The sequence below is a fragment of the Plesiocystis pacifica SIR-1 genome (genome assembly GCF_000170895.1).
In the GTDB taxonomy this organism is placed as follows: Bacteria; Myxococcota_A; Polyangia; order Nannocystales; family Nannocystaceae; genus Plesiocystis; species Plesiocystis pacifica.
In genome coordinates this window covers 1-88,661 of sequence record NZ_ABCS01000032.1, presented here as the reverse complement: position 1 = coordinate 88,661, position 88,661 = coordinate 1, and the positions used below count along the sequence as shown (strand labels likewise).

The 88,661-nt window shown below is 71.4% G+C and carries 79 protein-coding genes and 1 pseudogene; 27 read left to right on the top strand and 53 right to left on the bottom strand.

Going from position 1 to position 88,661, the window contains the following annotated elements:
* Positions 1–1,294 (top strand): annotated as a pseudogene (locus PPSIR1_RS18160) (hypothetical protein); the annotation flags it as partial.
* Between the two features lie 2 nt (positions 1,295–1,296).
* Here the strand turns inward: PPSIR1_RS18160 and PPSIR1_RS18155 are convergent.
* The 5 genes from PPSIR1_RS18155 to PPSIR1_RS18135 all read right to left on the bottom strand — a co-directional run bounded on the left by PPSIR1_RS18155 (position 1,297) and on the right by PPSIR1_RS18135 (position 4,886).
* Complete coding sequence (locus PPSIR1_RS18155) at positions 1,297–2,238, bottom strand: hypothetical protein (protein WP_006972572.1); 942 nt, start codon at positions 2,236–2,238, stop codon at positions 1,297–1,299.
* A complete protein-coding gene (locus tag PPSIR1_RS18150; RefSeq protein ID WP_006972571.1) occupies positions 2,235–2,564 on the bottom strand; it encodes a hypothetical protein in 330 nt (109 codons plus the stop codon). Before PPSIR1_RS18150 ends, PPSIR1_RS18155 begins: the two co-directional genes overlap by 4 nt.
* Positions 2,565–2,610: 46 nt before the next feature.
* The gene (locus PPSIR1_RS18145; RefSeq protein ID WP_006972570.1) at positions 2,611–3,156 is read right to left on the bottom strand and encodes a hypothetical protein; all 546 of its coding nucleotides are present in this window, start codon (positions 3,154–3,156) and stop codon (positions 2,611–2,613) included.
* Between the two features lie 144 nt (positions 3,157–3,300).
* Positions 3,301–4,167: an aminotransferase class IV gene (locus PPSIR1_RS18140; RefSeq protein ID WP_006972569.1), complete on the bottom strand. Its 867-nt coding sequence runs from the start codon at positions 4,165–4,167 to the stop codon at positions 3,301–3,303.
* Positions 4,168–4,175: 8 nt separating this feature from the next.
* Positions 4,176–4,886 (bottom strand): polyprenol monophosphomannose synthase, encoded by a 711-nt coding sequence (locus tag PPSIR1_RS18135; protein WP_045116264.1) that lies wholly within the window; start codon positions 4,884–4,886, stop codon positions 4,176–4,178.
* Positions 4,887–5,240: 354 nt separating this feature from the next.
* On the opposite strand from PPSIR1_RS18135, the gene PPSIR1_RS18130 reads away from it, so the two are divergent.
* Both PPSIR1_RS18130 and PPSIR1_RS18125 read left to right on the top strand, forming a co-directional pair.
* Positions 5,241–5,855, top strand: coding sequence for a PilZ domain-containing protein (locus tag PPSIR1_RS18130; protein ID WP_157595681.1), 615 nt, complete (start codon positions 5,241–5,243; stop codon positions 5,853–5,855).
* Positions 5,852–7,468 carry a hypothetical protein gene (locus PPSIR1_RS18125; RefSeq protein WP_006972566.1) on the top strand — a complete coding sequence of 539 codons (1,617 nt, stop codon included), beginning with the start codon at positions 5,852–5,854 and terminating at the stop codon, positions 7,466–7,468. Before PPSIR1_RS18130 ends, PPSIR1_RS18125 begins: the two co-directional genes overlap by 4 nt.
* 86 nt (positions 7,469–7,554) lie before the next feature.
* Here the strand turns inward: PPSIR1_RS18125 and PPSIR1_RS18120 are convergent, their stop codons facing one another.
* Positions 7,555–7,953, bottom strand: coding sequence for a hypothetical protein (locus PPSIR1_RS18120; protein WP_006972565.1), 399 nt, complete (start codon positions 7,951–7,953; stop codon positions 7,555–7,557).
* 9 nt (positions 7,954–7,962) lie between these two features.
* Between PPSIR1_RS18120 and PPSIR1_RS18115 the strand changes: the two genes are divergently transcribed.
* The 4 genes from PPSIR1_RS18115 to PPSIR1_RS18100 all read left to right on the top strand — a co-directional run bounded on the left by PPSIR1_RS18115 (position 7,963) and on the right by PPSIR1_RS18100 (position 11,510).
* Positions 7,963–8,520, top strand: a complete 558-nt coding sequence (locus tag PPSIR1_RS18115) for a DciA family protein (protein WP_006972564.1) — start codon at positions 7,963–7,965, stop codon at positions 8,518–8,520.
* Positions 8,521–8,696: 176 nt separating this feature from the next.
* Entirely contained in the window at positions 8,697–9,509 is an 813-nt protein-coding gene (locus PPSIR1_RS43080) for a CDP-alcohol phosphatidyltransferase family protein (RefSeq protein ID WP_006972563.1), read from the top strand.
* A 39-nt stretch (positions 9,510–9,548) separates the two neighbouring features.
* Positions 9,549–10,553, top strand: coding sequence for a hypothetical protein (locus PPSIR1_RS18105; RefSeq protein WP_006972562.1), 1,005 nt, complete (start codon positions 9,549–9,551; stop codon positions 10,551–10,553).
* 81 nt (positions 10,554–10,634) lie between these two features.
* A complete protein-coding gene (locus PPSIR1_RS18100) occupies positions 10,635–11,510 on the top strand; it encodes an SH3 domain-containing protein (protein WP_006972561.1) in 876 nt (291 codons plus the stop codon).
* Between the two features lie 7 nt (positions 11,511–11,517).
* Here PPSIR1_RS18100 and PPSIR1_RS18095 read toward each other — a convergent pair whose 3' ends face one another.
* Positions 11,518–12,684: an NAD-dependent epimerase/dehydratase family protein gene (locus PPSIR1_RS18095; protein ID WP_232296505.1), complete on the bottom strand. Its 1,167-nt coding sequence runs from the start codon at positions 12,682–12,684 to the stop codon at positions 11,518–11,520.
* 143 nt (positions 12,685–12,827) lie between these two features.
* Between PPSIR1_RS18095 and PPSIR1_RS18090 the strand changes: the two genes are divergently transcribed.
* Positions 12,828–14,195 carry an NTP/NDP exchange transporter gene (locus PPSIR1_RS18090; protein WP_006972559.1) on the top strand — a complete coding sequence of 456 codons (1,368 nt, stop codon included), beginning with the start codon at positions 12,828–12,830 and terminating at the stop codon, positions 14,193–14,195.
* A 278-nt stretch (positions 14,196–14,473) separates the two neighbouring features.
* The gene (locus tag PPSIR1_RS18085) at positions 14,474–15,817 is read left to right on the top strand and encodes an NAD(P)/FAD-dependent oxidoreductase (protein ID WP_157595679.1); all 1,344 of its coding nucleotides are present in this window, start codon (positions 14,474–14,476) and stop codon (positions 15,815–15,817) included.
* A 168-nt stretch (positions 15,818–15,985) separates the two neighbouring features.
* On the opposite strand, the gene PPSIR1_RS18080 is transcribed toward PPSIR1_RS18085, so the two are convergent.
* From PPSIR1_RS18080 to trpD, 8 genes are all read right to left on the bottom strand, one after another.
* Positions 15,986–16,669, bottom strand: coding sequence for a methyltransferase domain-containing protein (locus PPSIR1_RS18080; protein WP_006972557.1), 684 nt, complete (start codon positions 16,667–16,669; stop codon positions 15,986–15,988).
* A gap of 100 nt (positions 16,670–16,769) precedes the next feature.
* Positions 16,770–19,316, bottom strand: coding sequence for a carboxypeptidase-like regulatory domain-containing protein (locus PPSIR1_RS18075; RefSeq protein WP_006972556.1), 2,547 nt, complete (start codon positions 19,314–19,316; stop codon positions 16,770–16,772).
* A gap of 47 nt (positions 19,317–19,363) precedes the next feature.
* Complete coding sequence (locus PPSIR1_RS49395; RefSeq protein WP_198154538.1) at positions 19,364–20,515, bottom strand: hypothetical protein; 1,152 nt, start codon at positions 20,513–20,515, stop codon at positions 19,364–19,366.
* A gap of 106 nt (positions 20,516–20,621) precedes the next feature.
* Entirely contained in the window at positions 20,622–21,485 is an 864-nt protein-coding gene (gene trpA / locus PPSIR1_RS18065) for a tryptophan synthase subunit alpha (RefSeq protein WP_006972553.1), read from the bottom strand.
* The gene (gene trpB, locus PPSIR1_RS18060; protein WP_006972552.1) at positions 21,478–22,764 is read right to left on the bottom strand and encodes a tryptophan synthase subunit beta; all 1,287 of its coding nucleotides are present in this window, start codon (positions 22,762–22,764) and stop codon (positions 21,478–21,480) included. Before trpB ends, trpA begins: the two co-directional genes overlap by 8 nt.
* Positions 22,765–22,820: 56 nt before the next feature.
* Positions 22,821–23,534: a phosphoribosylanthranilate isomerase gene (locus PPSIR1_RS18055; protein ID WP_006972551.1), complete on the bottom strand. Its 714-nt coding sequence runs from the start codon at positions 23,532–23,534 to the stop codon at positions 22,821–22,823.
* 10 nt (positions 23,535–23,544) lie between these two features.
* Positions 23,545–24,339 carry an indole-3-glycerol phosphate synthase TrpC gene (trpC, locus tag PPSIR1_RS18050; protein WP_006972550.1) on the bottom strand — a complete coding sequence of 265 codons (795 nt, stop codon included), beginning with the start codon at positions 24,337–24,339 and terminating at the stop codon, positions 23,545–23,547.
* Between the two features lie 81 nt (positions 24,340–24,420).
* Positions 24,421–25,494 (bottom strand): anthranilate phosphoribosyltransferase, encoded by a 1,074-nt coding sequence (trpD, locus tag PPSIR1_RS18045; protein ID WP_006972549.1) that lies wholly within the window; start codon positions 25,492–25,494, stop codon positions 24,421–24,423.
* Positions 25,495–25,566: 72 nt separating this feature from the next.
* Here trpD and PPSIR1_RS18040 point away from each other — a divergent pair, with 72 nt between their 5' ends.
* Positions 25,567–26,214: a hypothetical protein gene (locus PPSIR1_RS18040; protein ID WP_006972548.1), complete on the top strand. Its 648-nt coding sequence runs from the start codon at positions 25,567–25,569 to the stop codon at positions 26,212–26,214.
* 17 nt (positions 26,215–26,231) lie between these two features.
* On the opposite strand, the gene PPSIR1_RS18035 is transcribed toward PPSIR1_RS18040, so the two are convergent.
* From PPSIR1_RS18035 to PPSIR1_RS18010, 6 genes are all read right to left on the bottom strand, one after another.
* On the bottom strand, positions 26,232–26,915 hold the full coding sequence (locus PPSIR1_RS18035; RefSeq protein WP_006972547.1) for an anthranilate synthase component II: 684 nt from the start codon (positions 26,913–26,915) through the stop codon (positions 26,232–26,234).
* A 25-nt stretch (positions 26,916–26,940) separates the two neighbouring features.
* Entirely contained in the window at positions 26,941–28,527 is a 1,587-nt protein-coding gene (locus tag PPSIR1_RS18030; protein WP_006972546.1) for an anthranilate synthase component I family protein, read from the bottom strand.
* A gap of 32 nt (positions 28,528–28,559) precedes the next feature.
* Entirely contained in the window at positions 28,560–29,162 is a 603-nt protein-coding gene (locus PPSIR1_RS18025; RefSeq protein ID WP_006972545.1) for an SRPBCC family protein, read from the bottom strand.
* The gene (locus tag PPSIR1_RS43075; RefSeq protein ID WP_006972544.1) at positions 29,159–31,522 is read right to left on the bottom strand and encodes a PKD domain-containing protein; all 2,364 of its coding nucleotides are present in this window, start codon (positions 31,520–31,522) and stop codon (positions 29,159–29,161) included. Before PPSIR1_RS43075 ends, PPSIR1_RS18025 begins: the two co-directional genes overlap by 4 nt.
* A gap of 19 nt (positions 31,523–31,541) precedes the next feature.
* A complete protein-coding gene (locus tag PPSIR1_RS18015; protein WP_006972543.1) occupies positions 31,542–33,230 on the bottom strand; it encodes an Ig-like domain-containing protein in 1,689 nt (562 codons plus the stop codon).
* A gap of 70 nt (positions 33,231–33,300) precedes the next feature.
* Positions 33,301–34,134 (bottom strand): GGDEF domain-containing protein, encoded by an 834-nt coding sequence (locus PPSIR1_RS18010; protein ID WP_086001447.1) that lies wholly within the window; start codon positions 34,132–34,134, stop codon positions 33,301–33,303.
* Positions 34,135–34,460: 326 nt separating this feature from the next.
* Between PPSIR1_RS18010 and PPSIR1_RS18005 the strand changes: the two genes are divergently transcribed.
* Genes PPSIR1_RS18005 through PPSIR1_RS17995 form a run of 3 tightly spaced genes read left to right on the top strand, consistent with a single transcriptional unit; the run spans position 34,461 to position 39,683 of the window.
* Positions 34,461–35,741 carry a serine hydroxymethyltransferase gene (locus PPSIR1_RS18005; RefSeq protein WP_006972541.1) on the top strand — a complete coding sequence of 427 codons (1,281 nt, stop codon included), beginning with the start codon at positions 34,461–34,463 and terminating at the stop codon, positions 35,739–35,741.
* Between the two features lie 17 nt (positions 35,742–35,758).
* Entirely contained in the window at positions 35,759–37,708 is a 1,950-nt protein-coding gene (locus PPSIR1_RS18000; RefSeq protein WP_006972540.1) for a hypothetical protein, read from the top strand.
* Positions 37,686–39,683 carry a protein kinase family protein gene (locus PPSIR1_RS17995; protein WP_006972539.1) on the top strand — a complete coding sequence of 666 codons (1,998 nt, stop codon included), beginning with the start codon at positions 37,686–37,688 and terminating at the stop codon, positions 39,681–39,683. Before PPSIR1_RS18000 ends, PPSIR1_RS17995 begins: the two co-directional genes overlap by 23 nt.
* 11 nt (positions 39,684–39,694) lie before the next feature.
* On the opposite strand, the gene PPSIR1_RS17990 is transcribed toward PPSIR1_RS17995, so the two are convergent.
* A complete protein-coding gene (locus PPSIR1_RS17990) occupies positions 39,695–40,303 on the bottom strand; it encodes a TetR/AcrR family transcriptional regulator (protein WP_086001446.1) in 609 nt (202 codons plus the stop codon).
* A gap of 27 nt (positions 40,304–40,330) precedes the next feature.
* On the opposite strand from PPSIR1_RS17990, the gene PPSIR1_RS17985 reads away from it, so the two are divergent.
* Complete coding sequence (locus PPSIR1_RS17985; RefSeq protein WP_086001445.1) at positions 40,331–42,382, top strand: protein O-mannosyl-transferase family; 2,052 nt, start codon at positions 40,331–40,333, stop codon at positions 42,380–42,382.
* A gap of 224 nt (positions 42,383–42,606) precedes the next feature.
* Here PPSIR1_RS17985 and PPSIR1_RS17980 read toward each other — a convergent pair whose 3' ends face one another.
* The gene (locus PPSIR1_RS17980; protein ID WP_006972536.1) at positions 42,607–43,254 is read right to left on the bottom strand and encodes a hypothetical protein; all 648 of its coding nucleotides are present in this window, start codon (positions 43,252–43,254) and stop codon (positions 42,607–42,609) included.
* 82 nt (positions 43,255–43,336) lie between these two features.
* Between PPSIR1_RS17980 and PPSIR1_RS17975 the strand changes: the two genes are divergently transcribed.
* Positions 43,337–44,212, top strand: coding sequence for a 3'(2'),5'-bisphosphate nucleotidase CysQ family protein (locus PPSIR1_RS17975; protein WP_006972535.1), 876 nt, complete (start codon positions 43,337–43,339; stop codon positions 44,210–44,212).
* A gap of 1 nt (position 44,213) precedes the next feature.
* Here PPSIR1_RS17975 and PPSIR1_RS17970 read toward each other — a convergent pair whose 3' ends face one another.
* The 24 genes from PPSIR1_RS17970 to cmk form a co-directional block, all read right to left on the bottom strand.
* Complete coding sequence (locus PPSIR1_RS17970) at positions 44,214–46,064, bottom strand: TldD/PmbA family protein (protein ID WP_157595678.1); 1,851 nt, start codon at positions 46,062–46,064, stop codon at positions 44,214–44,216.
* A 13-nt stretch (positions 46,065–46,077) separates the two neighbouring features.
* Positions 46,078–47,490, bottom strand: coding sequence for a TldD/PmbA family protein (locus PPSIR1_RS17965; protein ID WP_006972533.1), 1,413 nt, complete (start codon positions 47,488–47,490; stop codon positions 46,078–46,080).
* 209 nt (positions 47,491–47,699) lie between these two features.
* Positions 47,700–47,954 carry a type B 50S ribosomal protein L31 gene (locus PPSIR1_RS17960; protein WP_006972532.1) on the bottom strand — a complete coding sequence of 85 codons (255 nt, stop codon included), beginning with the start codon at positions 47,952–47,954 and terminating at the stop codon, positions 47,700–47,702.
* Positions 47,955–47,967: 13 nt separating this feature from the next.
* Entirely contained in the window at positions 47,968–48,273 is a 306-nt protein-coding gene (gene rpsN, locus PPSIR1_RS17955) for a 30S ribosomal protein S14 (RefSeq protein WP_045116256.1), read from the bottom strand.
* 150 nt (positions 48,274–48,423) lie between these two features.
* Complete coding sequence (locus tag PPSIR1_RS17950; RefSeq protein ID WP_006972530.1) at positions 48,424–49,326, bottom strand: pseudouridine synthase; 903 nt, start codon at positions 49,324–49,326, stop codon at positions 48,424–48,426.
* A 255-nt stretch (positions 49,327–49,581) separates the two neighbouring features.
* A complete protein-coding gene (gene scpB / locus PPSIR1_RS46240) occupies positions 49,582–51,135 on the bottom strand; it encodes an SMC-Scp complex subunit ScpB (RefSeq protein WP_006972529.1) in 1,554 nt (517 codons plus the stop codon).
* A gap of 4 nt (positions 51,136–51,139) precedes the next feature.
* Positions 51,140–52,627, bottom strand: coding sequence for a segregation and condensation protein A (locus tag PPSIR1_RS43065; RefSeq protein ID WP_006972528.1), 1,488 nt, complete (start codon positions 52,625–52,627; stop codon positions 51,140–51,142).
* Positions 52,624–53,307: a site-2 protease family protein gene (locus tag PPSIR1_RS17935; RefSeq protein ID WP_006972527.1), complete on the bottom strand. Its 684-nt coding sequence runs from the start codon at positions 53,305–53,307 to the stop codon at positions 52,624–52,626. Before PPSIR1_RS17935 ends, PPSIR1_RS43065 begins: the two co-directional genes overlap by 4 nt.
* 130 nt (positions 53,308–53,437) lie before the next feature.
* Complete coding sequence (xerD, locus tag PPSIR1_RS17930; protein ID WP_006972526.1) at positions 53,438–54,346, bottom strand: site-specific tyrosine recombinase XerD; 909 nt, start codon at positions 54,344–54,346, stop codon at positions 53,438–53,440.
* A gap of 271 nt (positions 54,347–54,617) precedes the next feature.
* The gene (locus PPSIR1_RS17925; RefSeq protein WP_045116241.1) at positions 54,618–55,010 is read right to left on the bottom strand and encodes a response regulator; all 393 of its coding nucleotides are present in this window, start codon (positions 55,008–55,010) and stop codon (positions 54,618–54,620) included.
* Entirely contained in the window at positions 55,007–55,861 is an 855-nt protein-coding gene (locus tag PPSIR1_RS17920) for a GAF domain-containing protein (RefSeq protein WP_157595677.1), read from the bottom strand. The genes PPSIR1_RS17925 and PPSIR1_RS17920 overlap by 4 nt, the downstream gene beginning before the upstream one ends.
* Positions 55,862–56,106: 245 nt before the next feature.
* Positions 56,107–57,225 carry a chemotaxis-specific protein-glutamate methyltransferase CheB gene (gene cheB / locus PPSIR1_RS17915; protein ID WP_045116240.1) on the bottom strand — a complete coding sequence of 373 codons (1,119 nt, stop codon included), beginning with the start codon at positions 57,223–57,225 and terminating at the stop codon, positions 56,107–56,109.
* A 21-nt stretch (positions 57,226–57,246) separates the two neighbouring features.
* Positions 57,247–58,089 carry a CheR family methyltransferase gene (locus tag PPSIR1_RS17910; RefSeq protein WP_006972522.1) on the bottom strand — a complete coding sequence of 281 codons (843 nt, stop codon included), beginning with the start codon at positions 58,087–58,089 and terminating at the stop codon, positions 57,247–57,249.
* Between the two features lie 59 nt (positions 58,090–58,148).
* Positions 58,149–60,284 (bottom strand): HEAT repeat domain-containing protein, encoded by a 2,136-nt coding sequence (locus PPSIR1_RS17905; protein ID WP_232296504.1) that lies wholly within the window; start codon positions 60,282–60,284, stop codon positions 58,149–58,151.
* The gene (locus tag PPSIR1_RS17900) at positions 60,281–61,054 is read right to left on the bottom strand and encodes a response regulator transcription factor (RefSeq protein ID WP_006972520.1); all 774 of its coding nucleotides are present in this window, start codon (positions 61,052–61,054) and stop codon (positions 60,281–60,283) included. The genes PPSIR1_RS17905 and PPSIR1_RS17900 overlap by 4 nt, the downstream gene beginning before the upstream one ends.
* On the bottom strand, positions 61,051–61,581 hold the full coding sequence (locus PPSIR1_RS17895) for a chemotaxis protein CheW (RefSeq protein WP_006972519.1): 531 nt from the start codon (positions 61,579–61,581) through the stop codon (positions 61,051–61,053). The genes PPSIR1_RS17900 and PPSIR1_RS17895 overlap by 4 nt, the downstream gene beginning before the upstream one ends.
* Positions 61,578–62,153: a chemotaxis protein CheW gene (locus tag PPSIR1_RS17890; RefSeq protein WP_006972518.1), complete on the bottom strand. Its 576-nt coding sequence runs from the start codon at positions 62,151–62,153 to the stop codon at positions 61,578–61,580. The genes PPSIR1_RS17895 and PPSIR1_RS17890 overlap by 4 nt, the downstream gene beginning before the upstream one ends.
* Complete coding sequence (locus PPSIR1_RS17885; protein ID WP_006972517.1) at positions 62,143–64,530, bottom strand: chemotaxis protein CheA; 2,388 nt, start codon at positions 64,528–64,530, stop codon at positions 62,143–62,145. Before PPSIR1_RS17885 ends, PPSIR1_RS17890 begins: the two co-directional genes overlap by 11 nt.
* Entirely contained in the window at positions 64,527–64,964 is a 438-nt protein-coding gene (locus PPSIR1_RS17880) for a response regulator (protein WP_045116239.1), read from the bottom strand. The genes PPSIR1_RS17885 and PPSIR1_RS17880 overlap by 4 nt, the downstream gene beginning before the upstream one ends.
* Before the next feature lie 156 nt (positions 64,965–65,120).
* Positions 65,121–66,077 (bottom strand): M17 family peptidase N-terminal domain-containing protein, encoded by a 957-nt coding sequence (locus PPSIR1_RS49390; RefSeq protein WP_006972515.1) that lies wholly within the window; start codon positions 66,075–66,077, stop codon positions 65,121–65,123.
* A 24-nt stretch (positions 66,078–66,101) separates the two neighbouring features.
* A complete protein-coding gene (nusB, locus tag PPSIR1_RS43055) occupies positions 66,102–66,611 on the bottom strand; it encodes a transcription antitermination factor NusB (protein WP_006972514.1) in 510 nt (169 codons plus the stop codon).
* Positions 66,608–67,111, bottom strand: coding sequence for a 6,7-dimethyl-8-ribityllumazine synthase (ribH, locus tag PPSIR1_RS17865; protein WP_006972513.1), 504 nt, complete (start codon positions 67,109–67,111; stop codon positions 66,608–66,610). Before ribH ends, nusB begins: the two co-directional genes overlap by 4 nt.
* A 148-nt stretch (positions 67,112–67,259) precedes the next feature.
* Complete coding sequence (locus PPSIR1_RS17860; RefSeq protein WP_006972512.1) at positions 67,260–68,963, bottom strand: 30S ribosomal protein S1; 1,704 nt, start codon at positions 68,961–68,963, stop codon at positions 67,260–67,262.
* Positions 68,964–69,147: 184 nt separating this feature from the next.
* Entirely contained in the window at positions 69,148–69,858 is a 711-nt protein-coding gene (gene cmk, locus PPSIR1_RS17855) for a (d)CMP kinase (RefSeq protein WP_006972511.1), read from the bottom strand.
* Between the two features lie 296 nt (positions 69,859–70,154).
* On the opposite strand from cmk, the gene PPSIR1_RS17850 reads away from it, so the two are divergent.
* From PPSIR1_RS17850 to PPSIR1_RS17805, 10 genes are all read left to right on the top strand, one after another.
* A complete protein-coding gene (locus tag PPSIR1_RS17850; RefSeq protein ID WP_006972510.1) occupies positions 70,155–70,388 on the top strand; it encodes a DUF4266 domain-containing protein in 234 nt (77 codons plus the stop codon).
* 7 nt (positions 70,389–70,395) lie between these two features.
* Complete coding sequence (locus tag PPSIR1_RS17845) at positions 70,396–71,586, top strand: DUF3570 domain-containing protein (protein ID WP_006972509.1); 1,191 nt, start codon at positions 70,396–70,398, stop codon at positions 71,584–71,586.
* Positions 71,540–72,673, top strand: coding sequence for a hypothetical protein (locus tag PPSIR1_RS17840; RefSeq protein ID WP_006972508.1), 1,134 nt, complete (start codon positions 71,540–71,542; stop codon positions 72,671–72,673). Before PPSIR1_RS17845 ends, PPSIR1_RS17840 begins: the two co-directional genes overlap by 47 nt.
* The gene (locus tag PPSIR1_RS17835; RefSeq protein WP_006972507.1) at positions 72,670–73,083 is read left to right on the top strand and encodes a hypothetical protein; all 414 of its coding nucleotides are present in this window, start codon (positions 72,670–72,672) and stop codon (positions 73,081–73,083) included. Before PPSIR1_RS17840 ends, PPSIR1_RS17835 begins: the two co-directional genes overlap by 4 nt.
* A gap of 191 nt (positions 73,084–73,274) precedes the next feature.
* Entirely contained in the window at positions 73,275–73,565 is a 291-nt protein-coding gene (locus tag PPSIR1_RS17830) for a YfhL family 4Fe-4S dicluster ferredoxin (protein ID WP_006972506.1), read from the top strand.
* 97 nt (positions 73,566–73,662) lie between these two features.
* Positions 73,663–74,697, top strand: coding sequence for a lysylphosphatidylglycerol synthase transmembrane domain-containing protein (locus PPSIR1_RS17825; protein WP_006972505.1), 1,035 nt, complete (start codon positions 73,663–73,665; stop codon positions 74,695–74,697).
* The gene (locus tag PPSIR1_RS17820) at positions 74,690–75,721 is read left to right on the top strand and encodes a lysylphosphatidylglycerol synthase transmembrane domain-containing protein (RefSeq protein WP_006972504.1); all 1,032 of its coding nucleotides are present in this window, start codon (positions 74,690–74,692) and stop codon (positions 75,719–75,721) included. Before PPSIR1_RS17825 ends, PPSIR1_RS17820 begins: the two co-directional genes overlap by 8 nt.
* Positions 75,718–76,452, top strand: a complete 735-nt coding sequence (locus PPSIR1_RS17815; protein ID WP_006972503.1) for a queuosine precursor transporter — start codon at positions 75,718–75,720, stop codon at positions 76,450–76,452. The genes PPSIR1_RS17820 and PPSIR1_RS17815 overlap by 4 nt, the downstream gene beginning before the upstream one ends.
* Positions 76,449–77,777: a hypothetical protein gene (locus tag PPSIR1_RS17810; RefSeq protein ID WP_006972502.1), complete on the top strand. Its 1,329-nt coding sequence runs from the start codon at positions 76,449–76,451 to the stop codon at positions 77,775–77,777. The genes PPSIR1_RS17815 and PPSIR1_RS17810 overlap by 4 nt, the downstream gene beginning before the upstream one ends.
* 42 nt (positions 77,778–77,819) lie before the next feature.
* Positions 77,820–79,481: an FG-GAP repeat domain-containing protein gene (locus PPSIR1_RS17805; RefSeq protein WP_157595674.1), complete on the top strand. Its 1,662-nt coding sequence runs from the start codon at positions 77,820–77,822 to the stop codon at positions 79,479–79,481.
* 8 nt (positions 79,482–79,489) lie between these two features.
* On the opposite strand, the gene PPSIR1_RS17800 is transcribed toward PPSIR1_RS17805, so the two are convergent.
* Positions 79,490–80,344: a class II glutamine amidotransferase gene (locus PPSIR1_RS17800; RefSeq protein WP_006972500.1), complete on the bottom strand. Its 855-nt coding sequence runs from the start codon at positions 80,342–80,344 to the stop codon at positions 79,490–79,492.
* A gap of 22 nt (positions 80,345–80,366) precedes the next feature.
* Positions 80,367–81,122 carry a TVP38/TMEM64 family protein gene (locus PPSIR1_RS17795; RefSeq protein WP_157595673.1) on the bottom strand — a complete coding sequence of 252 codons (756 nt, stop codon included), beginning with the start codon at positions 81,120–81,122 and terminating at the stop codon, positions 80,367–80,369.
* A gap of 74 nt (positions 81,123–81,196) precedes the next feature.
* On the opposite strand from PPSIR1_RS17795, the gene PPSIR1_RS48000 reads away from it, so the two are divergent.
* A complete protein-coding gene (locus PPSIR1_RS48000; RefSeq protein ID WP_157595672.1) occupies positions 81,197–81,904 on the top strand; it encodes a hypothetical protein in 708 nt (235 codons plus the stop codon).
* On the top strand, positions 81,837–83,060 hold the full coding sequence (locus PPSIR1_RS17790) for a WD40 repeat domain-containing protein (RefSeq protein ID WP_157595671.1): 1,224 nt from the start codon (positions 81,837–81,839) through the stop codon (positions 83,058–83,060). Before PPSIR1_RS48000 ends, PPSIR1_RS17790 begins: the two co-directional genes overlap by 68 nt.
* A gap of 12 nt (positions 83,061–83,072) precedes the next feature.
* Here the strand turns inward: PPSIR1_RS17790 and PPSIR1_RS17785 are convergent, their stop codons facing one another.
* The 4 genes from PPSIR1_RS17785 to PPSIR1_RS17770 form a co-directional block, all read right to left on the bottom strand.
* Entirely contained in the window at positions 83,073–84,371 is a 1,299-nt protein-coding gene (locus PPSIR1_RS17785; RefSeq protein ID WP_006972497.1) for a hypothetical protein, read from the bottom strand.
* 275 nt (positions 84,372–84,646) lie between these two features.
* Positions 84,647–86,029: an alpha/beta hydrolase gene (locus tag PPSIR1_RS43050; protein WP_157595670.1), complete on the bottom strand. Its 1,383-nt coding sequence runs from the start codon at positions 86,027–86,029 to the stop codon at positions 84,647–84,649.
* Positions 86,026–86,427, bottom strand: a complete 402-nt coding sequence (locus PPSIR1_RS17775) for a hypothetical protein (RefSeq protein ID WP_006972495.1) — start codon at positions 86,425–86,427, stop codon at positions 86,026–86,028. The genes PPSIR1_RS43050 and PPSIR1_RS17775 overlap by 4 nt, the downstream gene beginning before the upstream one ends.
* A 176-nt stretch (positions 86,428–86,603) precedes the next feature.
* Positions 86,604–88,661, bottom strand: a 2,058-nt coding sequence (locus tag PPSIR1_RS17770) for a coiled-coil domain-containing protein (protein WP_006972494.1), incomplete at its 5' end; no start/stop codon positions are given.

Sequence of the window (88,661 nt, the reverse complement as noted above, 5' to 3'; positions counted from 1 at the left end):
GGAGTCCGACGCCCTCGCGGCCCTGCTCGAGACCCACCCCGACCTCGCCGAGCACCCCGCCGTGCAGGTCGCCGAGCTCCGGGCCCTCGACAAACCCGAGCGCGCCCTCGCCAAGCTCGCCGCGCTGCGCCAGCAAAGCGCCGGCGAGGGCGAGCTGCCCTGGCGCCTCGAGCTGGCCGAGGCCGAGCAGCTCATCGCCCGAGCTTCCGAGGGCGACGCGCGCGACCCCGAAGCGGCCGCCAAGGACCGGGCCCAGGCCCGCGCCCGGCTCGAGCGCGTGCGCCAGGGTCCCCTGCCCGCCCGCGCCCACGAGCTCCTCGCCCTGCTCGCGGTCCACGACGAAGACCTCGCCAGCGCCCACGGCCACCTCGACGCCGCGCGCCGGTCCATCGCCGTCGACCTCGACCCGCGCTACGCCAGGCTGCACGCCGACTTCCTCGTCGAGCACGGCTGCCGCGCCCGGGCGACCGAGGCCCTGCTCGAGCTGGCCAAGTCCGACGCCGCCCGCCTGCCTGCGGATCCGAGCACGCAAGGCGGGCGGGTCTCGCCGCCGCTGCTCGACACCGACGACTACCGCCGCCTCGTCGAGCTCGAGCTGCTCCGCCTCGAGGACGCCCGCTTTTGGGGCCTGCCCCCCGAGCCCGACCCGGCCTGGCCGCAGTGGCTCGAGCGCGCGGCCATCGAGGACGAGCAGGTCCGCGACAGCCTCGAGCTGCGCCGCTTCATCGCCGAGGGGGGCGCCCGCGCCAACGCGGACGCGACCGCTGGCGACTCCCCGGAAGAAAAGCCGCTCCCGGAGGCCATCGCGGCCATCGTCACCCGGCTGTCGAGCGCCCCCAACCCGCTGTCCGTCAGCGCCGAGAACCTCGCCCTGCTCGCCCGCCTCGACCACGACGCCGGCCGCCGCGAACGCGCCGCGATCCGCATCGACGAGGCCAAGCGCCGGGGCAAGGGCCCCCGCGAGCGCGCCCGGGTGCTCAGCGTGCTCGGGCGCATGCAGGCCACCGACGGCGAGGTCGAGGCCGCGGCCGAGAGCTTCCTCGAGGCCTGGCGCCTGGCCCGGATGTCCAAGCGCCCCGACCTGGGCTGGCTCATCGATCTCGGCGAGCTGACCGTCCGCTACCTCCGCAGCCAGGACAAGGAGGGCGAGGCCCAGCAGATCGCCAAGACCCTGACCCGGCTGATCCCCGACCACGCGACGACCTGGACGCTCTACGCCGACGGCCTGCGCGAGGATCCGGCCAAAGCCAAGCGCGCCCAGACCCGGGCCGACGCGGCCAGCTGGTGCGAGTAGCGCTACTCGCTCGGCTCGACCGACTCGGAGGCCGAGCTCGAGCGCGCGTCGAGGGCCGCGCGGATCTTGGCCAGCGAGTCGTCGAGGCGCTTGCGCGGGACGTTGACCCGCGTCGGCATGCCGCCGCCCAGATCGAGCAGGTCGACGAAGTTGAGCCCCGAGTCGAAGGGCGCCGCGATGCTGACGTTGCCCCCGTCGACGACCACCGCGACCGTGGCGAGCTTTTGCCCGAGCAAGAGCAGCTCGGTCTTGTCGAAGTCGCCGGCGCCTCCGGGCACGGACACCACGGCCAGCTCGCCCTCGACGGCGTAGCTGTCGGCGATGGCCACGGAGCGCGCCGCCATCCGGTCGTAGTCCGCGGCCGCCTTGGCGATGGCCTCGCGCTCGGGGCCGGGCTTTAGGCCCTCGACGAGGTAGCGGATGATCCGCTGCTTGAGCACCTCGTCGCGGTAGTGGGCGCGCAGGGCCTTGTCGATGGCCGTGGCCTCCGGGCCCACGGGGCCGATGCGCGTGTCCACGGCCCGGGCGTCGTCGTCGGCCCCCGGGTAGGGCTCGCGCCCGCCGAGGATCCACTTGACCGCCGCGTAGAGCCCGTCGAGGTCGAAGTGCGCGACGACGGTGTCGACGGGGCCGGTGTCGCGGACCAGCTCCTCGTCGATCATCTCCGGGCACGCGCCGTGCTCGGCCTTGGTCGCCAGCACGAAGCGCGGGTCGTCGGCGAACTCCGGGTGCGCGGGGTGATCGTGGTGGTCGACCCAGCGCGCGAGGCGGTCGCCCAGCTGGGTGATGAACTTGCCGGTGGTCTTGCGAAAGCCCTTGCCCAGGCCCTCGGACGCGAACGCGATGTCCAGCACGACCACGCGGCCGTCGAGCTCCCGGGCCTTGGGCAGGCGCCGGGGGCTAGCGAACACGACCCGCAGGCGGCTGAGGTCGGCGGCGCTCACCCGAGCGCGTCCCGGGCCGCGCGGAGCTCGGACACGGCGTGCTCGTCCATCGCCGCCGAGGCGACCTCGATGCCGCGCTCGTACATGCTGGCCGCCTCGGCCTTCGCGCCCTCGTCCTCCCCCGCTGCGGCGACCGCCTCGAGCAGGTTCCCGTACATCAGGTAGGCCGGGATGTAGCTCGCGTGGCGCTCGACCAGGGCGGCGAAGGCCTGCCGCGCCTCGGCCAGGCGACCCAGCTTCTTGTACTCCATGGCCAGGCCGTACTGCGGGAAGGGATCGTCGAGCTTGGTCTTGGCGATCTGCTCGAGCATGGCGAGTCGGTCCATGGCGGGTCCTTCCTGGGGGCCGGAGCGCGAGGGCGGCGGGGATGGGTCAGGAGGCCGGGCGCTCGGCCCAGCGCTTCTTGAAGGTCTCGACGTAGCCGTCGATCTCGCCCTTGGGCATGCCCAGGGCCTCGAGGATCTCGGGGGTCTCGTCGTAGATGTTGGTCTCCTGCAGGTGCCCGACGAGCAGCAGGTAGGTCGCGACCTCGTGGTGCGGGTGGCGCTCCATCAGGCCCTTGGCGGCCTCGCGCAGCTCCTCCGGGGTCTTGGTCTCGCAGAAGTCCTCGTCGGTCTCGCCCTGGGTGTGGCGGACCTCCAGGGAGTCCAGGTACTCGATGAGCATGTCCCGGTGGTGGCGCATGAGCCACTCGATCAGGAAGGCCAGGGCCAGCTGCTCGTTTTGCTTGGTGAACTCGTTGTCGAAGCGCTTGCGCCAGACCTTGCGGCGCGCCGCCTGACTGAACGCGGTCTTGGGCGTGTTCGAGTGCGAGCCGCCCGCCTTGAGCACGGCGCGGAGCTCCTTGCCAGAGAGCAGCGAGTAGTAGGCGTCGACCTTCTCCTGGCCGAGGTGCTTGCAAATCTCGAGGGGCTTCATCGGGGGCGGTACCGTAGACGCACGCGGCCACCCGCGCAAGCGCTGCCGGAACGCTGCCGCGCGCCCCATGTTGCATCGCTCACGCCTGGATGCTCTGCGCTCGTCGTGGACGACGCCACGCCCTCCCTGCCCCACGCCCACGACTCAGGCCCGGGACTGCCCGTCGAGGTAGCGGTCGTAGGCTGCGGCCAGCTTCACCGTCAGCGGGCCCGCCTCGCCGGCACCGACGCGCGCGCCGTCGAGGGTGGTCACCGGCATCACGCCGCGCACCGAGGAGGTCATGAACACCTCCGCGGCGCCGCGCAGCTGGTCCGGCCAGATCGTGCCCTCGTGGACCTCGACCCCGAGCTCGCCGCGGAGCAGCTCGAGGACCACGCCGCGGGTGATGCCCGCGAGCAAGCCCGTGGCCAGCGAGGGCGTCGACACCCCGCCGCGTGCGTCGACCATGAACACGTTGGAGGTCGCGCCCTCGGCCACGGCCCCCTCGGCGTTGCACATGATCGCGTCGTCGGCCCCGTCCTCGTGAGCCTTGCGCAGGGCGAGGATGTTGCCGAGGTAGCTGCCGGTCTTGAGCCCCGCGATCGCGCCCTCGCCCGAGACGATCACCGCCGAGATGCCGCGGGTCCGGGCGGCCTCGTCGGGCACGCTCAGGGGCGTGACCATGACGACCGCCACGGGCGACTCGGCCATGCGCGTATCGAGGGCGATGGGCCCGGTGCCGCGGGTGACCACCAGGCGGATGCGGCTGTCGGGGTTGCCCGCCGCGGCGAGGGTCTCGTCGATGGCCGCGCGCAGCTGCTCCCGGCCAAAGGGCAGCTCGAAGGCGATGCCGGCCGCGCTCCGCCACAGACGATCGAGGTGCGGCTCGAGCTCGACCACGCGCCCGCCGGCGGTGCGCATGGTCTCGTAGACGCTGTCGCCGTACAAAAAGCCCCGGTCGAACACGCTGATGGTCGCGTGCTCGGGGTCCACGGCCCGGCCCAGGCTCGACATCCAGATCTTGGTGCCCATGGCTCAGCTCAGCCGCGCGCGCGCAGCTCGATCACCTTCCACAGCGCCTCGACGGCGATCTTGGTGTTCATCTTGGACTGCCCGCGCTCGCGCTCGACGAACACGATGGGGACCTCGAGCACGCGGTAGCCGGCCTGGACCACGCGGTACTTGAGCTCGATCTGAAAGCCGTAGCCCCGGGTCGCGAGGGCGCGGAGGTCGAGGCGCTCGAGCACGGCGCGGGTGAAGCACAAAAAGCCCGCGGTCGGATCCTGGATCGTCAGGCCGAGGATGCTGCGGGCGTAGAGGCCCCCGCCCCGGGACAGGAACTGGCGGTGCCACGGCCAGCCCTGGGTCCCGCCGCCCGGCACGTAGCGGCTGCCGATCGCCAAGTCCGCCCGGCCCTCGGTGCACGCGCGCAGCAGACCTTCGAGGTAACGCGGATCGTGCGAGAAGTCCGCGTCCATCTCGAACAGGTGGGTGTAGCCCGCCGGCTGGGCCAGGCCCCACTCGAAGCCGGCGACGTAGGCCTTGCCCAGGCCCTCCTTACCCTGGCGGTGGAGCACGTGGACGCGCGGATCCGCAGCTGCGCGCTCGTCGGCGAGGGCCCCCGTGCCGTCGGGGCTGGCGTCGTCGATGACCAGAACATGGAAGTCTGGCTGCGCCGCCAAGATCGCGTCCAAGATCGCGCCTAGGTTTTCTCGCTCGTCATATGTGGGCAGACACACCAGCGGGCGCACATCGGCGCTCGAGGCGGCGTTGTCTGCGGAGGCGTCCGGGGTCGAGCCGGGGGGCGACGTCACCGGCGCAACATAGCCCTTTTGAGACGGCGAGGTACCCCCAGACACGCGCCAGGGTGGCTTCAGGCCGCAGGATCCGCACTCCAACCGCGCGGCCGGCGTGTTTGACGATGCGCACTCGCGCCGGGGAGGAGCCATGCGAGGGGGCGCTTCATTCACCATGATCCCCAGGTGTCACCAGCCTTACGATCAGTTGTATGGGAGCCTAGAGCCATCCTCCCGAAGCTCGAACGAAGCCACCCACACGGAGAGAAGTGTGGTAGAGTGCGCACACTTCTAGGGACGTACGATTCCTTGCGGAAAATACGCTCGCACTACGGAACTGCTGAGGACTTTGTCGCCGCGATCCGCGAAGACAACGCCCTCGAAGTGTTCACCACGGACAGCTACGAGCCAGGAGAAGAGATCCTGCTCGAGCTCTCCTTTACTGGATTGCCCGGCAAAATGATGGTCCGGGCGATCGGGCAGGAGTGGCACGCCGCTCGGCCCCGGTTGCGCGTGCGCGCAGGCGGGACCGTGATGTGCGCCGGCACCGAGGCCCGAAAAGTCCAGTTCCTGAAGAAGGTTGCGACGGGCGAGGTCCGCCTCACCGCGCGCCGTCGCCATGTGCGCCTGCCCGTGCTCGTCGAGATTCGCTGGCGCCGGCGGGGTGAGCGCGACTTCAAGATGGCGGCGCTGTCCGAGATCTCCGAAGGTGGCGCCCTGCTCCTGACCCAGGACGAGCGCCCCGACGTTGGTGACGAGGTCATCATCGAGATCACGCCACCGGGGAGCGCCCGACCCCTCGAGATCCTCGCGGTGGTCCGCAACAAGAACAACGAGGACGGCGTCGGCCTCGAGTTCATGGCCCGCGACATGGGCGGCGTGCATCGCCTGCGCGAAGTCATCCGTCGCCTCGTCGAGCAGTGAGCCGCGAGCGCGGCCCTTCGACCCGCGCGCTGCTCCTCGCCCTCGTGCCCATCTTTGGTTGGGGCGCGGGCGCGGGCGCAGGCTGTGGCGACGACGCGAGCGCCGAGTCGACGGCGTCCGCCCCAACCGGAGCTGGGGACGGCGCGGTCGAGGCGAAGGCAAAAGACCCTGGCGAAGACCCCGACCACATCGAGGCGGTCGGCGATTGCGAGCAGCTCGCCGCCCGGGCGCGTCGTTCCGAAACGGACCGCTCCCTGGTCCCGCTGCTGTGCCCTGGCCTGCCCCTCGATCGCGCGACGATCAAGGCGGCGCTGCTCGCCGAGCCCCACCCTGGCGGCGCGGCCCGGTGGATCGCGCGCCTCGACGACCACCCCGAGCTCCAGGGCCTCGCGCGCCTGGCCGCCCTCGATCGCTCGAGCCAGGCCCTGCCCGAGGAGCTCCCCGACGCGGCCACGGCCCTGCTGACGCCCGTCGACGATCGAGTCCTCGCCGCGGTCGAGCTGGCCTACGCCCGCCTCGCCGCGCCCCTGCCGGAGCCCGACGCCGATCCCGACTCCGGCTCGGCGGACCCGCCCAGCCCGGCGAGCATCGAGAACCAGCGGACCCGCGCCCACGCGCTGCTCGCCGTCGCCCACCTCCAGGCCCTCCAGTCCCTGGGCCTGTCGCCGGGTCGTCCCCTCCCCCCGCTCGCCCGCCTGCTCGCCGCCCGGGTGCTGTTTCACGGCCGGAGCTTCTGCCGCTTTTACTGGCAGCGGCGCGTCGCCGGGCTCGAGCGCACCTTCGCCGAGATGGAGCGGACCCTGCTCGAGCTGTCGATCGACCTCGACAACACCGAGCACATCGGCGACTCGGGCCTGCTCGCCGTCGAGCGCGAGCGGACCCGCATCTACCTCCAGCGCAAGGGGCCCAAGGCCCGCATCGCGTCCATGGCTCGGCGCGCGCCCCAGGGCGACGCGCGGGCCCTCGGCAGCCGCCTGCTGCTCCCGCTCAGCCACGAGCTCGAGCGCCTCCTCGATCACCAGCTCTCGGCGTGGGCCTTCGATCGCGCCGTCGCCAAGGGCGGCGCGCCCGGGGGCCCGGGCATCGACGCCGTGCTCGCGGCGCTGACCGAGGCCCTGCGCGAGCGAGACCTCCGCGAGCTCGAGCGGCGCATGAACCGGCGCATGGATCGAGCCCGCGCCGGCTTGCCCGCGTCGCGGGAGCGGGGCACGGGCGCGCTCGAGCCCGAGCTGCCCGTGGAGTGGCTCGACGCCCCGACCCTGGCCGAGGACGCGCGCGCGTGGCTAGCCATCGCCGACGAGGCCGAGCGCCGCGAAGGGCCGCCGAGCTTCGCCCGCCGCCACGCCCTCGCCCGGGCCATCGTGGCCCTGCGCAGCCGCCCGGACGCCATCCGCGAGCTCCTCGCCCGGGGCAGCCACGAGGCCGAAGCCGATCCGCTGGTGCTCCGCTACCGCGCTGTGCTCAACGAATTGCTCGTCGCCATCGACGGCGAGAGCCTGGCGAGCTTGCGGGCCATCGAAGGCGCCGCGCGGCCCGGCGATCGAGACGCCCAGACCGAGGTCCGGCGACGCTACGCCCTCGCTACCCGGGACGCACTCTTGCACCCCCGCTGAGTCGTGGACGTGGGGCAGGGAGGGCGTGGCGTCGTCCACGACGGCAAAAATAGACAGGGACTGTGAAAACTTCACAGTCCCTGAGTTCAGGGCGTGTCCAGAGAGACAGGGCGCTGGTCGCAGCGGACGCGCTCGACCGCGACGCGGCCGTCTTCCTCGACGCGCACGAGCACTTGCTTGCCCTTGGGCGCGGACACCCAGCGGCCTCGCTCCTCGCCCGCGCCGTCCCGGGCGCGCACGCGCAGCAACCCGCCGCGGCCGTCCTCGCCCGCGACCGCGCACTCGCCCGGGAGCAGCTCGACGTCGCCGACGGCGAGCACGTGGCCGTAGTCCGGCGAGCGCATCACACAAGCCCGCGGGGCCGGCCGGGGCCGGGGCGCGCAGGTCCGCTCGGCGCTCACGGACCAGCCCTCGGTGCTCGCGCAGCCCGCCGCGCCGACCAGGCCGACCAGGGCCGCGGCCAGGACCGCGGGGCTGTGGCACACTCGCCGAGCATGGCCAAGCAAGGCAAGGAGTGGCGCGACGACGGGCGCCCGCGACGACGCTGGCGCGGCCGCGACGTCCACAAGCGCCGGGGGCGAGTACCCGTCGAGGAGGTCCTCGACGAGCTCCTCCAACGCCACATCCCCGGAGAGCTCCGCCGCCTGACTCGGATCCGCGAGCTGTGGCCGACGATCCTGCCCGCCAGCTTCGCCGACTACGTGTGGCCCACGCTCGTCCAGGGCCCTCGCTTGTTGGTGCACGTGCACGATAGCCAGTGGCTACACGAGATGACCTACTGGCGCCAGGAAGTGCTCGACCGCCTCGAGCAGGCCTGGCCCGAGGCCGAGATCACCACCGTGGAGGCCTTCGTCGGGCCCCTGCCCCCGCTGTCCGAGCGCCGCCCCGAGCCCGAGCCCCTCCCCGAGCCCGAGATCCGCGAGCCGGTCCTCGACCCCGAGGTCCCCGACGAGACCATGGACGCGCTCAAGCAGGTCGAGGACGCCTCCCTGCGCGACGTCCTCGCCCGCGCCCGCATGTTGCTGGGCCGCCCTGCCGGCCCAGGCCAGTAGCCAGGTCCTCGGCGGGAGTCACGCCGGAAGCCACGCCAAGGACCCGACGTCTACCCACACGTGCACGCGACCTGACATCTCCAGTTCGTCATTTCTGCGTCGAAGCTGGGCCTAAACAGCGTCTCCTGCCCGCTCGTACCCTTGCCAGCGACCCCCAAAGCGGTCTTAATGGCGAGATGTCCAGCGCGCACACGGACGCCAGCGAGCCAACCGAGGACGACGCCCCCACCCCGGCGTGGCGCTACGTCATCCCCAACGCGGTGACCTGCGCGAGCCTGGTCCTGGGGCTCGCGGCGATGATCGCCGCCGTCGACGGCCGCTTCGAGGCCGCCGGCTGGTTCATCGTGTGGTGCGTGCTCTTCGACAAGCTCGACGGCACCTTCGCGCGCCTGCTCAACGCGTCGAGCAAGTTCGGCGTGCAGCTCGACAGCCTCGCCGACCTCGTGGTCTTTGGCGTATCCCCCGCGGCGGTGCTCATGCTCCTGAGCCGCAGCGAGCCCGAGATCTTCGGCGCCTGGGGCCCCTTCGCCTGGGTGATGCGCGCGTGCCTGGCCCTGTTCGTGGTTTGCGCGGCGCTGCGCCTGGCCAAGTTCAACGTCATGTCCGAGGGCGGGCCCAAGGTCTTCTTTGGCATGCCCACGACCCTCGCGGGCGGCCTGCTCGGGCTGCTCTTGCTCGTCGGCCTCGAGTACGACCTGACCCGACTGCTCGCCGCCCTGCCCCTGCTGGCCCTCGTGTTCGGCCTGATGATGGTCTCGAACCTGCCCCTGCCCAAGGTGACCAAGCGCGACACCGCGGTCGGCAACTACTTCCAGATCTTCAACCTCGTGGCCTGCTACGCCTGCGGCTTCGCCCGGGTGCTGCCCGAGTACCTGCTGCTGGTGACCATCGGCTACGCGGGCGTGGGCTTCGTGTGGGGCGCGCTGCACCGCCGCGAGCTCCTCGAAGGCGGCGAGGGTGAAGACGGCCTCGAGCTCCAGCCGAGCTGAGCTCGATCTCGGCGAGCCGCGCTGGTAGCTTGCGCGGCGATGAGCGCTGACGAGACCACGCAGCCCGGACCCGCGGACCTTCACGGGCGCATCCTCGAGCGCCTGCGCGGCGAGCCGGAGGCCCTCGAGCAGCTCGTCGGCCTCGGCCTCGAGCACGTCCTCGACCGGCCCCTCGAGCAGCTCGTCGACGCCGAGTGGTTGGCCCGCGCGCTGACCGAAGGCGTGCGCAACTCGGCCCGCTCCAACGAGTTCGAGCGCTGGGTCGCCGAGCGCGTCGAGGAGGCCCTGACCCGCGCCGATCGCCTCGAGGGCGCGCTCGGCGAGCGGGTCCCGGTGACCTTGCTCGGCCCGGTCGAGAAGGCCCTCGGCCGCCCCTACCAGCCCGACCGCGAGCTCGTCCGCTCGCTCCTCGACCACCCCTCGACGCGCACCATCCTCCGCGAGCTGCTCGAGGCCAACATCCTCGAGTTCGGCAAGCGCATGCGCTCGATGGTCCCCGACGCGGCGACCAAGGTCCCCAAGCTCTCCGGCGGCGGCTTCGCCTCGCGCCTGGCCGGGGTCGCCAAGGGCGTCGCCACGGCCGTCGGCAGCGAGCTCGAAAAGCAGCTCGAGCCCCGGGTCAACGCCTTCGTCGACGACATCCTCGGCGTCGCCGTGGACCAGATGGTCGACCGCGTCGCGTCGCCCGAGTTCGCCGAGGACTTCGCCACCTGGCGCGTGGACGTGCTCCGCTCGCTCCTCGGTCAGCCCGTCGATCGCCTGGTCGCCGAGCGCCACAAGTACCCGCCCGGGGACTTCGCCGCCGACGTGGCCGCGATCTTGCGGGCCCTGGCCGCGTGGCGTGGGCTCGGGGAGCAGGTCGAGGCCTCGCTCACCGAGCTCATCCGCGAGTATGGCTCGACCTCCGCCCGGGACTTCCTGGCGGGCTCGGGCCTCGAGGAGGCCTGGCGCCCGGCGCTGCAAGAGGCCCTCGTCGACGGCGCTCGGGACTTCGTGGAGACCCCGGCCTTCGAGGCCTGGCTGGGCGTTCTGCTCGAGGAGTAGAGCCCCGAAACAAGTCCGGCGCCAGCTGGGTCGCGCCGCGTCGAGGCCTCGCGGGGCTCCCCCCTGGGCTACCATCGACCCATGGACTGGACGATGGGCAAGCTGTTCTCAGCGCCGTGTTTGGTGGCGTCGCTCCTGGCCGTCGCGGCCCTCGGCTGCGGCGATGATGCGGTCACGCCCGTTCCCAAGGACGATGACGTCGGCGAGGACGAGTCGGACTCGAGCGGGGAGACGGACACCACCGAGTCCGACTCGACGGGCACCGAGTCCGAGACCGACACCTCCGAGTCCGACTCGACGGAGTCGGAGTCCACCGAATCCGAAACCGACACGACCGAGCCCGAGACCGACACCTCCGAGTCCGAGACGGGCTCCGAGACCGGCTCCGAGCCCGAGAGCTGCGCCCTGCCCGTCGTCGACATCGCCTTCTCCCTCGTCGGCGCGGCGTCCCCGGTCGACAGCTGCGAGGACTACAGCTTCGCCGGTCAACACTTCGGCGGGAACCTCGGCGGGACCTACAACCTCGACGGCTGCCCGTGCGGGGCGAGCTGCGTCCTGCCCGATCCCTACACGCTGACCCTCGACCTGCCCGACCCGGCCATGCTGCCCGTGCTCGACGCGTGCCCGACGGTCCACCTGCGCCGCGACCCCGACAGCTGCGAGCCGACCTCCGTGACCGTCGAGACCCAGCAGGGCGAGGTCCTCTTCGTCGCCTCGCGCGAGCCCTTCGCGGCCGTCGACTTCCCCGCGCTCGCGGTCACCCCGGTCAACGCCACGGACTGCGAGGGCTTCACCCAGCACGCCCTCGAGGTGATGCACGGCGACGCGATCGAGCTCGTGTCTCAGGGCGAGGAGGCGACCCTGCCCAGCGAGAACGGGCAGTGGGTGGTCCAAAACTACGCCGCCCAAGACAGCGCCGGTGAGGGCAACTACGACTGGGCCGCGCTGCTCGACTGAGGGGACGCTAGGCGGCCGCGTCCGCCGACGCGTCCTTGCCCGCGAGCAAGGCCAGCAGCTCCGTCTCGCGCGCCGCGGCCAGGCCCGCGCGTGGTTCGGCCCGGCGCGCCTCGGGCAGCTCGTTCCAGTAGGCCAGCGTATCGACGAAGGTCTCGCCGAGGGGGCGAAAGCGGAGCCCGTCGGCCTTGGCCCCCGACGCGTCGACCTGGCCCAGGCCCCCGACCTCCGGGTCCGAGGGCGGCACCCACACGGTCATCTCCATCCACGGCTGGACCTCGTGCTCGGCCAGGAACTCGGCGCTGGCGAAGCGCAGGCTCGCGTCGACGCCCAGGGCCGCGACGCCGGCCTCGAGCATGGCGCCCACGCCCAGGCGCTCGGCCGGCCCGACGGCGTTGTACGTCCGGGTCTGGCCGCGCTCGAGGCACAGCAGCATGAACGCCGCGAGGTCGCGGGCGTCGATGAGCTGCACGGGGTCCTCGGGCTGGCCGGGCGCCAGGACCTCGCCGCCCCGAGCCAGGCGCACGGGCCAGTAGGTGAAGCGGTCGGTCGGGTCGCCGGGGCCGACGATGAGCCCCGGGCGGATCACCGTGGTCTTGCCCGGCATCGCGGCCTCGGCCGCCTGCTCGCACAGGGCCTTGAGCGGGCCGTAGAACTGGCGCACGTCGTCGTTGCCCGGCTCGGGGTGCTCGGCCAGGGGGGCGTCGGCCGTCAGCCCGGCCTGGCCCTGGTTGGCGTAGGCCGAGACGCTCGACACGAACAAGTACTGGCGCGCGCTCGACAGCAAGCTCGCCGTCGCGCTCACGTGCTCCGGGACGTAGCCCGAGGTGTCGACGACCACGTCGAAGTGCTTGCCCTCGAGGGCGGCGAGATCCCCCTCGCGACGATCGCCGCGGAGCTTGGGCAGCTCGGGGAACAGGTGCGGGTTGGTCTTGCCGCGGTTGAAGAGCGTGACCTCGTGACCGGCCGCGACCGCGGCGCGGACGAAGTGCGGACCCAAAAAACCCGTCCCGCCGAGGATCAACACGCGCATCGGCTCCCCAGGCGGACGCGCCCGCGGCCCGTCGCCCGCCCCGGCTCCGGATCCCGCAGCGGTGCTGCCCGCCGTCGCTCCCCCGGACGCGCACCCGAGCGCGCCCGACAGGCCCGAGATCCCCAACAGGCTCGCGCCCAGCATCAGCATTCGTCGTGAAGTCGCCACGCCCCTGCGACCCTGCCAGCGCGGGGGGGTGTTTCACGTCGAGCGGGACTGCGCGCCCCCGCGACTCACGCACGCGAGGGAGCCAAACCCTCCGAGCGCGGCGGGGGTCACAAGCGCCAGTGTCCACGCTCCGGCCCCAGCCCGCGCCCCCACCCGAGCCTGCGCGGGGGGGTGAGCGTGGCTTCGCGCGAGCGCTGCTGCGCACCGCCGAGCTCGATCCTGGCGACGGCCGGCGCGTGCTCCTGGCCGCGCTGTGGTCGTGCTGCCTGCTGACGACCAACTACACCCTCCGTCCGCTGCGCGACGCGATGGCGGTGAGCGGCGGCGTCGATCAGCTGCACTGGATGTTCACCGCGACCTTCGTCGCCGTGCTCGTGGCCGTGCCCGTCTACGGCCTGGCCGTCGCGCGCCTCGATCGCGCGCGCCTCGGGGCCCTGGTCCACCGCTCCTTCGCCTTGAACCTGATCGTGTTCTTCGCGCTCATGCGCGGCTGGCTCGGCGACACCCCGGCCCTGGAGTTGTGGACCGCGCGGGTCTTCTTCGTGTGGACCTCGGTGTTCAACCTCCTCGTCATCTCGCTGTTCTGGTCCGTGATGAGCGATCTCTTCTCGGGCGGAGAGGCGAGGCGCACTTTTGGCGTCATCGCCCTCGGGGGGAGCGTTGGCGCCCTGCTCGGTCCTGCGCTGGGTGGCAGCCTCGCCCTGTCCGTGGGCCCCGCGTGGTTGACCCTGGTCGGCGCGGCTTTGCTCGAGATCGGCCGCTGGTCCATGGCCAAGCTCGCTGCCGAGCCGCGCCCCGACTCCCCCGAGGCTCGCGGCACCGAGGGCAAGGTCGAGTCCCCGCCCGCCGACGACGGACCCATCGGCGGCAGCCCCCTCGCAGGCCTCGCGGAGGTTTTGCGCTCACCGCGGCTCATGGCGCTGTGCGCCTACGTCTTGCTCATGACCGCCGCGTCGACGGTGCTCTACTGTGTCCAAGCTCGCCTCGTCGTGCTCAACTTCACCGATGAGGCCACGCGCACGGCTGCCTTTGCGGCCGTCGACCTCGCGACCAACGCGCTGACGGTCACCGCCCAGGGCCTGCTCACGGGCCGCTTGATCCGTCGCCTCGGCCTGCGCTGGACCCTCGCCGTGCTCCCCCTCGCGTGCCTCGCGGGCTTCGTCGCCCTCGCCCTCGGCCCCACCCTGACCGTCGCGTTCACGGTCCAAGCCGGCCGCCGCTGCCTCAACTATGCCTTCGCTCGGCCCGGCCGCGAGGTCCTGTACACGAGCGTCGAGCGCTCCCCTCGCTACAAGGCCAAGAGCTTCATCGACACCGTGGTCTATCGGGGCGGCGACGCGCTCTCGGGCTGGGCCTTTGCGGGCCTCGAAGGGGCGGGACTCCAACTCGCCACAGTCGCTGCAATCACAGCCCCGGTGTGTGGAATTTGGGCACTGATCGCGTGGCGCTTGGGCGCTGCGGTGGACGAATCCGCCACGCGCGGGTGATCGGCTTCGATTCGCCACACTCCCTGGCGTACTCCATCGAGCGCTTTCGCACTCTCTGCCCTCGGCCCCGCGCGCATGTTCAATCGCAGCACCGCGCGAGCGACGGCAACGTGACGACATTCATTGGTGTCTCCGATCACCCCGCACGGCGCGCATGGCCAAGGCATTCACACCACGCGCGAAGCCGCGGGCAATCGGAGCGTGGGTTCTCGCCGCGTGGGCAAACAGCGCTCACGAGAACTCCAGACACCCTGCCTCCCAGCCGATATACTCGCGGAATGAGGCGAGCCGTCGTGGTCGGAGCGAGCGCAGCAGGGCTGCTCGCTGCGCGCATCGTCTCCGACGTCGCCGACGAGGTCGTGATGATCGACCGCGACGTCCCGCCCGAGACTCCCGGGCTGCGCCGCGGCGTTCCCCAGGGTTTCCACGCCCACAACATCCTCGCGGGGGGCTACGACTCCATCGAGACCCTGCTGCCCGGGATCTGGGACGCCATCGCCAAAGACGGCGGCGCCAACGTCGACATCGGCGAGGGCCTGGTGATCTATTGGGCCGGGAACCGCTTCCCCCACTCCAAGCCCGCCGGGATGCGCCACGCCGTCCAGTCCCGCGTGCTGCTCGAGCACCACATCCGCAAGCGGGTCGAGGCCCTGCCCAAGGTCCGCACGCGCTACGGCACCTACGCCCGCGGCCTCGACATTGCCGACGGCCGCGTTCGGGGCGTCCGCCTCGGTCGCGAAGGTGAAGCGATCGAGCAGATTCCGGCGGACATCGTCATCCTCGCCACTGGCCGCAGTGGACGCGTGCTCAAGTGGTTCCACGAGCACGGATATCCCTCCCCTCCGATTCACTCGATCCCCGTACGCCTCGGCTACGCTTCGCGACTCTATCGGGGGACCCCTTCGGTCAACGCGAACACCCCCATCCTCGCCTGCTACGGCACGCGCGAGCGGACCACCCGCCACGGCGTGGCCCTGCGCATCGAGACGGGCGAGACCCTGTTCACGATCATGGGCTACGACAGGGACTTCCCGCCGACGGAGCCCGAGGCCTTCGAGGCCTGGACCGAGACCCTCGAGACCCGCGACATCGCCATGAACATCCGGGCCGCCGAGCCGACCTCGAAAGTCCACGGCTTTCGGGTCCACGACCAGTACCGTCGGGACTGGCACAAGATCAGCCTGCCCGAGGGCGTCGCCGTCGTCGGTGACGCCGTGTGCGGCCTCGACCCCGTGTTCGGCCAGGGCATCAGCGCCCACGCCACCCAGGCGATGGCCGTCTACGAGACCGTCCAGCGCCGCGGCTTCCAGAGCCAGGCTGTCCAGCGCGCGGCGAACCGGGCCATCTTGACGCCCTGGTTGATCAACTCCCTCGAGATCGCCCGCTACCCGACCATCGCCCCCCACGTCCCCCTGCCGCCCATGGTCCTGAAGATGGCCCGGCCGCTGCTCGATCGCATCTACAGCGCGTGCCCGAACAGCACCGAGGTCTATCACGAGTTCCTGAAGATCATGACCATGAAGCAGGGGCCCTACCTGAGCCCGGCGAACTTCCTCCGGGTGCTCCGCAACGCGGCCTCGGGCCGGGTCTCGGCCAAGGGCGCGCCGGGCGAGGCCGGCTAGTACCGCGTGTCTGAAGTTCGTGCCGGGTTTGGGGCATCGCTGGGACCCGAGGGCAAGGAGCCGCGACGACGCTGTGGTGAACCCCACCGCTAGGAGCGGCGACACAGCCATTCGGGTTCCAGTGCCGGTCCAAACCCGACACGGACTCCGGACACGCGGTACTGGGGCCTACGGCTTCGGCTGGCGAGCGCTGAACAGCGCGACGGTGCCGACGACCTCGATGTCGACGATCTCGAAGCTGCGCTCGAGGGCCGCGCGCAGGCCCTCGAGGCCGTCGCTGGCGTTCCCGAAGATGCCCTTGTCGTTGTAGACGGACACGAGCTTGCGGCCGAACAGGTTATGGTCGACGCCCACGTTGAGGATGGTCGATCCAAACAGCACGCCCGCGGGCGCGAGCGCGGGGGCGAGGTGGGCGAAGGCGGCGCCCTTGGACTCGAAGCCCCCGGGCAGGCAGTGCATCAGGTAGTTCAGGGCGATGGACTCGAAGTGCCCCGCGGGCAGGTCCACGGGCGCGAGCACGTCGGCGCGCACGGACTTGGGCTGGTAGCGGGCGACTCGCTCGGCGGTGAAGCGCAGGCTGTTGGCGTTGAGATCGAGGAGCCACAGCTCCGGCGACGCGGGGAAGCGCGCGCGGTCGAGGAACCACCCGCTGCCCACGCCCACGTCGAGGTGGCGGGCGCCCACGTGGGCGTCGTAGTGGGCGAGGATGCGGGGGCTGGAGCAGCGCCACGCCAGGCGGTTCGACAGCGCCAGGACCCAAAAGTCGTAGACCCGCAGGACCCACGGGGAGTAGACCGCCTGCCCGGCCTCGGTGTCCGCCTCGGTGTTCGGGTGCTGCGCCGCGGAGCTCATCGGGCGCACCATAGAACCTCTGCGCCCCCGCGGCAGCTCCCGCTCCCACCATGGCGCCGGGGCCCAGCTCACGCCGAGCTCACCATGGCGAACGCGCCGCTCAGAACTCCACGGACACGCCGAGGCTCGGGTAGATCGGCAGGCCGAAGCTGCCCGTGCGCACGCTGAAGTCGGCGCTGTAGATCCACGCCTCGGGGTAGAGGTTGTTGTAGACGTTCTGGACGTCGAGGTAGACCCCGACGACGGTGTTTCGCTTGGTCCAGCGCTTGTCGAGGCGCAGGTCGAGCTGGTGAAAGAGCGGCCGGTAGGTCGTCCCGCGCACGGACTGGAGCGGGACGTTGGTCCAGGCCAGGCCAACGTCGAAGTTGTCCGTGCCCAGGTAGACGCGGTCAGGGTTGCCCGAGACCACGCGAAAGCGGGCGCCCAGGCGAAAGCCCCGCGGCAGGGCGGCGCTGACCAGGGCGACGAAGTTGTGGCGCTGGTCGAAGACCGCCGGGACCCACGACACCCCCTCGCTGGCGCCGACGCCCGTCCGGGTGTCCTCGATGCGCGACCAGCTGAGGGTGTAGCCCAGCCAGCCGTCCAGGCGCGGGCCGAGGGGGCGCCCGAGGTAGAGCTCCGCCCCCATGCCGCGCTGGCGCGGGACGGGGAAGGCGTTGCCCGAGTCCGCGGACACCAGGGTCTCGGCCAGGCCCTCGCGCCAATAGAGCGTCCCCCTGGCGTCGAGCTCCCAGGGCAGCCGGAGCTCGACCCCGGCGGAGGCCTGGATGACCCGGGTCAGGCCCAGGGTGCCCTCGACCAGGTCGCCCTCGACGCCCGGGTCGAAGTAGCGCGTGAGGTAGTTGGGCAGGTCCACGTAGCCGCCCTGGTAGGGGAAGACCGAGGGCAAGGCGTTGAGCTGGTTGGTGCTCGAGCGGAGCACCACGGGGACCCCGAACATGCCCGCGCTCCCGATCACGGCGACGCGGCGGTGGACCTGCCCGCGCACGTGCAGGCGCGGCTCGACGTTGACCTGCTGGCGCCGGGCGAACTCGAACAAGTTCGCGCGCAGCCCCGGGACCAGCTCCCACTCGCCCAGCTGAACGCGCGCCGTCAGCCACATCCCCGCGCGCAGCTTCTCCCCCGCGAAGTCGTCGCGCATCCCGAACATGTCGAGGTCTGGGGGGTTGAGGGGATCGAGCACCGGGACGTCGGGGTCGAGGCTCAGCTGGCTGCGCCGCCAGCTCTCGTAGACCACGTCCACGCCGGCCTCGAGCTCGACCGCCTCGTGGACCTGGGCCGCGTAGAGCATGCGCCACGAGCCCACCCAGGCCGTGCGATCGGAGGCCTGGTACTGGCGCAGAGAATTGCTGTCGAGGCGCAGCGAGGGGCTGATCAGCGCCCGCCAGTCCCTGCCCTCGGCGCGGTACTCGAGGTCGAAGCGGTGGAAGCTGGCCCAAAAGTCGAGGTCGTCCTCGTCGTCCTCCGCGCTCAGGCCCTCGCCCACCAGGTTGTCCCCGGCCCCGAGGGCGCGCAGGCTCAGCAGCTGGCGCGGGGCCGCGTAGGGCCCTCGCCCGGTCCCGCGGCCCAGGGGGATGTCGAAGCGCGCGTGGTAGTCCCAGTACGCGGGGATGAGCAGGCTGCCGAGGATGGCCCCGGACTCCTGGCCCACGGCCCGCGAGGCGATGCGATCGGCCAGGCCCGCGACGGCGTCGACGTGGCTGCGGCGCACGGCCAGGGACACCGCCCCGCGGCCCACGGGCGCCTCGACGTGCGCGCCGACGTCGAACAGGTCGATGTGCGCCTCCCCGTGGGCCCCGCGGCAGGCCGGCTCGTCCTCGAGACCTCGCTCGGTCCAGGCGTCGCAGCCCGGGGCCGTGTCCATGACCACCAGGCCCCCGCCGAAGCCGCCGAAGGCCGCCGGGTAGCTCCCCGGGTGGAGCGCGACCCGGTCGACGGCCGCGGGGTAGACGACGCTGGCGACGGGGACGATGTGGAAGCCCCGGGGCACGGGGTGGCCGTCGACGTAGTAGCCCGTCCACGTCGGCGTGGCCCCGCGCAGGGCGAGCAGGCCCAGGCCGCCGGGGCTGCGCGCGACCCCGGGCAGGTTCATGGCCGCGACCAGGGGCTCGCCCCCGCTGCCGGCGTAGTGCCGCGCCTGATCGCCGTCGAGGACGTACTCGGGGGCCTCGGCCTCTTCCGGCACCAGCGAGCGGACCTCCGTGCGGTACTCGCTGGCCGCGTCGGGGCGCAGGCGCAGCACCAGCGCCTCCCCTGCCCCTTCTTTTTCGGGGACCGTGACCGCCTCGAACACCTCGTAGCGCGCATAGCCGCCAGCCACGACGATGACCCGAACCGTCCCCGCGGGCACCTCGTCGAGGACGAAGCGGCCCTCGTCGTCGCTCTCGGCCCGGCGCATCCAGGTCACCGCCTCGGGGTCCAGGGGCTCGCGGGCGGCCTTGCCAACCCGGGCCTCGGGCGGCGCCGCGACGACCATGATGACCGCGGCGGCGACCGGCCGGCGCGAGGACCCAGCCTCGATCACCCGCCCGCGCACCTCGACCTCCGGGGGCGGATCGGGCTCGTCTTCGACCGCGGGCTCGGGCTCGCTCGGCGGTGGCGGCGACGCGGCCTCGGCCGCGCCCGAGCCCAGCCCCGCGAGGGCCACCGCCGCGACCCCCAGCGCCCGAGCCCAGCGCGGCGGTCTACGCCCCCTCACTCCACGACCTCGAAGGCCAGCCAGCGCACCACGTCCCCGCCGCGGGCGTCGGAGACCACCAGCACCACCCGGAGGACCTCCCCCACCTCGGCCGACTGTTCGACGACCAGCTCCGCTCGTTCCAGGCTCAGCAGGGCAGGCTGCACCTCGAGGCTGTCCGAGGCCGCCGCCGGGGTCCGCAGCCCTGCGGTGGTGTAGTGTCGAAAATTGACGGCCTCGGGCCAGGGCACGAACACCAAGCCGTCGGGGTCCGTGGTGTTGATGATGGTCTGGAGCAGCTGCGCGTCCTCGTCGAGCACGGGGACGATGTCGAGGGTCTGGCCGCGGCGCACGGGAATCGGGAAGGCGAGCTCCGGTGCCTCGGCCCCAGCCACGAGGCTGTTCAGTGAACCATCGACGCCAAGGCTGATGCCCGCGAGGAAGGGCGGGTGGTTGGCCGCCTGCAGGAAGGCCGCGAAGGGCACGTGCTCGAGGGGCACGACGGTCTCCAAGCCCTCGGCGTCGGCGTGGACCTGGAGCAGCCACCTGGGCCCGAGCTCGACGGTGTGGTTGACGAAGGCGCAGCCGTCCAGGCTGCCGTCCAGGGCCTTGCGCGCCTCCCAGCAGTCCTCGGCCCGGCGCCCGCCCCAGGCGAACACCGCGAACAGATACATGTTCTCCGTGTTCGCGGCCCGCTGGGTCAGGGGCGGCAGATCAAACTCGAAGCCGAGGTCGCCCGTGCCCAGGACGCAGCGCGAGTCGAGGTCGTAGTCCTCGACCGCGTCGCAGTCCACGTCGCCCAGGCTGCGGTCGAGGCGGGAGCCCATGAGGTAGCAGTTGCTGCCGCACTGAAACCACAGGCTCTCGACCTCGCTCGCCGCCAGGGGCTCGGCCGAGGTGTCGACGATGACCCCCTCGACGCGCACCCGATCGCCGGGCATGAGCTCGGTGATCGGGCTCTCGGGCAGGACCACCGGGGAGTCGAGGCGCTCGGGGAACAGCGGCCCCGCGACCAGGATCTCGGACTGGAGGGCGATGGCTCGGGTGCTCGTCAGGACCCGCGCGTCCGGGATGGGCATGGTGCACGCCGACGACGCGAGCAGCCCCAGCGCCGCCGCGCCCAGCACCCCAAGCGCCGCCCCGAAGCGGCTGGTCGTCGCGGACCTCACCGCCTGACCATAGCTCGGCGCCTCCACGGACACACCCCGGGATTCGCCCCGCGGCACCGTGGGTCGGTCGAGTGGACCACCCCCCTCCGAGCTCGGCCAGCGACGGTCAGGAGCGCGAGCAGGCGCCGCGCAGCGCCTGGACCTTGGCCGCCAGGGCCTCGCTGCCGGTCTTGGCCGCGCGCACGAGGGCGCTGCCGACCACGACCCCGTCCGCGAGCTGGGCGAGGACCGCGACCTGCTCCGGCTCGCGCACGCCAAAGCCCACGGCGACGGGCAGCTCGCTGCGGCCGCGCAGATCCTCGATCTGCGCGCGCACCCCTTCGCTGCTGGCGTCGAGGGCCGCGCCGGTGACCCCCGTGAGGCTGACGGCGTAGATGAAGCCGCTGGCCCCAGCAACCAGGCGGTCGCGCCGGGCCGGAGGGCTCGTGGGCGCCGACAGGGCGATCCAGTCGAGGCCTGCCGCCCGCGCCGGCTCGCGCAGGATCGCGGCCTCTTCCGGGGGCAGGTCGACCACGAGCAGGCCGTCGACGACCTCGGCGAGGGCCCGACACAGCTGCGCCTCGCCGCCGCCTGCCCCGTCCTCCGCCAGCCGCCCCGCCGCGCGCAGCAGCGGGTTCGCGTAGCCAAAGAGCACGATCGGCAGGTCCGGGAAGCGCTCGCGGACGGCCCGGGCCAGGTCGAGGGCGCCGTCAAAGGTGGCACCGGCCGCGAGCGCGCGGACCATCGCCGCTTGGATCTCCGCACCGTCCGCGGTCGGGTCCGAAAACGGCACGCCGAGCTCGAGCACGTCGAGGCCGGCCTCGCAGGCGGCGAGGATGTGGGCCAAGCTCGCGTCGCGGTCCGGGTCGTAGGCGGTCAGGTAGCCGACCAGGGCCGCCCTGCCCTGCGCGCGGCAGGCAGCGAAGCGCGCCGCGATCCGGCTGGTCTGTGCCTGTGCCTGTGCCTGTGTCTGCGTCTGCGTCTCAGTCATCGTGGCCTCCCTTCCCGGCCGGCTTTTGCGAGCGCGCCCGGGCCTCCTCGACCTCCGCGACGCTGTCCGCGTCGAGGCGGCCCATGACGGTGTGCATGTCCTTGTCGCCGCGCCCGGACAGGTTGAGCAGGATGGTCGCCTCGGGCCCGAGCTCGCGCACGAGCTGGGGCAGGGCCGCGATGGCGTGGGCGGTCTCGAGGGCGGGGATGATGCCCTCGGTGCGCGAGAGCAGCGAGAGGCCGTCGAGGGCCTGGGCGTCGTCGATGGCGACGTAGCGCGCCCGCCCGGTCTCGCGCAGGTGGGCGTGCTCGGGGCCGATGCCCGGGTAGTCGAGGCCCGCGGAGATCGAGTGGGCCTCCTGGAGCTGACCGTCGTCGTCCTGGAGCACGAGGCTGCGCATGCCGTGGTAGACGCCCTCGGCCCCGCGGCTCATGGTCGCGGCGTGCAGGCCGTCGAGGCCCTCGCCCGCCGCCTCGACGCCGATCAGCTGGACCCCGGGGTCGCCGAGGAAGCCGGCGAAGATGCCCATGGCGTTGCTGCCTCCGCCGACGCAGGCGACCACGGCGTCGGGCAGCTTGCCCGTCCGCTCGAGCATCTGGGCCCGCGCCTCGTCGCCGATGACCCGCTGGAGCTCGCGGACCATCATCGGATAGGGATCGGGGCCCATGACCGAGCCGATGACGTAGTGGGTGTCCTCGACGTGGGCGACCCAATCGCGCAGGGCCTCGTTGATGGCGTCCTTGAGCGTGGCCGAGCCCGCGGTCACGCTCTTGACCTCGGCGCCGAGCAGGCGCATGCGGAACACGTTGAGGGCCTGGCGGGCGACGTCCTCGGCGCCCATATAGACCACGCAGGGCATGCCGAAGTAGGCGCAGACCGTGGCCGTGGCGACGCCGTGCTGGCCCGCCCCGGTCTCGGCGATGATCCGCTGCTTGCCCAGGCGCCGGGCGAGCAGCACCTGCCCGACGCAGTTGTTGATCTTGTGCGCGCCGGTGTGGTTGAGGTCCTCGCGCTTGAGCCAGATGTCGCCGCCGCCGACGGCCTTGGCCAGGCGCGGCGCGGGCGTCAGGGCCGAGGGCCGGCCGACGTACTCGGACAGGATGCGCTCGTAGTCCCCGCGGAAGCTCGGGTCGGCCCACGCGACGGGCCACTCGCGGGCGAGCTCCTCGACCGCGGGCATGAGGGTCTCGGCCACGAAGCGGCCGCCGAAGCGACCGAAGTCCCCGGCCGAGGGGGCGACGCCTTCGGGCGAAGGCGGAGAGGTGGAGGCGCTGGCCATGCCGGAGCTTCCCGCCGGGGGCCGCGAAGCGCAAGCGCCCCGGCGCGCCCCTTCCTTCAGTCGGCGGGCTTGCCCCGCAGCGAGGCGCGTGCGTGGTCCCGGGCGCGGACCAACGCCGCGATCGCGGCCCGATCCTTCTCACCCTGGCGCGCCCCAGAGAGCTCGGCCCCGCTGGCCAGGTCGACACCCGCGGGACGAACCTGGCCGAGGACCTCGGTGACGTTGCCCGGGTGAATCCCCCCGGCGATCCACACCGGCGTGGGTGAGAGGGCGATCACGGCCTGCGCGGCCCAGTCCCAGTCGGTCCGGTGCCCGGCCCCGCCGTAGCCCGGGACCGCGGCGTCGAGCAGCACGAGCTGCGGCGCCGGCTCGGGCAGGCGCAGCCGCTCCAGCGCCGGGGTCCCGCGGATCACCCACACCCACGCGACGCCGAGGCGCTGGGCCAACGCGGCGTAGGGCTCGACGGGGGCGTCGCCGTGGGGCTGGATCGCCGCGAGCGACCAGGCCTCGACGTGGGCCGCGACGGCGTCGAGCGGCGCGTCCACGAACACGCCCACGCGCGCGGGCTCGAAGCGGGCCGCTGGGTGCTCGCCCCGCGCTTGCTCGAGCACCCGCCGGCCCGCGTCGAGCTCGAGGAAGCGCTTGGAGCCGGGCCAGAAATTGAGGCCGACCATGTCGACGCCGAGCTCGGCGCAGGCGCGCAGGTCCTCGGCCCGGGTCAGCCCGCAGACCTTGAGGCCGGGCGCGGCGACGGCCAAGGAAGCGGCCATGGGCCTCACATCAGGGCGCGATCAGCTCGGCGAGCTTGGCCCCGGGATCTTCGGAGCGCATCAGCACCGAGCCGACCAGGATCGCGTCGACCCCCGCCGCGCGCAGACGCCGGACGTCCTTGCGATCTTGGATGCCGCTCTCGCCGACGTAGAGGAAGCCCTCCCGGGGGACGTCCGGGCGGTAGCGGATGATGTTGTCGAGGTCGACCTCGAAGGTCTGGAGGTTGCGCGAGTTGAGCCCGACGATCTTCGCGCCGGCCGCCATGGCCCGCTCGACCTCGTGGTCGTCGTGGGCCTCGACCAGGCACTGCAGCCCCAGGTCGGTGGCGAAGTTGTGCAGGTCGCGGAGCATCGGCGGCTCGAGGGCCGCGACGATCAGCAAGATGGCGTCGGCGCCCTCTTGGCGCGCGCGAATGATCTGGCTGCGGCTGATGATGAAGTCCTTGCACAGCACCGGCACGGACACCGCGGCCCGGACCGTGCGCAGGTCCTCGAAGCTGCCGTCGAAGTGGCGGTCGGTGAGCACGCTGATGGCGGCCGCGCCGGCGGCGACGTAGAGCGAGGCGATGTGCTTGGGGTCGGCGCTCTCGCGCAGCGGGCCCTCGCTGGGCGAGCGGCGCTTGAACTCGGCGATGGCCCGCGGCTTGTGCCCGCCCGCCAGCGCGCCCCACAGGTCCCGACACGGCGGGAGCTCGGCGAGCAGGGCGTCGAGCTGCTGCCAGCTGGTGTTGCCTGGTCGCACCGTCTCGAGTTCGGCCCGCTTGGCCGCGAGGATGTCGTCGAGGTAGGTGGCTTCGCTGCTCATCGCGCTTCGCCAGAGCGTAGCCGATATGCCCGGGGGGGAGCCAGCCCTCCGGCCGTGGTCCAGCCGAGGGCCAACCGAGGGCTAACGATTCGAGACTGCGACCAGCTGCTCCAGGACGCCGCGCACGGCCCCGGACGCCAGGGCCTCCCCGACCCGGGCCGCGGCCGCGCTCAGGGTCTCGGCACAGGCCGGCTCGTCCCCGGCGACGACCAGGCCCAGGGCCGCCGCCTGCATCACGGCCTCGCGGTAGGCCGGCTCCCCGCCCCCGACCAGGCCGCGCAGGGCCGCCGCGTTGTCCCCCGGATCCCCGCCCGCGATCTCGGCGAGGGGGCGATCGTCGAGGCCAAAGTCGGCCCGCCGGAGCACGTGCTCGACGAGCTCGCCCCCCCGCCACTCGACCACCAGGGACTCCCCCTCGGGGCTGAGATCGTCGACGCCGGCGGGCGCGTCGGGGGCCGCGCGCACCCCCGCGCGAAAGCCGTGGACGACGAACACCCGCTCGCTCCCGAGGCTGCCGAGGGCCCGGGCCAGGTCGTGGCAGCGGCGCGGATCGAACACGCCCAGGACCTGCCGCCGGACCCGGGCCGGGTTGGTGAGCGGGCCCAAGAGGTTGAACACGGTGCGCACGCCCAGGGCCCGGCGCACCGGCGCGGCGTGGCCCATGGCCGGGTGCAGGGTGCGGGCGAACAAAAAGCCCACGCCGACCTCGTCGATGCACCGGCCGACGACCTCGGGGGAGGCCTGGACGTTGACCCCGAGGGCCTCGAGCACGTCGGCGCTGCCGCTGCGCGAGGACGCGGCCCGGTTGCCGTGCTTGGCGACCGCGACCCCGCAGGCCGCCACGGCCAGGGACGCCGCCGTCGACACGTTGCGCCGGGGGACGCCGCTGCCCCCGGTTCCGCACAGATCGATGACCCGCTCGCGCGCGGTCGGGACGAGGGTCGAGGCCTCGCGCATGGCCTCCGCCGCCCCGCTGATCTCGCCCATGGTCTCGCCCTTGATGGCCAGACCCATGAGCAGGGCGCCGATCTGCGCGGGGTCGCACGCGCCGGCCATGATCTCGCGGAAGATCGCGGCGCTGCTCGAGGTGCTGAGGTGATGGCCGGAGGCGAGGGTGCGCAGTCCTGCGCGCATGGCTGGGGCCGCTTCGCTCATGGCGCAACCCTAACAGTCCGCCAAAGTCAGGCGGTGGGAATCGATTGTTGACGAGCCAGTTGGCCCGACGCGATGCCCTGGACGCCCCCCGCCGTGGACCTGCGCCATCATCGAGCCCCCGCGTTCGAGTCCCCCCTCTCCCAGCGGGGGCTCCCGCTCCAAGCTGCCTACGCCTGCGCCCGCTGTGGCACGGCGAGCCCCGGGAGCGAGCGCCCCTGCCTGCGCTGCGCGGGCGTGACCTGGATCGCCCTGCGGCCCCGCCTGGAGCGAGCGCGACCCACCGCAAACGCCGACGCCGACGCGAGCGCGAGCTTCGTCCCCCACCCCACCTTGCCGCGGCTGCGCGACGCCCCCCTGCGCGCGCCCGTGTCTGGCCTCCCCTGCCTGGCCTGGCGCCTGCGCGCGAGCTCCTTCGCCCGCGGCGGCTGCCAGCTGATCATCGACACCTGCCACAGCGCCGCCCTCGAGCTCGGCGACGAGCGCTGGCCGCCCAACACCCTCGTCGCCCAGGCGCCCCCCGAGCGAGGCGGCGCGCGCCTGGCCAGCGGCCTCGACCCCGCCGCCCACCTCCGAGTCCGCCGCTTCCTCCACGCCCACGGCTGCGGCTTCGAGGACGGGCGGTGGGTGCTCGAGGAGCAGCTCGTGCCCCTCGGCGTGCGCGTCCACGTGCACGCCGTGGTTGCGAGCCGGGACCCTCGACCGCGGCTCATCGGCCACTGACTACGCGCGCAATCTGACTACGCGCGCAAGAAGTTGAGCAGCAAGCGGTGCCCCCACTCGGTCAGGATCGACTCCGGGTGGTACTGCACCCCGAACACCGGGCGGCTCTCGTGGCGCACGGCCATCAGCTCGCCCTCGGGGGTCCGGGCCACGGCCACGAGCGACGCCGGCAAGGTCGCCTCGTCGACGATCAGGCTGTGGTAGCGCGTGGCCTCGTGGGGGCTGGGCAGGCCGGCGTAGAGGCCCGAGCCGTCGTGGACGATCGGTGAGCGCTTGCCGTGCATGATCCGACCGGCGCGCTCGACCGTCGCGCCGTGGACCTCGCACAGGGTCTGGTGACCCAGGCACACGCCCAAGGTCGGCAGCGGCTCGAGGCAGCGCTGGGCGTCGACGACCAGGCGGCACAGGTCCTGGCACACGCCGCTGTCCTCGGGGCGGCCGGGGCCCGGCGAGAGCAGCAGGTGGCTGGGGCCGTCGGCGAGGACCTGCTGCGCCGTGATCGCGTCGTTGCGGTAGACGTCGACGACCGCCCCGAGCTCGAGCAGGTACTGCACGAGGTTGAAGGTGAAGGAGTCGTAGTTGTCGACGACCAGGACCCGGGCCCCGGCGACGGACACCGCCTCGCCGGCGATCTCCGTGGCTCGGGCGCTCGCGCCCTCGGGCGGCGAAAAGCGACGCCCGCCCTCGCCGACCGGCGACATCCTCGCTTGGTGATCAACTTTGCGATCAGCGGCCACGGGGGCCTCCCTCTCCGGCGCTTCCGTGGCGCGCCATGGCGATGGCTCGGAGCACGGCGCTGGCCTTGCGCGCGCACTCGTCGTCCTCGGCTTCAGGGTCCGAGTCGTAGACGATGCCCGCCCCGGCCTGGACGCGCATGGCGTCGGCGCAGAACACCACCGAGCGGATGCAGATCGCAAAGTCGGCGCCGCCGTCGAAGGCGAAGTAGCCCACGGCGCCGCCGTACCAGCCGCGCGGGGCCGGCTCGAGTTCGTCGATGATCTCGAGGGCGCGGACCTTGGGCGCCCCCGAGAGCGTGCCCGCGGGGAAGGTCGAGCGCAGGGCATCGACCACGCTGTGCCCGGCCCCGAGCACGCCCGAGACCTCGGACACGATGTGCATGACCTTGGAGTAGCGCTCGATGACGTGGGAGTCCTCGAGCTTGACGGTGCCCGGCGCCGCGACCCGGCCGACGTCGTTGCGGCCGAGATCGATGAGCATCAGGTGCTCGGCCCGCTCCTTTGGGTCCTCGAGGAGCTCCCGCTCGAGGGCGAGGTCTTCCGCTTTGGTCTCGCCGCGCCGCCGCGTCCCCGCGATGGGCCGGACCGTGACCTTGCCGTCGTCGCGGTCGACCCGGACCATGACCTCGGGCGAGGCCCCGGCGAGCACCGCCGAGGGGAAGTCGAGCAGGTACATGTAGGGCGAGGGGTTGGTGACCCGCAGCATGCGGTAGACGTCGAGGGGGTCGGCCCGGCCGCCCGAGGCGTCCATCAGCGGCTCGTCGAAGCGCTGGCTGAGCACCACCTGGAAGGCGTCGCCGGACTCGACGTAGCGCTTGGCCGCGCGCACGCGAGCGGGGAAGTCGAGCTCGGCCCAGGCCGGGGCCTTGCGCGGCGGCGGCACGGGGACGTCCTCGGCGATGCGCAGCGGCGCGAGCAGGCCCGCGCCCGCGCGCAGCACCGCGACCACGGCGTCGACCCGAGCCCGCGCGGCCGCCTCGCCCCGGGCTTCGCCGTCGTCCTCGGCCGGGCAGTGCGTCGCGACCACGCGGACCTTTTGCGAGAGCGTGTAGAAGATGACCACGGTGTCCGTGACCAACAGCTCGAAGGCGGGGAGGTCGTCCGCGGGCGCGGCCTCGCGGATCGGCGGGGGCACGCGCTCGAGGTCGCGGACCATGTCGTGGCCCCAGACCCCGACGACGCCGCCCCAAAAGCGGGGCATGCCCTCGTCGACCTGCTCGAGGCCCGTGTGGTAGCGGGCCAGCAGGGCCTCGATGAAGCGGCCGCCCCCGCCCTCGCCGACGCCGCCCTTGTCGCCGGCGAGCTCGGCGACGCTCGGCGGGAAGCCGGGGCCAGCCTCGGCCTCGACGACCAGCCGCGCCTCGGGGCCGCGGCCGACCCAGCGCCCGCGGCAGTGCGCCCGGTGGCCGACGCCGATGATGCTCCACCGGGCCCAGCGCTCACCGCCGACGACGGACTCGAGCAAAAAGCAGCTGCGCTCGCCTGCGAAGGCGCGGCGCAGGCGGGCGAAGACCCCGACGGGAGTCTCGCCGTCGCACAGCAGCTCCCGCCAGACGGGGTAGAGGGTCGTGGTCACGGCCGGGAGTCTACAGCCAAATCCGGGCGGGCTCACTCGGGAGCCGCTGGAGCTGCGTCACCCTCGACTTCACCCTCAGCAGTAGCCTCGAGGCGCCCGAGGGCCCCCTCGAAGTGCTGGCGCAGGCCCGAGTTCATCACCGGGACGAAGAAGCCCCCGAGCACCGGCGGGAGCTCGCCGGTGTCGCGCAGGGTCACGGTCACTTGCCCGTCCGCGACGGCGTAGGTGATCGAGCCGTGGTTGTTGACCTCGTCGGTCTCGATCTTCCCGTCCCAGCGGATCCCCGACTCGAGCGTCGACTCGACCAGGTGCATCTCGCCGGTCGACCCGCCCCCGGACCAGCTCACCGTCGCGCCGACGCCCTGGCCCGAGGCCTCGACCCTCATCCCGGCGGCCTCCGCCGCGGGGTCGAACATCCACCGGTCCCACTGCTCGACGTCGGACACGAGGGCGTGCACGGCCTCGGGGCTGGCCTCGATGGTGCGCTCGACCTCGACCTCCCACTGCCGCGGGAGCACCAGGCCCACGCCGACCAGGGCGACGATCGCCAAGCCGATGAAGATGCCGATCCACTTGATCAAAAAGCCCAGGGTCGGCTTCGAGTCGCTGGCCAGTTCGTCGGTTGCGCGGGTCATGGCGGGCCTTCGAGGCTGAGCAGGTAGGCGACCAGAGCGTCGAGCTCGGCCGGGCTCAGCGAGCTCGTCGTACCATGAAGATCGTCGGGGTTGGCCGCGCCGAGGACCGCGCTCAGGTCGATGGCGGATCCGTCGTGCAAAAAGGGCGGATCGTTCCACAGCCCGCGCAGCGTCGGGGTGTCCAGGCCGGTCAGCGGCTCGCCCAGGCGCTGCCCCGAGGCCTCGGTGATGGTCCCGACGTCGTGGAGCAGCGGCGTCATCGGGCCGATCCACGCGCTGTCCGTGAGCGCGGGGCCTAAGTGGCAGTCGACGCAGCCAAGCTCCGCCGAGGCGAACAGCACCGCACCCGCCTGGGCCTGCGCGCTCAGCTCCCCCTCGGCCGTGCGCGCCGGAGAGCGCGGGTAGCTGTCGAGGCTCTCGACGTAGGCCGCGAGGGCGTCGAGGTCCTCGGACAGGCCCGCCTTGGGATCGCCGAGGCTCGTCGCCACCGTGCCCGCGCCCCAGTCCTCCTCGCTGAGCAGGCCGAGGCCGCCGAAGGGCCCGCGGATGTCGTGCTCGAAGTCCTGGATCTCGTCGAAGTTGGCGCTCCAGTGCACGGGGCCGTGGGCCGTGCCGCCCCGACCGAGGAGCGAGATGGTGTTGCGCAGGCCCTCGCCGCGGTCCGTGAAGTCCCAGGTCTGGCGGTCGGACTCGCCGTCGAGGTGGCAGTGGGCGCAGGCGATGTAGCCGTGCTTGGCCAGGCGCGGATCGAAGCTGTCGTTGAACAGCTGCTTGCCCCGGAGCACCTGCGCCGCGAGGGGCTCGGCGTCCACGGTGGCCACGGCGGCGATCGCCATGGGCAGGGCGTCGAAGCTGGTCACGTCGAACACCCGCAGCTCGCGCTCGAGGCCGACGTGCACGTAGAGGTGGCGATCGTCGGGAGACAGGGCCAGGCCCGAGGGCGCGTAGCCGGCGTTGAGGATCGTGCCCGCGCCGCTGCCCGTGAGCGTGTCGTAGCGCTCGATGGCCCGGCTGCCGCGCATGGCCGCGAACAGGTAGTCCCCGCGGCTCGAGTACACCCCCGCCGCCGCGAAGCCGCGGTTGTCGAACTGCTTGCGCAGGTCGAAATTCTCCGCGCCGGGGACCTGGCCCATGCCGTCGGCCTCGCCGAGGACCAAAAAGGACACCACCGCGCGCACGGTCGTCTCGAAGGTCAGGGTCTCGCCGTTGATGTACTCGCCGTGGAGCACGTTGGCCTGCAAGCTGGGCACGGCCGCGGCGTCGCCGATGGGCGAGACCAGGAGCTGGTCGAGGTAGGTCGGGACGCCGCCGATCTCCGTGTCCGAGGCCGGCTGCGGGTCGTAGGCGAGGGTCACGAGCTCGACGGCGGCGGACTCGGGGTCGAACAGGCGCAGCTCGCCGACGCCGGCGCCCGCGTCCGGATCGGAGCGCCAGCGGGTCACGGCCACGCGGCCGTCGGGCCACAGCGCCAGGCCGCGGGCGTCGGGGAAGCCGTCGTGGAATACAAAGCTGTCGCTGCCGTCCTCGAGCACCGCCAGCTGGCCCTTGCCGGCCAACGCCGCGAACACCCGAGAGCCCACGCGCAGCGCCGCGCTCGGCCGGGAGCCCCAGGGCAAGGTCCGCGCAGCCCCCGGGCCCGCGTCCCAGTCGAAGGGCTGAATCTGGTCGACCTCGGGGCAGGCGATCCAGCCGCCGGCCGCCTCCGCGCCCCCCTCCCCCGCCGCGTGCAGACCCAGGCTGCGCGGGCCGGCGCAGGTCGGGTGGCGGGCGATGAGCTCGAAGGCGTCCTCGTCCTCCGCCACTGCCCGAGTCACGAGGGTCAGCGCGCTCGCGTCGGCCTCGACCACCGCGACCGCGTCGAGGCTCGGCTCGGCGGCGACGCTGCCCGCGACCCGCGGGGCGTGGCTCGGAACGTGGGTGATGGTCAGCGCGAAGCTGTCGGCGAGGGAGCTGCCCTCGCCGTCGTAGACCGTGAGCACGGGGTAGTAGCGCCCGGGCTCGGCGTAGCTGTGGCTGGCCACGGGCGAGTCGCTGGGCTCGGGCGCGGCCGTGCCGTCGCCGAAGTCCCAGTGGTAGAGGGCCGCCCCCGTCGAGGCCGAGGCGTCGAGCTCGACGGTGTCGTCGACGAAGGCGTAGCGGTCCGGGCCCGCGTTGGCGACCAGCGCCTCGCCCTCGGTCTCCGCGCCCGCGTCGGTCTCGGTGCCCGTCTCGGTCTCGGTCGTGCCGGGCCCCGTATCTGTCTCCGTATCCGTCGTCGTGCCGTCCTCGGAGCCCGACTCGGACCCGACCTCGTCCGCCCCGACCTCGCCGCCGCCCCGTGCCGGGCAGCCCGCGAGCACGAGCGCGAAGCTCCAGATCATCCACCCGCGCCGCGCCATCTCAGCCCCCCGTGGTGAAGCTCGCCGTGAAGCCCTCGGCGGTGGGGTTGCCGGTGTAGTCGACGACGCCGCCCGCCGGGATCTCGAAGGTGTACTGCGTACCGGCCTTCAGGGCCTGCTTGGGGGCGAAATTCACGACGTTCTCCTGCGTCGAGATCCATCCGTCGACCCGCGTGAGCGCAGGCTCCGTGCCCGTCTCGTACAGGCGCACGGAGCCCTCGAAGGCGCTCTTGGGCTCGACCATCTCCGTGAAGCTCACCCCAAAGCGGCTGGTCTGGGCGATGCCCTCGGCCCCGTCCGGCGGCCACACGAAGTTGACGACCGGCGGCGTCGAGTCCGGCTCGAGCTGGTAGGGCGCCGCCGCCGTGCCCTCGTTGGGGTTGGCCTCGTCGTCGACGCTGAGGAAGATCATGTTGCCGATCGGCGTGGCCGTGTCGAGGTCGCCCTCGAGGTCGAGCTCGGCGACGAGCTCGATGTCGTCCATGTCGGTCCAGTCGTAGAGCCGGGCGATGCTCGACTCGCCGACGACCACCGTCTCCTCCTTGGCGAACACGTAGCCGCCGTTGCCCCCCGAGGGGTACTCCCCCGCGAAGCTCGGGTTGTTGGGGTCGTGGATGTCGTAGACGATCAACCCGCCGCCGCCGTCCTTGATGGCGTAGAGGGCGTAGCCCCCGGAGAAGTTCGAGAAGTAGGACTCCCGCGGCTGGTCCATGGAGTCGGTGATCTGGAAGTCTCCGCCGGCGATGGGCTGGGGGCTGTCGGGGATGGACACGTCGAGGAGCACGGTCCGCGGGCCCTCGGCGGCGGTGAGGATCAGCAGGTTGCCGATGACCTGGACCTGGCCCGCGCGGTGCGTGGGCTGGAAGTTGACCTGCTCGACGAACACCGGGTTGGCCGGGTCGCTGGCGTCGACGATGTACAGGCCGTTGTCTGCGCCCGCGGCGTAGATGTAGGGCGCCTGGTAGAACACGCTCAGGGTCACGCGGGCGTAGGCGTCGGGGTAGACGAAGCCCGGGAGGTTGAGCATCTCGAGGGGCTCGGGCTGGGCGTCGTCCACCCGCCAGGTCTGCAGGCCGCCCTCGAGGCTCAAGAACAGGCTCTCGATGCCGTCGACCACCGCGTACCAGCTGCCGTCGACCTCGGCGAAGCCCATGGCGTGGGTCTCGCGCATCTTCTCCGAGGTCCCGTAGCCGACCACCGTCGGCGCGCAGGGGTCTTCGATGTCGAACATCGTGATCCCGCCGCTGCCCCACTCGGGCGCCCAGGGCATGACGAGGAAGCCGTCGAACATCACCACGAGGTTGTGGTGGTCGGTGATGTCCCCTTCCCCGCCGTCGTAATACGCGCAGTTTTGGTAGAGCTGATCCTCGGTGAAGCTGGCCGCGGGTCCGCCCGGGCCGAGGGTCCCGCCCCAGGCGCCCGGGTCCGGGTAGGGGTTGGGCGGCTCACCGGTCTCCGTGTCCGTCTCCGTCTCGTCGGTCTCGGCCTCGCTCGTATCCGCCTCGGAGCTCGACTCGGACTCCGAAGAGGACTCCCCCTCCGTCGAGCCGCTCGTGTCCGACCCCGAAGTGGACTCCGTCGCGCCGACCTCGTCGTCCGTGCTCGGGCTCGAGTCGTCGGCGCAGGCGACGACAAAGGTACTCAGAGCCAGCGCTTTGAGGGGCAGCTTCCCGGGTCCACGCGTCTTCACACCCGGGAACTAGTTCGCGCCCGCGCGCACCGTCAAGGGAAAGGCGGCGGCCCCAGCTGTTTTGCGCGCCTCAAGTGCCCGCGATGACGACCCGGTTGCGCCCGCCCTCTTTGGCCCGATACAGGCACTGGTCGGCGGCCTCGATCAACTGTCCGGCGGTCTCGTGCTCCGGCGTCCACAGCACCAGCCCAATCGACATCGTGATCGGGATGACCGTGCCCTCGAACTCGAACTCGTGGTCCTGGACCAAGGCGCGGACCTCTTCGGCGAACAGCCGCGGCCCGGGCTCTTCGAACTCGAGCAGCAAGGCCGCGAACTCTTCGCCGCCGTAGCGGGCCACGAAGTCGTGCTTGCGAGCGCGGCGCTGGACGAGCTGGGCGACCTCGCGGAGCACGTGGTCCCCGGCGCGGTGGCCGTAGGTGTCGTTGCAGCGCTTGAAGTGGTCGATGTCGAACAGCAGCAGGGCCAGCGGCCGACCGTAGCGCCGCGCCCGGGCGACCTCGTCGGTGATCTTCTCGTCGAAGGCCCGCCGGTTGTAGACGCCGGTCAGGGCGTCGTAGCGGGTCATCGCGTAGAGCTGATCGTGGTAGGCGGCTTCGACGTTCGTTCCGCTGATGAACTTGAACACCGTGCGCCCGACCTTGATGCGGTCGCCGTCGCGCAGGTACACGGTGCGCACGGGCTGCTCGTTGACGTAGGTGCCGTTGGTCGAGCCCAGATCCTTGAGCTTGGCGCCCCGCTCCTCGATGTGGATCTCCACGTGGTGCCGGGAGACCGAACGGTGATTGACGCACACGTCGTTGTCCCGCCCCCGTCCGATGGTCAGGACCTCGACGTCGAGGTCGTACTTGTGCCCGATGTTCTCGCCGTGGATCACCACGAGACAGGCCGGCCGACGGACCATTTCGTCGAGCGACCGCAGCGTCGTGACAACCGTCGGTTCACGCACGACTGTCCCGGATTGGCTGGGAGGCACCGACGTCATGCCCCACCAGGATATCAGGTTGGCGAGCGCTTTTCTCTCCCACAGCGATGGCCCTCACCATACATGTCTGTGCTCGGGGGCACTCCGGCCGAGGGCGGACTCCTGCGCATAGTGCGGAGACCTGGAGATCGGCACTCCGGCGCGTGTGACGACCTGCGCAGGGAACCAGCTTCACCCCGATAAACGACGCAATCGACTCGGCAGTAGGCCTTTACATCCGGGGAATCTACGTCGATTAAGCGTCCATGTCCGACGCCCAGCGTGAGCGCGATCCCTCCCTCGCCGTCTCCGATCCCGCCGTGCACGAGCTCTTGCTCGCCGAAGATCGCCGACAGCGTGACAGCATCCGGTTGATCGCGAGTGAGAACTACGCGTCCAAGGCGGTGCTCGAAGCGAGCGCGTCTTCCCTGACCAACAAGTACGCCGAGGGCTACCCCGGGCGCCGCTACTACGAGGGCATGGACTTCGTCGATCCCCTCGAGCGCCTGGCCATCGACCGCGCCAAGCAGCTGTTTGGGGCCGAGCACGCCAACGTGCAGCCCTACAGCGGCTCGCCGGCGAACCTCGCCGTGCTGCTCGCCCTGGTGCCGCCCGGGGGGACCATCATGGGCCTGTCGCTGCCTGCCGGCGGCCACCTCACCCACGGCTGGAAGGTCAGCGCGACGGGCATCTACTACAAGTCGGTGCAGTACGGCGTGCGCGAGTCCGACCATCGCATCGACATGGATCAGGTCCGCGAGATGGCCCGCGAGCACCAGCCCAAGCTGATCTGGGTCGGCCACTCGGCCTACCCCCGCGAGCTCGACTTCGCCGCCTTCGCCGAGGTCGCCGCGGAGGTCGGGGCCCACCTCGTGGCCGACATCGCGCACATCTCGGGCCTCGTCGCCGGCGGCGTGCACCCCAGCCCCGTGCCGCACTGCGCGGCCGTGACCACCACGACACACAAGACCCTGCGCGGGCCTCGGGGCGGGCTCATCCTCTCGCGCAAGGAATTCGCCAAGAAGATCGACAAGGCCGTGTTCCCCGGGCTGCAGGGCGGACCGCACAACCACACCACCGCGGCCAAGGCCGTGGCCTTCAACGAGGCGCTCCAGCCCGAGTTCAAGACCTACGCGGCGCAGGTCGTGACCAACGCCAAGGCCCTCGGCGAGGCCCTGCTCAGCCGCGGCTTCGAGCTGATCACCGGCGGCACGGACAACCACCTGCTGCTCGTCGACCTGACCAACCGGGGCATCTCCGGGCGCGTCGCGGCCCAGGCCCTCAACGCCTGCGGCATCGAGCTCAACGGCAACTCCATCCCCTTCGACAAGCGCAAGCCCTTCGACCCCTCGGGCATCCGCATCGGCCTGGCCTCGCTGACCTCCCGGGGGATGGGGGTCGAGCACATGGACGCCGTCGCGGGGTTCATCGACGCGGGCGTGCGCGAGGCCGCGGCCCACGAGGGCGCCGTGTCCGACGAATTTGCCCAGCGCTCCCGGGCCAGCGTGGCCGAGTTCCTCGCGGCCTTCCCCGCGCCGGGGCTGTGACCGCATACTAGGGCTCCGTGCCCATGCCCGAGCCCACGCGCCGAATCCCGTCGTCGGGTCGCCTCCCCCGCCTCGCCCTCTTGCTCGCCGCCCTCGGCGGCGCGGGAGGCTGCCAGGATCCGCCGGAGGAGGCGCCCGTGGACGCCCCGGCGATCGAGACCCCCGAGGAGCGCGAGGCCATGCGGACCGAGGCCCACCGCGAGGCCCTCGAGCGCGTCGTCGAGGACAGCCGCTCCGCCCTCGTCGCGGCCGACCCCGTCGCCGCGTGGCGGACCGGCCACGGACCGCCCGCGATCCCGCCGCTGACCCTGGCCCGACGCCTCGAGGTCCACGAGCTGCTCGAGCCGCTGCTGCGCGACATCCAGGAGATCGACGAAAAGCACCTCAACGCGCCCGAGGTGGTGATCCTGCGGGTGCTTCGCTTTGGCCTCCAGCGCCTCACCGACGAGCTCCAGCGCCACCCGTGGACCCGCGTCGATCCCATCGAGCCGCTGGTCCAGGTCGCCGAGGTCCTCGACGAGCTGCGCTATCGGCTGATCACCGGCGACTGCGCGGAAGACTGCCAGGCCATCCCGGAGGCCCTCGCCAAGGCCCTGCCGACCACGCGCGAGCAGATCGAGGCGGCGAGCGTGCCCATGGCCCAGGGCGCCCAGGCGAGGGCCGTGGCGCTGGCCGGGCGCGCGCGCTTGCTGGCCGCGGGGGTCCGGCGCAGCAAGGGCGAAGCGGACCCGCTGGCGGCCAACTTCGACACCCTCGCCGCGGCCATCGACGCCCACGCGGGCTGGCTCGGCGAGCTCTCGGCAGCCCTGCCCAAGGCGAGCGAGCACCACACCTGGACGGCCAAGCCGCCGCCGCTGGTCCCCGGCGGCGTCGAGTCCATCGAGCGCCTGCCCCCGGTCCTCGGCGTGCGCGCCCTGGCCCGCAAGGTCTCGGTCAGCGAGCGTATTGATTTGGTCCCGGACAGCTCGGCGCGGCAGCTGACCGTCCACGTCGCGCGCTGGCGCGGCATCGCCGAGCAGTTCCTCGCCGAGGCCAAGCCGCCCTCCCCGACCCCAACCGAGAATGGGGGCGAGACGGGCGAAAGCGAAGGCGACGCGCCGGACAGCCCCGACCCCATCGCCCTCGCCCAGTCCCTGCTCGGCGGCGACCTGCCCACGCCCATGACCCAGGCGCGCTGCGAAGCGGCCCTGGCCAAGCTGAACACCGGCCTCGAGGGCCTCGACATCGGCGCCCCAACCCTCGACTGCGCGACCTACCTGGCCTTCGCGCCCGAGACCATGACCGAGGCCGAGCTCGTCCTCGAGCTCCTCGACCTGGCCGTGATCGAGCCCCAGCGTCGGGCCCTGTGGCGCGAGGAGCTGGCCGAGCTCGCGCTGATCCGCGGGCGCTGGTCCGAGGGCGTGCACGTCCACCTGCGCCGGATCATGCTGCTGCGCGCCGTCGACTCCCTGCCCGCCCGCGCCCTCGCCGTGGTCGAGGGGCGGCAGGCGCTGTGCCGGGCCCAAGCCGCGCTGTGGATCCACGCCGAGCAGGGCCCCGCCGAGGAGGTGGCCATGGCCCTCGGCTCGAACTGCCGAGACTGGGCGACGAGCGACGCGGTCCGCGGGGACTGGCGATCTTCGGCGGCCCTCGCCGCCCTGCCCAGCGCCGGCCCGACCGCGCCCTTGGCCGAGCGCATGCAGGGCGAGAGCCTCGCCGATCCCCTGGGCTCGATGGCGGGCTACGGGCTGTCGCTGATCGGCGACGAGCCGGCGCAGATGGTCGGCTTCGATCGCTTCTTCTGGGCGCCGCTGGGCCAGATGCGGACCCTGGCGACGCCGCCGGGCATGCACCCCGACGGCTTCATCCTGCCCAGCGAGGGCCAACCCCAACCCGCGCCCCAAGGCGGCCACGCCCCCGAGCTCCAGGTCACCGTGGAGAAGTTCGGCCCCGGAGGAGAGCCCATTGCCGACCCTCGAGCGCCGTGAAGACCTGGGCAAGGGCCTCGCCCCCGAGCTCCGCGCGCGCCTGCGCCGGGGCGAGCACGAGGCCGTCGCGGGCGAGCTCGCCGGGGCCGGCCAGCACGCCGAGGCCGGCTGGGTGCTCGAGCAGATCTGGGACTTCGCCGGAGCCAGCGCCCGCTACCTCGACGCCGGGCGCCTGCTCGACGCGCTCCGGGCCGCCCTCGAAGACGGCGCCCCCGCGGCGGCCGAGGCGGTCTACCTCGCCCTCGAGGCCAGCGGCGACGCCGAGCAGGCCGAGGCCGCGGCCGCCCTGCTGACCAAGCGCCGCCGCCATCGCGAGGCCGCCCGCGTGCTCGAGATCGCCAAGGCCCCGCCGACCGAGCGCGCCGCGGCCCTCGAGCGCAGCGGCGATCGGCTCGCGGCCGCCACCGCCTTGGCCGAGTCGGGCATGACCCGCGAGGCCCTCGAGGCCCTCGGCCCCCTGCCCGTCCACGAGCGCCGCGACCTCGGCAACGCCAACAGCGACGCCAACCGCCACGCCGCCCAGCTCCACGCCCTCGCGGCCTCGCTGTGCTGGGATCTGGGCGACGCCGAGGCGGCCGCGCGCCACTGCCAGGAGGCCCGGCGCGCCGGGGCCTTCGCCGGAGAGCTCGGCGCCCAGGTCCGCCGGCTGCTCGCCCGCGCCCTCGCCAGCCTCGGCCACGACCTCGCCGCCCAGCTGGTGCTCGCCGAGGACGAGGCCCAGCCCGAGCGCAGCCCCACGGAGCTCGCCTCCCAGGGCCGCTACCGAGTCACCGGGACCTTGCCCGCCGTGTTCGCGGGCGCGGCCTACGTCGGGGTCGACCGCGTCGACCTCCAGGAGATCGAGCTGCACCTGCTGCTCGCCGAGTACGGCGACCTCGACCGCCCCGAGCCCGCCGTGTTGACGGCCCTCGACCGCTTCGCCGCCGCGGCCGTGGCCGCCGACGCCCTCGCCCACCCGGCCATCCGCCCGATCCTGCGCCTCGACGCCCGCGAGGGCCTGCTGGTCATGCCGCGCCGGGAAGGCCCGATCCTCCGCAACCTGATCCGCCCCCCAGGCCTCGCCGCGGCCGCGGGCGCCCGGGCCCGCTCGCTGATCGCCTTCATGCTCGAGGCCCTTGCCCAAGCCCACGCGGCCGGGCTCACCCACGGCTCCCTGTTCCCTAGCCAGATCGTCTGCGACGCCCTCGGCCGCCCGCTGCTCGGGCCCTTCGGCGCCCACCACCTCGCCGGGCTCGTCGCCACGCGCACCGGCGGCCTTGACGAGCTCCTGGCCATGACCCCGCCCGAGCAGCGCGCCGGCGCGCCGGCGTCCCAGGCCGGCGACATCTACATGCTCGGCGCGCTGTGGGCCGCCCTGTCCGTGGGCCGCTTCACCCCCGAGGCGAGCGCCCTCCCGGCCGCCGACCGCGACGAGATCGCGCGATGGATGGACCCGGACCCCGACGCGCGCCCGCCCGCCCACGAGGCCCTGGCCCGGATCCGCACGCCGATCGGCGACCTCAGCCAGCTCGCTGGCGACCGCTTCGCCTCGATCAGCGCCGACTCGGGCAGCTTCCCCCCGCCGGGCGCCTCGGGCAGCGGCCCCGTCGACCGCCGCCTCGGCCGGGCGCTCACCGTCATCGCCGCGGACAGCTGGACCGACCACGAGCTCGATCTGCTGTGCACCGCTCGCAACCCCTGGCTGCAAAACATCCTCGACCGCGAGGGTCGACGCTTTCAGCTCGCCGCCTGGCCGAGCGGCTGCCGCACCCTCGAGCCCGGCGCGGACTGGCGGGCGCTCATCGACGCCCGGGCCCTCGAGCTGCTGCGCGCCAGCTCCGAGCCCAACGCGCCGCAGGCTAGCGAGACTCAGGCCAGCGAGCCCTCCGACGACGCCCTGCGCGACGCCCTGACGGCCCGCCTCGACAGCTCGATGCTGGTCGTCACGCCCGCGGGCGAGCTCATGCTCGCCCTCGACAAATTGCTGCCGCGCTAGGCGGCGAGCCCTTACTTGGTCAGCGTCGAGATCACACCATCGGCGAAGGCGTCGATGAGGGTCTTCTCGTCGGGGATCGGGAACGCCGGGTGCTTCTCGCTAAAGCGCCCGTTGTTGAGCAGCGAGCACAGCCCATGGACCGATGCCCACACCCGGAAGGAGGCGAGCTCGATGCTGATGTCGTCGCGCCACACCCCGGCCTCGCGCCCCGCCGCCATGGTCTCCTTGAGCAGGCCCAGCGGTCGCAAGATGAACTTGATGTCGTCTTGGCTCATGCGATCCCACTCGAGCTGGTCGTGCTCCATCAGCACCGAGTAGAGCCACGGGTTGCCCCGCGCGAACTGAATGTAGCGACGGGTAATGTCGCGCATGCGCTCGACGATGTCCGTCTGCTCGAAGGCCGGCTTGAGCGAGTCGTGGAGTAGATCGAGGCCGTAGACCCGAATCTCCCGCAAGATCGACGCCTTGCTCTCGAAGTGCTGATAGAGCGCCGTCGCGCTCACGCCAAGGCGGGAAGCAATCCCCCGCATGGTCAGACCCTCCTCACCGAGCTGGCTTCCGAGCTCCAGGCTGGTCTGAATGATGGACTCCCTCAAACCTGCATTACAGCGCCGAGACACGAGCCTACGATAACATCATTCTGCTCGATGATGAGGGACAAAGCGCAGGCGAGTGAGGCCGAGCCCGACGTGCGCTCGCGGGTCATCGATTCGAGCCTCGTGTCGAGCGCAGCCTTGCTGCTGGCCATCGCCGGGCTCGCGCTGTGGTCCATGCCCCGGGCCGTGCAGGCCGGCGACGCCGGAGAGTTCGCCACGATCATGCTCCGTGGTGGCGTAGCGCACCCTTCGGGCTACCCGTGGATGCGCATCCTGGGCCTGCTCTCGCGGGTGTGCGAAGGCCTCGGCATCCCCCCTGCGATCGCCGCTGCGCTCCCCTCGAGCCTCGCCGGCGTGGTCGCCTTCGTGCTGATCCACCGCTGCGCCCTCGCGCTGTGCACCGAAGACGACGCCCCGCTGCCGCCCGCGATCGCCTGGGCCAGCGCCGGGATCGTGCTGCTCGTCGCGTCCGCGCCAGCCGTGGGCCTGCACGTGTTCGACTCCGAGGTGTGGGGCCCTCACCTGCTGTTTTGTGCCCTGTTCCTGCGCACAGCCTTGCGCCCTCCCCCGCCCGAACGCTCCCCGATCCGCCGCTCCCTCGGCCTCGGCCTGCTCCTCGGCCTCGCGCTCAGCCACCACCTCACGGCCGTGCTGCTCGTCCCCCTGGCCGTGGGTGCCGCGTGGCCCCGCAACACGAAGCCGGGCTCGGGTTTTCCGAAATTGCTCGTCGCGACCGGGGGCGCGGGCCTGCTCGGCAGCGCCCTGGGCCTCGCGCCCCTGCTGACCCTGCCGATCGGCGCAGGCGGAGCGTGGCGCTGGGGCGACGTCCGATCTCCCGCGGGCTTCGCCCACCACGTGCTGCGCCGAGACTACGGGACCTTCAGCCTGAGCCTCCACGAAGAAGAGGTCGCCGCCACCGCGACCCTCGGCCGCAGCCTCACCAACCTCGGCGAGGTGTTCACCGCGAGCACGGCCAGCTCCGCGTGGATCGGCGCCGCGATCGTCCTCGGCCTCGCCACCTTTCTAGTCCTCGCGGCCGCGCGCCGGGGCCCCGAGACTGAAACGGGTTCGAGCTCCGCCGGCCCCAACCCCGGCGTGCTCCTGGGCTGGCTCGGGGCCCTGCTCGCCTGCACCGTGGCCTTCCCCGCGATCCAGAACATCGACCCCGCGACCCCCTTCGGCGCGTGGATCCTCGAGCGCTTCGACCTGCTCCCCGCCCTGCTGTGGACGCCCGCCCTGATCTGGGCCGCGGTCCGCGGGGGGCGATCCCTCGCCTCTTCGCAGTCTCTCGCCGGCTCGAAGGCCAGCCGCTCCGCGACCCTGCTCGCCGTCGGCGGCCTCGGCCTCGTCCTCGTCCTGCTCCTCGCTCAGCTCGGCGCCGTGCTCGAGCGCGGCCGCCCTGCCACCGAGCGCGGGGTCGAGGTCGCCGCCCTCGACCTCGTCAGCAGCCCCGACCCCGAGGGACCCGGCGTCCCGGCCACGCCCGACGACTCCGGCTCACCGCCCGTGCGCGCCATCGTGTTCGGCACCGACGACCACCGCAGCTTCCCCGCCCTCTACGTCCAGTCGGTCCTCGGCGCCGGCGAGCACACCCTCTACATCGACGCCCAGCTCCTCGTGCACCCCTGGTACCGCGCCCACCTCCGCGAGCGCCTGCCCAGCCTCCCCGACGTCGAAAAACCCCTGCGCCTGATCGGGGCGATCTGGTCCGACCCCGAGCTCGACAGCGTCCCCATCTACCTCGCCAACGTCTTCTCCGAGCCCGCCCAGCGCCTCCCCCGAGTCCCCGAAGGCCTGCTGTGGCGCGTCGTCCTCCCCCCGGACCACCCCCGCTTTCGCCCCGAGGACTGGCAACCCGAGGCCATCGCCCAGCGCCACCTCGCCGCCCTCGATCGCTGCCAGGCCCGCCCCGAAGACTTCGCCGGCCTCGAGCACCCCAAGAGCCACCCCTGGTCCGCCGACCTCGCCAGCGCCTACGTCGAGCCGAGCCGCGCCCTGATCGTCCAGCTCGCCCGCAGCGGCCACCCCGAGCTCGCCGAGACCTACGTCCCCGCCATCGCCGAGTCCGTCCAAGAGCACGTCGGCGTCGACCTGCTCGACTAGCTCTCACTACGCGAAAGGCCCCCAGCCCCCGCAAACCCAAGCGGGCACAAGAGGGCCGGGAGGGTCGGATCCCCCAGCGTTAGGAGCCGCCCCAGCGAGGGCCGGAGCCCCGACCCACGCCAACACCAAGAGCCCGAGACCAGACCACCCCACGCACGCAGGCGACAGCGGGGGATCCGACCCTCCCGGCCCGTGCCCGCCCCCCAACGAAGCCGAGAGACTCCTCAGTCCCCAGCCAAGCCCTCGACCCGAGCCAAACTCCCCCCCAACAACACCCGCCGCGACCCCTCCGCCACGACCACCCCCCCGAGCACCCCACCCGTCGCCGGAACCCAAAGCCCCGTCAACCAAACCATGTAGCCCAGCGCCGCGCACATGAGGACCCCAAACACCACCACGCGCGCGAGGTTGCGACGCCCCAGCCCCTCGAACATCTCCCGCCGGGTCTGGATCGGCACCCACAGCCGGACCTGCGCCTCGAGCTCGTCAAAGCCCTCGCTCGCCCGAGGGATGATGATCTGCTTGCGCCCGCCTCCGATCATCAGGTTGCGCCGGTCAGCGAACGCCGTCTTGATCGACCCCCGAGGGATGCGGGCCACGGCCTCCCCGCCGACGTAGCGGGTCAGCACCTCATCCTCGAGCTCAAAGCGCTCCGCGAGGGGCAGGCGCAGCTCTCGGGCCCCGCGCACGCTGCCGAAGCCCCCGGCGAACACCACGACCCCCGAGATCGTCGCCAGGAGCCACAGCTCGGGGCGCCACATCGCGAGGGTCGCCACGAACACCGGCAGCGCGGTCCAAAAGCCGTACAGAGCCTGGCTCACGAGCCTCGCCCGGTGCGCGTGCAGGGCCTCGCCTTCGATGCTGCCGACCATGGTCCCGGTCTAGCACGCTCCCGCGGCTCGATGGTCTGGTCCGACTTGCTCGACGGACGCGTCGACCGCCATACTCCGCGCGATGACGGTCCTCGCCCAGGAGCTTCGCTGCGCCCTCGAACTCATCGAACGCTGCGGCGCCATCGCCCTGCGCATCCAGTCTGGCGGCGACGAGACCCTCCAGACCACGGACAAGGCCGACGACCAGGGCCCCGTGACCCAGGCCGACCTCGCCGTCGAGCAGGCCATCGTCGAGACCCTGCGGGCCCAATTCCCGGGCGACGCCATCTTGGCCGAGGAGAAGGCCCGCGACGACGCCTGGCGCCGGACCGAGCGGGTGTGGATGATCGACCCCGTCGACGGGACCCGCGACTTCGCCGGCGGCGACCCCAGCTGGGCGATCCACATCGGCCTGTGCGTCGGGGGCCGCCCCGCCCTCGGGGTGGTCGCCCAACCCGGGAGCCGGCGCGTCAGCTGGGGCGTCGAGCTTGGCCCCGGCCCTGCTGACCACCGCGAGGCCTGGACCCGCGTGGGCGACGGAGCCCCCCAGGCGTTGACCGGGCCCGCGGCCCAGCGCGACCCCCTCGAGTGGCAGCTCGTGACCAGCAAGAGCCACCGCAGCCCTCGCCTCGACCCCCTCGCCGAGCGCCTCGCCATCCCCCGCGACCAGCAGCTGCGCACCGGCAGCTGCGGGGTCAAGACCACCATGGTCGCCCGGGGTCAGGCCCGCATCTACGCCCACCCCTCGATCGGCACCAAGCTGTGGGACAGCTGCGCTCCCCAGGTCATCCTCCACGCCACCGGGGGCACGCTGACCTCGCTGACCGGGCGCGCCATCGACTACGCCGGGCCCGACATCGGCAACGACCACGGGCTGCTGGCCACGGGCCCTGGCCAGGACCACGCGGCCATCGTCGCCGCCCTCGCGCCGCTGGCCGCCGAGTGGTTCCCGGCCTGAGCTAGCCCCGGCCCGAGATGGTCATGTAGTCGACGCGGAAGCTCGGCGCGGCCACGGAGCTGGTGAACTCGAGGTCGTCGGCGACGGCGTCGATGCCCAGGAGCATGTCGCCGAGGTTGCGCGAGATGGTCACCTCGCTCACCGGCCGGGTCAGCTCGCCGTTCTCGATCAAAAAGCCCGAGGCCCCGCGGCTGAAGTTGCCGGTCACCGGGTCGAAGCCAAAGCCCATCATAGAAGTGACGTAGAGCCCCTTTTCGATGCCGCGCAGCAAGCTCACCGGCTTGCTCCGCCCCTTCTTCATGTAGAGGTTGCTCGTCGTCGCGTAGGGGATGCCCCCGCCCCCGCCGGCGGCGTGGGTCGGGCGCAGCTTGAGCTTGCGCGCGCTGTAGGTGTCGAGCAGGAAGCGATCGAGGCGGCCCGCGCGGACGATCGGGTTGACCTTGACCGAGCGGCCCTCGCCGTCGTGCCGGCGCGAGCCGAGGCCCCGGGGCAGCAGCGGGTCGTCGACGATGCTGACCTTGTTGCTGGCCACGAGCTCGCCGAGCTTGTCCTTGAGGAAGCTCTGGTCGCGGTAGACCGAGTCCCCCATGACGCAGCCGCCGACCATGCTGACGATGGCCCGGGCGATCTCGCGGTCGAAGACCACCGGGTAGACCCCGGTGTCCATCTGGCTCGCGCCCAGGCGCCGCACGGCTCGCTGGGCCGCCTCCCGACCCACGACCCGCGGATCGAGGAGGTCCTCCATGTACCGCGCCGCGGTCCAGTGCGAGCCGTTGCGCTTCTTGCCGCCCTCGTCGTCGCAGATGACCTGCGTCGACAAGCTCGCGTAGGTCCCCGCGTCCCGGCCGAGGAAGCCGCCAGAGGTCATCAACACGCTGTGGATGGCGCCGCGGGCGAAGGTCGCCCCCTCCGAAGAGGTGATGCGCCGGTCCGCGGAGAAGGCCGCCTTCTCGCAGCGCAGCGCCAGCTTGAGGGCGCGGTCGGCCTTGACCCGGGCCATCTTGGGGTCCCACAGGTCGAGGGTCGGGAAGGTCTTGGTCAGCTCCCGCGGGCTGGGCGGGACGGCGAGCGGGTCCGGCTCGGACAGCTCGGCCATCTCGACCACCCGGGCGAGGAAGCGCTCGACGGCCTGCGGGCCCAGGTCCGTGGTCGAGGAGGTCGCCACGCGCTCGCCGTGGACGATGCGCACGTTCATCCCGCGGGACTTGGCCTCCTTGACCAGCTCGACCTCGCCCTGGCGGACCCCCGCCTCGAGGCGCTCGCCCTGGGCGACGGAGATCTCCGCGTGGTCGACCCCGAGCTTGGCGAGGTGGTCGAGGGCGTGGCTGGCTGCCTGCTCGAGGCTGTCGAGGAGGCGGACGGCGTTGCGCGGCAAGGAGCCGTGCACCGCTGGCGCTTTTTTCTTCGCTGCCGGCTTCTTCGCTGCCGGCTTCTTCGCTGCCGGCTTCTTCGCTGCCGGCTTCCGCTTTACGGCCTTCTTCTTCACAGCCGCTTTCTTCGCCGGCCGCTTCTTCGCTGCCGTCTTCTTCTTCGCAGCCGTCTTCTTCTTCGCAGCCGTCTTCTTCTTCGCAGCCGTCTTCTTCTTCGCAACCGTCTTCTTCTTCGCGGCCGTCTTCTTCTTCGCAACCGTCTTCTTCTTCGCGGCCGTCTTCTTCTTCGCTGCTTTCTTCTTCACAGCTTTCTTCTTCACGGCTTTCTTCTTCACGGCTTTCTTCTTCGCCGCCGTCTTCTTCTTCGCAGCTGCCCGCTTCGGCCCGGTGTTCCGGCCGCGGCTCGACCCCTTGCTCCCCCGTCGGGTCACGGTCTTCTTGGTCACGGGCTTCGCCTTCTTCGCACGTTTTTTCTTGGCCATGTCGTCCTCCGCCTCAGCCGATCTTCGATCCACCCACGGTCAGCGCGTCGAGCTTGACGGTGGGCATGCCCACGCCGACGGGGACGCTCTGCCCGTCCTTGCCGCAGGTCCACATGCCGTCGGACAGCTCGAAGTCGTGGCCGACCATGCTGACCGTGGCCAGGGCCTCGGGCCCGTTGCCGATCAGGTTGACGCCCTTGAGCGGCGCGGTCAGCTTGCCCTTTTCGATCAGGTAGCCCTCGGTCAGCGAGAACACGAAGTCGCCGTTGGAGATGTTGACCTGGCCGCCGGAGAACTTGCGGGCGTAGATGCCCCGGTCCACGGACTTGATGATGTCCTCGGGGTCGTCCTGGCCGGCCTCCATGAAGGTGTTGGTCATGCGCGGCATGGGCGGGTGGCGGAAGCTCTGGCGCCGGCCGCTGCCCGAGGGCCTAGTTTTGAACCAGTCGGCGCTGATGCGGTCGTGCAGGTAACCCTTTAGGATGCCGCCCTCGATGAGCCGGTGGTTCTTGGGCAGCACGCCCTCGTCGTCGACGTTGATGCTGCCGCGGGAGCTCGCCAGCGCCGGATCGTCGACGACGGTGACCAGCTCCGAGGCCACAGACTCGCCGAGCTGGTCGGTGTAGTTGGAGGTCCGCTTGCGGTTGAAGTCCGCCTCGAGGCCGTGGCCGACGGCCTCGTGCAGCAAGATGCCCGAGTCCCCGGGGGCGAGGACCACCGGCATGGTCCCGGCCGGCGCCTCGCGGCTGTCGAGGTTGAGCACGGCCACGCGCGTGGCCTCCTCGCCGTGGTCCTCGGGGCTGACGGACTCGAAGTACTCGAGGCCCATGCGCCCGCCGCCCGAGCTGCTGCCCTGCTCGACCCGGCTGTCCCGGCGCGCGACGGCCATGACCGACATGCGGCACATCGGCTGGAAGTCGTAGACCATGTCGCCGCGGCTCGAGACCACGAGGATCTCCTTGTGGACCGCGACCAAGCTGGCGTCGACGCGGACGACCTCGGCGCTCGCGGCTCGGGCCGCGCGGTCGGCCCGGCGCAGCAGCTCGACCCGGGCCTTGCCGTCGACGTCGACGATCTCGGTGTCGCCGAGGGCGTAGGCGTCCTTGGCCCGGCGCCGCCGCACCTTGATGGCTTTGTGGGTCGCGGAGCCCGAGGCGATGCGCGCCGCGGTCTCGGCCGCCTCGGCCATGGCCCCGGGCTCGAGGCTCTCGGCGTAGGCGTAGCCCACGGCCTGGCCCAGGACCACGCGGATGCCCACGCCCATGTCGACCGAGCCCCCGACGCTGCGCACCCGGCCGTCCTCCATGGAGATCGAGGCCGTGCGGCGGTACTCGAAGTAGAGGTCGGCGAAGTCGCCTCCCCGAGACAGCGCCCGCTCGAGCAGCTCGGCGGCGAGCTCCTTGGACACGGCCTCGGGCCCCGTCATGAACGGGGCCTCGGGCTTGCGGACTGCAGGTTTGCTGGGGGCGCTTCGAGCTGGAGCGGCTGCCATCCCCAGGAGTCTACCCCCGCTTTCGCCGCCGTCAGACAGCCACTCAGCTCGGCCGGCCAGACCCCACAACCAAACCAAAGAGACAGGGCGACCCGACTGCTCGGATCGCCCTGAATGCATCGACGCCGCCGTGGTCCGGAGACCTACTTCTTCTTGCCCCTCCGACCGTAGCGCCGCTTGAAACGATCGATGCGGCCCTCGGCGTCGAGGGTGCGGGCCTGGCCCGTCCAAAAGGGGTGCGACTTCGAGGAGATGTCGAGGCGAATGACGGGGAGCTCCTCGCCTTCGTGGCTCTTGACCTCTTCCGAGCGCTGGGTCGAGAAGCCGACCCACTCGTCGTTGGTCGCGCTGTCGTGATAGAGGACCTTGCGGTACTCCGGGTGGATACCGGTACGCATCAGGGGTTCCTCCTCACCAGCTCGACTTGGTCACGCCGGGCAGATCGCCACGCAGCGCGAGGTCGCGCAGGGCGATGCGGCTGAGACCGAACTTGCGGTACACGGCCTTGCTGCGGCCGGTCAGGAAGCAGCGGCGGGTGTGCCGGGTCGGGCAGGAGTTGCGGGGCAGCGCGTTGAGCTGAGCCATGACCTCGGCCTTCTCGTCGGGGTCGAGATCCGGGTCCTTCATCTTGGTGCGCAGCTCGGCGCGCCGGTCAGCGTACTTGGCGATCAGCTTCTCGCGCTTCTTGTCGCGGAGAACTTGGGAAAGCTTGGCCATGGGGTGTTTCGCTTTGTCGAAGTCGGCGGCGTAGCCGACGGGGGGCGGCAACCTACCCTGCAACTTGGGGGGTTGCAAGGTGAGGTGGGGTGAACTCGGCCCGGTTCGGCAACTGCGCCGGGAGGGCGTCGAGGGGGAATGGAGGGGGTGTCAGGACTTCTTCGCTTTTGGGCGGTCTCGCTGGCCGCCGCGCGGGCGCCCAGCCCCGCCGGAGCGCCCGCGACGGCCCTCTGGGGCCAGCTTGACGTTGGCGAGGAGCTGACCCACCTCGGTGGCGTTGAGCGCTCGGAACTCGCCCTCGGGCACGCCGTCCGCGGTGATGTCGCCGATGGCGACGCGGATGAGCTTCAGCACGGGGTGGCCGATCGCCTCGCCCATGCGGCGGATCTGCCGGTTGAGGCCCTCGCGGATGCCGATCTGATACCAGACGTTGGTAGCCGTCTCGCGGAACGCGAACAGCTCCGCCACTGGACGGGTGATCGCCCCGTCGTCGAGCTCGACCCCGTCGCGCAGCAGCTGCTCTTGCTCCTCGGTGAGCTTGCCCTGGAATTTGACGTGGTAGGTCTTGACCACGCCGTGGCGCGGGTGGGTCAGGGCCTCGGCCAGGCCGCCGTCGTTGGTCAGCAAGAGCACGCCGCGGGAGTGGAAGTCCAGACGCCCGACGGGGTAGAGGCGCTCGCTGACGCCGTGCAGGAGCGAGATCACCGTGGGCCGGCCGCGCTCGTCGACGCTGCCGGCCGCCGACGAGACCACGCCGTCGGGCTTGTTGAGCACGTAGTAGACCTTGCTCTCGGCCTGGATCGGCTCGCCGCGCACGGTCACGCGGTCGCGCTCGGGGAACACGCGGGTCCCGAGCTCGCGCACGACCTGGCCGTTGACGCGGACCACGCCCGCGGTGATCAGCTCTTCGGCCTTGCGGCGCGAGGCCACGCCCGCGCTGGCCATGAATTTCTGCAGCCGGACCCCGTCTCGCTGCTCGCGCAGGTTCGGGGTGAAGGGCTGAACACCCATGCCCCTGCCCTTCTTCGCCGGCTTCTTCGAGCGGCGGCCCATGGGGCGCGTGGGCGGGCGGCCGTCGTCGGGGCCGTCGAAGTCCGCAGGCCCGTCAAAAGCGGATCCGGAGCTCTCGCCTGCGCGGGGTTGGCGGGTGTGACCGCTCGAGCGGCCAGCCTTGCCCTTCGGCCGACCGGCGCGGCCGCGGGATTTCGGGGGTCCTGAACGAGCCATGGCAGCCCCCGAGAATGCGGCGAGGTCTGCCCGGCGGCAAGGGGGCGCTTTGAGATTTTCCCCGCAGGCCGGGAACGACGCTCAGTCCGCGTCTTCGCCCTCTTCGGACTCCTCGTCCTCTTCAGACTCTTCGTCCTCTTCAGACTCTTCGTCCTCTTCAGACTCTTCGTCCGCTTCAGACTCCTCGTCCTCTTCAGACTCCTCGTCCTCTTCAGACTCTTCGTCCTCTTCAGACTCTTCGTCCTCTTCAGACTCTTCGTCCTCTTCAGACTCCTCGTCCTCTTCAGACTCCTCGTCCTCTTCGTCCTCTTCAGACTCCTCGTCCTCTTCAGACTCTTCGTCCTCTTCAGACTCTTCGTCCTCTTCAGACTCTTCGTCCTCTTCAGACTCCTCGTCCTCTTCGTCCTCTTCAGACTCTTCGTCCTCTTCAGACTCTTCGTCCTCTTCAGACTCTTCGTCCTCTTCAGACTCCTCGTCCTCTTCGTCCTCTTCAGACTCTTCGTCCTCTTCAGACTCCTCGTCCTCTTCGTCCTCTTCAGACTCTTCGTCCTCTTCAGACTCGGGCTCTTCCGCCCCGTCGCTCTCTTCGGACTCGGACTCGGACTCCTCCGCACCCTCCCCCGAGTCGTCGGCGGCCTCACCCTCGGCGGGCTCCTCCTCGTCCTCCGCCACGAGGTTCTGCTCCCGCGCGAAGTCGAGGACCTCCTGGCCCAGGGCCTCGACCTCCGCGTCGCCCATCTCGAGCTTGCGGCGCAGCGTCGCCTTGGTGTCGTCGGACAGCTCTCGGAACTCGCGCAGGTCCGGCAGGTCGCGGAGGCTCATGAGGTTGAAGAACTCGAGGAAGTAGACCGTGGTCCCGTAGAGCATGGGGCGGCCGACCTCCTCCTTTTTGCCGACGATCTGCACGAGCTCGCGCTCGAGCAAGATCTTGAGCACGGCGCCCGAGTCGACGCCGCGGATGTGGTCGATCTCGGGGCGGGTGACGGGCTGGCGGTAGGCGATGACCGACAGGGTCTCGAGCTGGGGCCGGCTCAAGCGCACGGGCTTGGCCTGGAGCAGCTTCTGCACCCAGTGGGCGTTCTGCGGCTGGGTCTGGAGCACGAAGCCGCCGGCGACCTGGGCCACGACGATGCCGCGCTCATGGTTGTGGTCCATGAGGTGCTTGAGGGCCAGCTGGATCTGGTGGACGGTCGGCTCGGCGAGCAGCTTGCGCAGCTGCTTGACCCGCATGGGCTTGGGCGAGGCGAACAGCAGGCTCTCGACGATCGACACCAGGCGCAGCGAGGCCTCACCCTCGACCTCGCTGAGGTCGTCCTCGGCGTCGATGGGCAGGGAGTGGATGAGCGCGATGGCCTTCTCCTCGGCGGTCGGCTCCGCCGGCTGTTCGGCTTTGGCCTCGCCCTCGGCGTTCTCCTCGCCCTCGCCCTCGCCCTCGGCGTTCGCCTCCGCGTCGGCCTCTGGCTCCTCCCCTGACCCGAGCTCGGCGACCAGGTCACCGATGCTCGGCTCCTCCCCGCTGACCTCGGGCGTCTCCTCGCCCTCGCCCTCGGGCGCGTCCTCGCCCTCGCTGCTCTTCTTGGCGGCCCGCTCACCAATGCGCGGCGGGGCCTGCTTCCGGGTCGGCTTCTTGGCCATCGAACTATGATCCCTCGGGTTGTGGGTCCGCGTCCTCGGGCGCGGCGCCCTCGTTGTCACGCCCAGCCTCGGGCGTCGCCTCCGGAGCCTCCGGCTCGGGTGTCGCCTCCGACGCGGGTGTCGCTTCCAAAGCCTCGGGTTCGGGCGCGGCTTCCGGAGCCTCGACCGTAGGCTCGAGCTCAGGCTCTGCCTCCAGGGCTTCGACCGTCGCCTCCGCCGGCCCGGGCTCCGGCTCCGGAGCTTCAGCCGTAGCCTCCGTAGGCTCGGGCTCCACTTGTGGAACCTCGGCCGCCGCTTCTGTCGACCCGGGCTTGGGCTCCACGTGTGGAACCTCGGGCGCGACTCGTGGAACCTCGGCCTCCGCCGTCGCTTCTGTCGACTCGGCCTCGGGCGCGACTTGTGGAACCTCGGCCTCCGCTTCCGGAGTCTCGGGCGTTGCGTCCTGTGCCTCGGGCGTCGCCTCTGGAGATTCGGGCGTCGCTTCGTTCGGCTCGGGCTCCGCCCCCGTCGAAGGCGCCTCCGGCTCGGCGATGTCCCCGAGCAGGTCGCCCTCCTCGCCCTCTTCGCGGAAGATCTCGACGGCCTCGCGCATCTCGTCGATGTTCATCCGCCGCTCGATCTCCAGCGCGGTGCTGCCCTGCGCCTGGTGGACGCCGATGATGCCCATCTTGACCATCTCGAGCACGCTCATGAGCGTGACGACCAGCATCTGGCGCAGCTCCTTCTCGTTCGACCAGGTCCGGTCGAGGAACAGCGACTCGAAGCTGAACTTGGGCTCGCGGCCGAGCTGCTCGGACAGCTGGCGCATGCGGATGCGGACCGTGACCGGCTCGAGCACGACCTCGTGCTCTTGATTGATCTTCGCTCGGTCGAGGATCCGGTTGTAGGCCTCGGCGAGCTTGAACAGGGTGATCGGAGCCAGGCCCGGCTCCGGCGCCTCGACCCGCAGCTTGCCGCCGCGGGGGAACACGTCACGGCCAGAGAGCGGGCGGCCGTCGAGGTCCTGGCCCGCGGTCCGAAAGCGCTCGTACTCGATCAGCCGCCGGATCAGCTCCTGGCGCGGATCGACCCCGTCCTCTTCGTCCTCGTCCTCGCCCTCCTCCTCGGGGCTCGGCGGCAGCAGCTCGCGGCTCTTGAGGAAGGCCAGGGTCGCCGCCATCACCAGGTACTCACCGGCCACCTCGATGTCGAGGGCGCGCGCGAAGGTGATGTACTCGATGTACTTCTCGGTGATGAAGGCGATCGGGATGTCGAGGATGTCCAGCTCGTGGCGGCGCACGAGGTGGAGCAGCAGGTCCAGCGGGCCCTCGAACTGCTCGAGGGTCACGGCGTAGCTCTCCCGGGTGCGCACCCCGTCGGCGATCAGGTCCGTGCTCGGGGTCCGGCTCGGGGGTCGCAGCGTCGGCGTCGGCGCCTCGCTCGGCGCCGAACCGCCGTCGGCGATCGGCCCCGGAGTCGACTCGGGGCTCGCGGCGGGCTTCGTCGTGCTCATGCGTTGACTGCGACGAAGTAGACGCGCCCGAGCAGCTCGAACACGGGGTAGAGCACGGTCCCGAGCAAGCCGCCGCCGAGGAACACCAGGCCGAGCAGGATCCACGGCCCGTACTGCATCAGGAACTCGTCGACGTACTCGAAGCGCGCCGGCAAGAAGGCCGCGAGGATCTTGCCCCCGTCGAGGGGATGCAGCGGCAACAGGTTGAACATCATCAGCAGCACGTTGAGCTGCAGCATGGTCTGCAAGAGCAGCTCGATGGGCGGGCTGATGCCGGCCGTGCGCGCGACCACGGCCGCGACGCCCAGGGTCAGCAGCACGAGCACGAAGTTTCCAAAGGGCCCCGCGGCCGCGACGATCGCCATCCCGCCGCGCATGCTGACGTCGCGGCGGTAGTTTTGCGGCATCGTCTCCACGGGCCGGCCCCAGCCCAGCAAGGGCATGGCCGTGAGCGCCGCGACGATCGGCATGATCAGCGTGCCGACGGGATCGGCGTGGGCGATCGGGTTCAGGGTCAGCCGACCCTGGCGCTCGGGCGTGGGGTCCCCGAGGCGGTCCGCCGCGAGGGCGTGGAAGTACTCGTGCACGCCGATCGAAGCGACCAGGCAGATCAGATAGATCCCGATGGTCACGAGCGTCTCGCTCGAGAAGTCGAAGGCGATGGCCAGGGGCGCGAGCACGGTGAAAATCGAGCTCCTCGGGCAGGACGCGTTTTGCGCACGCTGCGCGGAGCGTGTCCGTTCGTAGCAGCCCTGGAGAGCACCCGTCAATGCACCCGCGGGGTGATCGAGCGCCCGTCCCGCCTGCGACTCATGCGCGGGGGTGGTGCAGGTCGTAGGCGTGGCGGACGTGGGACTGGCTCAGGTGGGTGTAGACCTGGGTCGTCGAGATGTCTGCGTGACCGAGCAGGGTCTGCACGGCGCGCAAGTCGGCGCCGCCCTCGATGAGGTGGGTGGCGAAGCTGTGCCGGAGCTTGTGCGGTGAGATGTCCCGGGTGATGCCCGCGCTCACGGCGTGCTGGCGGAGGCGAAAGAAGCAGCCCTGCCGCGACAGCCGGCTGCCCCGCTTGTTGACGAACACGTGGGCCTCCCGGGGCGCCCGCGCGACCAGCTCGGGCCGGCCCTCCTCCAGCCAGGCCAGCAGCGCGACCAGGGCACAGTCCCCGAGCGGGACCATGCGCTGCTTGCTGCCCTTGCCCGTGAGCACGACCAGGCCCTGGTCGAGGTGCAGGCTCGACAGCTCGAGGTCACAGGCCTCTGACACCCGGCACCCCGTCGCGTACATGAACTCCAGCAGCGCCGTGTCGCGCAGGCCCAGGGGCGTGTCGACCCCGGGCGCCGCGATCAGCCGGACCACCTCCTCGCGCGAGAGCAGCTCCGGCAGCTTGTTGACCGCCTTGGGCAGGGCGATGCCCTGGGTCGGATCGACCTCGACCAGCTGCTCGCTGCGCAGCCACCGGAACAGCCCACGCACCGCCACCCAGCGCCGCGCCTGACTCCGCGCCGACAGCCCCGCCTCCGCCAGCGAGCGCAGAAAACCCAGCAACGCCGCCGGGCTGACCTGGCTCGCCCGCTCGACGCCCGCCCCGCTCAGCGCATCCAGCAGCCGCCGCAGGTCATTGCCGTAGGCCTCCAGCGTATTCGGGCTCAGGTTCCGCTCGACCTTGAGGTGCTGGAGGTAGTCCTCCACCAAGTCCTCGAGCGCTTCATCCCGGGCCACCCCCCCGACGCTAGCACCAGACCCGCTCAAACGCCGGAAATACGCCAAAGCGCCCCCGTGCAAAGGCCAGCTGACACGGACACGGCCCTACCGAGCGCCACGACATCGCACCAACCGAGCGTCCACCACGGTGCTCCCCAGGGCACCCCTGCCCGTACGCCCACCAAACAAACGCCCCCCTTGGGGGGCGACCACATGCCCCCTAGAAGGCACGAACGAGTTTGAGGACCAGCCACCCCCAGGCGAAACCGCCTGCGGGGGCAAAGAAGGCTCACCCTATCTCGAGGATCTGGCGGACCAGCCCGATCACCTGCTGCGCCTGAATCGGCTTGGTGATGTAGGCGTTCGCACCGAGCGCGAGCGCCCGCTGACGGTCCTCGGCCGCGCCCTCGGTCGTGATGATCACGATCGGCACGTCCTTGTAGTTGTCATCGGCACGCAGTCGCTTGACGAGCTTGAGCCCGTCGAGGATCGGCATGTTGATGTCGGTGATGATGATGTCGAACTTGGTCCCGGCGATGCGACGCAGGGCATCGACTCCATCGTCGGCCTCGACCACGTCGAGCTCGCTCACGCGCGAGAGCGCGAAGACGATCATCTTGCGCATCGGCGGGCTGTCTTCGACAACCAGGGCGTTGTAACGGCGTGCTCCCACGGTACTCATGCTCCAACTAGGTGCTCAATGGACTGGCGCTGCATCGGGACTTCCTTGGCATGCGCGCGAACCCAGGCGTTCTCGAGGCCGATGCCAGCGTGTTCGGAGATGAGCCCGAGCAGCTGATGATCGTTGTCCGCGAAGCCGTGCTTTTGCGCAAGGAAAGACTCGATCCTCGCGACGCCAACGAGGCGGGTGCCGCTGACGAGCGGCAGGTTGATCAGCTCGTTGCCCATCTTGAAATCGGGGTCGCCGTGCTTCCACGGGCGGCCGAGGGCGACGAGGGCGGCCTGGGCCGGGCCCGCTTGGTCGCCGGTCAGCTCGAGCTCATCGATCTCTTCGGCCTTGCCCCCCTCGCGGGCGACGGGGAACAGCACCTGGCGCTCCTCGTCGACGAGGAAGATGACGAAGGCACCGGCGCCGACAAAGTTCAGCAGGATCTCGGTCGTGGTCCGCAGCACCTCTTCGAAGGAGGTCGCCGAGTGGAACTGCGAACCCGCGACGAACATCGAGGCGAGGTGGTAGTGCTCGGACTCGAGGGAGTCGAGGCGCGAGCGAAAGCCACCAGACTCCTCCTCGACGTTGCCGGCGATCTTGCGGATCTCGTCGCACTCGTGTTCGAGCGCCGAGATCCGCATCATCAGCAGCTCGACCATGTTGTCGCGCGTGACCTTGACGCCGCCCCCTCCCTGCTTCTCCGCAGTGACGGTAGCGGGCTCTTCTCGAGTCTCGAGAGCGGACCGGAGTCGATCATTTTCGGTGATCAACTCCTTAACCAGCATCTCTCCCTTCTCGAAGAACTCGCGCAAAAAAGCGTCGGTTTGACGCTGCAAGCTCTGCCTGGGATTGTCGGCGCTCACCGACCGCACAGTATCACACCAGCGGCTTGGTGGGACGCTTCATGCCGCAGAACCTGGCAGTTCCCGGCCCCTTCGAAGCTCGAGGATGGCCGACACTGATCCCTAGCTCAGTCCTCTCGCGCGGCCGCTCACCGGCGAACGGCCACACCGAGCGCAGAGCCTGGGGCACATCGCCCCGAGTCAGCCCGAGCGCGCCGCAGATTCAGCCCGAGCGCCCCCGCAGCTGGCCCCCGCAATGGGCAGGCTCAGCCGGGCAAGCGCCCGTTCACGACCTCGATGATCGCCTGGTTCAGCTGCTCGAGGGGCAAGGCGCGGTCGACCGTGCCGGCCTCCATCGCCGAGTGCGGCATGCCTGGCATCACGGCCGTGCGCGGATCTTCGACGAGCACTGCCGCGCCCAGGCGCCGCGCCGCGATCGTCCCGTTGGTCCCGTCGGAGCCCATGCCCGTCAAGATGACCGCGATCAGCCGGCGGCCGAACACCGCCGAGAGCGACTTGAGCATGTGGTCCGCCGAGGGGGTCAGCGGGACCGCGCCCGTGCGCGTGGGCTGGGGCTCGACGATGCGAATGGTCGCGCCCCCGCCCGCCCGCGCCTCGACCTCGAGGTTGGAGGAGCCGGGCACGATGTAGACGACGCCCTCGCACACGGGCTGGCCGTCGGAGGCCTCGACCACGCGCATGTCGACCACCCGATCGAGGCGGGCGGCGAAGGCCTTGGTGAAGCGCGCGGGCATGTGCTGCGAGATGAGCACGGCCGCGGGCAGCTCGGCGGGCAGGCCCGCGAGCAGCTGCTGGATCGCCGGCGGTCCGCCCGTGGACGAGCCGATGCCGACGACCACGCGAGCGGGCTTGCCCTCGAGGGTCTGGCCGTCGCCGTCGTCGAGGTCCGACATGCCCGGGCGCGCGCCCTGAGCCGCGAGGGCCTGGGCGCGCTGCTTGAGGCGCACGGCCTGGAGCCGACGGACCATGGCGATCTTCGCCCCGAGGTCGTCCTCGATGTTGCGGATGTCCGGGCTGATGTGGCGCCGGGGCTTGGCGATGAAGTCGAGGGCCCCGAGCTCGAGGGCCCGGAACACGTTGTCGCGCTGGGCGTAGCCCGAGATCACCAGCACGGGGATCGGCCGGCGGCTCATCAGCAAGCGCAAGAAGGAGAAGCCGTCCATCTCCGGCATCTCGAGGTCGAGGGTGATCACGTCCGGCTCGAGATCGAAGGCCAGCTTCAGCGCCTCCTTGCCGTTCGTCGCGCGGGCGATGACCTCGACCCCGTCGCGCGACTCGAGCATGCTGGTGATGGTCTGCCGGTTGTAGGCAGAGTCATCAACCACCAGCACTCGGAGGGGACGGGTATCGCTGCTCTCAGTCATGGTGTCGGGGAGCGGGGTGCCTCAGCGGAGGGAGGGCGGGCTCGCGGTCAGGGGCTTGCGGTAGACGAGGTCTTTTTGCAGCGTCGCGAGGTCGAAGCGCGTGGTCACGTTCAGCAAGCTCTCGGAGTGGCCGAGGAGGAGGTAGCCGCCGGGAGTCAGTCGATCGTAGTAGGCCTCGACGACGCGGTGCCGCGCCTCTTGAGAAAGATACATCAGGACGTTGCGGCAGAAGATGACGTCGCAAGGTCCGAGCACGCGAAAGCGCTCCGTGGAGATGAGGTTCAATTGGCCAAAGGAACACATGCTGCGCACGTCGTCCCGTACGACCCACCTCCCATCCTTCTCGACGAAGTACTTGCGGCGCAGCGCCGGCGGCGTGGTCCGGAAGCTGTTCTGGCCGTAGACCGCAGCCCGCGCCGTGGCGAGCACCTTGCGGCTGATGTCCGAGCCCGCGACCCGCAGGTTCCAGCCGCGGAAGAGGCCGGATTCGAGCAGCAGCATGGCGATGGTGTAGACCTCCTCGCCCGTAGAACAGCCCGCGCTCCATACCGTGAGTCGGCGGCTGCGCTTGAGACGCTCGGCGAGGTCGGGGAGGATCTCCTCGGAGAAGGCCTCGAGCTGGTACTGCTCGCGGAAGAAGTAGGTCTCGTGCGTGGTGATGCACTCGACCAGCTCCTCCATCTCGCGGGCGCCCGCGGGGTCGTAGCGGAGGTACTGGTAGTAGTCGAGGTAGCTGCTCAGCCCGAGCGCGACCAGGCGCGGGTTGAGCCGGCGCTCGAGGAAGAAGCCCGACTGCACGGATAGGGTGACGCCGCAGTGCTCTTGGATCGCCTCGACGAGGAGACGGGTCTCCTCATCGTTCATGCGAATTCGATCCCTACCCATGGCGAACAAGCGATCCGTGCTGGTGTCAGCGGGCCTGGTCACGGGGCCTCGTTCTCAGCCGCGAGGCCGTCGAGGCGCTCGATCGCCTGGCCGAGGACCTGGCGGACGAGGGCGTCTTGCTCGAACTTGCGCGCGCGGTTGAGGGGGCCCAGAGCCGTGACGTCGCCGCGCTCCGAGAGCACTTCGGCGGCCGCCCAGCGGACGTCCCAGCGTTCGTGCGAGAGCAGCCCGAGCAAGGCCGCCGTCGCGCGGTGGGCCGAGTAGTGCTTGAGCCCTCGCGCGGCGGCCTTGACGACCTCGTGGTCCTGCGACGCGCACAGGCTCATCAGCAGGGTCAGGTCCTGGTTTTGATTGGACCGACCGAGCCCCGCGATGGCGTGCACGACGACGTTGGTCGAGTTGTCGTCGAGGATGATCTCCCGCATCCGGGCCATGGTGATCGGGTTGTCGATCATCACCAGGGCCTGGACCGCGGCCGCGCGGACGAGCGGGACGGGGTCCGAGGTCGCGGCCAGCAAGGGCTGGATCGACTGGGTGTCGCCGAGCTGACCGAGGCTGCGGCACGACGCCGCCCGGACCTGGGGGTCCTCGTCGGCGAGGGCGAAGCACAGCGCGCCCACGCCCTCGTGCTCGCCCGGCACCTGGCCCAGGGCCAGGGCCGCGGCCACGCGCACGCCGACGTCGCTCGAGCCGAGCATCGAGACCATCGGCGGGACGAAGTCGACCATGCCCAGGCGCCCGACGACGCGGCACAGGTTGCGCGCGAGGGCGCCGGACTGCGGCCACGATCCGCCCAACAACAGCCGCAGGTCGTCGTGGCCGCCGCCAGGGCGCTGCTCCGACATGCGCGTGGCGATGGACGCCAGGGCCTCCGCGGCGTGCTCTCCGATGGGGCCCTCGCGGCCGCAGGCGCGGTACAGCGGGGCCATGGCCGAGCGACCGCCGACCTTGTTGAGGGCGTCGCAGGCCGCCGCGGCCACGCTCTCGAGGGGATCGTCGAGGCCCTCGAGCACGAGGTTGATGAGCCGCGGATCGACGCGCCCTGGGAGCGCGCCGATGAGCCGGTAGAGGGCCTCGCGCGAGGGCACCTCGAGGCCGTCTAGGACCTCCACGAGCGAGTCGTTGGCGGCGCTGCCGAGGCGCTCGACGAGGGCCAGGGCGCGCTCGTAGACCATCGGGTCTTCCATGCGCGGGAGCACGGCCGCGACCGCGCCCGCGTCCATGGCCAGGCCGGCGAGGGCGATGGCCGCGATCGAGACCTCGCGCTCGCGGTGGCTGATCAGCTCGCGGATGCGGGTCTTGGTCTCGTCGTCCACGCTCGCGAGGGCGTCGTCGACCACGGCCGCCTGGTCCTGCTGACCCAGGGCCACGCGCAGCCGGGCGAGGCCCTCGACCGCCGCCGCCCGGACGCCGCGCATGTCGTCCTTGAGGCAGGGCACGAGCAGGCCGACGGCCTCGGGCGACTCGGTCACGCCGAGCAGCGCGGCCGCGCCCTTGCGGGTCACGGCCCGCTCGAGCAAGGGCGCGAGGCGCTCCACCGCCACCGAAGCGCCCGCCGAACGCAGAGCGTCGAGGGCGTAGAGCTGGAGCATCTCCGAGCGATCGCCGAGCAGCTCCTCGAGGGCTTCGACCGCCCGGGGGCCGCCGATCTCGCCGAGCGAGGCCGCCGTCGACGCGCGCAGGTTCTCGTCGGCCTCGGTGTCGCGCAAGAAGCGAACCAGCAGCGCGATCTCAGCCTCGCCGCCGATCTGGCCGATCATGTCGACCATCAAGCGCGTGCCCGTGCTCTGGTTGTCCTCGGGATCGAGGCGCTCGAGGATCTTGGGCAAGCTCGCGCGGCCCAACTGGACGAGCACGTCCTGGCAGGCCGCCCGCGCGCTCACGCCACCGCCGGCGATGACCTTGGCCTCGTTCTCCCGGCCCTCGTAGATGGCGCTGGCCAGGGGATCGATCACGCCATCGATCAGCGTGTCGATGAGCGCGGCGAAGGTCGGGCCGTCGGGCTGCTCGGTGGCCAAGACCATGAGCACCTCCTCGACCGCCTGCTTGCGCTCACGCCACCCTTCGTCGCCAAAGCGGCGGATGCAGTCGAGCAGGCGAGGTGGGAGCCCTGCGCTCCCCCGTCCGCTGACCCGGGTTCCGCCCTTTGAAGTCGCTTGTCGCTCGGAGCTCAATTGCCCTCCCCTTCTGCCGGCGCGGGACCGCCAGCGCTTGCGCCCGAGTCCGCGGACAGCGGCCGCTCGAGGCTGGAGACCAGCTCGCGGAAGGCCTGCCCGACGAGGTCATCCCCCGCCGCGTCCGCGTCTGGTCGAATCTGTGCAAAAAGCTGGCGCGCGCCGTCGAGGTCCTCGCTGACCACCGACAGCGCGTCCTCGACGCTGCGCGCCTCGGTGATGCGGTCGCCGTTGTAGAGCAGCAGGTCCGCGACGATCAGCATGGCGAGTCCGCGGGGCGTCTGCTGACGCAGGCGGCTGTCGCCGTGATCCTCCAAGGTCGCGAGGATCTCGCGCAGGGTCTCCTTCGGCAGGTCGCTGCCGTCCATGCCCAGCTGGGCGCGCAGGCGCCGGGGCAGGTGGTCACCGAGGTGGTGAATCTCGACGTAGTCGTCGGCGCCGTAGAGCCGCCGCGGCCGTCGCTTGTAGCTGGTCCGCCGGAACACCGACGCGACCAGGATGATGCAGCGGACGCCGGCCTCGCGCGCGGGCAGGACGAGCTCGAAGCCCCCCGGGAGCGCGACGTCGACGACCAGGGCGTCGAAGCGCTCGCCCGCGAGCCGGCCCCGGACCGCGCCCTCGTTTTGAGCCACGTAGACGTCGAAGCCGTGGGCGCCGAGGATGCGCTGGGCCGCGCCCGCGATCACGGCCCCCCCGTGGGCCAGCAGGACCCGGGGCTGGGGCGCCTGCGTCGGCGTCGGGCTCGAACCGGATTGGGACAGCTCGGTCATCCGCTCCTCTTGCCGGTGACGATCAGGCCCTCGAGGTGGACGACGAACACGACGTCGTCGCCGACCTTGCAGACCCCCGAGAAGAATTCTTCGCCCTCACCGCCGACGGACTTGCTGAGCATCGAGGGCGCCGGCCGGACCTCGTCCGCGCCGACGCGCAGCTCGCCGAGGACGCGGTCGACCTTCAGGCCGACGATCCGCCCCTTGACGCTGACGATGATCAGCTTGTTGAAGGGGACCCACTCCTCGTCGGCCTCGACGTTGAAGCGCTTGCGCAGGTCGATGACCGGGATGACGACCCCGCGCAGGGTGATGACGCCCTCGATGATCGCGGGCGCGTGGGGGACCGGGCGGATCGGATAGGGGGCGGCCTGGATGACCTCCTTGATCCGCATGATGTCGATGCCGTAGAGCCCGACGCCGACGAAGAAGCCAGCGAGCTTGAGCTGCTCCTGACGCCGCGGCGTCTCCTCGTCGTCCCACGCCGTCGAGGTGCTGCGGATCCCGCTGCCGATGTCACTGGTCACTGGGCCACGCCCCTCTCGCGTCGGTATCGACCGACCAGGAAGTCGCGCTCGGCGAGCACCGTGCCCAGGTCGAGGATGATGATCAGCCGCCGACGGTGGCGGCCGAGGCCAAGGATGAAGTCCGCCCGCGTGCTCCCGATGCCGCCCGGGGTGCTCTCCATGTCCTCCGGAGGCAGAGAGATGACCTCGAGCACGCGCTCGACCACGATGCCGTGGGGCTCGTCCTGGTGGCGGACGATGAGCACCCGGGTCTCGCGCTTGCGCTCGACGGCGCCGAGGTTCAGGCGGACGCCCAGGTCGATGACCGGCATGACCGAGCCGCGCATGTTCCCGATGCCGATCACGAACTCGCTGGTCCGCGGCACCGGGGTCGTGGGAAAGACCGTCGAGATCTCCACGATCTGCTCGATGGGCAGCCCGTAGATCTCCCCGCTGATCATGAAGGTCACGTAGCGGAGCAGGTCGCTCCGCATCTCTCGCTTGTAGCCGTGCTCGTAGTCGGCCTCGGTGGCTACCTGCTCGCCCGTGATGGCGCCCAGCGCTTGCCAGAGATCGTCATCGTTAGAAGCCATGATCGCCCCAGCCTCCGTGCTCTTTCTCGCGGCCGACGTCGTGGTTCGAGAACACCCCGATCCCCTCGCGGCCGCCCCCGCTCCCGACGGCCGCCTCGACCCCGCCGACGGCTTCGCCGACGAGGGTCGCAACGTCCAGGAGCAGGACCGTGCGGTTGTCACCCAGCTCCGTGGCCCCGGCGATGCCTGGGACCTGCCGGAGCGCCCGACCGATGGGCTTGATGACCACATCTTGCTGACCCAGGAGCTCGTCGACGACCAGGCCCACGCGGTGCTGGGCCAGGCCGACCACGACCACGTAGAGCCGGTCGTAGTTGCTGCGCGGGTCTCGGATCGGGTTCTCTTCCCCGAGCTCGAACACCTTGGACAGGTGAATCAGCGGCAGCGTCCGTCCGCGCACGGACACCACCTCGTGACCCTCGATGGTCTGAATCTCGTCGCTCTGGACCATGATGGACTCGAGCACCGAGTTGAGCGGGATGCAAAAGGTCTGGCCCGAGGTCTCGATGACCAGGGCCTGGATGATGGCCAGGGTCACCGGCAAGGTGATGCGAAAGCGCGAGCCCCTGCCCGGCTCCGAGGCGACGTCGATCATCCCCGAGAGCCGCGAGATGTTGGTCTTGACCACGTCCATCCCGACGCCGCGCCCGGACAGCTCCGTGGCCTTGTCGCGCGTCGAGAAGCCCGGCGTGAAGATGAGGTTGATGGCCTGGCCGGGGGTGATGTCCGAGGACTCCTCGGCGCTCACGAAGCCGCGCTTGACGGCCTTGTCGCGGATGATCCGCCAGTCCATCCCGCGGCCGTCGTCGGTCAGCTCGATGACCACGCGGTTGCCCTTTTGGAACGCGCTCAGCGAGATCTTGCCGGCCCGCGGCTTGCCCACGGCGACGCGCTCGGCCGGCAGCTCGATGCCGTGGTCGATGGCGTTGCGGATCATGTGCATGAGCGGGTCGCTCAGCTCCTCGACGATCAACTTGTCGAGCTCCGTCTCGGCGCCCGAGATGGCCAGGCGGATGTCCTTTTGGGACTCCCGCCCGAGCTTGCGCACCACCCGGGCCAGCTTGTCGAAGACCTGGCCGAGGGGGACCATGCGGACCTCGAGGATGCCCTGCTGGAGCAGGCTCAGGCGCCGATTCATGACCCGCAGCTGGTCTTGAAACTCGCGCAGGTGCTCGCCCGAGGTCGACGATAATCCGCCGATGTGGTTGGCGAGCTGGGTCCGCTGCATGCGGTCGCCGATGTTGGTCAGGTTGGCGTGGACCAGGGCCAGCTCACCGACGAGGTTCATCAGGTGATCGAGGCGGCGCAGGTCGACGCGGACGGTCTGGCTGAGGCTCTTGAGGCTGACCTGGTCGCCGCCGTCGTCCATGGGCGGCTCGCTGCTGACGCTGCCTCCGCGGTCTCCCCCGCGACCGTCTCCGCCGGCCGAGCTCGCGCCGCCCGAGTCGCCGCCCGCCGGTGCGCTCGCCGAGCCGCCGCTGTCCGGGGCGCTGCCCGAGCTGGACCCGTCGTCCTCGTCGTCGGGGAAGTCGTCGTCGTCGATGGCCTCGACGCGCGTGCCCGAGCTCGACGTGGTCGGCGCGGGCTCCGGCTCCGGCTCGGGGAGCGGTTCGGGGGCCTCCGAGGGCGCCGGGATCACGAAGCGCTCCCCCGTCGCCAGGGCCTCCACGGCCACGCCCTCTTCGGCGATGCCGTCGGCGAGCTCCGGGATGGAGTGCTTCGAGCCCATCAGGATGCCCAGCTCGATGCGGTCATCGGCGGCCAGATCGGCGCTCGGCAGGTAGGTGATGACCTCGCCGTAGTTCTTGAGCTTGGCCTTGAGGGCCTCGATGCCGACGTCGATGGCCAGCAGGTCGAAGCTCGCGTGAATTCGATAGATGGCCCGGCCCAGGCGCACGTTCTCGCGCAGGCGGTGCTCCTCGTACTCGGTCAGCACCCCGAGGATGGAGTCGTCCAGCCACGACAGCGCGTCCTCGGCCTGCTCCTCCGGCGCCTCGGCCAGCTTGGCGAGCTTGGCCAGGAAGGAGTCGACCTCCACGGGCTGGCCGCCGTCGGGCTCGACCACCCCCGCGAGCAGGCGACCGAACAGATCGACGGACTCGAACAGGAGGTCGAGGGCGGACTGGTTGAGGGGCAGCTTGCCCAGGCGCAGGGCGTCGAGGGTGTTCTCCAGCTTGTGGCTGAGGTCGACGATCTCGTTGACCCCCGACAGCGAGGACAGGCCCTTGAGGGTGTGGACCGACCGGAACGCGCCGTTGAGCAGGTCGGGGTCGTAGTCGTCTCCGTCGCGGAGCTGGCCCTCGATCTCGAGCAGCTGGCGGGAGAAGGTCTCGATGATCTCTTGGGCTTCCGAGACGAATTCGGGAGATTCGCTCACTTGTCGCCCCCTCCGTCGGCCTTGGCGCCGCCGCCATCCCCCCCCTCGTCGAGGTCGGGCCGCGGGTTCGCGCGGGCCCGCGCGATGGCCTCGAGGAACTCCTGGGGCGTGAAGGGCTTGGCGACGAAGGCCGACGCCCCCGCCGCCATCGCGCGATCCTTGTCGACGGCCGAGGCCTCGCTGCTGATGACGATGAGCGGCGTCTTGGAGTGACGGGGGGTCTGGCGAACAAAGCGGGTCAGCTCGATGCCGCTGACGTCAGGCATGTTGATGTCCGTGACGATGAGACCATAGAGGTCTCGAGGGAGCGCCCGCAGGGCGTCGAAGCCATTCCCGACCTCGTGGACCTCATACTCCTGTTCGTCCTCGAGAACGGCGCACACGTAATCTCGCATCGCTCGGGAGTCTTCGACCAAAAGCACTTGGGTCGGCATCGGACAAAGTATAGGGCCAGCGGCGCCGCTCGTGGGACATTGCCGACAGGTCGCGGCCAGACCACCCGCGGGCCCGCGCCGGAGCCTCCCAGGGGGGTTCGCGCGCGGCCTCGGAGCGCGAACACCCGCCGCTGAGGCAGATTGACCCGACCCCGCTCAGGTGTGCAGGCTCGGCGCGTGACGGGCCGGCCGGGGCGGACCCGACAAAACCCGGCGCAGGCGCGCGACCACGCCTTCATCCGCGACGATCCACCAGTGCAGGGGTGGCTCGGGGTCCTCGACCGGCTCCGGATCCGGCTCGGGGTCCTCGGCCGGGGGGCGCTCCGGCGTCGCTTCGATCGCGTCCGAGCGCGCCCCGTGTTCGGCTGGCTCGGGCGACTCGAGCGGCCGCGCAGCGTCGGCCTCGTCGTCCTCGTCGCCCGTCGGCTCCGCGAGATCCTCCCCCCCAGGGTCAGGCTCGACCGCGATCGGGTCCGCGCGGTCCTGTTCCGCGCTGGCGACCTCCGGGTGCGAGTTTCCCGCCTGCTCTCCCTCGTGCTCCCCTGCCCCACCCTCGGTCGGGTCTGGCTCGGCCACGGCTTCAGCGGCCGCTTCGAGTCGGCGCCGACGAGCCCGAGCGCTGTCGCGCAGGGCGGCCTCCACGGCCTCGATGAGCGCCCCGAACAGCGCCTCGGTCTGCGTCCGCTCGATCCCGATGGAGGGCAGCTCGATCAGCACCTGCGCCGCGCCCAGGCGCGTGGCCACGTCGACCAACCGACCGGCGGCCGCTTGGGCCTTCGCCTCGTCGAAGTCCGCCTGCGCGCCGAGGCCGACGAGCACCAGGCGATCGACGGGCCAGCGCCGATCCCCGGGCATCAACACCTGCTCGCCCAGCTCACCCGTGCACAGCCCGGCGCGCGCCAGGGCCGAGAGCCGCCCGCTGCTGCGCCAGTCGATGAGCCCCGCGAGGCCCTGGAGGGGGCGCTGATCCGAGAACAGCGGGATCAGACCCAGGTCGACGCGGGTTCGCCCGGCCTCGCCCTCGAGCTCGCGGACACCCCCGAGGATGTCCCGCTCGAGGGGCTCGACGAGGACACGCGCGCCTTCGCCGTCAGAAGCGTCCGAGCGATCCACTTGGTGCGAGGGTAGCAGGCCCGCTCACCCGGGCGCGTCGGCCTTGGCGCGATCGCGGAGCGCCCGGGCGAGGGCCTCGGCGAGGGCGTTGACGAAGGCCGCCGAGCGCTCGCTGCCGTAGCGCGCCGCCAGGCGCACCGCCTCGGCGACGACGACGTTGCGCGGCGTCTTTTGAGTTCGCAGCTCCACGGCCGCCAGGCGCAGCACGTTGCGGTCGACGCGGTCCATCCGCTCGATCCGCCAGCGCTCCGAGGCCGCGCCGATGGCCTGATCGACCGCCGCCGCGTCCTCGAGGTAGGCCTCGGTCAGGCGCCGGGCCCAGCGGCGCGCGCTCGAGTCCTCGATGATGTCGCGCATCTGCGGGCCGGCCACGCCGAGGAAGTCGTCGTCGACCTCGAACTCGGGGCGCTCGGTCCAAAACAGCTCGAGGGCCGCGCGGCTGCCCTCGCCGCGGCGCTCGAGGTGGCACATCAACCACAGCGCCAGCTCGCGCCCGCGGGCGCGGCTCGTCGGCTTGCCCTCTCCCCCGCTCATTGGCCGTCAGCCAGGCCGTCGATGGCCTTGTAGAGGCGGACCTGCTCGACGGCGGCCATCGCCGCCTCGGCGCCCTTGTTGCCGGCCTTGGCCCCGGCGCGGTTGATCGCCTGCTCGAGGGTGTCGGTGGTCAGCACGCCGAAGGTCACCGGGCGGTTGTGGGCGATGCCGACGGCCGAGAGGCCCTTGGCCGCCTCGGCGGCGATCAGGTCGAAGTGGATCGTGTCCCCGCGGATCAGGCAGCCGAGGGCGACCACCGCGTCGAAGCGACCGGTCCGCAGCACCTTGTCGGCGAGCATCGGCAGCTCGTAGGCCCCCGGGGTGCGCAGCACGACGATGTCCTCGGCCGCGGCCCCCGAGCGGACCAGGGCGTCGACGGCTCCGTCGGCCAGGGGCTCGGTGATGATCGCGTTGAAGCGCGCGACGAGCACGGCGAAGCGCAGGCCAGAGGCGTCGAGGCTGCCCTCGAGGACGTTGACGGAGGCGGTCGGACGCTCCATGGGCGTGGCTTACCCCTCCGCCTGGGTCCTGGCAAGGGCGCGGGCCCACAACGGGGGCCAGCGCCGAGCCACGACCAAAACAAAGGGGCACCGGCCGCGGCCGATGCCCCTCCTCGTCTCGGGCCCGCGAGGGGCCCGAAGCGTGGGCTCACTTCTTGAGCTTGTCCGAGAGCAGGTCGCCGAGGGTGGCCCCCGCCTCGCTGACGTTGGCGAAGCCCTGGGCGTCGGCCAGGTCGTCCTGACGGCGAGCGCTCTTGATCGACAGGCCGATCTTGCGCTCGTTGGCGTCGAGCTGGATGACCTCGGCGCGGCACTCCTGGCCGGGCTCGAGCACCTGGCGCGGGTCCTCGATGCGCTCCTCGCTGATCTCCGAGATGTGGATCAGACCCTCGACGCCCGGGATGATCTCGGCGAAGGCGCCGAAGTCGGTGAGCTTGAGGATCTTGACCTCGGTGACCTTGCCGATCGGGAACTCGTAGGGCACGCGGTCCCACGGGTCGCTCGACAGCTGCTTGATGCCCAGGCTGATCTTGGGCTTCTCGCCGGAGTTGTCGATGTTGAGCACGGCCGCCTGGACCTCGTCACCCTTCTTGTAGATGTCCGAGGGGTGGCGCACGCGCTGGGTCCAGCTCAGGTCCGTGATGTGCACGAGGCCGTCGATGCCGGGCTCGAGCTCCACGAACACGCCGAAGTCCGCGATGTTGCGGATGACGCCAGCGACCACGGTCCCGGGCGGGTACTTCTCGAGCACCTTCTCGTAGGGGTTCTCCTCGAGCTGCTTCATGCCCAGGGAGATGCGGTTTTGCGACACGTCGATGTCGAGCACGACCGCCTTGACCTCGTCGCTGAGGTTGACCACCTGCTTGGGGTTCTTGATCTGGCGGGTCCACGACATCTCGGACACGTGGACCAGGCCCTCGATGCCCTCCTCGAGCTCGATGAAGGCGCCGTAGTCCTTGATGCTGACCACCTTGCCCTGGACGACGGTGCCGGGGATGTACTTCTCCTCGGCGTTGATCCACGGGTCGGGGGTGATCTGCTTGAGGCCCAGGCTGACGCGCTCGGACTCGCTGTTGAACTTGAGGACCTTGACCTTGACCTTGTCGCCGACCTGGAAGAGCTCGGAGGGGTGGTTGATGCGACCCCAGCTCATGTCGGTGATGTGCAGCAGGCCGTCGATGCCGCCGAGATCGATGAAGGCGCCGTAGTCGGTCAGGTTCTTGACCACGCCCTCGACGATCTGGCCCTCGGCCAGCTTGTTCAAGGTGTCGTGCTTGAGCTCGGCGCGCTCGGCCTCGAGCAGCACGCGGCGCGACAACACGATGTTGCCGCGGCGCTTGTTGAACTTGATGATCTTGAAGTCGAATTCCTCGTTGAGGAAGGCGTCGAGGTTGCGGACCGGGCGAAGGTCGACCTGACTGCCGGGCAGGAAGGCCTTGACGCCGCCCTGGAGGGTCACGGACAGGCCGCCCTTGACGCGGGCGTTGATCAGGCCCTTGACGATGCCGTCCTCTTCCATGGCCGACTGGATCTCGTCCCAGACCTTGCGCTTGCGCGCCTTGTCCTTGGACAGAACGACGAGGCCGTTGGAGTCCTCGGCATGCTCGATGAGAACCTCGGCTTCGTCGCCGATGTTGACCTCGATGTTGCCGTCCTCGTCAGCAAACTCGCGCAGCGGGACCTGGCCCTCGGCCTTGAGCCCGACGTCGACCACGGCGTAGTCGCCGATGATGTCGACGACGATGCCCTTGACGATGCCGCCCTCCTTGACCTCGCTCGTGTCCTGGAAAGACTGCTCGAGGAGATCGGCGAAGCTCTCCATGCCGACCTCGTTGGTGGTGGGTTGTGTCATGATGTTGTTGGATGTTCCTCTCTATGGCGTCTCTCGTCGGGGCCGGTGCGACCCCCGAAGGAGCCGTCGACAAAGGCGACGCCCGCGGACCTGGGCCCGAGCGCGCCGCCGCCACGGGCGAGAGCGACCCGGAAGCTAGGGAACTCCCCCGGGCCTGTCAAACGGCGCACAGCCTGTGAGTCGCCTAAACAGGCGAGGCGCGCACGGCCGCGAGGATGTGGGTCACGACCTGCTCGACGCCCATCTCGCTCGAGTCGACCAAGGTCGCGTCGTCGGCCTGGCGCAGGGGCGCACTATCGCGTGAGGAATCCCGCTGGTCTCGCACGCGCATTTGCGCCTCGACCTCGCCCACGGAGGTCTCCGCGACGCCCTTGGCGACCAGCTCGCGGTAGCGCCGATCGGCCCGCGCCCCAGAGGAAGCCGTGAGAAAGAACTTGTGGGGCGTGTTGGGGAACACGACCGTGCCCATGTCCCGGCCCTCGGCGACGCAGCCTCCGGCCTCGACGGCCTTCGCGGCGATGGCGCGCTGGATGCCGAGCAGCGCCCCCCGGACCGCGGGCAGGCTGGACACCCGCGAGGCGCCCTCGGACACCTCCGGGGTGCGGATCACCGCGGTCACGTCGGCCGATTCCGGCGCGCGCACGAGCACGCGCTGGGGGCTGTCGGGCTCGCTCGCCGGGGCGGGCACGAACTCGATGCGCAGGGACTCGGCGAGGGTGGCCAGGGCCGGCTCGTCGCCCCAGTCGACGCCGCGCTCGCGGGCCAGCCAGGCGAGGCTGCGGTAAATCGCGCCGGTGTCGAGGAGGGCCGCGCCGAGCTCCCGCGCCACGGCGCGAGCGACGGTCGTCTTTCCGGCCCCCGCGGGGCCATCGATCGCAATCAGAGGACCGGCCATCGCCGGGACCCTACACGATCCATGGCGAGCCTGTGCCGCGCGAAATCCCAGCGCTCCGCGGGGCAGGTCACGGCCGCTCTCGGCGAGTCCGCGCTCGTCGACGCGCAAACCCCGGAGCTCGAGCTCGGTCCGCGGTCCCCAACGCGCAACGAAGGGGCCGCCCGCGCGGCGATGGAGCCAGGCCGTGGAAGGTCGCTCGGTCCAGAGCCAACGCGCCCGGGCGTCGAGCCAGACACCAAGCGCAAATGTCCGCCCGGGCTTGCCCACGTGGCCGTCGGTCGTGCAGGCTGACCCCCATGCGCGCCACTTGCCTCGCGCGGCCGCTGGCCCTCGTGACCGTCGTCTTCCTCGGCGTCGCGCCCTCGGCCTGCGTCACCGTTTCGCCCCACGAGCGCGGCGTCCTCGCCCAGCCCGAGATGGACCCGGCCGGGGACGGCCTCGAAGAGACCTTCCACAGCCACATCGAGTCGGCCCGTGAGGCCGGCTTTGGCGGGCACGGGGCCTCGGGCGGTGGCTGCGGCTGTGGCTGAAGCGCCCATGCGTCGCGCGCTCAACATCCTGCTGGCGGCGCTGATCGTCGCCCTCGTCGCGTTCGCCCCCGGGCAGCTCACCGGCCAGGTCGGCCACGCCGAGGACCGCGTGACCGTGCGCGGCAACTACTACCGCGAGACCTCCACGCGGGTGCTCCAGCCCATGGTCACCTTCCGCAAGGAGCTGCCCGACGAGCGCCTGACCCTCGAGGCCGAGTACCTGCTCGACGTCATCTCCTCGGCCTCGATCGGCGCGGGCGCCCTGGCCCTGGGGGGCGATCGGGTGTTCACCGAGATGCGCCACGAGACCAGCCTGCGCGCGTCGACCAAGATCGAAGACTGGTCCGCCACGGCCTTTTACCGCTACTCGACGGAGACCGACTACACCGGCAACAACTTCGGCTTCGGCGTGTCGCGGGAGTTCCTGCAAAAGACCGCCAACGTCTCGCTGAGCTACTCGACCAGCTTCGACCGGGCCTTCCGCATCACCAACAACATCGGCGCCAACTCCCCGTGGCTCAGCAGCGGCGACACCAACTTGCTGCGCATCCACTACCTGTCCGCGGGCTACAGCCACGTGCTGACCAAGCACCTCGTGGCCGGCGTGAACCTCGAGGGCATCCACGCCGAGGGGCCCCAGGACAACCCCTACCGGCGGGCCCGCAACGGCGACGCCGAGATCCACCCGTGGCAGCGGACCCGCGGCGCCGCCTCGGTGTGGGCGCGCTACGCCATCCCCAAGGCCAAGATGGCCCTCGAGCCGCGCTACCGCTTCTACGCCGACAACTGGTCCGTGGAGGCCCACGCCATCGACCTGCGCGCGCATTTTCGCCCCATCAAACACCTGCAGATGCGCCTGCGCTACCGCTACTACACCCAGTCCGAGGCCTATTTTTGGCGCAACGACGGGGTCTGGGACATCGACTACCCCTGGCGCAGCGACGACCCCAAGATGACCCACTTTTGGTCGCACACCGTGGGCGGGCGATTGATCTGGGAGCTCGATGGCGTCTCGAAATTCCAGGGGTTAGGATGGCTCGACGGTGCGTGGATCGAGGCCACCTACAACCATGCGTTCGTGCGCTGCAAAGAGCTCTCGTCGGTCTGCATCGATCAGGACTTTGGCTACGGCACGGTTCGGTCGACGCGCTTTGGCGACCACCGCATCGGCAACCTCGCGTTCTCGCTCGCGTTCTGACGCGGCCCGGATCGGGCTGCTCGTCGCCGCGCTGAGTCCCGCGCTCGCCTGCCAAGGCGGCGCGACGCCCAAGCGCGAGGTCGTCGCCCAGCTCGCGGACGGCTCGGCCGAGGACGCCCTCGTGGTCGACCGCGAGGTGGTCGAGGCCATCGCCGCGCGCGAGGGCATCAGCGAGGCCGAGGCCGCCGAGCGGGCCCTCGACACCCTGCGCCTGGTCGCGGCCCGGCGGGCCGAGCTCGACGCCCTGACCACGCCCCCCGAGCACCCCGACGACCTCGACCCGGCCCGCCGCGGCCACCTCGAGCGCGCGGCCATGGTCCGGCTGTGGCTCGAGCGGGAGTTCGAGCCCACGCACCGCGCCGAGGACATCCCCGGGCGCACCGTGGCCGCGAACATGGAGGACGTGCGCGTGACCCAGCGCCTGTTCCACCCCGAGCTGTGGGTCATCTGCCAGACCCTGATCGTGCCCGGCGAAGAGGTCGCGGGCCGCAACGCCCCCGTGCCCGGCAGCGCGCTGGGGGCCAAGGTCGCCAACCAGTTCGCCGAGCAGGGCGCGCCCGAGCGCAGCCCCGACCCCGCCCTCGAGGCCGCCTGGCACGCCAAGGCCGCGACGATCTTCCAGCCCGTCGCCGACCGGGTGCTCGCCGTCGAGGACCAGCTCGGCGACGACTGCGAGCTGTTCGGCAAGATCATCGGCGGCACCCGGCGCGACTTCCAGCCCGCCTCGGACGGCGAGCTCGGCGGCTTCCGGATCCGCTTCGAGAAATTCGTGTTCGCCCCCGAGGAGGTCGTCGACATCAACGCGCAGTGGCTCGAGGCCGTGACCGCCCCGGGCAAAGCTGGCCTCGTCGGCCCCTTCCCCACCGACTTCGGCGAGCACCTCGTGCTCGTCGCGCGCATCGACCCCGCCCAGCTCGCCGACGGCTCCGCGCCCCCCGACGAGCTGCGCGCGGCCCGAGAGGCCAAGCTGCGCGAAGAGATCGCGGCGAGCTGGCGCATGGGAGAGTTCCGCGCGACGCTCGAGGCGATTCGCAAGCGCCGAGTCGTGCGCTTCGCCCCGGAGCTCGAGAGCAGCCCTGAGCCATGACCAACGCCGCCGACAGCCAAGAGGACGCCATCGACCGCGGGGTCAGCGAGTTCGGGGAGATCCTCGGCGAGTTCATCGAGGGGGTCCCTCACGCCCTGGGCATCGTGCTGTCCGACGGGGTCGACGACACCATCGACACCGCCCACCGGCCGGCCAAGATCGAGTCCATCGACGTGTGCATCGCCGGCGCGCAGGTCGGCCAGGCGATGTGCCGGCTGACCATCGACACGATCATCTTCGGCCTCGGGCGCGCGCTGATCGTGCTCGAGAGCGACGAATTCGTGCTCATGTCCAAGCTCCTGTGGGAGGAGTATCTGGTGACGAGCGTCCTCGATCCGAAGGTGAACATCGCGCGCGCGATGCGAGAATTCGAGGAGGTCGCGGACAAGACCCTCGCGCTGCTGCGCTGACGCGTCGGGGTTGCTGCGCACGAATGGCTCCGAACTCCGGCCAAAGGCGCGCCCGGGGACGTGGATGTCTTGATCTCTACGGCGCCACGGGTACACTCGCGCCTGGGACGTCAGAGCGCGTGGATGCGCTCCCACACCCCGACCGCTTCGGCACGGACCCCCAACGACGAGAATCGAGCAGGAGAGAGACGATGGCCACCCACATCACCGAAGAGTGCATCAACTGTGGCGCTTGCGAGCCCGAGTGCCCCAACGAGGCCATCTCCGAGGGTGAGGAGATCTACGTGATCGACCCCAACCTGTGCACCGAGTGCGTCGGCTTCCACGAGTACGAGGCCTGCCAGGCCGTGTGCCCCGTCGAGTGCTGCCTCCCCGACCCGGAGCGCAAGGAGACCGAGGACACCCTCATCGCCCGCGCCCGCGTGATCCACTCCGACAAGGACTTCGGCGACTCCTTCCCCAGCCGATTCCGGAAGAGCTGATCCTCCCCAGGCGCGCGCGAGACGAGAGCGCGACATGACGCAAGAGCGAAAGAGGCGAAGCACCCGCGCGCAGTGGTGGCTTCGCCTCTCGCTTTCGGTGGTCATCGGCGCCGGCTTCGTGTTCGCCCTCGTCCGCCGCATCCAGTTCATCCCCGACGACCCCTGGCTCGCGCCCTGGGTCCTGCCCGTCTACCTGCTCACCCTCGTCGGCTACTTCGTGTTCCGAGCGGGGCGCTGGCACTACCTCGTCGAGCCCCTCGCCGAGGTCCCGCTCGAGACCACGCTGACCGTGTCGATGGCCGGGACCATGTGGATCATGGTCCTGCCCCTGCGCCTGGGCGAGTTCGCCCGGCCGATCTTCCTGGCCGAAAAGAGCGAGGTGACCATGAGCCAGGCCCTGGGCACGGTGGCCATCGAGCGCATCGTCGACGGCCTCGTGGTCTGCGGGCTGTTCTTCGCCTGCCTGCCCCTGCTGCCCGAGGTCAGCGGCGAGCAGGCCAAGGCCGTCGCCGAGCTGCGCGCGGCGGGGCTCGTGGCCACGGGCGCCCTGGCGGCGGTGCTCGTCGTGCTCATCGCCATGGCCCTGGCCCCGGGCAGCGTCGGCCGCCTGGTCTCGGCCACCCTCGGCCGCGTCGTCCCGCCCATGGCCGACAAGCTCGAGGGCCTCGCCCGCGGCCTCGCCGAGGGCCTCGCCGCCCTCCCCTCCTTCGGCGCGCTGTTCAAGTTCCTGGCCGGGACCCTGGCCTACTGGGCCTTCAACGCCCTCGGGACCTGGCTGCTCGCCCGCGGCTGCGGCCTGGACCTGAGCCTCGCCGAGGCCTCCGCGGTCATGGCCGTGCTCGGCATCTCGCTGCTCTTGCCCGGCGGGCCGGGTCAGCTCGGCATCTTCCACACCGGGCTGCTCCTGGGCCTGAGCATGTTCGCGACCGAGGCGATCATCCTCGACCGCGGCAGCGTGTTCATCTTCTGGATGTTCGTGACCCAGCTGTCCATGGGCGTGCTGCTGGGGATCCTCGCCCAGCGCCGCCTCGACCTCGACTGGCGCCGGGCCTTTGGGCTCTCGGCCGAAGCGGACACCGAGCCCGACCCAGCCCCCGATCCAGCCCCCGATCCAGCGAGCATCGATGGCTGACGACGCGCCCAAGGCGAGCCTGCCCACCTGGCTCAAGAGCACGCTGCGCGCGGTCCTCGGGCTGATCTTGTTCGCGGCCGTGCTCTCGTGGCTGGCCCCGGACTGGGCGGCGCTGCGCGACCGCGTCGAGCTGCACCCGGGCTGGATCGCCGTCGGGCTCCTCGGCACGACCCTGGCCAGCGTGGTCACGGCCGCGCGCTGGCGCCTGCTGGCCGAGGCCATGGGCGGCACCCGCCTGCCCTACGTCGCCTACTTCTACGGCCTGGTCGTGACCCGCTTCATCGGCCAGTTCACCTCGACGCTGGCCATGGACCTCGTCGGCCGCGGCGTGGCCCTGCGCTCGGCCGGCAGCGATCGCAGCCTCGGCCACGCGGCGATGCAGGTCGTGCTCGAGCGCCTCTTGGACCTGGTCCTGCCCGTGGTCTTGCTCGGCTGGGCCCTGGCCCTGCGCCAGGGTTGGTTCGACCCGCTGTTCGGTCCGGAGCTCGCCCCGGGCCTGAGCTTGCTGGCCTGCGCCGCCGTGTTCATGGCCCTGGCCATCCCCCTGCTCGCCCCCGGCGTGCGCGTGGCGCTGTGGGCATACCTCGGCCTCAAGGGCCTCCTCGCCCGGCTGCGCGGGCGCGAGCCCAAGGACGCCGCGCCCCTCGAGACCCCGCCCATCACCTTGACGCTGAGCAGCGCCGTGGCGCTCTACAGCGTGCTGCGCTTCGCCACCGTGGTGCTCCAGTTTTGGGGCATCGCCCGGGCCGTCGGCCTCGACATCGGCTGGGTCGACATGACCGCGGCCACGCCCATCGCCCAGCTCGCGGGCATGCTCGGCTTCACCCCCGGCGGCCTCGGCATCCTCGAGGTCGGGTGGGCCGGCGGCCTCGGCTGGGTCGGCCTCGACGCCGTCGCCATCAGCTTGTTCGTGCTCGCCCAGCGCCTCGGCGTGATCACCTTCTTCGGTCTGCTCAGCGCCCTGAGCTGGCCGCTGTCCCGCCCGCCAACCAACCCAGAGGCCGCGGAGGAAGCCCAGCCATGACCGAAGCCGAGCCCAAGGCCGTCCCCATGGACGGCGACCTCTACGAGCAGCTCTACCTCGCCCTCGCCGGGCTGTTCATCGCGGCCCTGGTCGCCTGCAACCTCATCTTCCAGAAGTTCTTCGTGCTCGAGGTCCCGCTCCCCGGCGGGCACAGCTACACCTTCAAGCAGTCCGTGGGCATCATCGCCTACCCCCTGACCTTCCTGGTCACGGACATCCTCTCGGAGATCTATGGCGCCCGCCGGGCCAACCAGGTGGTGTTCGCGGGCCTGGCCGCGAGCGTGTTCACCACGCTCTTGGTCGAGCTGTCCGACCAGGCCCCGAGCGCCGAATTTGGCATCGGCGACGCGACCTTCCACGAGGTCTTTGGCCTGTCCAAGGTCGCCGTGTTCGCCTCGATGATGGCCTACCTGACGGCTCAGTTCATCGACATCCGGCTGTTCCACTTCTGGCGCCGGCTGACCAAGGGCAAGCACCTGTGGCTGCGCAACAACGCCTCGACGATCACCTCGCAGGTCGTCGACACCTTCGTGGTCCTGGCCCTGCTCGCCAGCTTCGACGCCGCCGGCATCACCTGGACCAACATGTGGCCGCTGTTCGTGTCGGGGCTGCTGTTCAAGTGGGCCTTCGCGGCCATCGACACGCCGCTGTTTTACCTGGCGGTCCACCTGCTGCGCCGGCGCTTCCCGGACCAGGTCGCGGCCCTCGACGAAGACCTCGGGAGCGCGTGACCGACACGCCCCGCCGCTTCGAGCTCCCGCCCACGGACGACAAGCCCGGGCGCTTTTGGGAGATCCGGGTGGTCGAGCGCCGCTGCGAGCTGCGCTTTGGCGCGCTGGTTGAGGCCAAGGGCAGTGGCCTCGCCAGCGAGCGCGAGGTCGAGACCCGCGTCGAGCACTTCAAGAGCCCCGCGAGCGCCCAGGTCAAGGCCAAGACCAAGGTCCGCCGCAAGCTCGAGGCGGGCTACGTCGAGCGCGAGCTCCGACCCAGCGCAGACAGCCAGACCCGCGCGGCCCTCGAGCGCGCCGTATGGGACGCGCTCGACGACACCACCGCGCGGGCCGTGTACGCGGACTACATCCAGGGCGAGCGCCCGACCCTCGCCGAGCGCGTCGCCCTGAGCCTCGCCCTCGAGCGAGACGACACGCCAGCGGACCAGCGCGAGGCCCTGCGCGCGCGTCTGTACGCCCTCGACGCGCAGCGCGAGGACTGGCTCGGCGCGGACCTGGGCGAGCTGAGCCGGCGCCGCGGCTTCGCCGAGGTCGCCTCGCTCGAGTACCGCCACGGCATGCTCGACGCCCTCCGGCTGCGCTCGCCCCAGGTCTACCGCCCCCAGTGCAGCCTCGACGCCGTGCTGACCGCGGCCCTCGCCAGCCCCGCGAGCCGCTTCCTGCGTACCTTGACCCTCGGCCTCGCGGCCGGCGGGCGGGGCAACGAACTCGAGCTCGCGGCCCAGCGCGTGGTCGAGTCGGGGCTCCGCCCGGCCCTGCGCAGCCTCGAGATCGACTGCCTGTCCCACGGCAGCCCGGACTTCGAGCTCCCCCTGCTCGAGCGCTGCCTGGCCTTCGCCCCCCGCCTCGAGCACCTGGATCTGCGCGGCACCTTCCGCCTGAGCCGCTCGAGCGCGCACCCGCGCCTGCGCGACCTCAACCTCAACTTTGGAGGCGACGGGGCCAGCTGGATCCCGCGCATGGGCGGCCTGAACATGCCCGCGCTCACCACCTTGCGCGTGCGCTGGGCCCCTCGGGGTCGCTACCACAGCCGCGCGAGCGAGCTCCACAGCTGGTTTCAAAGCGCCTCGCTCCCCGCCCTCGTCGAGCTCCACCTCGAGCTCGGCGACGCGGGCAGCGAGGCCCTGCGCGAGCTCTCGCATGCGCCTTTGTTTGCCCAGCTGCGCCGGGTCTCGGCGTCTCGAACGGCCAACCGGGCGGCGACGCTGATCCTCGACGAGCCCGAGCGCTTCGCCCACCTCGAGCGCCTCCACCTCCGCGGCGGGCGAGTCCACGGCATGATTCGCCGAGACCTCCGGGCCCTGCCCTTCGTCGTGTTCCAGTGAGGGCTCCAGCCCGGCTGAGTCCGCCGCGCTATCATCGCGCCCATGCGCACTCACCGACTCCCAGGGACGCTCCTGTCGATCTGCGCCGTGCTGGGCGCCATCGCCTGCGCCGACGACGGCCAAGAGGGCGGCGGCGACGAGTCCCAGGCCGACGCCGGAGAGCCCATCGAGCCGCCCCCGCCCTCGTGCGACGCCGTGTCCAGCGGATCCGCCGAGGTCCTCGCCCCGGTGTTGCGCGCGACCTTGCCGGGCAGCTGGGACGAGAACTGGCTGGCCTCCCCCGCCCTCGTCGACGTCAACGGCGACGGCCTGCTCGACATCGTCGCCCCGCGCCACTCGGTCCTCTACGTCTACGACCACGCCGGCGCCTTGCTGTGGCAGACGGCCTGGTCGCACAGCGCCTCCGACTCGCCCGAGCACGGCACCGTGCGGATGTGGCCCTCGGCGGCCGTCGGCGACCTCGACGGCGACGGCGACGTCGAGATCGCCGTCTCGGCGCACCCCGACGACGCGGGCCTCAACGTCGCCGTCTACGACCACGGCGGCGAGCTCCTGCCCGGCTGGCCCCAGGCCTACGCCGACGCCGAGGTCCGCTCGATCGCCGCGGCCGACGTCGACGGCGACGGCGCCCACGAGATCCTGATCACCAAGCAGGCGAGCGGACCGGCGACCAACGTGTTCGAGCTCGACGGGACCCACGCGAGCGGCTGGCCCCAGGTCGGCGAGTGCACCGCCCCCGAGGGCGACTGCATCGACTACGGCGGCTTCAACCAGAACATCGGGGCCGGCGACCTCGACGGCGACGGCGTGCTCGACGTGGTCTCGACCTACGACGCCATCGGCTTCGGGGCCTGGCGCGGCGACGGGACCCCCCTCGAGGCCCACCCGGACTTCGCCGACAGCTGGGTGACCGGCGTCGAGGCCTACCACGACCTCGCCCTCGCCATGCAGGGCTGGGGCGAGGGCGACCGCTCGGAGTTCACCTACTCGCCCCCCGTGATCGCCGACATCGACGCCGACGGGGAGCACGAGATCGTGCTCGGCGGCGACCACGAGCACAGCGCCTCGACCGACAACCAGGGCGTCAGCACCTGGGTGCTCAACGCCGACATGACGCGCCCCGAGGGCTGGGCGTGGCCCAAGGACAGCGGCCCGCCCCTGGTCTACGACAACCTCGGCCACAACATCGTCCCGACCTACCCCGCGCCCTCCGTGGGCGACCTCGACGGCGAGCCCGGGCTCGAGATCCTGATCCCCGCCTACGACGGCCTGCTCTACGCCTACCGCAGCGGCGGCGAGCTGATGTGGACCTACGGCTTCGGCTCCCAGAGCCCCTTCGTGGGGGCGAGCGAGGCCCTGATCGTCGATCTCTCGGGCGACGGCTCCCCCGAGGTGCTGTTCACCACCTACGCCAGCGGCGAGCCGCGCATGCCCGAGGCGCCCGCCCACCTGATCGTGCTCGACGCGGGCGGCAACGAGCTGCACGAGATCGAGCTGGCGCACCGCGGGTCCATGGCCGCGCCCTCGGTCGCAGACCTCGACGGCGACGGGCAGCTCGAGCTGGTCATCTCGCTCAAGGACGCGCTGGGCGGGCCCGATGGCGGCGTGCAGATCTGGGACCTGCCCGGCTCCGCGGACAATTGCGTGCTGTGGGGCACCGGCCGCGGCGACGCCCTGCGCACCGGCTACGTGCCCGCGGACTAGGGGGTCCTCTACAAGGCGACGGTCTGCACGCTGCGATCGGCGTCGACGGCCACGACGTGGTTTTGGGGCACGGCCTCCCACCCTTCGCGGTCGCCCAGCGGCTCCGAGGCGATGAACACCGCGGACTCCTCGGCCGGGCACGGGACCACGCGCCCGGCCCCGGACTCGACCACCAGGGCCCCGCGGGCGACGTAGAGCGAGTGGGCCGGCTCCGTGCCCGGGCTGACGAAGCGGCTGACCAGGGCCCGCTCGCCGTCGGTGAACGCGAGGTTGAGGTAGGACGGCGCCTCGACCTTCTCCTCGACGCGCAGCGCCTCGAGGGTCGCGATGGCCTCGCGCAGCGCCTTTTGCCCGCGCTCGAGGGGCCGGTCCGCGAGCGCGGCGTGGGCTTCCCAGCGATCGCTGACCACCGCGAGCACGTGCTCGGAGTCCGTCGAGCCGGCGATGGCGTCGTAGGCCGCGTCGCTGAGCCCCTGACGCAGGCGCCGACGCAGCTCGCCAAAGCCGCCCACGGAGCCGTTGTGCATGAACGCGAAGCGGCCGCGGACGAAGGGGTGGCAGTTGCCCTGGGACACCGCCAGGCCCGGGCTGGCCGCGCGCACGTGGGCGAGCAGGCAGTGGCTGCGGGTGACCGGGGCGAGGTTGAGCAAGTTCGCGTCGTTCCACGCCGGGCTGATCGACTTGAACACCGCCGGCGCCTCGCGCAGCTCGGGCACGTACCACGCGACCCCGAAGCCGTCGCCGTTGAGGGGCTCGGCCCGCTCCTTGGCGTCGTAGCTCTGGTGGATGAGCGAGTTGCTCGGCTCGGTGACCAGCTGGCTCAGGCGGATCGGCGGCCCGAGGTACATCGCAAAGCGGCACATCGGGGCGATGGTAGCAGCGCGCTCAGGGCTCGCTCTCGTTCTCCTCGCCCATGGCTCCGCGCAGCGCCCGGCGTGCCACCCGGGTCACGACCACGGTCATCGCCAAGGTCGCGACCAGCGAGAGCACCTGCACCGCCCGGGTCTGCGGGCTCACCGGGACGTCCGGGTTCATCGACAGCTGCCCCACGGTCGCGCCGATGTGCGCCCACATGAAGGTCACCGGGATCATGCCGAGCATGCTGCCGAGCACGTAGTGGCTCAGGCGCACCCGGGTCACGCCCAGGGAGTAGTTGAGGATGTTGTTGGGGATCGCCGGGGTCATGCGCAAGAGCAGGCACAGCCAAAAGCCCTGGTCCTCGATGGCCCGGTCGAGGGCGACGAAGCGCGGATTTTGACGCACCCGGGCCTCGACGGCGCCGCGGAACAGGTAGCGCCCGCTCAGGAAGGCCAGGGTCACGCCGACGGTCGCCGTGGGCACGACCACCGCCGTGGCCACGAGCGGCCCCCAGACCACGCCCGCGCCCATGGTCAGCGGGAAGGTCGGGAGCATCACGACGACGGCGGTGATGTAGCTGCCGGCCATGAGCGCGTCGCCGCCGGGGCCGGCCTCGCGGGCGAAGGCGATGCCCTGCTCGACCGCGGCCTCGAGCTGGCCCGTACGACTGGCCCACAGGCCCGCGAGCAGCAGCAGGCCCAGACCGATGAGACCGAGCACGGCCCGGTATCGGGGCGGCGTCGAGGGGCTCGGGTCGACGGACTCGGGGGCGGGCGAGGACACGGCGGCGCGCCAAGCCTGCCACAGCTGGGTCCGACACCCAACGGCGCCCCTGGATGTCCCCTATGCTTCGTCGCGTGAGCAGCAGCTTTTTGGCCCTGGAGCCCGCCGCTGCGTCGGGCGAGAGCCTGGCCGCGGTCGAGGTCTTGCTCGACGCGCTCGAGGCCGGGGGCGCCCTGGGCACGGGCGGACGCGTCAGCCAGCTGCGCTCGGAGCTCGCCGCCATCGCCCGCCAGCGCCTGGGCGCTTGGACCCTGCGCCCCGAGGTCGCGCTCGTCGATCTCTACGCGAGGACCCTGCACCTGCCCGAGCTCGCCGACGCCCGGGCCCGCTGGGCCGAAGCCCTCGACGCCCGCGGGCCGTGGCTCCAACCAACCCGGCCGTGGCCCACCGACGCGCGCGTGCTCGCCCAGCTCGACGCCGGGCCGCGCCTGCCCCTCGAGCGCCTCGACCACCTGCGCTTCGAGGGCGAAGAAGTCCTCATCATCGGGCTCGTCGACGCGCCCGAGGGTGAAGTCCCGGGGGGACCGGCGGGACGCCGACGCCCAGCAGTGCGCGTGGACCTGGGCCCAGGGCGAGGTCACGGCCCGGGACGAGCGGGCCCCCTGCGAGCCGCGGCGCGTCGCCGACCCCCGCTTTCGTCGTGGCCAAGACGCGCCCGAGTTCATCGCCTCGCCTGGCGCCGAGCCCCGCCCCCTCCCCTGGCCCGACATCGGCGTGGCCGAGGCCACGCTGAGCGCCGACGGCCGAACCATCTACGTGTACGGCTGGGCCGGCGACGGTGAAGGCGTCCTCCGCCTCGTCGACGCGGACAGCCTCGAGGTCCGCCAGCACCACGAATTCCTGGACTCGGTCACCCGGGTACTCGAGGGCCCCGGCGGCGAGCTGTTCGTTGCGACCCATGGGGAGCGATGCATCCTCGACGCCTCCGGGCGGCCCCGCTGGACGCGAGCAGGGGGTGCCGGCCGTGTCGCGTGGAGCCCCAGCGGCCGCCTCCTCGCCGACGGCGACAGCGCGTGCGTCGAGCTCATCGATACCCACCACGCCCCCGACGAGTCCGCCTCCCCGCTCGCTGGCCTGCCGCCGATGTTCGACCCCGACGGCCAGCACTTCGTCGTGGGGCGAACGCTCTACGACGGTCACAGCGGCGCCGTCCGGGCGCAGCTCGACCCGAGCTTTGGCCGCTACCTCGAGGGCGGCCCCGCCTCGCCACCGTGGCACGTGGGCACGGAGCTCATCATCTGCAACCACAGCCGCCTGCAGCTATGGCGCGCCGTGGACGGCAAGTGGCTGCCCACGGACGGACAGCTGCGGGTCCCGCACTGGGAGTCCATCGCCTACTCCCGCAGCGGCCGGCACGTGGTCCACGGCAGGCACCGCCGGGTTCGCTTGCGCGAGCTCCCTTCGCTGGCGACGCTGGCCTCGCTGGACCTCACCGTCGACGTCGACGCCCTCGGCCTGTCCCCGGGGGGCGAGCTCGTCGCGGCCTTCGGCGAGGGCCGCGTCGAGCTGCGCCATCGCTCGGGGGCGCTCTTGCACACCGAGCCCGTGCTGACCTCGGCGGAAGTGGACGAGCGCTCGCCGGACGACTTCCGGCTGGTGTTCTCCGCGGACGGCCGCCACCTGCGGCTGCACATCGCGGCTGGCGAGGGGCTCGACTGGAGCCTCGAAGGTGCCGAGCGCGGGCACCCCTTCTTCCAGCCCGCCGTGAACGCGGCCTGGCGCATCGACGGCGACACCGTCACGCGCGTCCCAGGCCCGCCGCCCCAGGACTTGCAGCTCCCCCCAGGCTGGACCCTCGAGGACGGCCCGAGCACCGTGTTTCGCCACGCCGACGGGGCCACCATCACGCTGCCCTGCGCCGGGCCGTGGACGAGCAACCCGCTGGACCCCCGCGTCCTCGGGAGCGCCAGCGGGCTGTTCATCTTCCGCGGGTTGTGAGTCGCCGAAGCGCTACTCGATGGGCGGCGGCGGCGGGGGAGCCTCGCCGTGGCACACGCCGATCTCGAGGATGATGTAGAGCAGCACCAGCTCCTGCGGCGTGAGCCCCTGATGCTCGAACTCCGTGGTGTGGTAGGTGCTGAACATCATCCGGCCGCAGCCCCACTGGCCGCTGACGGTCATCGGCCGCTCGGTGTTGCTGTCGGTGCACGCTCCGCACGGCCCGCTGACCCACTCGTGGTGGCCGACGTTGACGTCCTCGCCCTCTTCGTTTTGCACGAAGATGTCGTGGATCATGTCGAGGCCCGACCAGTTGTCCTCGAGGGTGACGCTGGGCAGGTTGTTGAGGGTCGGGCTGCCCCCGCCGATGTCCTTGAGCCCCGGCGGCAGGGCGCTGAGCCACGCGAGCAGGTCGGGGTCGGTGATGGTGCCGTGGGACTCGTAGCTGCCCAGGTCCGGGTAGTCCGGGTCGTGGAAGTCCTGGTAGTCCGGGAAGGGCTCGTAGAGGTACTCGTTGGCCCAGTCGGTCACGTACCACTTGCCGCCGGCCTCGGTCCACGAGCGGATGTTGTCGAGGCGGTTCGCCGGCTGACCCAGGCCGCCCTGGGACATGCAGGGCACGAAGATGATGTGGTAGCCCATCATCGCGTCGAGGTTGTCGAGGAGCTGACCCTCGCTGTAGGGGTCGAGGACGTCGAACTGCTCGGTGCCGTCGACCAGCGCGCCGTAGCTGTCGATCTGGCCCAGGCCGATCTTCGCCAGCAGATCGTAGATCGAGTCGTTGAAGGTCTCGAACACGGCGATGCGCGGGATCCAGTGGCCCGCGGCCGGGTTCCACTCGCCGGGCAGGCTGCTGTCGACGGCCGGGACCTGCACGTCGCCCTGGGCGACGTCCATCTCGGTGACGTGGAGGAACTGCCCCTTTTGGACCACGAATTTTTGGCCGGGGCCGGCGACCGCGGGGAGCTCGAAGCTGCCGTCGGGCTCGGTCAGCACGTAGTGCTTTTCGCAGGGCAGCTCGACGCACTCGGCACAGTAGACGCCGTCGGGCACGGGCTCGGGATCCTCGTCGACGAGGTAGACGAGCGCGCCGCTGATCGGGATCTCGAGGTTGGGCGCGTACACGGTGCCGGTCAAGGTGGCGTTGGGCGTGGGCAGGTGCTCGGGACCGCACTCCTCGTCGCCGCCCTCGTCCTCGGCCCCCTCCTGGCCGCCGCCGGTGGTCAGATCGAGCTTCGGCGAGGTCTCGCCCTCGTCCCCGAGCTCGTCCGCGGCGGTCGTGTCGATCCCATCCTCGCCGAGGGTGCTCACCCCGTCCGTCGCCGTGGTCCCGTCGCCGCGCTCACTGCCACCGCAAGCCGCGACGAACCCAAACGCCAGCGCTACCCATGCTTTCGAATCGCCCATAGCCACGACAGTCGACCACGAGTTCGACTCTATGCGGCGAGCAAACTCTCAGAACGGTCGCTTTGTTGGGGACACCGCAATCTACGCAAACGAGTGGATTGCGCCCCTTCATTTCCCCGTAATCCATGCAGTTTGAACTACTCTCAAAATCCCAAACTGTCCGGGAGTGCGCCCGGCGCTCAGGGCCACCAGTCGTAGAGCGCGGGCAGCAGCCGGTCGGCCCAGGCGGGCTCGCTGTGCGGCGCCCCCGGATCCCAACGGTAAAAGAGGTCGTCCTCGTCGACCCAACCGAGCGCGCGCAAGCCGTCCGCGAACGCGACGTTGTCGCAGTAGTTGTCCGAGCCGTCGCCGGGACAGCCCATGCCCGGGCCGCCGCCGGAGTCGACGTAGACCCGCAGCCCGACGGGCGGCTCGTCCAGCCACGCGTCGAGCAAGGTCGGGTTGTCGAGCTCGAAGCTGCCCCAGCCGAGGGTCCCCGACATCGACGCCGCGTTGCCAAAGCGCGCGCGGTGGCGATGCCCGATGTACAGGCTGACCAGGCCGCCCAGCGACGAACCCATGACCCCGACCTGACCGGGCGCGCTCGCGGCGGGGTAGCGGGCCTCGACGAAGGGCTTGACGCCGTCGGCGAGGAAGTCGGCGTACTCGTCCGCGCGGCCGCCCACGGGCGCCCCGTCGAGGGCGTCGAGCACCGGCGTGTACTCGTCGAAGCGCGCGGGGGTGTTGTCCACGGCGACGACCAAGATCGGCTCGAGCAGGGCCTGGGCCACGGCCGCGTCGAGGGTCTCGCCCACGCGCCATCCGCCAAACAGCGCGTTGGGGTCGAACAGGTTCTGGCCGTCGTGCATGTAGAGCACGGGCAGCAGCTCGTCGCCCTCGACGTCGACGCCCGCCGGCACGAACACCGTGACCGTGCGCGCCTCGAGCTGGCCCGCGCCCATGTCAAAGGCCGGCCAGCGCTCGTGGTGGCTGCGCTCCGGCAGGGCGCCGAGCTGCGAGTACTCGCCGAACTCGTCCCAACCAAAGCGCCGGGCGAGGGGGTCGGCGACGTAGCTGCCGTCGATCACGAGCTTGTAGAGCCCCGTCGGCGCCCCGCCCAGGTCGATCACGGCGGCGTAAAAGCCCGGCGCGCGCTCGTCGAGGCCGTGCTCGTCGCCCTGCCAGCCGTTGAAGTCGCCGGCCACGGCCACGGCCTGGCCCGGCGCGCCCACGAACACGACCGCGAGCTTCCCCTGTTCGACGATCGGGAAGCCCCGCTCGCCGTAGCTGACCGCGCGTAGGAATTCGTCGATGGCGGCCTGCCCCGCCGCGCTCCCGCCCTCGTCTCCAAGCAGCCCGAGCAGCTCCTCGAGGCGCTCGCAGTCGCTCGGCCCCTCCTCGGGCAAGTCCGGCTCGGGCTCGCCCGACTCGCCGCCCTCCGTCGACTCCTCTGACTCGCCGACCTCGTCCGACCCGCCCAACGTGTCCGAGCCTGGCGTGCCCGACTCGCCCTGCCCGTCCTCGGGCGAGCAGGCCCACAGCGCGCCGACCAAGGCCAGCGGGAGCGAAGGTCGGCGCGTCATGGCTTCGGCGGCGCCAGCTGCTTCCCGTCTTCGCCGATCAACGCCCCGGGTTGCTGCGGCGCCAGCTGCTTCCCGTCCTCGCCGATCAGCGCCCCGGGCTGCTTGGGCGCCAGCTGCTTCCCGTCCTCGCCAATCAGCGAGCCCGGCTGCGTCGGCGTCACCTGCTTCCCGTCCTCGCCGATCAGCGAGCCCGGCTGCGTCGGCGTCACCTGCTTCCCGTCCTCGCCGATCAGCCCCTTGCCCTTGCCCTTGCTGAGCGCCGACGACCCAAAGCCGCCCATGCCGCCCTCGACGGGCGCCTTGTCCCCGCTCTCGACTCCGGCCGGCTGCGCGCCGCAACCGATGAGCCCCCAAGCGGCGGCGAACACGACGACGAACGAGCCAGACAACCAGCGCATGCCGCGATCATGCCACGTCAACGACTCGGGGCGGCATCAAATCCACGCCCCCGCTCGCGGGGGCGACCCCATGCCCTCTCCAAGGCACGAGCCCCATTGCCCCACGACCAGAGCGGAGGAGCGGACAGCGACGAAGCGCCCCCGGTCCCGAGCCGCCCGTGGGGGCAAAACAGCCCTCAGCTGACCATCGACTCGGCGACGGCCCGGCGCATGTTGACCGAGACCAGCTTCGACACGCCGCGCTGCTGCATGGTCACGCCGTAGAGGCGGTCGGCGATCTCCATGGTCCGCTTGTTGTGCGTGATGATGATGAACTGCGTGTCCGCGGACAGCTCGCTGACCATGTCCGAGAAGCGGCCGACGTTGGCCTCGTCGAGGGGGGCGTCGACCTCGTCGAGCAGACAAAAGGGGCTGCTCTTGATCAGGAAGATGCCGAAGATCAGGCTGACCGCGGTCAGGGCCTTCTCGCCGCCGGACAACAGCTCGAGGGAGGCGACCTTCTTGCCCGGGGGCTGGGCGAGGATGTCGACGCCGGTGGTCAGCATGTCCGAGGGGTCGGTCAGCACCAGCTTGGCCTGGCCGCCGTTGAACAGCCGCGGGAACAGGGTCTGGAACTTCTCGTTGACCTTCTCGAAGGTCTCGGCGAAGCGCTCCCGGGTGGTCTCGTTGATCCGGTCGATGGCCTCCTGGAGCTGCTCGATGGCGTCCTCGAGGTCCTTGCGCTGGCCCGTGAGGTACTCGTAGCGGCCCGAGACTTCCTCGTACTCGGCGATGGCCGTCAGGTTGACCTCGCCCATGCGCGAGAGGATGCGCTTGAGCTCCTTGACCCGATCGCGCTGCTCTGGGGTGACCAGGCCGCGGTCGTGGAAGTCGACCAGCAAGGTGCGCAGCTCGGCGTCGAAGCGGTCGGAGACGTCGGCCTCGAGGTGCTGGCGCTCGAGCACCAGCTCGCGCAGGCCGAGCTCGACCTCCTGGAAGCGCTCGCGCTCGTCCTCGAGCGCCGTCCGCAGGTTGCGGATCGCCAGCTGCAGCTCGTCGACGCGGAGCACCGCCGCCTCGTGGGCCTCGACGGCGTCGAGCTTGGCGTCGCTCGCGACCTTGTGCTCGTCGAGCAGGGCCGCGTGCTCCTCGACCATGGACTCGATGGCCTCGCGCAGCTCCTCGATGCGCTGGACGGCCTCCTCGGCCGCCAGGCCCAGGCGCTTGGCTCGCTCGCGCTCGCTGTGGATCTGCTTGCGCAGGCGCTCGCTGGCCGCGGCCAGGGCGTTGCGCTGCTCTTGCCAGCTGGCGAGCTGGACCTTGAGCTCGGTGAGGGTCTCGCTGACCGTCGAGCGCTGCTCGTCGAGGGCCTCGACGCGCTCCTCGAGCTCGCCGGCGGTCTCCTCGAGCTCCGGGATCAGCTCGCGCAGCTCGGCGAGCTCGCCCTCGAGGTCGACGCGCTCGTCCTGGCGCTGCATCAAGGTGGTCTCGAGGGTCGCCCGGTTCTCGCGCAGCTGGTGGAGCTGCCGGCTCAGGCGGGCGCGCGCCTCCTCGATGGACGAGACCTCCTGCTGGGCGCCGACCCGGGCCTTCTCGGCCTCGAGCACCTCGCCCTCGCTAGCCTCGCGCCCGCGCTCGACCTCGTCGAGGCGCTCGGCGAGGCCCTGGCGCTTGTTGCTGGCCCGCTCGAGGTTGGCCTCGAGCTCCTCGACGATGGCCTGGAGCTCGCCGATCTCGCGCTTTTGCTGGAGCAGCGCCGAGTCGATGGCGTCCGAGGCCCCGCCGACGACGACGCCCGTGGGCTCGATGCGGTCGCCGTCGAGGGTCACGAAGGTGTGGGGCACGAGCTGGCCGGCGGGCAGCTCGGCGCGCAGGCGATGCCACAGCTCGAGGGCCCGGGACAGGCGATCGACGACGACGCTCTCGCCGAACAGGGCGTCGACCAGGCCGCGCAGCTCGCCCCCGACTTCGACGAGCTCGGCGAGGCGACCGACCACGCCCTCGCGGCCCTCGAGGCCGAAGGCAGGCGGGCTCGGCGGGTTGGGCGCGGCGGCCGTGGGTTCCGGGTCGGGAGCGGCCGCGCTGTCCTCGGTGGGCGTCGGGCTCGGGCGCGCCGGGCCCCGACCGTCGGTGACCAGAGCCTCGAACATCGAGGCCTGGACGGCCTCGGCGCGCGGCGACTCGAGCAGGTTCGCCGGGGCCGCGTCGCTGTCGACGACGGCCTCGCGGACGCTCGGCTCCCCAGGCTCCGCGGG

Bases quoted from the DNA above. Each gene is read 5' to 3' on its own strand.
- PPSIR1_RS18150 (WP_006972571.1), bottom strand. From the start codon at position 2,564: ATGGACCGACTCGCCATGCTCGAGCAGATCGCCAAGACCAAGCTCGAC.
- PPSIR1_RS18145 (WP_006972570.1), bottom strand. From the start codon at position 3,156: ATGAAGCCCCTCGAGATTTGCAAGCACCTCGGCCAGGAGAAGGTCGAC.
- PPSIR1_RS18140 (WP_006972569.1), bottom strand. From the start codon at position 4,167: ATGGGCACCAAGATCTGGATGTCGAGCCTGGGCCGGGCCGTGGACCCC.
- PPSIR1_RS18115 (WP_006972564.1), top strand. From the start codon at position 7,963: ATGGCCAAGCAAGGCAAGGAGTGGCGCGACGACGGGCGCCCGCGACGA.
- PPSIR1_RS43080 (WP_006972563.1), top strand. From the start codon at position 8,697: ATGTCCAGCGCGCACACGGACGCCAGCGAGCCAACCGAGGACGACGCC.
- PPSIR1_RS18105 (WP_006972562.1), top strand. From the start codon at position 9,549: ATGAGCGCTGACGAGACCACGCAGCCCGGACCCGCGGACCTTCACGGG.
- PPSIR1_RS18100 (WP_006972561.1), top strand. From the start codon at position 10,635: ATGGACTGGACGATGGGCAAGCTGTTCTCAGCGCCGTGTTTGGTGGCG.
- PPSIR1_RS18095 (WP_232296505.1), bottom strand. From the start codon at position 12,684: ATGCTGGGCGCGAGCCTGTTGGGGATCTCGGGCCTGTCGGGCGCGCTC.
- PPSIR1_RS18085 (WP_157595679.1), top strand. From the start codon at position 14,474: ATGAGGCGAGCCGTCGTGGTCGGAGCGAGCGCAGCAGGGCTGCTCGCT.
- PPSIR1_RS18080 (WP_006972557.1), bottom strand. From the start codon at position 16,669: ATGAGCTCCGCGGCGCAGCACCCGAACACCGAGGCGGACACCGAGGCC.
- trpA (WP_006972553.1), bottom strand. From the start codon at position 21,485: ATGACTGAGACGCAGACGCAGACACAGGCACAGGCACAGGCACAGACC.
- trpB (WP_006972552.1), bottom strand. From the start codon at position 22,764: ATGGCCAGCGCCTCCACCTCTCCGCCTTCGCCCGAAGGCGTCGCCCCC.
- PPSIR1_RS18055 (WP_006972551.1), bottom strand. From the start codon at position 23,534: ATGGCCGCTTCCTTGGCCGTCGCCGCGCCCGGCCTCAAGGTCTGCGGG.
- trpC (WP_006972550.1), bottom strand. From the start codon at position 24,339: ATGAGCAGCGAAGCCACCTACCTCGACGACATCCTCGCGGCCAAGCGG.
- trpD (WP_006972549.1), bottom strand. From the start codon at position 25,494: ATGAGCGAAGCGGCCCCAGCCATGCGCGCAGGACTGCGCACCCTCGCC.
- PPSIR1_RS18040 (WP_006972548.1), top strand. From the start codon at position 25,567: ATGCCCTGGACGCCCCCCGCCGTGGACCTGCGCCATCATCGAGCCCCC.
- PPSIR1_RS18035 (WP_006972547.1), bottom strand. From the start codon at position 26,915: ATGTCGCCGGTCGGCGAGGGCGGGCGTCGCTTTTCGCCGCCCGAGGGC.
- PPSIR1_RS18025 (WP_006972545.1), bottom strand. From the start codon at position 29,162: ATGACCCGCGCAACCGACGAACTGGCCAGCGACTCGAAGCCGACCCTG.
- PPSIR1_RS43075 (WP_006972544.1), bottom strand. From the start codon at position 31,522: ATGATCTGGAGCTTCGCGCTCGTGCTCGCGGGCTGCCCGGCACGGGGC.
- PPSIR1_RS18010 (WP_086001447.1), bottom strand. From the start codon at position 34,134: ATGGTCCGTCGGCCGGCCTGTCTCGTGGTGATCCACGGCGAGAACATC.
- PPSIR1_RS18005 (WP_006972541.1), top strand. From the start codon at position 34,461: ATGTCCGACGCCCAGCGTGAGCGCGATCCCTCCCTCGCCGTCTCCGAT.
- PPSIR1_RS17985 (WP_086001445.1), top strand. From the start codon at position 40,331: ATGATGAGGGACAAAGCGCAGGCGAGTGAGGCCGAGCCCGACGTGCGC.
- PPSIR1_RS17980 (WP_006972536.1), bottom strand. From the start codon at position 43,254: ATGGTCGGCAGCATCGAAGGCGAGGCCCTGCACGCGCACCGGGCGAGG.
- PPSIR1_RS17975 (WP_006972535.1), top strand. From the start codon at position 43,337: ATGACGGTCCTCGCCCAGGAGCTTCGCTGCGCCCTCGAACTCATCGAA.
- PPSIR1_RS17970 (WP_157595678.1), bottom strand. From the start codon at position 46,064: ATGGCCAAGAAAAAACGTGCGAAGAAGGCGAAGCCCGTGACCAAGAAG.
- PPSIR1_RS17965 (WP_006972533.1), bottom strand. From the start codon at position 47,490: ATGACGGGGCCCGAGGCCGTGTCCAAGGAGCTCGCCGCCGAGCTGCTC.
- PPSIR1_RS17960 (WP_006972532.1), bottom strand. From the start codon at position 47,954: ATGCGTACCGGTATCCACCCGGAGTACCGCAAGGTCCTCTATCACGAC.
- rpsN (WP_045116256.1), bottom strand. From the start codon at position 48,273: ATGGCCAAGCTTTCCCAAGTTCTCCGCGACAAGAAGCGCGAGAAGCTG.
- PPSIR1_RS17950 (WP_006972530.1), bottom strand. From the start codon at position 49,326: ATGGGCCGCCGCTCGAAGAAGCCGGCGAAGAAGGGCAGGGGCATGGGT.
- scpB (WP_006972529.1), bottom strand. From the start codon at position 51,135: ATGGCCAAGAAGCCGACCCGGAAGCAGGCCCCGCCGCGCATTGGTGAG.
- PPSIR1_RS43065 (WP_006972528.1), bottom strand. From the start codon at position 52,627: ATGAGCACGACGAAGCCCGCCGCGAGCCCCGAGTCGACTCCGGGGCCG.
- PPSIR1_RS17925 (WP_045116241.1), bottom strand. From the start codon at position 55,010: ATGAGTACCGTGGGAGCACGCCGTTACAACGCCCTGGTTGTCGAAGAC.
- cheB (WP_045116240.1), bottom strand. From the start codon at position 57,225: ATGACTGAGAGCAGCGATACCCGTCCCCTCCGAGTGCTGGTGGTTGAT.
- PPSIR1_RS17910 (WP_006972522.1), bottom strand. From the start codon at position 58,089: ATGAACGATGAGGAGACCCGTCTCCTCGTCGAGGCGATCCAAGAGCAC.
- PPSIR1_RS17900 (WP_006972520.1), bottom strand. From the start codon at position 61,054: ATGACCGAGCTGTCCCAATCCGGTTCGAGCCCGACGCCGACGCAGGCG.
- PPSIR1_RS17890 (WP_006972518.1), bottom strand. From the start codon at position 62,153: ATGGCTTCTAACGATGACGATCTCTGGCAAGCGCTGGGCGCCATCACG.
- PPSIR1_RS17880 (WP_045116239.1), bottom strand. From the start codon at position 64,964: ATGCCGACCCAAGTGCTTTTGGTCGAAGACTCCCGAGCGATGCGAGAT.
- nusB (WP_006972514.1), bottom strand. From the start codon at position 66,611: ATGAGCGGGGGAGAGGGCAAGCCGACGAGCCGCGCCCGCGGGCGCGAG.
- ribH (WP_006972513.1), bottom strand. From the start codon at position 67,111: ATGGAGCGTCCGACCGCCTCCGTCAACGTCCTCGAGGGCAGCCTCGAC.
- PPSIR1_RS17860 (WP_006972512.1), bottom strand. From the start codon at position 68,963: ATGACACAACCCACCACCAACGAGGTCGGCATGGAGAGCTTCGCCGAT.
- cmk (WP_006972511.1), bottom strand. From the start codon at position 69,858: ATGGCCGGTCCTCTGATTGCGATCGATGGCCCCGCGGGGGCCGGAAAG.
- PPSIR1_RS17850 (WP_006972510.1), top strand. From the start codon at position 70,155: ATGCGCGCCACTTGCCTCGCGCGGCCGCTGGCCCTCGTGACCGTCGTC.
- PPSIR1_RS17845 (WP_006972509.1), top strand. From the start codon at position 70,396: ATGCGTCGCGCGCTCAACATCCTGCTGGCGGCGCTGATCGTCGCCCTC.
- PPSIR1_RS17835 (WP_006972507.1), top strand. From the start codon at position 72,670: ATGACCAACGCCGCCGACAGCCAAGAGGACGCCATCGACCGCGGGGTC.
- PPSIR1_RS17830 (WP_006972506.1), top strand. From the start codon at position 73,275: ATGGCCACCCACATCACCGAAGAGTGCATCAACTGTGGCGCTTGCGAG.
- PPSIR1_RS17820 (WP_006972504.1), top strand. From the start codon at position 74,690: ATGGCTGACGACGCGCCCAAGGCGAGCCTGCCCACCTGGCTCAAGAGC.
- PPSIR1_RS17815 (WP_006972503.1), top strand. From the start codon at position 75,718: ATGACCGAAGCCGAGCCCAAGGCCGTCCCCATGGACGGCGACCTCTAC.
- PPSIR1_RS17805 (WP_157595674.1), top strand. From the start codon at position 77,820: ATGCGCACTCACCGACTCCCAGGGACGCTCCTGTCGATCTGCGCCGTG.
- PPSIR1_RS17800 (WP_006972500.1), bottom strand. From the start codon at position 80,344: ATGTGCCGCTTTGCGATGTACCTCGGGCCGCCGATCCGCCTGAGCCAG.
- PPSIR1_RS43050 (WP_157595670.1), bottom strand. From the start codon at position 86,029: ATGACGCGCCGACCTTCGCTCCCGCTGGCCTTGGTCGGCGCGCTGTGG.
- PPSIR1_RS17775 (WP_006972495.1), bottom strand. From the start codon at position 86,427: ATGCGCTGGTTGTCTGGCTCGTTCGTCGTCGTGTTCGCCGCCGCTTGG.